Source organism: Flavobacterium quisquiliarum, from assembly GCF_019308285.1.
GTDB lineage: Bacteria > Bacteroidota > Bacteroidia > Flavobacteriales > Flavobacteriaceae > Flavobacterium > Flavobacterium quisquiliarum.
The window spans coordinates 13217-128559 of sequence record NZ_WWEM01000036.1; the positions used below are offsets into that span (position 1 = coordinate 13217).

112 protein-coding genes, 1 tRNA gene and 1 pseudogene (1 of these 114 cut by a window edge) are annotated in these 115343 nt (G+C 32.0%); 47 read left to right on the plus strand and 67 right to left on the minus strand.

Annotated elements, in window-relative coordinates:
- Nucleotides 1–318 precede the first annotated feature (318 nt).
- Nucleotides 319–738: an rRNA maturation RNase YbeY gene (ybeY, locus tag GSY47_RS18650; protein WP_179003067.1), complete on the minus strand. Its 420-nt coding sequence runs from the start codon at nucleotides 736–738 to the stop codon at nucleotides 319–321.
- Nucleotides 735–4136, minus strand: coding sequence for a collagen-like domain-containing protein (locus GSY47_RS18655; protein WP_219071503.1), 3402 nt, complete (start codon nucleotides 4134–4136; stop codon nucleotides 735–737). Before GSY47_RS18655 ends, ybeY begins: the two co-directional genes overlap by 4 nt.
- A 162-nt stretch (nucleotides 4137–4298) precedes the next feature.
- On the opposite strand from GSY47_RS18655, the gene gltX reads away from it, so the two are divergent.
- Both gltX and GSY47_RS18665 read left to right on the plus strand, forming a co-directional pair.
- A complete protein-coding gene (gene gltX, locus GSY47_RS18660; protein WP_219071504.1) occupies nucleotides 4299–5804 on the plus strand; it encodes a glutamate--tRNA ligase in 1506 nt (501 codons plus the stop codon).
- A gap of 135 nt (nucleotides 5805–5939) precedes the next feature.
- Complete coding sequence (locus tag GSY47_RS18665; RefSeq protein ID WP_179003064.1) at nucleotides 5940–6920, plus strand: SPFH domain-containing protein; 981 nt, start codon at nucleotides 5940–5942, stop codon at nucleotides 6918–6920.
- 22 nt (nucleotides 6921–6942) lie between these two features.
- On the opposite strand, the gene GSY47_RS18670 is transcribed toward GSY47_RS18665, so the two are convergent.
- The 5 genes from GSY47_RS18670 to GSY47_RS18690 form a co-directional block, all read right to left on the minus strand.
- Nucleotides 6943–7197 (minus strand): DUF6327 family protein, encoded by a 255-nt coding sequence (locus GSY47_RS18670; RefSeq protein WP_179003063.1) that lies wholly within the window; start codon nucleotides 7195–7197, stop codon nucleotides 6943–6945.
- 5 nt (nucleotides 7198–7202) lie between these two features.
- Entirely contained in the window at nucleotides 7203–7553 is a 351-nt protein-coding gene (locus GSY47_RS18675) for a competence protein (RefSeq protein WP_179003062.1), read from the minus strand.
- A gap of 77 nt (nucleotides 7554–7630) precedes the next feature.
- Nucleotides 7631–7957 carry a YtxH domain-containing protein gene (locus GSY47_RS18680; protein ID WP_179003061.1) on the minus strand — a complete coding sequence of 109 codons (327 nt, stop codon included), beginning with the start codon at nucleotides 7955–7957 and terminating at the stop codon, nucleotides 7631–7633.
- A gap of 93 nt (nucleotides 7958–8050) precedes the next feature.
- A complete protein-coding gene (locus tag GSY47_RS18685; RefSeq protein WP_179003060.1) occupies nucleotides 8051–8530 on the minus strand; it encodes a hypothetical protein in 480 nt (159 codons plus the stop codon).
- Nucleotides 8531–9743: 1213 nt separating this feature from the next.
- Nucleotides 9744–11861, minus strand: a complete 2118-nt coding sequence (locus GSY47_RS18690) for a glutamine--tRNA ligase/YqeY domain fusion protein (protein ID WP_219071505.1) — start codon at nucleotides 11859–11861, stop codon at nucleotides 9744–9746.
- A gap of 118 nt (nucleotides 11862–11979) precedes the next feature.
- On the opposite strand from GSY47_RS18690, the gene folB reads away from it, so the two are divergent.
- Nucleotides 11980–12339, plus strand: a complete 360-nt coding sequence (gene folB / locus GSY47_RS18695; protein ID WP_057115457.1) for a dihydroneopterin aldolase — start codon at nucleotides 11980–11982, stop codon at nucleotides 12337–12339.
- A 94-nt stretch (nucleotides 12340–12433) separates the two neighbouring features.
- Nucleotides 12434–12504 (plus strand) — tRNA-Cys (locus tag GSY47_RS18700).
- A gap of 531 nt (nucleotides 12505–13035) precedes the next feature.
- On the opposite strand, the gene GSY47_RS18705 is transcribed toward GSY47_RS18700, so the two are convergent.
- The 3 genes from GSY47_RS18705 to rnr are packed head-to-tail and all read right to left on the minus strand — an operon-like array spanning nucleotide 13036 to nucleotide 16601.
- Nucleotides 13036–13713, minus strand: coding sequence for a LysE family translocator (locus GSY47_RS18705; protein WP_179001013.1), 678 nt, complete (start codon nucleotides 13711–13713; stop codon nucleotides 13036–13038).
- 14 nt (nucleotides 13714–13727) lie between these two features.
- A complete protein-coding gene (locus GSY47_RS18710) occupies nucleotides 13728–14396 on the minus strand; it encodes a head GIN domain-containing protein (protein ID WP_179001011.1) in 669 nt (222 codons plus the stop codon).
- 24 nt (nucleotides 14397–14420) lie between these two features.
- Complete coding sequence (gene rnr, locus GSY47_RS18715; protein WP_179001009.1) at nucleotides 14421–16601, minus strand: ribonuclease R; 2181 nt, start codon at nucleotides 16599–16601, stop codon at nucleotides 14421–14423.
- Between the two features lie 110 nt (nucleotides 16602–16711).
- Between rnr and GSY47_RS18720 the strand changes: the two genes are divergently transcribed.
- Complete coding sequence (locus GSY47_RS18720) at nucleotides 16712–16945, plus strand: putative signal transducing protein (protein ID WP_179001007.1); 234 nt, start codon at nucleotides 16712–16714, stop codon at nucleotides 16943–16945.
- Between the two features lie 804 nt (nucleotides 16946–17749).
- Entirely contained in the window at nucleotides 17750–18181 is a 432-nt protein-coding gene (gene rpiB, locus GSY47_RS18725; RefSeq protein WP_091490132.1) for a ribose 5-phosphate isomerase B, read from the plus strand.
- Between the two features lie 145 nt (nucleotides 18182–18326).
- Here rpiB and GSY47_RS18730 read toward each other — a convergent pair whose 3' ends face one another.
- Nucleotides 18327–18596 carry a DUF1294 domain-containing protein gene (locus GSY47_RS18730; protein ID WP_179001005.1) on the minus strand — a complete coding sequence of 90 codons (270 nt, stop codon included), beginning with the start codon at nucleotides 18594–18596 and terminating at the stop codon, nucleotides 18327–18329.
- Nucleotides 18597–18711: 115 nt separating this feature from the next.
- Here GSY47_RS18730 and GSY47_RS18735 point away from each other — a divergent pair, with 115 nt between their 5' ends.
- Entirely contained in the window at nucleotides 18712–20835 is a 2124-nt protein-coding gene (locus GSY47_RS18735; protein ID WP_179001003.1) for a Tex family protein, read from the plus strand.
- Nucleotides 20836–20940: 105 nt separating this feature from the next.
- Here the strand turns inward: GSY47_RS18735 and GSY47_RS18740 are convergent, their stop codons facing one another.
- The 3 genes from GSY47_RS18740 to GSY47_RS18750 form a co-directional block, all read right to left on the minus strand.
- Nucleotides 20941–23490, minus strand: a complete 2550-nt coding sequence (locus GSY47_RS18740; protein WP_219071506.1) for a T9SS type A sorting domain-containing protein — start codon at nucleotides 23488–23490, stop codon at nucleotides 20941–20943.
- A gap of 114 nt (nucleotides 23491–23604) precedes the next feature.
- On the minus strand, nucleotides 23605–25002 hold the full coding sequence (locus tag GSY47_RS18745; RefSeq protein ID WP_179001001.1) for a glycosyl hydrolase family 8: 1398 nt from the start codon (nucleotides 25000–25002) through the stop codon (nucleotides 23605–23607).
- A 101-nt stretch (nucleotides 25003–25103) separates the two neighbouring features.
- A complete protein-coding gene (locus tag GSY47_RS18750) occupies nucleotides 25104–25286 on the minus strand; it encodes a Sec-independent protein translocase subunit TatA/TatB (protein ID WP_179000999.1) in 183 nt (60 codons plus the stop codon).
- 214 nt (nucleotides 25287–25500) lie between these two features.
- Here GSY47_RS18750 and GSY47_RS18755 point away from each other — a divergent pair, with 214 nt between their 5' ends.
- From GSY47_RS18755 to GSY47_RS18820, 14 genes are all read left to right on the plus strand, one after another.
- Nucleotides 25501–26004: a peptidase gene (locus GSY47_RS18755; RefSeq protein ID WP_179000997.1), complete on the plus strand. Its 504-nt coding sequence runs from the start codon at nucleotides 25501–25503 to the stop codon at nucleotides 26002–26004.
- A gap of 11 nt (nucleotides 26005–26015) precedes the next feature.
- Nucleotides 26016–27500, plus strand: coding sequence for a GH3 auxin-responsive promoter family protein (locus GSY47_RS18760; RefSeq protein WP_179000994.1), 1485 nt, complete (start codon nucleotides 26016–26018; stop codon nucleotides 27498–27500).
- Between the two features lie 100 nt (nucleotides 27501–27600).
- Nucleotides 27601–27849 (plus strand): type II toxin-antitoxin system ParD family antitoxin, encoded by a 249-nt coding sequence (locus GSY47_RS18765; protein ID WP_109191214.1) that lies wholly within the window; start codon nucleotides 27601–27603, stop codon nucleotides 27847–27849.
- Entirely contained in the window at nucleotides 27846–28142 is a 297-nt protein-coding gene (locus GSY47_RS18770; RefSeq protein ID WP_179000993.1) for a type II toxin-antitoxin system RelE/ParE family toxin, read from the plus strand. The genes GSY47_RS18765 and GSY47_RS18770 overlap by 4 nt, the downstream gene beginning before the upstream one ends.
- A 62-nt stretch (nucleotides 28143–28204) precedes the next feature.
- Nucleotides 28205–29884 (plus strand): DUF6909 family protein, encoded by a 1680-nt coding sequence (locus GSY47_RS18775; RefSeq protein ID WP_179000991.1) that lies wholly within the window; start codon nucleotides 28205–28207, stop codon nucleotides 29882–29884.
- Between the two features lie 9 nt (nucleotides 29885–29893).
- The gene (locus tag GSY47_RS18780; RefSeq protein ID WP_179000989.1) at nucleotides 29894–30877 is read left to right on the plus strand and encodes a hypothetical protein; all 984 of its coding nucleotides are present in this window, start codon (nucleotides 29894–29896) and stop codon (nucleotides 30875–30877) included.
- Nucleotides 30878–30980: 103 nt separating this feature from the next.
- Complete coding sequence (locus GSY47_RS18785) at nucleotides 30981–31517, plus strand: hypothetical protein (protein ID WP_179000987.1); 537 nt, start codon at nucleotides 30981–30983, stop codon at nucleotides 31515–31517.
- An 83-nt stretch (nucleotides 31518–31600) separates the two neighbouring features.
- Complete coding sequence (locus GSY47_RS18790; RefSeq protein WP_179000985.1) at nucleotides 31601–32902, plus strand: flippase; 1302 nt, start codon at nucleotides 31601–31603, stop codon at nucleotides 32900–32902.
- A complete protein-coding gene (locus GSY47_RS18795) occupies nucleotides 32889–33968 on the plus strand; it encodes a glycosyltransferase (RefSeq protein WP_179000983.1) in 1080 nt (359 codons plus the stop codon). The genes GSY47_RS18790 and GSY47_RS18795 overlap by 14 nt, the downstream gene beginning before the upstream one ends.
- A gap of 377 nt (nucleotides 33969–34345) precedes the next feature.
- Nucleotides 34346–35356, plus strand: coding sequence for an O-antigen ligase family protein (locus tag GSY47_RS18800; protein WP_179000981.1), 1011 nt, complete (start codon nucleotides 34346–34348; stop codon nucleotides 35354–35356).
- Nucleotides 35349–36140: a glycosyltransferase gene (locus GSY47_RS18805; RefSeq protein WP_179000979.1), complete on the plus strand. Its 792-nt coding sequence runs from the start codon at nucleotides 35349–35351 to the stop codon at nucleotides 36138–36140. Before GSY47_RS18800 ends, GSY47_RS18805 begins: the two co-directional genes overlap by 8 nt.
- Nucleotides 36137–37324: an O-antigen ligase family protein gene (locus GSY47_RS18810; protein WP_179000977.1), complete on the plus strand. Its 1188-nt coding sequence runs from the start codon at nucleotides 36137–36139 to the stop codon at nucleotides 37322–37324. The genes GSY47_RS18805 and GSY47_RS18810 overlap by 4 nt, the downstream gene beginning before the upstream one ends.
- Complete coding sequence (locus GSY47_RS18815) at nucleotides 37317–38441, plus strand: glycosyltransferase (protein ID WP_179000975.1); 1125 nt, start codon at nucleotides 37317–37319, stop codon at nucleotides 38439–38441. Before GSY47_RS18810 ends, GSY47_RS18815 begins: the two co-directional genes overlap by 8 nt.
- A 1-nt stretch (nucleotide 38442) precedes the next feature.
- Nucleotides 38443–39426, plus strand: coding sequence for a UDP-glucuronic acid decarboxylase family protein (locus tag GSY47_RS18820; RefSeq protein ID WP_179000973.1), 984 nt, complete (start codon nucleotides 38443–38445; stop codon nucleotides 39424–39426).
- 49 nt (nucleotides 39427–39475) lie between these two features.
- On the opposite strand, the gene GSY47_RS18825 is transcribed toward GSY47_RS18820, so the two are convergent.
- From GSY47_RS18825 to GSY47_RS18850, 6 genes are all read right to left on the minus strand, one after another.
- Entirely contained in the window at nucleotides 39476–40663 is a 1188-nt protein-coding gene (locus tag GSY47_RS18825; RefSeq protein ID WP_179000971.1) for a glycosyltransferase family 4 protein, read from the minus strand.
- On the minus strand, nucleotides 40663–41748 hold the full coding sequence (wecB, locus tag GSY47_RS18830; protein ID WP_179000969.1) for a non-hydrolyzing UDP-N-acetylglucosamine 2-epimerase: 1086 nt from the start codon (nucleotides 41746–41748) through the stop codon (nucleotides 40663–40665). The genes GSY47_RS18825 and wecB overlap by 1 nt, the downstream gene beginning before the upstream one ends.
- A gap of 108 nt (nucleotides 41749–41856) precedes the next feature.
- Nucleotides 41857–42384, minus strand: coding sequence for an ORF6N domain-containing protein (locus GSY47_RS18835; protein ID WP_179000967.1), 528 nt, complete (start codon nucleotides 42382–42384; stop codon nucleotides 41857–41859).
- Nucleotides 42385–42425: 41 nt separating this feature from the next.
- A complete protein-coding gene (locus GSY47_RS18840; RefSeq protein WP_179000965.1) occupies nucleotides 42426–43736 on the minus strand; it encodes a phenylacetate--CoA ligase family protein in 1311 nt (436 codons plus the stop codon).
- A complete protein-coding gene (locus GSY47_RS18845; protein ID WP_179000963.1) occupies nucleotides 43736–44038 on the minus strand; it encodes a HigA family addiction module antitoxin in 303 nt (100 codons plus the stop codon). Before GSY47_RS18845 ends, GSY47_RS18840 begins: the two co-directional genes overlap by 1 nt.
- Nucleotides 44039–44050: 12 nt before the next feature.
- Entirely contained in the window at nucleotides 44051–44332 is a 282-nt protein-coding gene (locus GSY47_RS18850) for a type II toxin-antitoxin system RelE/ParE family toxin (RefSeq protein ID WP_179000961.1), read from the minus strand.
- 96 nt (nucleotides 44333–44428) lie between these two features.
- Here GSY47_RS18850 and purD point away from each other — a divergent pair, with 96 nt between their 5' ends.
- A complete protein-coding gene (gene purD, locus GSY47_RS18855) occupies nucleotides 44429–45703 on the plus strand; it encodes a phosphoribosylamine--glycine ligase (RefSeq protein WP_179000959.1) in 1275 nt (424 codons plus the stop codon).
- 42 nt (nucleotides 45704–45745) lie between these two features.
- On the opposite strand, the gene GSY47_RS18860 is transcribed toward purD, so the two are convergent.
- Nucleotides 45746–45976, minus strand: a complete 231-nt coding sequence (locus GSY47_RS18860) for a DUF6341 family protein (protein ID WP_144216374.1) — start codon at nucleotides 45974–45976, stop codon at nucleotides 45746–45748.
- Nucleotides 45977–46117: 141 nt separating this feature from the next.
- On the opposite strand from GSY47_RS18860, the gene GSY47_RS18865 reads away from it, so the two are divergent.
- The gene (locus tag GSY47_RS18865; protein WP_179000957.1) at nucleotides 46118–47047 is read left to right on the plus strand and encodes a DUF6427 family protein; all 930 of its coding nucleotides are present in this window, start codon (nucleotides 46118–46120) and stop codon (nucleotides 47045–47047) included.
- Here GSY47_RS18865 and upp read toward each other — a convergent pair.
- Nucleotides 47042–47695, minus strand: coding sequence for a uracil phosphoribosyltransferase (gene upp / locus GSY47_RS18870; RefSeq protein ID WP_179000955.1), 654 nt, complete (start codon nucleotides 47693–47695; stop codon nucleotides 47042–47044). The two genes, GSY47_RS18865 and upp, sit on opposite strands and share 6 nt — an antisense overlap.
- Nucleotides 47696–47806: 111 nt before the next feature.
- Between upp and GSY47_RS18875 the strand changes: the two genes are divergently transcribed.
- On the plus strand, nucleotides 47807–48412 hold the full coding sequence (locus tag GSY47_RS18875; protein ID WP_144216368.1) for a DUF4254 domain-containing protein: 606 nt from the start codon (nucleotides 47807–47809) through the stop codon (nucleotides 48410–48412).
- A gap of 43 nt (nucleotides 48413–48455) precedes the next feature.
- Entirely contained in the window at nucleotides 48456–49466 is a 1011-nt protein-coding gene (locus GSY47_RS18880; protein WP_179000953.1) for a glycosyltransferase family 9 protein, read from the plus strand.
- Nucleotides 49467–49512: 46 nt separating this feature from the next.
- Here the strand turns inward: GSY47_RS18880 and GSY47_RS18885 are convergent, their stop codons facing one another.
- The 3 genes from GSY47_RS18885 to GSY47_RS18895 form a co-directional block, all read right to left on the minus strand.
- On the minus strand, nucleotides 49513–49947 hold the full coding sequence (locus tag GSY47_RS18885) for a hypothetical protein (protein WP_179000951.1): 435 nt from the start codon (nucleotides 49945–49947) through the stop codon (nucleotides 49513–49515).
- Nucleotides 49948–50088: 141 nt separating this feature from the next.
- A complete protein-coding gene (locus GSY47_RS18890; RefSeq protein ID WP_179000949.1) occupies nucleotides 50089–50397 on the minus strand; it encodes a hypothetical protein in 309 nt (102 codons plus the stop codon).
- 182 nt (nucleotides 50398–50579) lie between these two features.
- The gene (locus GSY47_RS18895) at nucleotides 50580–51632 is read right to left on the minus strand and encodes a 2Fe-2S iron-sulfur cluster-binding protein (RefSeq protein WP_179000947.1); all 1053 of its coding nucleotides are present in this window, start codon (nucleotides 51630–51632) and stop codon (nucleotides 50580–50582) included.
- Between the two features lie 128 nt (nucleotides 51633–51760).
- Between GSY47_RS18895 and GSY47_RS18900 the strand changes: the two genes are divergently transcribed.
- From GSY47_RS18900 to GSY47_RS18985, 18 genes are all read left to right on the plus strand, one after another.
- Nucleotides 51761–53221 (plus strand): DUF5687 family protein, encoded by a 1461-nt coding sequence (locus tag GSY47_RS18900; RefSeq protein WP_179000945.1) that lies wholly within the window; start codon nucleotides 51761–51763, stop codon nucleotides 53219–53221.
- A 69-nt stretch (nucleotides 53222–53290) separates the two neighbouring features.
- The gene (locus tag GSY47_RS18905) at nucleotides 53291–53986 is read left to right on the plus strand and encodes an ABC transporter ATP-binding protein (RefSeq protein WP_091490215.1); all 696 of its coding nucleotides are present in this window, start codon (nucleotides 53291–53293) and stop codon (nucleotides 53984–53986) included.
- A gap of 90 nt (nucleotides 53987–54076) precedes the next feature.
- On the plus strand, nucleotides 54077–56695 hold the full coding sequence (gene porW / locus GSY47_RS18910) for a type IX secretion system periplasmic lipoprotein PorW/SprE (protein WP_179000943.1): 2619 nt from the start codon (nucleotides 54077–54079) through the stop codon (nucleotides 56693–56695).
- Nucleotides 56696–56697: 2 nt separating this feature from the next.
- Nucleotides 56698–57096 carry a bactofilin family protein gene (locus GSY47_RS18915; RefSeq protein ID WP_179000941.1) on the plus strand — a complete coding sequence of 133 codons (399 nt, stop codon included), beginning with the start codon at nucleotides 56698–56700 and terminating at the stop codon, nucleotides 57094–57096.
- The gene (locus GSY47_RS18920; RefSeq protein WP_179000939.1) at nucleotides 57077–57304 is read left to right on the plus strand and encodes an AtpZ/AtpI family protein; all 228 of its coding nucleotides are present in this window, start codon (nucleotides 57077–57079) and stop codon (nucleotides 57302–57304) included. Before GSY47_RS18915 ends, GSY47_RS18920 begins: the two co-directional genes overlap by 20 nt.
- A gap of 569 nt (nucleotides 57305–57873) precedes the next feature.
- Nucleotides 57874–59049 (plus strand): F0F1 ATP synthase subunit A, encoded by a 1176-nt coding sequence (gene atpB / locus GSY47_RS18925; RefSeq protein WP_179000937.1) that lies wholly within the window; start codon nucleotides 57874–57876, stop codon nucleotides 59047–59049.
- A 32-nt stretch (nucleotides 59050–59081) separates the two neighbouring features.
- Entirely contained in the window at nucleotides 59082–59279 is a 198-nt protein-coding gene (gene atpE / locus GSY47_RS18930; RefSeq protein ID WP_008465835.1) for an ATP synthase F0 subunit C, read from the plus strand.
- A 90-nt stretch (nucleotides 59280–59369) separates the two neighbouring features.
- Nucleotides 59370–59870, plus strand: coding sequence for a F0F1 ATP synthase subunit B (locus GSY47_RS18935; protein WP_179000935.1), 501 nt, complete (start codon nucleotides 59370–59372; stop codon nucleotides 59868–59870).
- Between the two features lie 4 nt (nucleotides 59871–59874).
- On the plus strand, nucleotides 59875–60408 hold the full coding sequence (atpH, locus tag GSY47_RS18940) for an ATP synthase F1 subunit delta (RefSeq protein WP_179000933.1): 534 nt from the start codon (nucleotides 59875–59877) through the stop codon (nucleotides 60406–60408).
- Nucleotides 60409–60446: 38 nt separating this feature from the next.
- Nucleotides 60447–62024, plus strand: coding sequence for a F0F1 ATP synthase subunit alpha (atpA, locus tag GSY47_RS18945; protein ID WP_109191248.1), 1578 nt, complete (start codon nucleotides 60447–60449; stop codon nucleotides 62022–62024).
- 91 nt (nucleotides 62025–62115) lie between these two features.
- Nucleotides 62116–62976, plus strand: a complete 861-nt coding sequence (atpG, locus tag GSY47_RS18950; protein WP_179000931.1) for an ATP synthase F1 subunit gamma — start codon at nucleotides 62116–62118, stop codon at nucleotides 62974–62976.
- Between the two features lie 573 nt (nucleotides 62977–63549).
- Entirely contained in the window at nucleotides 63550–63996 is a 447-nt protein-coding gene (locus GSY47_RS18955) for a GNAT family N-acetyltransferase (RefSeq protein WP_179000929.1), read from the plus strand.
- A gap of 95 nt (nucleotides 63997–64091) precedes the next feature.
- A complete protein-coding gene (locus GSY47_RS18960; RefSeq protein ID WP_179001019.1) occupies nucleotides 64092–65552 on the plus strand; it encodes a lipopolysaccharide biosynthesis protein in 1461 nt (486 codons plus the stop codon).
- Nucleotides 65553–65579: 27 nt separating this feature from the next.
- Nucleotides 65580–66014, plus strand: a complete 435-nt coding sequence (gene dut, locus GSY47_RS18965; RefSeq protein WP_179000927.1) for a dUTP diphosphatase — start codon at nucleotides 65580–65582, stop codon at nucleotides 66012–66014.
- A gap of 83 nt (nucleotides 66015–66097) precedes the next feature.
- Entirely contained in the window at nucleotides 66098–67114 is a 1017-nt protein-coding gene (locus tag GSY47_RS18970) for a sugar nucleotidyltransferase (RefSeq protein ID WP_179000925.1), read from the plus strand.
- Nucleotides 67115–67159: 45 nt separating this feature from the next.
- On the plus strand, nucleotides 67160–68512 hold the full coding sequence (locus tag GSY47_RS18975; protein WP_179000923.1) for a tetratricopeptide repeat protein: 1353 nt from the start codon (nucleotides 67160–67162) through the stop codon (nucleotides 68510–68512).
- A 13-nt stretch (nucleotides 68513–68525) separates the two neighbouring features.
- Entirely contained in the window at nucleotides 68526–69305 is a 780-nt protein-coding gene (locus GSY47_RS18980; protein ID WP_179000921.1) for a DUF4292 domain-containing protein, read from the plus strand.
- Nucleotides 69306–69329: 24 nt separating this feature from the next.
- On the plus strand, nucleotides 69330–70583 hold the full coding sequence (locus tag GSY47_RS18985; RefSeq protein WP_179000919.1) for a murein hydrolase activator EnvC family protein: 1254 nt from the start codon (nucleotides 69330–69332) through the stop codon (nucleotides 70581–70583).
- A 68-nt stretch (nucleotides 70584–70651) separates the two neighbouring features.
- On the opposite strand, the gene GSY47_RS18990 is transcribed toward GSY47_RS18985, so the two are convergent.
- The 4 genes and pseudogenes from GSY47_RS18990 to GSY47_RS19005 all read right to left on the minus strand — a co-directional run bounded on the left by GSY47_RS18990 (nucleotide 70652) and on the right by GSY47_RS19005 (nucleotide 74720).
- On the minus strand, nucleotides 70652–71599 hold the full coding sequence (locus GSY47_RS18990; protein ID WP_179000917.1) for a transglutaminase family protein: 948 nt from the start codon (nucleotides 71597–71599) through the stop codon (nucleotides 70652–70654).
- Nucleotides 71600–71603: 4 nt separating this feature from the next.
- Nucleotides 71604–72545: an alpha-E domain-containing protein gene (locus GSY47_RS18995; protein ID WP_091490245.1), complete on the minus strand. Its 942-nt coding sequence runs from the start codon at nucleotides 72543–72545 to the stop codon at nucleotides 71604–71606.
- 31 nt (nucleotides 72546–72576) lie between these two features.
- Nucleotides 72577–74012: pseudogene (locus GSY47_RS26460) on the minus strand (circularly permuted type 2 ATP-grasp protein).
- Nucleotides 74013–74300: 288 nt separating this feature from the next.
- Nucleotides 74301–74720 carry a CBS domain-containing protein gene (locus tag GSY47_RS19005; RefSeq protein WP_179000913.1) on the minus strand — a complete coding sequence of 140 codons (420 nt, stop codon included), beginning with the start codon at nucleotides 74718–74720 and terminating at the stop codon, nucleotides 74301–74303.
- A gap of 210 nt (nucleotides 74721–74930) precedes the next feature.
- Between GSY47_RS19005 and rbfA the strand changes: the two genes are divergently transcribed.
- The 3 genes from rbfA (at nucleotide 74931) to GSY47_RS19020 (ending at nucleotide 78121) form a co-directional block, all read left to right on the plus strand.
- Entirely contained in the window at nucleotides 74931–75323 is a 393-nt protein-coding gene (rbfA, locus tag GSY47_RS19010; RefSeq protein WP_091490249.1) for a 30S ribosome-binding factor RbfA, read from the plus strand.
- A gap of 1 nt (nucleotide 75324) precedes the next feature.
- Nucleotides 75325–76524: an ABC transporter permease gene (locus tag GSY47_RS19015; RefSeq protein WP_179000911.1), complete on the plus strand. Its 1200-nt coding sequence runs from the start codon at nucleotides 75325–75327 to the stop codon at nucleotides 76522–76524.
- A 169-nt stretch (nucleotides 76525–76693) separates the two neighbouring features.
- Nucleotides 76694–78121, plus strand: coding sequence for an MATE family efflux transporter (locus GSY47_RS19020; protein WP_179000909.1), 1428 nt, complete (start codon nucleotides 76694–76696; stop codon nucleotides 78119–78121).
- A 91-nt stretch (nucleotides 78122–78212) separates the two neighbouring features.
- On the opposite strand, the gene dusB is transcribed toward GSY47_RS19020, so the two are convergent.
- From dusB to GSY47_RS19195, 35 genes are all read right to left on the minus strand, one after another.
- On the minus strand, nucleotides 78213–79205 hold the full coding sequence (dusB, locus tag GSY47_RS19025; RefSeq protein WP_179000907.1) for a tRNA dihydrouridine synthase DusB: 993 nt from the start codon (nucleotides 79203–79205) through the stop codon (nucleotides 78213–78215).
- A gap of 148 nt (nucleotides 79206–79353) precedes the next feature.
- On the minus strand, nucleotides 79354–80643 hold the full coding sequence (locus GSY47_RS19030) for a phenylacetate--CoA ligase family protein (protein WP_179000905.1): 1290 nt from the start codon (nucleotides 80641–80643) through the stop codon (nucleotides 79354–79356).
- Nucleotides 80640–82304, minus strand: coding sequence for a C45 family autoproteolytic acyltransferase/hydolase (locus tag GSY47_RS19035; protein WP_179000903.1), 1665 nt, complete (start codon nucleotides 82302–82304; stop codon nucleotides 80640–80642). Before GSY47_RS19035 ends, GSY47_RS19030 begins: the two co-directional genes overlap by 4 nt.
- 7 nt (nucleotides 82305–82311) lie before the next feature.
- Nucleotides 82312–83829, minus strand: coding sequence for a phytoene desaturase family protein (locus GSY47_RS19040; protein WP_179000901.1), 1518 nt, complete (start codon nucleotides 83827–83829; stop codon nucleotides 82312–82314).
- On the minus strand, nucleotides 83829–87503 hold the full coding sequence (locus tag GSY47_RS19045) for a 1-acyl-sn-glycerol-3-phosphate acyltransferase (RefSeq protein ID WP_219071507.1): 3675 nt from the start codon (nucleotides 87501–87503) through the stop codon (nucleotides 83829–83831). Before GSY47_RS19045 ends, GSY47_RS19040 begins: the two co-directional genes overlap by 1 nt.
- Nucleotides 87504–87601: 98 nt before the next feature.
- Entirely contained in the window at nucleotides 87602–88771 is a 1170-nt protein-coding gene (locus tag GSY47_RS19050) for a DUF2062 domain-containing protein (protein WP_179000896.1), read from the minus strand.
- Between the two features lie 14 nt (nucleotides 88772–88785).
- Nucleotides 88786–89271 carry a hypothetical protein gene (locus GSY47_RS19055; RefSeq protein ID WP_179000894.1) on the minus strand — a complete coding sequence of 162 codons (486 nt, stop codon included), beginning with the start codon at nucleotides 89269–89271 and terminating at the stop codon, nucleotides 88786–88788.
- 2 nt (nucleotides 89272–89273) lie between these two features.
- A complete protein-coding gene (locus tag GSY47_RS19060; protein WP_179000892.1) occupies nucleotides 89274–89645 on the minus strand; it encodes a hotdog family protein in 372 nt (123 codons plus the stop codon).
- An 11-nt stretch (nucleotides 89646–89656) separates the two neighbouring features.
- Complete coding sequence (locus GSY47_RS19065) at nucleotides 89657–90268, minus strand: outer membrane beta-barrel protein (protein ID WP_219071508.1); 612 nt, start codon at nucleotides 90266–90268, stop codon at nucleotides 89657–89659.
- 3 nt (nucleotides 90269–90271) lie between these two features.
- Complete coding sequence (locus GSY47_RS19070) at nucleotides 90272–90886, minus strand: outer membrane beta-barrel protein (RefSeq protein ID WP_179000888.1); 615 nt, start codon at nucleotides 90884–90886, stop codon at nucleotides 90272–90274.
- 5 nt (nucleotides 90887–90891) lie between these two features.
- The gene (locus GSY47_RS19075) at nucleotides 90892–91485 is read right to left on the minus strand and encodes a porin family protein (protein WP_179000886.1); all 594 of its coding nucleotides are present in this window, start codon (nucleotides 91483–91485) and stop codon (nucleotides 90892–90894) included.
- Between the two features lie 37 nt (nucleotides 91486–91522).
- On the minus strand, nucleotides 91523–92158 hold the full coding sequence (locus GSY47_RS19080; RefSeq protein ID WP_179000884.1) for a hypothetical protein: 636 nt from the start codon (nucleotides 92156–92158) through the stop codon (nucleotides 91523–91525).
- Complete coding sequence (locus tag GSY47_RS19085) at nucleotides 92124–92750, minus strand: outer membrane lipoprotein carrier protein LolA (protein ID WP_109194732.1); 627 nt, start codon at nucleotides 92748–92750, stop codon at nucleotides 92124–92126. The genes GSY47_RS19080 and GSY47_RS19085 overlap by 35 nt, the downstream gene beginning before the upstream one ends.
- A 119-nt stretch (nucleotides 92751–92869) precedes the next feature.
- Nucleotides 92870–93574 carry a polysaccharide deacetylase family protein gene (locus GSY47_RS19090; protein WP_246611358.1) on the minus strand — a complete coding sequence of 235 codons (705 nt, stop codon included), beginning with the start codon at nucleotides 93572–93574 and terminating at the stop codon, nucleotides 92870–92872.
- Between the two features lie 68 nt (nucleotides 93575–93642).
- Nucleotides 93643–94707, minus strand: a complete 1065-nt coding sequence (locus tag GSY47_RS19095; protein ID WP_219071509.1) for a beta-ketoacyl synthase N-terminal-like domain-containing protein — start codon at nucleotides 94705–94707, stop codon at nucleotides 93643–93645.
- A complete protein-coding gene (locus GSY47_RS19100) occupies nucleotides 94707–95906 on the minus strand; it encodes a beta-ketoacyl-[acyl-carrier-protein] synthase family protein (RefSeq protein WP_179000878.1) in 1200 nt (399 codons plus the stop codon). The genes GSY47_RS19095 and GSY47_RS19100 overlap by 1 nt, the downstream gene beginning before the upstream one ends.
- A 139-nt stretch (nucleotides 95907–96045) precedes the next feature.
- Nucleotides 96046–96303: a phosphopantetheine-binding protein gene (locus GSY47_RS19105; RefSeq protein WP_068841663.1), complete on the minus strand. Its 258-nt coding sequence runs from the start codon at nucleotides 96301–96303 to the stop codon at nucleotides 96046–96048.
- 2 nt (nucleotides 96304–96305) lie between these two features.
- Nucleotides 96306–96923: a 3-oxoacyl-ACP synthase gene (locus GSY47_RS19110; protein ID WP_179000876.1), complete on the minus strand. Its 618-nt coding sequence runs from the start codon at nucleotides 96921–96923 to the stop codon at nucleotides 96306–96308.
- 19 nt (nucleotides 96924–96942) lie between these two features.
- The gene (locus GSY47_RS19115) at nucleotides 96943–97626 is read right to left on the minus strand and encodes a hypothetical protein (RefSeq protein WP_179000874.1); all 684 of its coding nucleotides are present in this window, start codon (nucleotides 97624–97626) and stop codon (nucleotides 96943–96945) included.
- 86 nt (nucleotides 97627–97712) lie between these two features.
- Entirely contained in the window at nucleotides 97713–98852 is a 1140-nt protein-coding gene (locus GSY47_RS19120; protein WP_179000872.1) for a beta-ketoacyl synthase N-terminal-like domain-containing protein, read from the minus strand.
- A gap of 94 nt (nucleotides 98853–98946) precedes the next feature.
- Nucleotides 98947–99396: an acyl-CoA thioesterase gene (locus GSY47_RS19125; protein WP_091490305.1), complete on the minus strand. Its 450-nt coding sequence runs from the start codon at nucleotides 99394–99396 to the stop codon at nucleotides 98947–98949.
- The gene (locus GSY47_RS19130) at nucleotides 99371–100660 is read right to left on the minus strand and encodes an ABC transporter permease (protein WP_179000870.1); all 1290 of its coding nucleotides are present in this window, start codon (nucleotides 100658–100660) and stop codon (nucleotides 99371–99373) included. Before GSY47_RS19130 ends, GSY47_RS19125 begins: the two co-directional genes overlap by 26 nt.
- Nucleotides 100650–101348 carry an ABC transporter ATP-binding protein gene (locus GSY47_RS19135; RefSeq protein ID WP_179000868.1) on the minus strand — a complete coding sequence of 233 codons (699 nt, stop codon included), beginning with the start codon at nucleotides 101346–101348 and terminating at the stop codon, nucleotides 100650–100652. The genes GSY47_RS19130 and GSY47_RS19135 overlap by 11 nt, the downstream gene beginning before the upstream one ends.
- A gap of 63 nt (nucleotides 101349–101411) precedes the next feature.
- Complete coding sequence (locus tag GSY47_RS19140; RefSeq protein WP_179000866.1) at nucleotides 101412–102410, minus strand: BtrH N-terminal domain-containing protein; 999 nt, start codon at nucleotides 102408–102410, stop codon at nucleotides 101412–101414.
- A complete protein-coding gene (locus tag GSY47_RS19145; RefSeq protein WP_179000864.1) occupies nucleotides 102411–102815 on the minus strand; it encodes a hypothetical protein in 405 nt (134 codons plus the stop codon).
- A 322-nt stretch (nucleotides 102816–103137) separates the two neighbouring features.
- Nucleotides 103138–103605 (minus strand): ABC transporter permease, encoded by a 468-nt coding sequence (locus GSY47_RS19150; RefSeq protein ID WP_179000862.1) that lies wholly within the window; start codon nucleotides 103603–103605, stop codon nucleotides 103138–103140.
- A gap of 3 nt (nucleotides 103606–103608) precedes the next feature.
- A complete protein-coding gene (locus tag GSY47_RS19155) occupies nucleotides 103609–104040 on the minus strand; it encodes a hypothetical protein (protein ID WP_179000860.1) in 432 nt (143 codons plus the stop codon).
- Nucleotides 104040–105173 (minus strand): beta-ketoacyl-ACP synthase III, encoded by a 1134-nt coding sequence (locus GSY47_RS19160; RefSeq protein WP_179000858.1) that lies wholly within the window; start codon nucleotides 105171–105173, stop codon nucleotides 104040–104042. Before GSY47_RS19160 ends, GSY47_RS19155 begins: the two co-directional genes overlap by 1 nt.
- Before the next feature lie 17 nt (nucleotides 105174–105190).
- Entirely contained in the window at nucleotides 105191–106093 is a 903-nt protein-coding gene (locus GSY47_RS19165) for an NADPH-dependent FMN reductase family protein (RefSeq protein ID WP_179000856.1), read from the minus strand.
- Between the two features lie 201 nt (nucleotides 106094–106294).
- Nucleotides 106295–107176, minus strand: a complete 882-nt coding sequence (locus GSY47_RS19170; RefSeq protein ID WP_179000854.1) for an LpxL/LpxP family acyltransferase — start codon at nucleotides 107174–107176, stop codon at nucleotides 106295–106297.
- Nucleotides 107177–107431: an acyl carrier protein gene (locus tag GSY47_RS19175; protein WP_091490330.1), complete on the minus strand. Its 255-nt coding sequence runs from the start codon at nucleotides 107429–107431 to the stop codon at nucleotides 107177–107179.
- Complete coding sequence (locus GSY47_RS19180) at nucleotides 107424–108659, minus strand: beta-ketoacyl-[acyl-carrier-protein] synthase family protein (RefSeq protein WP_179000852.1); 1236 nt, start codon at nucleotides 108657–108659, stop codon at nucleotides 107424–107426. The genes GSY47_RS19175 and GSY47_RS19180 overlap by 8 nt, the downstream gene beginning before the upstream one ends.
- 128 nt (nucleotides 108660–108787) lie before the next feature.
- A complete protein-coding gene (fabG, locus tag GSY47_RS19185; RefSeq protein ID WP_179000850.1) occupies nucleotides 108788–109519 on the minus strand; it encodes a 3-oxoacyl-ACP reductase FabG in 732 nt (243 codons plus the stop codon).
- 9 nt (nucleotides 109520–109528) lie between these two features.
- Nucleotides 109529–110761: a WG repeat-containing protein gene (locus tag GSY47_RS19190; protein ID WP_219071510.1), complete on the minus strand. Its 1233-nt coding sequence runs from the start codon at nucleotides 110759–110761 to the stop codon at nucleotides 109529–109531.
- A 68-nt stretch (nucleotides 110762–110829) separates the two neighbouring features.
- Nucleotides 110830–112350 (minus strand): HAL/PAL/TAL family ammonia-lyase, encoded by a 1521-nt coding sequence (locus GSY47_RS19195; RefSeq protein WP_179000848.1) that lies wholly within the window; start codon nucleotides 112348–112350, stop codon nucleotides 110830–110832.
- A 101-nt stretch (nucleotides 112351–112451) separates the two neighbouring features.
- On the opposite strand from GSY47_RS19195, the gene GSY47_RS19200 reads away from it, so the two are divergent.
- Nucleotides 112452–113702, plus strand: a complete 1251-nt coding sequence (locus tag GSY47_RS19200) for an NAD(P)/FAD-dependent oxidoreductase (protein ID WP_179000846.1) — start codon at nucleotides 112452–112454, stop codon at nucleotides 113700–113702.
- Between the two features lie 48 nt (nucleotides 113703–113750).
- On the opposite strand, the gene GSY47_RS19205 is transcribed toward GSY47_RS19200, so the two are convergent.
- The 3 genes from GSY47_RS19205 to GSY47_RS19215 all read right to left on the minus strand — a co-directional run.
- Entirely contained in the window at nucleotides 113751–114353 is a 603-nt protein-coding gene (locus GSY47_RS19205) for a hypothetical protein (RefSeq protein WP_179000844.1), read from the minus strand.
- Between the two features lie 164 nt (nucleotides 114354–114517).
- A complete protein-coding gene (locus tag GSY47_RS19210; protein ID WP_179000842.1) occupies nucleotides 114518–114853 on the minus strand; it encodes an L-rhamnose mutarotase in 336 nt (111 codons plus the stop codon).
- 10 nt (nucleotides 114854–114863) lie between these two features.
- Nucleotides 114864–115343, minus strand: the 3' portion of a protein-coding gene (locus GSY47_RS19215) for a fumarylacetoacetate hydrolase family protein (protein ID WP_179000840.1). It continues 375 nt past the right edge of the window; 480 of the gene's 855 nt are visible here — the last part of the coding sequence; its start codon lies off the right edge, out of view; the stop codon is at nucleotides 114864–114866.

The window sequence follows — 115343 nt, forward strand, 5'->3', positions numbered from 1 at the left end:
TTCTAAACTTCCATTCTAAACTTCCATTCTAAACTTCCATTCTAAACTTCCATTCTAAACTTCTATTCTAAACTTCTATTCTAAACTTCTATTCTAAACTTCTATTCTAAACTTTCAAAAAACATTTTAAAATCATGTTCCACGTGAAACATCTATTCTTTTTCTTTTAAATTCAAATTTAAAAAATCGTTCCACGTGGAACGATTTAATCTTTTATTCAAATTCTTTACATTAACGTTCCACGTGGAACGTTGTAAAATTCTTTTATTTTCTTCAGATATGTTTCACGTGGAACATATATATTAAAAAGATGTTTAATTACTGTTCCACGTGAAACATCTTCATTTTCTCTTCTTCCTTCTGTCTCATTAATTGAGCTTCTTCGTCTGACTTATCTTTGTATCCACAGTAATGTAGTATACCATGAGATAGCACTCTTTTAAGTTCTTCAGCAAATGAAACATTGAAGTCTTTTGCATTATCTGCAACGCGTTCTACAGAAACAAAAATATCTCCATTTAACTCGTTACCAACTGAATAATCAAAACTAATTATATCAGTTAAAGTGTCGTGATCTAAATATTCTACATTGATTTTATGAAGATACTCATCATCACAAAATATATAATTGATTTCACCTTCATTCTTGTTTTCAGAAACAATTACAGCACTAAGCCAGTCACTAAAAGCCTGCTCGTCTCCTAAAGTAAAATCTGTTTCGTAATTAAAATTTATCATTTTGTATTAAAGTATTCTTGAACTTTTTGATTAAAATTCGAGCGCAAAGGTAGTGATTGTCTGTTTAATATCTCTACACTGTTTAAATATTCCAATAGTGAACTTGGCAAAGCATTGGAACGATTAGTAAATTCAGCCTTATTAGTTTCAGATTGTCTTTGTGTATCTTGACCTTGTTGCTGAACTGCGTTATTCAATTTCCATAATTCTTGCTGAATATTTAATATACGTTGCAGGTTCTCATTCTTAAAACCTTTATTCAAAATCTGCTTCTCAGATTGTTTCATTTGGTCAATAACAGATTTCCCTTGAGAGTCTAAACCTTTCTTTGCTAACTCTTTTTGTAGTGCTTCACGAAGCTTAACTTGCTCTTTGTAAATTTCCATTATTGCTTCTGCATCTCCTTCTCCATCTTCTCCTTCATTATCGTTCTTCTCTCCTTTTCCATTCTTTCCATCTTTACCCGAAGAACCTTTATTTCCACTTTTGTTACCTTGTCCTTCTTTACCCTGACCATCTTTTCCTTGTCCATTTTGTCCTTGTCCAGGCTTTCCATCTTTACCTTCTCCAGGTTTATCACCAGATTGCTGTCCAGGTTTCATACCTTCTTTCATCTTATCAGCAAGTCCTTTTTGTTTCTGAATAATATCTGGCAATTGCATTCCTTGTCCGTCACCTGGTTTAGGTTTCCCCGCTCCCGGTTTAGACATAGACATCTGCATATTATTCAATAAATCACTTAAGAAATCGGCTAACTTATTGGCAGATGAAACCGCATATTGTTGGTGTGAAACTCCTCTTGGAATCTGTACATCAGTTAAAGTTTCAATTGCCTTGTCCATGTTGTATTGAACATTTCCTATTTCTTTAGTTACGTCTTCTGCTACCTTTGGGTTACGTAATGAAAGTGCAAACAAACTATCATCTACATGTCTAAACTGCTGTTTCAAATTCTGCTGAATCTTAATGTTTTTTGTGAATGTAGAAGAACCCAATTTCATTGCTTTGAACTGTTTCATCACATCTTCTTGCGACAAAGAATAAGCTAAAAGATTATCTAGAATCTGACGAAGCATTGCTACATCTTCCTCCAATTGTTCTTGTTCTCCACCTTCCATTTCACTCTGCATTTCCTGAGCCATAGACTTCATTTTCTTTGCAGCACTTTTCTGTTTTGGTTTAGCTCCAGAAGTATTCTTTTTACTCAATTCTTCAGAAGCTTTATTCAAATCATTGTCTACATCTTTCTCTTTTGAAGCATCAGATGGAATATCCAAAGGTTTCTTTAAAGTCTTATTTTCCTCTTTTAAATCTTTTAAATCTTCTTGAATCTTATCAAAAGATTTATTGATTTCATCCTGCTTTTCTTTAGTATTTTCTTTCTCTTTATTTGCTAACTGTTCCTGTTGTTCTGACAGTTTATTTAGTTTCTCTGCAACCTGTTCTGCTTTCTTTGAAACATAAAAACGTTTGGTTAGCTCGACCAATTGTTCTAAATTACGAGATTGGTTTTTACTAATTTGTTTGAACTTTTCCATCTTATCAAACAGTTCCTCACTGTTTAATTTATCATTTAAGTTCTTTAATTCGTCTAATAATTTCTGATTCTTTTCTAAATCTTTCTGTGCATTATCTAAACGCTTTTGTAAATCATCAGCAGTTTTATCCTTCTTATCATCTTTGAATTTGTCTAGATTCTGATTCATTTTTTCAGAAAATTGTTTCATCATTTCATCTTGTTGTTTCTGACGTTTGATAAAATCATTGATCTTCTGCTGGTCTTTAAACTCTAAATTATCTTTTTCTTTTCCTGTATTCTGAAGCTTATCCATTTCTGAAATCTGCTTCGTTTGGTTCTTCAAAGATTTAGATAAACTATTAATATTTTGATTTTGCTGTTGCAATTCCTGATCTTGAATTTCATCTGTGGTTGCTACACGATCTGAAAATGTAGAAGACTTTGTAGACTTAAATCCGTGTGGAGCATCATTATCAAAAACTTCAAAATAGTATTCGTATGAAACTCCTTCTTCTACCGGAAGGTTACTTGGGAAATTAAAAACAAACTGATCAAATACTCCAGACTTCACCGGAATGTTTCCACGTTTAGCAGACTGTGGTTTGTTACGTTCGTAATATACAATTTGTAACTTCGAAAGTCCGTAGTCGTCACCCAATCTTCCTAATATATAGTTCTTATCTAGCTTCAAACTGTCTGGTGCAGGACCAACATTGATCGTTGGAAACTGATCTTTGATCACAGACAGCTGATAATCCAGTTTTTCGTAGTTTTTAACCTTATCATTAGACGTAAGTATTTGATATTCTGTATTTTGACCTATATTTTTAGCTAATTTAAACTCATTTTCTGCTTTATTGAACTTAAATACTTCATTATCTCTTTTCCATACCACTTCTTGGGTAGATTTCGTATTCATTATCCAAGTTACAGTTGTTCCTTCAGATACAATTGCGTTTCCTGTTCCCTGAATTGTCTCTGATTTTTTCTTTAGATAAGAAGGAAAATTTAAAACCATTTTGAAGTTTGCTATCGACGGAACTGTTATAACTTTCAATTCGTATTCCTCTGAAACAACTGAATTACCTTCAAAAGAAAATTGAATATCGCTAGAAGGTTTTTCAATTTTAAATTCAAACTTTCCAGATTGTGGAGATTCCATAAAATAACTTTCGTCACCAATATGAATCATCACATTTTCAGGAACAACGTTTCCAACAGATTCCATTTTAATCACAAAATCTTTGTTTTGTTCTGCTTGTAAATTAGAATTCAAAACCACAAATTTGAAAGGAGCTGGTGGCAAAAATGCAGCATTGAAATGCACTACTCTATTCAAACTCTGCGAAATTATATTGCTATTTCCAGAAATATAAAACACTGCAAAAAGCAAAATTGGAACTACAGCTAATGGCAAATATTTTTTATTCGCTTTAAAATTTATGGCATTTCCAAAAGGAATTGGCTGTAAAGAATTTGCTTTTTGTTCGATTGAAGCTAAAACTAGTTCAGAACTTTCAGCATTATTTTCAGATGATAATTGCAAAAAGTTAGTCAGCTTATCACTTACTTCTGTGAAATGACTTCCAATAATTTTTGAAGCCTGAGTATAATCAATTCCCTTTTGAAGTTTGAATAACTTAAATAATGGAAAAAGAATTAAACGGACTAAAAGAAAAACTTCAACTCCAACAAATAACCAAAACAGAAAAGTTCTTCCTAAAGGTTTTAACCAAAGAAAGTACTCTACAAAAAGCGTAAATAGAAAATATAATAAACCAAAACCGGTAAAAAGCAATATGCCTTTTATCAGTTCGTTGGTATAATATTTCTTAATGAAAGCCTCTAACTTTTGATATATTGCAGATGATGTTTTCAAAATAAATCTGTTTTAATTATAACCTATAAAAGTAGTAATTATAAAGATTCAAATTCCAAAAAATTAAATTCCAAATTCCAAGTAATCACTACCATTGGAATTTGGAATTTTAAAAATTGGGATTTATCTAAAGTTGTATCTTTGCAACAAAATTTTAAACAAATGTCAAAGCAAGTTCGTGTGCGTTTTGCACCAAGTCCGACTGGACCGTTACATATTGGCGGAGTTCGTACTGCCCTATTTAATTATTTATTTGCAAAGAAACATAACGGTGTTTTTTATCTAAGAATTGAAGATACAGATCAGACTCGTTTTGTTCCAGGTGCAGAAGCTTACATTATGGAAGCTCTTGAATGGTTAGGAATTGCTCCTGAAGAAACAGTTGGAAAAAATGAAAAATTTGGTCCGTACAGACAAAGCGAACGTAAAGATTTATACCAACAATATGCAGATCAGTTGATCAATTCTGGTTGGGCATATTATGCTTTTGATACTCCGGAAGCTTTGGATGCACATAGAAAACAACACGAAGCTGAAGGAAAAACATTTATTTACAATCACCACAATCGTGAAAAACTAGATACATCATTGGTAATTTCTGCTGATGAAGTTGCTAAAAGAATTGCGAATGGAGAACATTATGTAATCCGTTTTAAAACTCCAGTTGATGAAACATTACATTTGAAAGACATCATTCGTGGAGATGTAAAGTTTGAAACTAATCTTTTGGATGATAAAGTTTTATTCAAAAGTGACGGAATGCCAACGTACCATTTAGCCAATATTGTTGATGATCATTTAATGGAAACTTCACATGTAATTCGTGGAGAAGAATGGTTGCCTTCTATGCCACTTCACGTTTTACTATACAAAGCATTTGGTTGGGAAGCTCCGGAATTTGCACACTTACCTTTGATTTTAAAACCAGTTGGAAATGGAAAACTATCAAAAAGAGATGGAGACAAAATGGGATTCCCAGTATTTCCTTTAGAATGGAAAACTGAAGAAGGTGTTTCATCTGGTTATAGAGAAAAAGGATTTTTCCCAGAAGCGGTTGTAAACTTTCTTGCTTTGTTAGGATGGAACGATGGAACTGACAAAGAACTATTTTCTTTAGAAGAATTAGCTGAGGCATTTGACTTAAACCGAGTTCATAAAGCTGGAGCAAAATTTGATCCAGAAAAAAACAAATGGTTCAACCACCAATATTTAGTAAAACAAAATGACGCAGATTTAGCAAAAACCTTCTCTCCTATTTTAGAAGAAAAAGGCATTGATGTTTCTAAATATGATCTAACAAGAATTGTTTCTTTGATTAAAGAAAGAGCAAACTTCGTTTCAGAATTTTGGGATCTGACAGATTTCTTTTTCCAAGCGCCAACATCTTATGATGAGAAAGCAAGTAAAAATTGGAAAGAAGAAACTCCAACTTTAATGCAGGAACTGATTTCTGTTTTAGAAAATATCGAAGATTTTACTTCTGCAAATATTGAAACAATCGTAAAAGATTGGTTAACTAAAAACGAAATCGGAATGGGTAAAGTAATGCAACCTTTTCGTTTAAGTTTAGTTGGAGCTTTGAAAGGTCCTCATCTATTTGACATTGTTGAAATCATTGGAAAAGAAGAAACTATTTCTAGAATCCAGAAAGCAATTGAAACTTTATAATTAAAAATTTCATTCAAAAATAGAAACGCTAAGAAACATCGACCAAATGTTCTTAGCGTTTTTTTAATGTCTAATAATTTTAATTTAGAAGAATTTTCGTAATTTACCGAAATCATAAATATAAATTATATAACCATGAGCACAGCATTAATTATCTTTTTAGTATTGGCATTCTTTATTTTCATGTCGTCTTTCTTTACTGTAAAACAGCAATCGTCTGTTATTATCGAACGATTTGGAAAATTTCAGAGTGTGAGAAATTCAGGATTACAACTTAAAATTCCGATGGTTGATAGATTGGCCGGAAGAGTAAATCTTAAAATTCAGCAGCTAGATGTTATCATCGAAACCAAAACCAGAGATAACGTTTTTATTAAAATGAAAGTTTCTGTTCAATTTAAAGTAATTCAGGATAAAGTATACGAAGCATTTTATAAACTAGAATATCCTCATGATCAAATCACTTCTTACGTTTTTGATGTAGTTCGTGCCGAAGTTCCAAAACTAAAACTGGATGATGTTTTTGAAAGAAAAGATGATATTGCGGTTGCAGTAAAACGTGAATTGAACGAAGCAATGTCAACTTACGGATACGATATCATCAATACTTTGGTTACTGATATTGATCCGGACATTCAGGTAAAAAATGCAATGAACAGAATCAACGCTGCAGATAGAGAAAAAACAGCGGCCGAATTTGAAGCAGAAAGTTCAAGAATTAGAATCGTAGCAAAAGCAAAAGCCGAAGCTGAAAGTAAACGTTTACAAGGACAAGGTATTGCAGATCAACGTCGTGAAATTGCAAGAGGTTTGGTTGAAAGTGTTGAAGTTTTGAACCAAGTTGGAATCAACTCTCAAGAAGCTTCTGCTTTAATTGTAGTAACACAGCATTATGATACTTTACAATCTATTGGATCTGATACAAACTCAAACTTAATTCTTCTTCCAAATTCTCCACAAGCCGGAAGTGATATGTTAAACAATATGGTGGCATCATTCTCAGCTTCAAATCAAGTTGGAGAAATGATGAAGAAAAACAATAAAAAAGTGGAAAAACCAAAACAAGCACCAAGACAATCTGGTTATGAAGATGACATTCAACCAGATGTTCAATAATAATTAAAAATAAAAAAGAGGCTTAACTGCCTCTTTTTTTATTCATAAACCAATTGATTATAAATGGAATAATTGATTGTAAAATTTGTGGATATGATTTTTTTACATAATCGGTGTAAGATGAAACAAATCCGTTTACTATATTTTGCGGTGTAATGCTTTCTTTAGTTCTCTGAAAACTCAAAACCAATTTCTGATAATTGATCTCTTTTTCTAATTTTAAGATTTCTAAATCTCTGTCGATTTCAGCATAAGAAGAGTATTTTTTCTTTTCCATAAGTCTTAGTCATTAAAAAATATTTCTGAGAATTTCTCTAAAATTGGCCCTTCCACCATTTTGTCTTTTATAAAGAAAAGTAAAATAGTAAATAAAAGGTAAATTCCTCCTACTGTTAAAAATCCTAAAGCATTACTTTCAAATAAAGATCCAAAAGCGTACGCTGCGGCAAAAGATCCGAAAATTAAAACCATAGTGAAACACAACAAGATCAAAGTGAATTTGAAAATCAAGGTTGTAGATTTCATTGCCACTTTAAATCCCCAAAGTTTATAGTAAGCCAAATGACTTTCAATATACACTCTAGTTTGGTCCTGAATTTTTTCAGTGTTTTCTTTTAACTCTTCAAAAGCCATAATTATAAATTTTTAAATAAAAAAAAGCACAAAACTTTACTATAAAAATAAGCAAGTTATGTGCTTTTAAAAAATTATTATTTCTGAAGTTTCGCGTTCTGTGCTTTCAATTCAGCCAATTTAGTTTCTAAAAAAGTAATTACTTCTTCTGTTTTATGGCTGACATTTGAAAGTAAATCATTCAAAGTTCCATCAAGGTTTTGAGTAGCACTTGTAAATTTTTCACGAAGAACTTCCGAGCTGGCCTCAAAAGAATCTTTGATATTATGCTTTGCATCGTCAATACCTTCTTTGATTTTTGCTCTCGTTTTTGATCCTTTATCTGGAGCAAATAAAATTCCGATTGCTGCTCCCGCAGCTGCAGCCGCTAAAATTGCTGCTGCCGTATTTAAGTTCTTAGACATGATTTCACAATTTTTAAATTATTATTAAAGATACTCATTTTTAAAATGATAAAACTTTGATTAATTGTTATTTACTAAAAATTAACAATCTAATTAATACACATAAGCTATAGCTTCGTACTTTCCATCTCCTTTTTCAACAATGCTTACGAAGGGATATCCGTTTGAAGCCGATTTAGATTTGATTCTCATAGCAGTCTGTTTTTGATTTGCAATTGGCGGTTCACCTTTTGTCCTTGTCGAGACTCCTGTAAAACTAGCTGCTTGTTTCAGTCCAATTGTTTTTTCCTGAGGTAAAACAGTTACCATTTTGAAATCGTCTTTTGAATCTACTACTATTTTATCAGAAACTTTTTGAGTTGTTTTTGTTTGTTTGTTCGTAATAGATGAAACAGCATGTTTGCTAATTTTTACTTCTTCAGAACTTCCGTTCAATGAATAGTAAATTAAACCATTTTCATTTTTTATGAAATTAACATCAAGTTGTTCCCCATTGTGTTTTGTAATTTGATGTGTTTGAGAAATTGCAACATTTGCAAATAACATCGCTAGCGTAAAATATAAAATTTTCATGATTATTAGATTTAAATTAAAAATGATCAGATTTGAAATTTTAAAACTAAAGCTTCACACAAATTCAATATTATGGAATTTTGTACATTATGATACAATTTGAAAAATACCTTTTACGCGAAATATTATCAAAATTACATCACAATAAAAATGAGAACATAAAATTGTCTTTTCAGGAAAACAATTTTGAAAATCTACTGCTATAAAAATTACGAGTTTTTAAAAACAGTAAAATCCAGTTTAGTTTCCGTCACGGCAAATTTTAATTTTTTATAAAATCATCTCTGATTTCTGGTATTGAGTTAAAAATAGCAACTTTATAAACAATTGTGTGTTAACAAGCCGTTAAACTGACTAAAATAACAGCTAAAAGCTAAATAAAGACTCTAAATAAACAATTATTCAAAAAATGAATTATCTATCAACCAACTTTTAAAAATGCCTTAAAATCAATTTATGAAGGCTAAAATTAATTTATAAAAACTATTAAATTACATATTTTAATCAATTTTATTAATAATAATTAAAAACTAAAATTTAAAAAAATTAATAATAATAATTTATATATATAAAATTAAAATCAAGGACCTAAAAAATAATAAAAAACTATAGATCTAACTTTTGTAGTAATTTTTATAAATAATAGCTATAAACTAAATTTTAAATTATAATAATAACAAAAACTTATAATTATAAAAATTGAAGTCAAAAAATTAAAAAATAAGAAAAAACCTTAATTTAAGTTTTTTTTAGAAGAAAGCTGGAAGCAAAAAATCCAAAAATTAAAATAAAGAGTTATAATGAATGAAAATAAAAAAAGGTCTTTTCTATTCAACTATTTTTTATTCGTCTTTAAAATTAAAATATAGAAGTCACTTTTAATCTATAAAATAAATAAAAATACTAAATTTAATAGATTTTATAAATAATATATAAAATTTAAAAATAAAATATTTTAAATAAGTAAAATTTATTATTAAGGATTTAAAACAAAAATTGAACCAAAAAAAAATAAAAAATTAAAATAAAGCTTTCTAATAGATTTAAATTAAAAAAATGAATTCCTTATCCAATAAAATTTTATTTTCGATTAAATTAAACTTATTAAAGTCACTTTTGGTTTATAAAAATTATAAAATTTATTTTTATAATAGTTAATCTATATAATAAAAAAAAGCGCTTATAAAAGCGCTTTTAATAAATTTATCTGATATTACTTCTTCACCATTTCAGAAAGAATTTCAATTTCTCTTTCAGAAGCATTTTTTGGAGGATTTGAGTATAGTTTTAAAATTTCATCATCAAATTGATTTTTGAAACTTCCACTTTCAATATCTCTTAAATTTAAAAGTGCTTTTGATCTTACATAAGTCGATTCACTTTTTAAAGACATTGAATATAATTTCTTAATATCTTCTTCTTCAAAATCTGTAGATTTCCAGTTTGAATATTTCAAAATAAACTGAGAAAACAGCAATGAAGCCTTATTATTGTTGATATTCTTCTTTAATGAATTCTGTAAAAGTGAAAAACTAGAGATATTTTTGATGTTCTCCCCTATTGCACTTTCAATTGCAATTCTTTCTGGTTTAGTCTCAACTTTGAAATATTTGTTGATATCTTTCAAAGAATTATTGATACTGTTTTCTTCTTTTTTACCCTTTTCTTCCCAGGCATCTTTTAGTCCAACAGTTTTGTTAAATACTAATTTTGAAGGAGTTGAGTCTTTATCAACAGTAAAATAACCTAAACGTTGAAACTGAAATTTATCTTCATTTTGAGCTGTAGCTAAACTTGGTTCAACATATCCAGTTACAATTTCTAATGAATTTGGGTTCACAAAATCTAAGAAATTTTTGTCTTTATAACTGTCCGGAGCTTCATCTGTAAACAAACGATCGTACAAACGAACTTCAGCTTCTAATGCATGTTGAATTGAAACCCAATGTAAGGTTCCAGATACTTTTCTTTGGCTTGCTTCTGTTCCGCTTCCGCTTAAAGAATCGGTATCATACGTTACATGAATTTCTGTAATATTTCCGTTTTCATCTTTTATAACAGATTCACCTTTAATGATATAAGCATTTTTAAGACGAACTTCTTTTCCTAAAGTCAAACGAAAAAATTTAGCCGGAGCTTCTTCTAAAAAGTCTTCTCTTTCAATGTATAATTCACGAGAAAAAGGCACTTTTCTGAATCCTGCATTTTCATCTTCTTGATTATTTTCAGCTTCCAACCACTCTTCTTTTCCTTCTGGATAATTTGTAATTACCAATTTTACCGGATCTAAAACAGCCATTACACGAGGTGCAATTTTGTTCAAATCTTCGCGAATGCAGAATTCTAAAACCGAAACATTGATCAAGTTATCACGTTTTGCAATACCAATTGTATTAGCAAAATTACGTAGAGATGCGGCAGTATAACCACGTCTTCTTAATCCAGAAATTGTTGACATTCTTGGATCATCCCAACCATTAACATGCTTTTCTTTAACTAGTTGCTGTAATTTTCTTTTACTAACAACAGTATGTGATAAATTACGTCTAGCAAATTCTCTTTGCTTTGGACGGAGTTTATTATCGTCAAAAATTTGATCTAAAAACCAATCGTATAATTCACGATGTGGCAGAAATTCAAGTGTACAAAATGAGTGAGAAATCTGTTCTAAATAATCACTTTGTCCGTGAGCCCAATCGTACATTGGATAGATTTTCCAAGCATCCCCAGTTCTATGATGTTCTTTATGCAAGATTCTGTACATAATTGGATCACGCATTAACATGTTTGTTGATTTCATGTCAATTTTTGCACGAAGAATATGTGTACCAGCCTCAAATTCACCATTTTTCATTCTTTCGAATAAATCTAAGTTTTCTTCAACAGAACGATTTCTGTATGGACTATCAGTTCCTGGAGTTGTTGGAGTTCCTTTTTGTATCGCCATATCTTCAGAAGATTGACTGTCAACATACGCTTTATCTTTTTTAATTAATAAAACCGCCCAATCATATAATTGCTGGAAATAATCCGATGCATAACATTCTTCAGCCCAAGTGTAACCTAGCCATTCCACATCTTTTTTAATAGCATCCACAAATTCCTGTTCTTCTTTTTCAGGGTTTGTATCATCAAAACGTAAATTCACAGGAGATTGATAATCAATTCCTAAACCAAAATTTAACGCAATAGAACTCGCGTGTCCAATGTGTAAATAACCATTAGGTTCTGGTGGAAAACGAAAGCGAAGTTTAGTATTTGAAAGACCTGATTTTACGTCTTCCTCTATGATTTGTTCAATAAAATTGAGTGATTTCTCTTCTGATGCCATTATTTTATAGTAATTTTAGCAAAGATAAAAAAGTTTATAGTTTATAGTTTATGGTTTAAGGTTTTCTTTGGAAACTTACTCTAAACTTGAAACTTAAAACCTGAAACTAAATTTAGAAATGGGAGTCATTAAACTTAAAAATATCCGTACTTTTTCTTACCACGGATGTTTAATTGAAGAAGGAAAAATTGGATCTGATTATACAGTAGATCTAAAAATTAAAACCAATTTACAGAAATCAGCAGAAACAGATCATCTTTTAGACACTGTTGACTACGTACATTTGAACAAAATTGTCACGGAAGAAATGGCAATTCGTTCGCATTTATTGGAACATGTGGCTAAAAGAATCAATATTCGAGTGCTGGCAGAGATAGAAACGGTAGAAAAAACAACAGTTTGGGTTTCTAAAATAAATCCTCCTATTGGTGGTGATGTTGAGTCAGTTACTATAAAAATGACGGAAATTAGGAAGTAATCTTTAAAATTAAATTCCTAAAATTTTAAAATAGTTCATTCGAAACTTTTGAAATTTAAAGATTTTAGTTACTTTTGCCAACCGTTCAAGTAATGGCGTCGTGGCCGAGCGGCTAGGCTGGGCTCTGCAAAAGCTCCTACTCCGGTTCGAATCCGGACGATGCCTCTAAAACCTTCAAAGCAATTTGAAGGTTTTTTTTATGGTTAATTTTTAGAAAAAATTAGATAAAGATTTACGTTCGAATCCGGACGATGCCTCTAAAACCTTCAAAGCAATTTGAAGGTTTTTTTATGGTTAATTTTTAGAAAAAATTAGATAAACATTTACGTTCGAATCTTGACGATGCCTTTAAAACCTTCAAAGTAATTTGGCTTTTTTTATGTTTAATTTTTGAAATTCAATCATTTAAACTTCAATATAAACCTGTCAGTTTTACTTGTTACAATCACACAATCTTGTCATTTCGACGAAGGAGACTCGAGCGATAGCGAACAGGCGAAGCAAATCTCCACAAGTAGCTCTACAATCTAAATAGCCAATCTTTGTCGAGTTTCTAGTGGAGATTTCTCCTTCGTCGAAATGACAAACTTTGTGTAAATAACTTTGACAAAGTTCTAAGTTATATTAATACTTTATAAACACAAAAAAACCTCTGAAATTCAGAGGTTTAATTTTATATTTTTGAGTTATTAACAACTACTTTTCAATTTTCTCGAAAGCGTTTCTAACCATTTCTTTTTCTTTTGGAAACCATCCTTGAACCATTAACGCAACTCCAAAAACCATTAAAACAATACTAATTCCTTTTTTAATTTTTAGAATATTAGTTGGTGTCATTTTAGATTTTAACTGTTTAGCTAATACTATTTTAAGACAGTCAACCAATAAATAAGTTATGATTACAGCCGTAAAAAAAGTAAACATTCTGGAATTTTGCATTTCTAATTTTGGTCCCACAGAAATAATTACTGCAAGCCAGAAACCTAAAACACCAATGTTAATAACGTTAAGTAAAAAGCCTTTTACAAATAAACTTCCATAGTTTCTTTTAATAATATCGCGGTCGATTTCTTCATCATTTATTTTTTCTTCTTTTTTTAATTTTACAAAAGAAATTATACCATAAGCCAGCATTATAATGCCACCAAAAATAAAAAGTGCGGGTTTGTCTTTTAAACTGGAAATCAATCTATAACTTCCTAAATAAGCAATTGCTATAAAAAATATATCCCCTAAAACTACACCAAAATCAAAAACAATTGCTGCTCTGAATCCTTTAGTAATACTGGTTTCTAATAGTATAAAAAATACCGGACCTACCATAAAGCTTAGAAAAAGTCCCCATGGCAGTCCAGCCAGAATATCATTTATCATCAAAATACGACTTGTTATTTTACTTCTTCGATTTTACCTCCAAAAACGGTTTTCTGATTAATTTGCTTTGGTTTTCCATAAATGTAAATAGAGCCTCCTGCGCTTACTTTTGCATCGACAAGGGTAGAAGCATTAACATCTGCTTTTCCTCCCGCAGAAACGCTTACTTTCGTCTGAGAAGTGGCTAATTTACTTCCAAGGAAATAACCACCTGCTCCTAAACTCGCATCAAGGTTATCTGCTTTACCAGTTGCAGTAATTTCTCCACCCGAAACTGAACTTACTTTCAGCTTATCAACATTCAAATCTACATTAATTTTAGCTCCTTCCTGTGCGCTTACTTTAAATGAAGTTGCTTTTATAGCTTCTTTACTTATAACTTCAGCACCTTCATTGGCATCAATCAATTCAATATGTTTATAATACAACGTAACTTCAAGATCATTTCCTGATAACAATTTTGGAAAAGGCATTCTTAGTTTTAAAATACCGTTCTTATTAACAGCTTCTAATTCTGCTTCTCTTGTTCCTTTTACGACAACCTTATTCTCCGAAGACTGAACTAATTTTACAGTTAATTTATCATAAACTTTTACGGTATCAAAATCACCTAATTCTTTGGTAACCTGACCAAAAGACATTTGTACAAATAAAATTGCTGCTCCAATTATTAGCTTTTTCATACTTTTATTTTTTTAATTAATACTTTATTCTGCTCGTCGCAAAAAATGAAAATCCAGTTGTTTTTTAACCAAATCTGCATTTTTTACTTTAACATAAATTTCGTCTCCTAATTGTAAAATGCTGTTTGAAGTAGCTCCAACCAAAGCATATTGTTTTTCGTCGAAAGTATAATAATCATCTTTTATTTCTCTGATTCTTACCATTCCTTCGCATTTATTAGAAACGATTTCAACATAAATTCCCCATTCGGTAACACCAGAAATAACACCAAGGAATTCTTCGTCTTGATGATCCTGCATGTATTTAACCTGCATGTATTTGATACTATCACGTTCAGCATTAGTTGCTAAACTTTCCATGTTAGAACAATGAAGACATTTGGTTTCATAAGTTTCTTCGTCTACAGAAGCTCCTCCGTCTAAATAAAATTGTAACAAACGGTGTACCATAACGTCTGGATAACGACGAATTGGCGATGTAAAATGGCTGTAATAATCAAAAGCTAAACCATAATGACCAATATTATCTGTTGAATATTTGGCTTTACTCATACTTCTAATTGCAAGAGTATCAATTAAGTTTTGCTCTTTTTTACCGTTTACTTCTTCCATCAATGCATTTAAAGACTTAGAAATATCGCCTTTGTTACGGAAATCAATTTTATAACCAAATTTAGCAATTACAGTCTGCATTGCAATTAATTTATCTTCATTTGGTTCGTCGTGAATACGATACACAAAGGTTTTCTTTTGTTTTCCAATGTATTCCGCCACTTTTCTGTTAGCCAAAAGCATAAATTCTTCAATCAAATGATTGGCATCTTTTGATATTTTAAAATACACTCCTTCTGGTTCCCCTTCTGCATCCAAATTGAATTTTACTTCTACTTTATCAAAAGAAATAGCACCTTGCTGCATTCTTTTCTTTCTTAAAATCTTCGCTAATTCATCTAGTTTTAAAGTCGCTTCGGTAATTTCATCTGAAACCACATACGATTCTCCAGTAATAGAAACATCAACTGGAATGGTATTATCTTTTGTTTCAATGATATATTGCGCTTCTTCATAAGCAAAACGCTGATCGGAATAAATTACTGTTCTTCCAAACCATTGGTTAATAACCTGAGCTGTTGGCGAAACTTCAAATACTGCAGAGAAAGTATATTTCTCTTCATTTGGACGAAGTGAACATGCAAAATTAGACAGTACTTCAGGAAGCATTGGCACTACTCTATCCACCAAATAAACCGAAGTTGCTCTTTGATACGCTTCATCATCCAGGATTGTTCCTTCTTCAAGATAATACGAAACATCGGCAATATGAACACCAATCTCATAATTTCCATTTTCTAATTTTTTGAAAGACAACGCATCATCAAAATCTTTTGCATCTTTTGGATCGATCGTAAAAGTCAGCGTATCGCGCATATCACGACGTTTTGCAATCTCAGATTCCTGAATCGAAGTATCCAGCTTTTGTGCAAATACCTCTACTTCTACTGGAAACTCTGAAGGCAGACCATATTCAGCCAAAATAGCATGAATTTCAGTATTGTGTTCACCAGGTTTCCCTAGTACACGAATCACAGATCCAAAAGGACTGTCGGCTCTTTTTGGCCAATCTTCAATCTTAACCAAAACAACATCACCGTTTTCTGCTTCTCCCAATTTATCTTTTGGAATAAAAATATCGGTATACATTTTAGGATTTGCAGTAGAAACAAAAGCAAAGTTGGGCTGCATATCAATTACACCTACAAACTCTGTTTTATCTCTTTCAAGGACTTCAATTACTTCTCCTTCAGGTCTTTTTCCTTTTCTTCTGTTATAAACATAAACCTTTACTTTGTCTTTGTCTAAAGCACGATTTAAATTATTAGTCGGAATAAAAACATCTTCTTCAAATTCGTCGCAAATAAAATATGCCGTTTTTCTGCTCGTCATATCTATTGTTCCTTCGTAATAATCCTGACTAACTGCTTTAACTAAATATTTTCCAGGTTCTGTTTCTACAATTTTCTTTTGAGCAGCCAGTATCTTTAAGTCTTTTATAATCTGGTTTCTGCTTTTTGTATCGTCAAGTTCTAACTTTGCTCCTATCTGTTTGTAATTAAATGGCTTATTGGCATTTTGCGATAAAATCTTAAGGATCTTCCCAGAGAAATCTTTCTCTTTTTTTATCGGCTTTCTAATTTTCTTACTCATATATCTTTTCTTATAAGGTTTAAAATTACAAATAAGAAATCAGATAATACTTTTTAACAAATAGAATTATTAAAAATATAACTTTTCGTACATTTACAAAAACACCTCGTATGGAAAGCTTTAAGACGATCGCCGTATTCAATTATCAGCACGAAACAGTGGTTCTCAAACACTTACTAGAGCAAGAAGAAATACCCTATTTTTTTGAAAACGAAATGACCCTTTCAGTTGCTCCCATGTACTCGGCAGCTCTTGGAGGCATCAGACTTAAAGTTCATCCAAACGATTTCGAGCAAGTTCAAGAAATTCTGGACAATCTCAACAATCCACTTAAAATCGTCTGAAACAAAACTTGAAAAACAAATTCAAATCAGAATAAAATTCAAACTCAAAAAGAATTTTTTCAATTTCAACTTTTTTAGTTTTCAACATATATTAAATACAACAAAAAAGATTTTTAAAAATTTAAAAAAATTTGGTTGTTATTATAGCTTGTTAATATGTCGAATAAATTTTTTTCTGAAGTCATTGAAATCTCGTTTTACTTATTTATTCTGAGTTATCAACATAGTTATTTTTAGTTAAATTGCTTATTTATAAGACTTTTTGTATTTTAATTAACAACGGTTGACAACCAAAAGTGAATAGATTTTGTAGATAAGTTAACATGTTGATAGTTGTTGAAAATGGTATTTTTGATATTGATAACTTTTCCAAAAATTCCCGAAACTTTTCTTGCATATTTAATTCCGGTTTTGGATTAAGGTTTTTTTTGACACAACCAAAAAAAAGTTCTAATTTTCTTTTCGAACTTATTAACATTTTCTGTTAACTTAAAGTTAATTGAATATCAAGCAATTACAAACTGCTATCAACACCTCAAAATTTTAACAAAAAATATGTTTATTATTTATTGATTATGAGATACTTATCGAGTTATTAAAATTGTTAATAACTGATAAGGTTTTGATAGTAAGATAGTTGTAAAATAAAGATTTTTACCTCGGATTATGCTAATGTACATGAATTTATATTGGAATGTTTATATAGTATTGAAAAAGAAAAAAATTTGTGAAAATTAGTGTAATTCGTGGCGACCATTTATTAATTGAGTAAATTTGCATAACACAACTTAATAGTATAGAAAAATGAAAATTTCGATAGGAAACGACCACGCAGGTCCAGAATATAAAAAAGCAATTGTTGCTATGCTTGAAGCAAAAGGTTATGAAGTAACGAATTACGGTACAGATACAGATGCTTCTGTAGATTATCCTGATTTTGGACATCCGGTTGCCAATGATGTATCTGAAGGAAAAGCTGATTTTGGTATCGTAATCTGCGGAAGCGGTAATGGAATTGCAATGACTGTTAATAAACACCCGAAAGTGAGAGCTGGCTTATGCTGGACTAAAGAAATAGCTTATTTAACGCGTTTACACAACGATGCTAATATTGTGAGTATTCCGGCGCGCTTTACTTCTATTCATCAGGCAGTTGAAATTGTTGAAACCTTCTTAGAAACTGCTTTTGAAGGCGGAAGACATCAAAATAGAGTGAATAAGATTGCTTGTTCGTAATAAATGCCAAAAAAATCGGGTGCTTCGCACCAATAAGAGATAAACACACCGGGCGGATTTTTAAATTCATCCGGTTTTTTATTTTAAGTATTTGAATATTAATGAATTAATATAATAAAACTCTACTTATTAACATTGTTAATATCTATATATTATGAGTTAATTTCAAATAAATCACCACTGTTTGTACTATAATAATATATAAGAATTTCATAATAAATGTAGTTTTACTTATTTTATGTCTGAAGAAAAACATACCCACTAATAAACCAATTGAACCACCAATGAAAGCGAGAATGAATAATACGCTTTCTGGTATTCTTTGGTTGTGTCTCCTAGCTTGAAATTTATCATAACCCGTAAGGAGAAATGTTAGGCTATTTACAAATAAAAAATAGAGTAATAAAACTTTCATGGGCTGGAAATTAAAAACAAAGATATTATTTTAGCAAAATTATTGATCTATGTACTTTGGTTTTTAACAAGTAAAGTATATCATTTTAAAATTAAGAATTTATTTCATTAAATGTATGACTAATATTCAATTCATTGCCAAATCTGTTCAGGCACCTGCTGTAAGTATTCAAAATACAGTAAAATTATTAGAAGAAGATTGTACAATTCCGTTTATTTCACGTTACCGAAAAGATGCAACGGGAAATCTTGATGAAACTGTAATTGAGCAGATTGCAAAACTTCAAAAAGATTACGATACACTTATAAAGCGTAAAGAAGCCGTTTTAAAATCTATTGAAGAACAAAAAGCACTTACACCAGATTTGAAGAAAAAAATAGAGGACAGCTTTGATTTGCAAGAGATTGAAGATTTCTATCTTCCATATAAAAAGAAGAAAAAAACAAAGGCAGATGTGGCGCGCGAATTTGGTTTAGAACCATTAGCAAAATTGATTATATCTGAAAGTGATGCTGATATCGATTTTATTTCGACGCAGTACATTAATGAAAATGTTATTAACGAAGAAGCCGCAATTCAAGGTGCAAGAGATATTGTGGCAGAATGGATTAACGAAAACATCTATGTTCGTAAACAGCTTCGTAGATTATATCAGCGAAAAGCGACCATTACTACAAAAGTGGTTAAAAAGAAAGCGGAAGAAGAAGGAGCACAGAAATTCAATCAGTATTTTGATTGGGAAGAGCCTTTGACAAAAGCGCCAGCACACCGTTTATTGGCAATGCTTCGCGCAGAAAATGAAGGATTTATCAAAATGAAAATTGATGTTGATATTGATGATGCCTACGATGTTATTGACGAAATTATCATAAAAAAACAAAACAATACGACAGCTCATTTGCAATTAGCAATTGAAGATAGTTATAAACGTTTGTTGAATCCGGCAATTGGAAACGAGACTTTACAAGAAGCAAAAGCAAAAGCAGATGCTAATTCCATTCAGGTTTTTGCTAACAATTTAGGACAGTTGTTATTGGCTCCGCCATTGGGAGAAAAACGAATTTTAGCAATTGATCCAGGATTTAGAAGCGGTTGTAAAGTAGTTTGTCTGGACGAAAAAGGCGATTTATTATACAACGAAACTATTTATCCGCACGCGCCTCAAAATGAGGAATCAATGGCGATCAAGAAAATCCGTTCGATGGTAAATGCGTATCAAATCGATGCCATTTCTATTGGAAACGGAACAGCTTCTCGTGAAACAGAATTTTTCATCAAAAAAATCGCTTTCGATAAACCAATTCAAGTTTTTGTAGTTTCTGAAGCAGGAGCTTCAGTTTATTCAGCTTCAAAAATTGCAAGAGAAGAATTTCCAAATTACGATGTAACGGTTCGTGGTTCAGTTTCTATTGGGCGACGACTTTCAGATCCTTTGGCCGAATTGGTAAAAATTGACCCAAAAGCGATTGGAGTAGGACAGTACCAACATGATGTTGACCAAACGAAACTTAAAGAAGAATTGGACAGCACCGTAATTCGTTGTGTAAACTCGGTTGGAATCAATATCAACACTGCAAGTAAACATTTGCTGAGTTATGTGAGTGGAATAGGAGAGAAGCTAGCAGAAAACATTGTACAATATCGTTCTGAAAACGGCCCTTTTGAAGACAGAAAACAGTTGAAAAAAGTGCCTCGTTTAGGAGACAAAGCGTATCAGCAGGGCGCAGCATTTATTAGAATTACTAATGCTAAGAATCCGCTGGATAATTCGGCCGTGCATCCAGAAGCTTATCCAGTTGTGGAAAAGATGGCGAAAGATTTGAATATTTCTTTAAATGAATTAATTGCAAACAAAGAAAAAACAGCGCTTATTAAGCCCGAAAAGTATGTAACACCTGAAATTGGATTATTGACGCTGAAAGATATCATAAAAGAGCTTGAAAAGCCTGGGTTAGACCCAAGAAAGTCGGCTAAGGTTTTTGAATTTGATGCGAATGTAAAATCAATCAAAGATTTGAAAACGGGAATGATATTACCAGGAATTGTGAATAACATCACCAACTTCGGCTGCTTTGTTGACATTGGAATCAAAGAAAGCGGTTTGGTTCATATTTCGCAGTTAAAAGCTGGGTTTGTAAGCGATGTAAATGAGGTGGTAAAATTGCATCAGCATGTTGATGTGAAAGTTACTGAAGTTGATGAGGATAGAAAGAGAATACAGTTGACGATGATACTTTAATAAAATTCCAATACTAAAAAATCCAAATTCCAAAACTGGAATTATAAAAAAACTCCCAAATTACAATTTGTAATTTGGGAGTTTCTATTTTATGAATTTGGAGAATTAAATTTTTATAAATTTTTGAGAGGTTTCTCCGCTTCCGGCTTTTATTTTAATTAAATATAAACCTGATGTAAAAGAGCTTACGTCTATGGAAGTATTTACATTTTCCTTAGTGTAAATCAATCTTCCCAACAAGTCATAAATTTTTATGGAATAATTAGAATCTTGTAATGAGTTGATGTTTAATGTATTTTTTACAGGATTTGGCCATACAGAAAATGATTTGTTTTCTTTGATGAAATCTTCATTTGATAAATTAGGAGCATTTTCTGGTATGCCAATTAAAAAAGCAGATAAATTATTTCCTTGATATGCTGTAAAGTCTCCTCCAATAAGTAATTGATTGTTTTGTTGTAACAATATGGAATAGACAGTTGCATTGGTTTTATTATTATTAAAAAATGTTATTCCATTGCCAAAACTAGTATCTCTGCTTCCATCTGTGTTTAATCGAACTAGATTATTTTCAATATATTTTTGTTGGTTACTAGCGTAACTGCCAACAATTATTTTACCATCATTTTGCAATACTGTTGAATACACTATACAATCTTGAAATGTAATACCAGAATCAAAAGAATTATCCTTGTTTCCATCTGTGTTTAATCGAATGAAGTGATTTGCATTACTTCCTTGATAAACTTCAAAGGCACCTCCAACAAGGATTTTTTGATCAGGTTGTAAAGTTAAAGAATAAATAGAACTGCTAAATCCTGTCCCTATATTAAATCCAGTATCTTTAGTTCCATCTGCATTTAGTCGGATTAAATTATCTTGATATGAACCTTTGAACATGTCAAAATTTCCTCCTACTAGTATTTTACCATCAGATTGTATTACTATTGTTTTGATAACATTTACAGCATCGGCCATAGGATTGTAAAACCCACTTCCTATATTAAAAGATGTATCTTTAGTTCCATCTGTGTTTAATCGTATCAAATGATTCTGAGAAATATTTTGATATTTTCCAAAATTTCCTCCTACTAATATTTTACCATCTGTTTGTAGAGTTACGAAATTAACTGCTTTGTCGAATCCTGTACCTATGTTAAAAGAAGAATCTTTAGTTCCATCAGAATTTAAACGAATTAAGTAGTTTTGATTAGATTCTTGATATTTAGTAAACTTACCAGCAACTATTATTTTACCATCGTTTTGTATTGCTATAGAATTTACAGAACCATTGAATCCAGATCCAATTGAAAAGGAATAATCTATACTTTTATCAGAATTTAAACGAATCAGATTATTTTGAGAAACTTCTTTATAGTTAGTAAAATCACCAGCTACAATTATTTTACCATCGTTTTGCTTCACTATTGAAGTAACAGGAAAATTGAATCCAGTACCAATGCTTAAAGAAGAATCTTTAGTACCATCTGTATTTAAACGTGTTAAATGTTTTTGAGTACTATTTTGATTATTTGTAATATCCCATCCTACTAATAATTTTCCGTCAGATTGCAACGTTATAGTTTTAGATTTAGTTGGGTCATTAATAAATTGAGTATCAATGTTAAAAGAATTATCCCTAGACCCATCTTTATTAATACGAACTAAACCATTTGAATTAATTCCTTGATAACTTATAAAATTACCCATGACTAATATTTTTTCGTCAGGTTGTATTACTACATTTCTAATCCCATAATGAATGTGATTTGGATTATTAAGTGATATTTTATTAAAACCACTTTTTACTTCAAAAGAAATATCCTTACTTCCATCACTATTTAAACGGATTAAACCATTTTCAGTGATTCCTTTGTAACTGCTAAATGTTCCAGCTACTATTATCTTACCATCAGATTGTAGCGCCATTGATTGAACATTATTATCTTTAAAACCATCTGTTCCTATGTCAAATGAAGTATCGTGGCTTCCATCAGTATTTAAACGAACTATTTCATTTTGAGGAATGCTAAAATTTCCTTCTACGAGTATTTTACCATCAGGTTGTACGATTAAAGATTTTACATATCTGTAATCACTAATTTTTGGTTTAAAGTTAGGATCTGTACTTCCATTTGAATTTAATCGAACCAAACTTTTTGAGCTCATACCACCAAAGCTTTGAAATCCACCTCCTACTAGGATTTTACCATCAGATTGCAATGCCAAAGCATATACTGTATTACCTCCATAACCAATTACAAATGATTGATCTTTGCTTCCATCAGGATTTAAACGAATTACAGATTTTTCGGTAGTATCTTGAAATTTATCAAAAGAGCCACCTACTACTATTTTCCCATCGGGTTGTAATACGATTGCTTCTACATCAAAATTAAAACCAGTTCCGATGTCAAATGAAGTGTCTTTGCTTCCATCGGCATTTAAACGAATCAATCTGTTTTGAATAGCGCCTTGATAGCTAGTAAAACGACCTCCCACTAATATTTTTCCATTAGGCTGTTCTTTTATGCAAATAATGTCTTCATTAAAACCAGGAAAAGATCCAAAACTATGTGTTATTTCTGTTGTGTTTTGGGAATGTGCTGTAAATAATTGTAAAAAAAGAATAAAAAAGAGTAAAGTTTTTTTCATAGAATAATTTTTAATCAAATATATAATAATTTTCTTCCAAGATGTTTTTTAAGAAAACAGTATAAAAAAACTCCCAAATTATATATTTTAATTTGGGAGTTTCTATGTTTAAGATTATTTCAAAATCACTTTTTTAGTGACACTTTTAAAATCATCATTGGAAATTTTTACGAAGTAAACGCCAGAGGCTTGATTGGTAAGATTGATTTCGGTGTTTTCTGAAATTGTTTTTTGTTGATGAATAACACTTCCGGAAGGAGAAATTACTGAAATAGTCGATTGCTGAGGCGCACTAATTGTGATTCGATCAGCGCTCGGATTTGGGAAAAGCGTAACAGTAGATTTTTCAATATCAAAATTTTCATTGGACAAATTAGCAGTTGGAGGCAGATAAAAATTACCAGTTAATAAAAATGAGTATAATGTTTTTAGGGTATGATTAAAATAGCTGTTCGGCTCGTTGAGGTTTTTTAAATCGGTGTAAGAAGCATCTAAATGCGCTTGATTTTCACCAGCCATAGCAGCGCATGCAAATGCACCAACAAACGTAGCGTTGTGCCATTGTCCGCTTACAGTTCCATTTTGGTTGTAACCGTCTTTAATATTCGCAGTTCCACCAAGATTAACACGAACAAAATCGGATGATTTTTTAGCATACGTTTTGGCTTCGGCAGTTCCGTACCAAATATAATCTACAGCAATTCGCCAAGGTGTTCTGGCTGCGTCGTAAGTGTACAATTTTCCTGCATTGGCATAACCTCCAGCTTGAGAAGAATACGCTCCAGAAGCTTCACACCAATCCGATACTAGTCCGCCAACAGCATTGTTTTGTGTCAAATTGTTGTTGATAACTGTATAGGCTTTTGCCGCAACTTGATTCCAAAAAGCAGCATCATTTGTAAAAGCGCCAAAAGCACGGTAATAAGCAGGGGAGTAGTAAGAAGGATTTGTGATGGAACTTCCACCAAATTGATCGCCAGGTTTTAAAACATAAGTATTGGCTTCAACTTCATAATTTTTAATAGCAGAAATTAAAGCAGTTGCATCACTTTTATAGTTGATGGTTCCTGTACTTCCCCATTGATAGTCGGCAACAATAAGAGCGAAAGCTGCATCTAGTTCGGCATCCGTTGCTCCGTTATAACCAATGGTTGCAGAACATCCGCTGATTTTCCAGTTCATTACTTTATTGCCGTTAACATTGTCTTTATAATACAGCCAAAGTCCATCAAAAAGAGTTTTATCCGCTTTATAAACAGATAGCAGCATACCGTATGCAATTCCTTCGGAAACGGTTTCGGATGAATTGTCGAATTTTACACGAAATCTTCCGTTAGAGCATGATTCAACAAAATTGCTTTTCCAAGTGTCATAATTGGCTTGGGCATCCTGACTACTTTTGTTGGTAGCCATGAGCCCATTTCCGTAGGTCTTATTGGCGGGAAAAGGCTGTGTTTGTGAGTTACCTTCTATAGCTAACAGAAAGGCGATCACGAAAAATAGGTTTTTCATATCTTAAAAAAATTTAGGGTGCCTAAAAGTAAGATTTTTTAGATATAAAAAAAATCCCAAACTACAAATTGTAATTTGGGATATTAATAAGTTTGAATTTCTTATTTAATTTCTTCTTCCTCTTGTTTTTTAGAAGTAGCAGGTTGATCGTCTTTAGCAGCGTTTTTAAATTCCTTAATTCCACTTCCTAAACCTTTCATTAATTCTGGAATTTTTTTACCTCCAAAAAGTAATATCACAATACCTACGATAACAAGGATTTCTGTAAGACCTAATCTTCCCATGACTATTATATTTAATGCCGAAGCAAATTGTTTTTCTTAAATTATACCGCAAAGGTATATAGAAATATACGAAATAAAAGTATTTTTAGTTTAAAATATTTGTGCCAGACCACGTTAAATATTTTATAAAATCTTGAATTTGGCCCATTCATAAAATAATCCCAAGCTTTAGCAATACGATAAATTGCTATATTTGCTCTAATTAAAAGAGTTTATGTCAAAGAAAAAAAAGAGTTTTAGAAGAAAATTATTCAACAAAAACAGATTAGTAATTTTGAATGAAGATACTTTTGAAGAGCTGTTTTCTTTCAAACTCAATTTAATGAATGTCTTTGTAACGTTTACTTTAGGAGGCATTTTTTTAATTTTAATTACAACTTTTATAATTGCCTTTACGCCACTTCGTGAGTTTATTCCAGGATATTCATCCACAGAATTAAAAAGAAACGCAACCAAACTGGCCATAAAATCTGATTCACTTGAAACAGCATTACGACAGAATGAAGCTTATATTAAAGGTGTTCAGAAAGTCTTAAAAGGAGAATTAGAATATTCAAAATTCAATAAAGATTCTATTTTAGCTGAAACAGTCGAAAACCCCTCAGACTTAAATATGAAAGCTTCTGATGCTGAAATAAAATTAAGAGATGAGGTTGCAAAGACTGAAAAGGAACAGCCAACAAAATCTCAGGAGAAAAAGAAAAGTGACAAAAAATAATACCATAAAAAATGTCAATTAAAGCTGTAGCAGCAAAATTATTTGCTAGTAAGATATATTCAGAAACTCAAAATTGGGCCAAAAAACCAGTAGAAACGCAACAGAAAGTCTTTAATAAACTCATAAAAAATGCCAAAGAAACCCATTTTGGCAAAGACCATCATTTTAATCAAATACAAACGGTTGAAGATTTTCAAAAAAACGTTCCCGTGCGAGATTACGAAGATTTGAAACCTTATATAGAAAAGGTAGTTAAAGGTGAAGAAAATATTCTTTGGAAAGGAAAACCATTATATTTTGCTAAAACTTCAGGCACAACTTCAGGCGCAAAATTTATTCCGTTGACCAAAGAATCAATGCCGTTTCACATCAGCGCAGCTCGAAATGCGATATTACATTATGTTCATGAAACTGGAAATGCAGATTTTGTAGATGGAAAAATGATTTTTCTGCAAGGAAGTCCAATCTTGACTGAAAAGTACGGAATTAAATTTGGAAGACTTTCTGGAATTGTGGCGCATTTTGTACCAAAATATCTTCAGAAAAACAGAATGCCTTCGTGGGAAACCAACTGTATTGAAGACTGGGAAACTAAAGTTGATGCCATTGTAGACGAAACGATTAAAGAAGATATGTCGGTTATTTCCGGAATTCCGTCTTGGGTTCAGATGTATTTTGAACGTTTACAGCAAAAAAGTGGAGGGAAGAAAATAGGCGAAATATTCAGGAATTTTAATCTCTTTATTTATGGAGGTGTGAATTATGAGCCTTATCGAGCCAAATTCGAAAACATGATTGGCAGAAAAGTGGACAGCATTGAATTGTTTCCAGCTTCTGAAGGTTTTTTTGCTTATCAGGATTCACAGAAAGAAAAGGGAATGCTATTGTTGTTGAATTCGGGTATTTTCTACGAGTTTATTAAAGCAGATGAATTCTTTAACGAAAATCCAAAAGCGCTTACAATAGGCGAAGTCGAAATAGGCGTAAACTACGTTTTAATTATTTCTACAAATGCAGGACTTTGGCGTTATAATATTGGCGACACTGTTCAGTTTACTTCTTTGGCTCCATATCGTGTTATAGTCTCTGGACGTATCAAACATTATATTTCAGCTTTTGGAGAACATGTTATTGCTAATGAAGTTGAAAATGCAATGAAAGAAGCCGTAGCATCTACTAATATTGTAATCAATGAATTTACAGTTGCACCTCAGATCAATCCATCAAACGGACTGCCATATCACGAATGGCTGGTTGAATTTGAAAATGAACCTGAAAGCATGGAAGTTTTTGCTGAAACAATCGACAATTCGATGCGTAAGCAAAACATTTATTATGATGATTTGATAACAGGAAATGTTTTAAGAAAAGTGGTTGTAACCAAAGTTTCTAAAAATGGATTTCAGGATTATATGAAATCACAAGGAAAACTAGGAGGGCAGAACAAGATTCCGAGACTATCAAATAATAGAGATATTGCGGATAATTTGAAGTAGAACGATAACTAAAAGCTTGATATTAAATAAACTTTAAATTTGAAAAAGCAATTTTGAAAGCATACCAATTATTGGTATATTTGATAAAATATAAAAGGTTATGGCAAAGAATACGTCAATATTATTAGGAGACTATTTTGATAATTTTATTAATTCACAAGTTAAAACTGGCCGATTCACATCTGCAAGTGAAGTAATTCGAGCCGCATTACGAATGTTTGAACAAGAACAAACTAAAAGTGAAGAACTAATAAAGGAATTAAAAAAAGGAGAAAAATCGGGATTTGTAAAGGATTTTGATCGCGAATCTTTTCTAACAAATCTTCACGAAAAACATCTTAAAAAATGAATTATAAGATAAGTATAGAAGCATCTTATGATTTAGAAAAAATTTGGCTTTATACTTTTGATACTTTGTCTGCTGAACAAGCAGATAGATACTTAAAGTTGATATTGGATGAAATCGAATACCTGTGTTCAAAACCTAATTCAGGAAAAGATTTTAGTCATATCAGAAAAGGTTGTTTTAGAACCAAAGTAAAATCACATTTAATATTTTATAAAATAAACGTGAAACAAAACGAAATAGAAATTATTAGAGTTTTGCATCAAATGATGGACATTGAAAATCATCTTAAATAAAGGATTTGAAAAAGTTATCTTTTGATAAATCTTCTTTTAAGAAAATTTTAAAATAAAAAAGCATGAAAGAAACCAAACATATATCAAGATCAAGAGCTCAGGAATCATCTGCAGCGATAGAAAAAATGTACATTACAATGCGCCATTTATTCAACCGTGGTTTTTACAAACCAATGGGAGTTTCTGGCGATAGCTTACGCGAATCATTATTGGCATTAAGACCTGAAATCTACGGAAATATTGCTGAGGAAAAAGTAGAACTAAACGGACTTTTATACGTTATAGAACGTCTTCCAATCGGAATTGAGCAATGCCGTTTTATCAATTTGACTTCAGATGAAGGGTATTCTAAATCACATTTTCAGGCAATTGTTCCTCCTAAAAGAAGAAGAAACTGCTATAGAATTGACGAAGAACAAATGAATGTCGAAATCACTCGTGGACGTTCTGACATTTATGATATTCTAACACATTTGACTTTCATTTTCATTGAATCTCATAAAATTAAAAATAGAGTTCTAATAGATGACGGCGGAGAAGTTTCTCGCGACTGGCAGAAATTAGAACAAGCCGTTATGCAGACCAAAAAGCTTTCTTTGGTAGAAAAAGAAAAAGCGATTTCGCATGTGGCTAATATTTTAGCGAGAACTTTTGAGGAAGTTTTGGATATTTACGATGCTTTTGGATCTGAAAATGCTCCGGATCGTTTTCTGCATGTAATTTATTGGTTAGGAAAATTGGCAATTGAAGAAATTGTAGAAAACAATAAACGAACCATAACATTCAGTCCTGTTTTACGTGAGCGTTTGGGACATCATATTCATGGAGAAATCTGGGCTACAAATATCAAAGAAGTTTTAAAAGCCAATGATCTTTTAAAACGTCCAATTCACGTTATAAGTGCGAATATGCACAGTGTGATGAACTCTATTTTTGCAACGCCGTTGTTGAAAACTAAGTACAAAGGCAAAACCGATTTCTTTATTTATGAAGAACTGAGCGGTTCGGGTTCAAAAGAAATAAGAGGTCAGGTAGAAGAACTGGCACTGAAAAACGGAATGATTTCATTACCGGATTGTTCAGGAACCAATATTGACGTTCAGATATTTGATACAGCTAAAATTGATTGGTCAAAAACAGCTTTTTCACATGCGAATGTAGGTGAAGATAAACCGGTTATAATCGTAATGGATTATGCTTTTGGAGAGCAGGCTTATGAAACTATCGATGAGCTTTTAAAACCATTTAAGAAAGAAACTTTACTAAATGTAAAATCAGTTTCGATTATGGGTAAAGCCGGAATTCTAGAAGGTGGAAAAGGTGATATCATGATTCCGACGGCTCATATTAACGAAGGAACGGCTGATAATTATTTCTTCGAAAATGAATTGACAGGCGCCATGTTCGAAGGAAATGATATTGATATTTACGAAGGAGCAATGGTTACCGTTTTAGGAACTTCATTACAAAACAGAGATTTATTGAAATTCTTCCATGAATCTACCTGGGGTGTAATTGGTTTGGAAATGGAAGGGTCTTATTACCAGAAAGCCATTCAATCAGCATCTAAAATTAGAAAAAGTGTGCCTCAGGATATTAAAGTTCGTTATGCTTATTATGCTTCGGATAATCCATTGGAAACAGGAAGTACACTGGCTTCAGGCGGATTAGGAACAACTGGTGTAAAACCAACTTATTTGATTACCATTAAGATTTTAGAACAGATTTTCAACATCAAATAAAAATCATAAATGAGTACAAAAGTACCGCAAAATATAGAGGATCAGGAAGTTGATTTGGGTGTGATTTCAAAAAATATAAGCGACTTTTTTGGAAGAATTAATTCTGCTATTTTTAATAGCATTCAATTTTTTGTTAGAAACTGGATTATTGTTTTAATATTAATCGTGACTGGTTTTGGACTGGGCATGTTTTTGGATAAAATTCAAAAGAGTTACAGACACGAAATTATAGTTGCACCAAATTTTGGGAGTACAGATTATTTGTATGCTAAAGTAGATTTAATCAACTCAAAAATAAAAGAGAATGATACTCTTTTCTTAAAAGAAGTTGTCGGGATTCCGAATCCTAAAAATCTAAAAATTATAGAATTAAAACCGATTGCGGACGTTTACAATTTCATTCAGAACAAACCTGAAAACTTTGAGCTAATAAAGTTGATGGCTGAAGATGGTGACATAAAAAAAGTACTGGAAGAAAATGTTACAAGTAAAAATTATAACTACCAAACACTACTTTTATTTACTAATAATAAAGTTACAGAGGAAAAATTGATTATACCTCTTTTAAAATACTTAAACACTTCAGATTATTATTCAAAAATTCAGAAAGTAGTTTATCATAATGTAGAATTGAAAATTCAGCAAACAGACTCAATTATTAAACAAATTGATGGCATATTAAATAATTTATCAAATTCTTCTAAAGGAAGTTTAAAAAATGATAAACTTATTTATTACAACGAAAACACACAATTGAATGATATTATTAAAAGTAAAAATGCTTTATTAAATGAGCAAGCGGCACATAAAGTAGAGTTGATTGGTTTTGATAAGATTATAAAAGAAAATAATGTCATTTTAAATTTACAGTTAGTTAAATTTGTCAGTGGAAATCTAAAATTTTTACTGCCTCTTATTTTCATTTTAGGATTTATCTTTTTAAGATTCTTTAAATCATTTTACAAAAAACAAAAGCATTTAGCTGGATTGTAAGATTAAAAAGGATACAATTATTTTTGAATTAAGTCTAAATTGATCCAAAACAAAAGATTTCATATAAATAGTAAATATATACTTTTGCAAAAAAAAACAGCAGATGAAAAAACAATTCATTTTTTTAAATTTAGTTTTAATAACATTATTTATTTCTTGTAAAAACAAAGAAGAAGCAAAACCTGTTGAAGAAGTAAAAGCGAATACTTTTGATGTGATTGTCGATTTGAAAATTGAAAAAGACGACGAAATTATTCTTTTTTACAAAGATCCTTCAATTGCTTATTTTGATGCAAAAAATACTGTTTATAATGGTGTAAAAGGAAAAACAGAATCTCAACAAGTAACATTTAGTGTTCCTGAAGGAATTTTGCCAAATGATATTCGTTTTGATATAAGCTCAAATAAAGAACAAAATCCTATAACGATAAATTCAATTACATTAAGTTTTGAAGGAAGAGTATTTAAAATTGAACAAAAAGATATTTTGAAGTATTTTACACCTAACGATTTTATAAAATTTGATGAAGCAACTGGTACGTCAAGATTCCTTAAAAAAGGCGAAGATTATGACCCATATTTTTTAACAAAAGAAATTATTTACCCTCAAATTGAAATGGTTAGAGGAGCTAAAATGTAATTTTTGTTAATTATATTATTAATATTTAAGGCTGTTCCTTCAAAAAAGGTATAGCCTTCTTTTTACTCTAAAACCAAAAGATATTGAAGCTGAATTTTGATATATTCCAACAATACAAAAAGCACAAAATTTTAGCTTCAAATTTTGTATATCTTTCTGTACTTCAAGCTTTAAATGTTATTTTACCTTTAATTACTTTTCCCTATTTAATACGAGTTTTGGGGGTTGAGTATTTTGGACTCTTGTCTTTTTCTTTAGCTTTTGTTGCCTATTTTCAGATTGTAACAGATTATGGGTTTAATTCTACCGGAACACGTGATATTTCATTAGCAATAGATAATCGCGAAAAGCAAATCTTGATTTTTAATCAAATTATGTCTGCCAAACTTGTATTGATAAGTGTAAGTTTTATTATAATGATGGGAATTGTTTTCTTATTTGATATTTTTAGAGCATACTGGTTTATATATTTATTTTCATTTGGATCTATTTTAGGACAAGCTATTTTTCCAGTTTGGTTTTTTCATGGAATACAGAAAATGAAGTACGTAACATATCTAAATCTAGTTACAAAAACAATATTTGCTCTCGCACTTTTTGTTTTTGTAACTCAAAAATCTGATTATTATTTAGTTCCTGTTTTTAATGCTTTAGGGTTTCTAACTGCAGGTATTTTGTCATTGTTTTATATTTGGAAAGATTTTAAAATTAGCTTTAAATTACAGTCTGTTAAAGGAATAAAAGAACAGCTCAATAGAGCAAAATTTATGTTTTTGTCAGAGCTTAAAATTTCGCTTTTTACCAATACCAACACATTAATTTTAGGAATTTTTGCAGGAAATCAAGCTGTAGGTTACTTTTCTGCAGCAGAGAAACTAGCCCGTGCAATAGGTAATCTTCAAACACCAGTCTCAAATACTATTTTTCCATATCTCTCTACCGAAATGGCTTTAGACAAGCTAAAAGCAATTCTAAAAATAAGGAAAATAACGATAGTTGGATCCATTATATTTTCTTTGATTGTTATCGTTTGTTTTTGCTTTGCAGAGCAAATAATTTCTATTATTTATGGTAAAGAAATGCTTGCGTCTGTGCTGTTATTTAGAATAATAATCCTGATACCACTATTATCGTTTTTAGACACCATGTTTGGTAAACAGATTCTTTTAAATTTAGGTAAAGACATATTTTATTTTAGAGTAATTGTTTTGGCTACAATTTTAAATTTTACTATTAATTTTATACTAACCTATTTATATCAGGAAAAGGGAACCGCAATAACTTTAATAATCACTCAGATATTTATTGTTTTAGGTATGTGGTATTTTGCACATAAAGAAACAAGTTTGATTTTGAAACAAAACAAGAGTTATGAAAGTAATTAAAGTTAGTGTTGTTATTCCGGTTTACAATGCAAAAGATTACTTACAGGATTGTATAAAATCACTTTTAAGTCAGACGCTTGTAGACTGTGAATTTATTTTTGTAAATGATGGATCTACGGATAACAGTTTAGAAATAATTCAAAAATATCAAGAAGAGGATAATCGAATTAAACTGATTAGTCAAGAAAATAAAGGAATTGCTGAAGCTAGAAATGCTGGAATAGAAATCGCTTCAGGAGAATATATTGGATTTTTGGATAACGATGATTTTGTTAAAATAGATTTTTTTGAGAATCTATATAAAAATGCTATTGAAAACAATCTGGACATTTTAGTTTCAAAAACAATATTAGGAAGAGATGGTAAGTATATAATTAAAGATCATGGTTTTAATACCAATTTGATATTTACTAAAGATGTTATACAAGAACAAATCATTTCAAATCTCTTAAAAGTAGAGGATTTATTTGCTGTTTGGAATAAAATTTACAAAAGAACTTTTATTTTCGAAAATGATATTCGCTTTCCAGGTAACAGAGTAATTGAGGAAGATAATATATTTAACATTCAGGCTTTTAATAACGCAGAAAAAGTTAGGTTTATTGATTATGCTGGTTACTATTATAGAGATGTAGCCGATAGTAAATCAAGAAAAACTATTGAAAATGATTATTTTTCAAAAGCTCTTGAAAAATATTATTTGGATTATAAAAAAGAATATAGTCTCAACATCTCATACGAAGAATTGGAGAAATTAAAAGCGATTAGATTTGTTCAGAGAGTCTTTTACTTAGTATATAAATGTTCAGTATTAAAAATTCCGTTTAAGATAAAATGGAACTACATCAAAAATATGGTTTTTCATGAAAAAGTATATGAATTATCAAAAAAATATGATGAAGAAATTCTCCAAGGAAAAGGATTATATGAAAGAATCGTCTTAAAAATTATCAATAAAAAAACATCTTTTTTATTGATTTTATTAATTTTAAGCATTCAAATTGGATATCATCCAAGTATTTCGGAAACAATAAGAAAGGTAAATAAATTGACAAAAAAACGCTGATAGTGCTTGCAAAAATATATAACACATTATTTTTCTTAGGTCTTTTCTTTTTTCCATTTAATAGCTATGAAGGCATATCATTTTTGGGAGAATTTAAAACCGAATCTGGAGCACTATTTTTATTTGCTGGTTTTTTATTTTTACTGATAAATACTTCTTTCACAAAAAGAATCATTTTTCCTTACAAGAATTTTCTTTTTCAGCTTGTAATGTTATTTATAATTTGGTGTTTAATTGCAACAATATTAAATGCATTTTCGGTTGGTTCCAATTATTTTAAGAGTACAAGTGGTATAAATAGGTTTATACGACAATATTTTGCTTTGCTTATTTCTGCTTTTGTATTTTTTATTTTCTACATCAACGTTTTAGCTAAAATGGAACTAAAGGAAGCACTTGTTAAAATACGAAAAGTGTTTCTTTATTCTTTAATTGTAGCTTCTATATATGGTTTTTTTGAAATTTTAATCTCCGTTTTTGGCTATGTGTTTTTATATCCAATTTTAAAAGGATTTAATTATTTCCCTTTCTTAGAGGTTAATCTTCATCCAGAAGGTAGAATTTCGACAATAAGTTATGAACCGCCTTTTTTAGCTATTTATCTTATTACGATTTCTGGCTGGATGTTTAGTTATATTCTCACAAGCAAAAGGCTAACGAGGTTTTTGCCAACGTTTGCTATTTTTGTTCTGACTTATTTTTCAGGATCACGCACAGGATTAATCGTGATATTTTTTCAAGGATTTGTTTTTTTAATTTTCTTATATAAAGACTTGCGATTTAAGAAATATGTTATCAATTTTTTAGCAGGAGCTTTAGTTGTTTTTTCAGTTTTGCTTGTTTTTAAAGGGGAAAAAGTAATTCATTCGGTCACTGAGAAAATGAATTCATTAAATTTTCAAAAAAATTTAACCAAAAACGTATCCAATCAGTCCAGATTCGGAATGCAGTATGCTGCATTACAGGTTTTTTCAGAAAATCCAATTACAGGAGTTGGGTTTGGACAGCAGGCTTACCATAATAGAACTCATTATCCTTCTTGGGCAACAAGAAATAATTATGAGTTCGAATTGTATTATAAGAATAAAAAGGAAAAAGCATTTCCGCCGGGATATAATCTTTACACAAGACTCCTTGCAGAAACAGGTTTAATTGGAATTACGTTGTTTTTAATGCTTCTTTATTTTTCTTTAAATGAAATAAGGCTCTTAATGAAAAAAGCAAAAGAAGAAGAAAAGACAATTTTAATGATTGTTTCAATTTCGCTTTTAGGATTGTATATAAATTGGTTTCAAATAGACACTTTTAGAATTTACGGAATTTGGCTTTGTTTGGCGATTTTAATCAGAATACGATATAATAAAAATTTAATTTTAAAAAATGAATAACATCATTCTTTTAATACCATATTATAATAATTCTAAGGGATTAATGAAATCGTTGCAGTCAATTGATCAAGATGAAGAATTGGATATTTTAATTGTTGATGATGGAAGTATAAATAAATTTGAAGAGAATATAGCGACACAAAATTTTAAAGCAAAAGGAAAAATCTTTTTTGAATATTTACATGAGAATAAAGGAATTGAAACTGCATTAAATACAGGCTTAAAAATTAGTATTGAAAAAGGATATAAATATATTGCAAGATTAGATTGTGGAGATATTTGTCTTGGGAAAAGATTTGCTATTCAGAAAAGATTTTTGGAAGATAATCCAGAAATTAAAATACTAGGTTCCAATGTTTTGGCAGTCGACAATAATGATAAGTTTTTGTATTCGATCGATTTACCATTGAACGATAGAGATATAAAAAATAAAATGTATTTTAATTCGATGCTGATTCATCCTGCTATCATGTTTTCAACAGAGATTTTAAAAACTGTCGGATTGTATTCTTTAAATTATAAATCAGCTGAAGATTACGCTTTTTTCTTTGCTATTTCAAAGTCATACAAAATGGCAAATATCAGTGAATATCTCACTCAAATAGAAATCAATGAAAATGGTATTTCATTGCAAAAAAGAAAGCAGCAAGTAGCATGTAGAATTAAAATTATAAAAGAGAATTTTTATTTTGGTTTTTATCCGATTTATGGACTGATTAGAAATTATATCTTATTGATTCTTCCTTATCGTTTTATTTTATTTTTAAAAAAGATTAAAAAATGAAAAGTTTAGTACTGAAGAATTTATATAATTATGTGACTTACTTTATGATTTTAGTGCTTTTCTTTTCAAAAGCATTGCCTAATGTGGGATTAATTATACTTACAGTTTTATTTTTAATAAATTTTGAAATTGATGCGTTTAAAACTAATTCATACTCAAAACATATTTTATTGATTTTATTATTTTATCTGGTAATAAAATCAGCTTTGTATGGTAATTTGTCGTTCGATTTTAGGGTATATAAAGGTTTATTGCTGGCATTTTGGATTTCGATTTTGTTGTATAAAATAAAAGATATAAAAACATTAAAATTAATGGTTTTAATAGGTGTTGATACCTGTATTTTAATTTCTTTATTTCTTATATCAGTATTTTATTTTCAAACAGGAATTTTACCTTTTTCTAATACTGCTGAGGTGAACAAATTATTGCTTTTAGAGCGTCCATATATTGGATTTATTGCTGTTCTCGGATTTTTATTATCATTAGAAAAAGCAATAATTAAATCAAAATGGCATAAGCTTTATATTTTTAATTCAGTTGTTTTACTGGCATTTATTTTATTGATTTCGGCAAGAATTTCAATTATCACAGTTTTTGCAATTGCAGGAGTATATTTTGCATTTTATTTTAAAACAAAATGGTATAGAAAAATTCTTTATGCATTGGGATTGTTATTATTGTTTGTGGGCGTAGTTATGTCAAACAAAAATATTGGAGAAAGGTTTTTTATAAAAAGTAATTTAGAAAAGTCATTGCAAGAAGCCTCTGATTATGAACCCAGAATTGTAATTTGGAATTGTGCTTATACAATGACAAAAAAGGATGATTTTAGTTTATTGACAGGTTTTGATGGTTATCAAAAAATAAAAAATAATTTACTTGATTGTTATGCATCAAGTATCGAAAATCAATCAAAAAAAGAATATTTTTTATCAGAAAAGTTTAACACCCATAATCAGTTCATTGATTTTTATTTAGTTGGAGGAATTATCGCTCTTCTTTTATTTTCAGCATTTTTTGTTTCATTATTTTTAGAATTAAGATTAGATTTTTTTAAAATTGCAATAGTGATTGCTTTTTTACTTTTTTTTATTGTAGAGAACATATTTTACAGACAATTTGGTTGTTACTTGTTTGGTATATTTACATTAATTTTGCTCCAGAGAAAAGAAAATGAATAAAATTAAAGTTGTGCATATTCTACATTCAGTAGGAGGGGTTGATGTTTCTTTGAGACAGATACTTCATAATTTAGACACCAAGAATTTTGAGAACATAGTGATTCATGGAGATTCTGATACTGAAAATGAATTTGTAGATAAAGATGCTAAACCAATAGGTTATTATAGACTTCCTATATATCGAGAAATATCTGTTAGATATGATTTGGCAGCAATTTTAAAAGCGTGGAAAATTATTCGTAAAGAGAAACCAGATTTAATCCATTCACATAGTACAAAAGGTGGTGTTATTGGAAGGGTAGTTGGTTTTTTAACAGGAACAAAAGTTTTGCATACACCCCAAGCATTTTCTTTTTTAAGCGCAGAAAGTAAGTCTAAAAGATCATTTTTCTTGAAAATTGAAAAAATACTTTCTAAAGGAAAAACAGTGTTACTAGCTTCTTCTCAATCTGAACTAAATAGGGCAGTAAATGAGGTTGGTTTTCCAAAGTCAAAAACAGATCTTTTTAATAATGCCATAGAACCAATAGAAAAGATTTACGATTTATCTATACCCAAAACATGGCCCGATCAATATTTATGCACGGTAGGAAGACCATGTTACCAAAAAAACATTGAAGAATTAATAGAAGTTTTATATGAACTTAATAAAATTGTTGATGTACATTTGGTAATTTTAGGATTAGGACATCATGCTGATCATATTAGGCAAGTTGAAGATTTAATAGAAAAACTCAATTTAAAAAATAAAGTAACATTATTAAATTGGACAACAAGAGAAGATGTTTTAAATATTATAAGTAAATCAAAAATATATCTTTCAACAGCCAGATACGAAGGGCTTCCTTATTCAGTTATAGAAAGTTTAGCATTATCAATTCCAAGCATAGTTTCTGATTGTGATGGAAATAGAGATTTGATTGTAAATGATTATAACGGTTATTGTATTAAAGAAAACAATATTGTAGAGTTTAGTAAAAAAATAAATGTTTTGATTCAAGATAAAGAACTATACAATGAGTTTTCGAAAAATGCAAAAGAAACATTTGAAAAGAATCATAATATTTATAAAAAAATAAAGGATCTAGAATCTATTTATAGAGAGCAATTAACATAACATGAAAAGAATACTTATTACTGGAGCTGCAGGATTTTTAGGATCACATTTATGTGACAGATTTATCAAAGAAGGATATTTTGTTATTGGGATGGATAATCTAATTACAGGAGATCTTAAAAATATTGAGCATTTATTCAAACTGGAAAACTTCGAATTCTATCATCATGATATTACGAAGTTTGTTCATATTCCTGGCGATTTAGATTATATCTTGCATTTTGCATCGCCAGCAAGTCCGATTGATTATTTAAAAATTCCAATTCAGACTCTTAAAGTAGGTTCCTTAGGAACACACAATTTGTTAGGATTGGCAAGAGTTAAGAATGCTAGAATTTTAATCGCTTCAACTTCTGAAGTTTATGGAGATCCTTTGGTACACCCGCAAACGGAAGAATATTACGGAAACGTAAATACAATTGGACCGCGTGGAGTTTATGATGAAGCAAAACGTTTTCAAGAATCAATAACAATGGCTTATCACACCTTTCATGGTGTAGAAACCAGAATCGTTCGTATTTTTAATACTTATGGCCCAAGAATGCGACTTAATGACGGACGTGTAATTCCTGCTTTTATTGGCCAGGCTTTGCGTGGAGAAGATTTAACCATTTTTGGAGACGGAATGCAGACACGTTCGTTCTGTTATGTTGACGACCAAGTTGAAGGTATTTTCAGATTACTGCATTCTGATTATGTCTATCCGGTAAATATTGGAAATCCAGACGAAATCACAATCAAAGATTTTGCAGAGGAAATCATCAAACTGACAGGAACAAATCAAAAAGTAGTATATCATCCATTGCCAGTAAACGATCCATTACAGCGTCAGCCAGATACAACTAAAGCAAAAGAATTGTTAGGTTGGGAAGCTAAAGTTAGCCGTGCTGAAGGAATGAAAATTACGTATGAATATTTTAAATCGTTGTCTCCTGAAGAATTGGCAAAAGAAGAACACAAAGATTTTTCTAGTTATATAAAATGATAAAAAAAGGGAAACATTTTGTGTTTCCCTTTTTTATAGAACAGTCCGCTTAAAAAGCATTACTTTCAATTAAATTTTTCATTTGCTGGTCAAGATTAAAATTACTTTTAGCATGTTGAAATATAATTTGTTTCATATTCTGAATTTCATTTTTGCCAGTTTCAGAAATCTTTGTTAAGGCATCGTTTAAACCTTTAAAATCTTCAACAGGCACGACCCAGCCTAGATTATTTTCTTCTACAATAGTTTCTCCTTCACCACCTCCAAAATATAGAACTGGAAAGCCTAAAGCACTATATTCGAATATTTTTGAAGGAACAGATCCATAGATTCTTGTTTTTAAAGGAACTAAAGCAATATCTAAATTTTGTAGAGTTTCATGTAAGACGTTTCGTTCTAACATTCCATGAAAGATAATTTTCTTAATTGGATTCTGATTTAGATAATTTAAAATTTCTGTTTTTTCGGCACCATCTCCAAAAATGTGAAGTTCTATGTTTAAATTTTTCAGATCTAATTTCTGAATAAGTTCAAAAACACCCTGTGCAACTCCTAGTAAGCCGGCATAAAACAATTTAATAGGTTCATTTGAATCGATTTTTTTTTCTAATCTATTTTCGACAAAATGATCAGGATAATTTCGATATAAAAAACATTTCTTTTCTGGAAAAATAGAATGAATATGCTCAATGATTTCGTTGGACTGCCCAAAAATATGAGTTGCCTTTTTATATATAAATCGTTCTATAAAAAGTAGAAATTTATGTGAAAGACTATTTTTCTTTAATACTTGAAGTTCTATCGCTGCTGTTGGCCAAAGGTCGGAAACATTCAAAATTATTCTTCTTCTTTTTATCCAAAGGGCCAAAACAGATACAAAAGAAAGCAATAGAGGCGGAGACTGCACAATTACTTTTTTAGGTATTTTGGCAAATAATAAATAGAAAAATAAAGTTGTAGAAAAAGATAAAGTAGAAACAATTCTTTTAAAAATATTAGAACTATTACTCGGATAAATCCAAAGGCGTTTTAAAGTAATATTTTGGTTTTTTTCGGTTATAGAAAATTTACCTTTATATTCTGGAAAAAGTTCGCCTTTAGGATAATTAGGAAGTGGCGAAATAACAGAAACATTATATCCGTTTTGGTCTAATTTTAAAGCCAGTTGTTCAATTCTATTGGCTGCTGCACCTTTTTCAGGGGGATAGTAATTGGATATAATTAGAATATCATTCATTATTTATCCAATAAAATTGAAACAATTCGTTCAGATGCATTTCCATCCCATAATTCAGGAATACCACTTTTCTTCGGTTCATTTTCTAAAAATGAAGTAAAGACATTTTTTAAATTTTCTAAAGAAGTTCCAACTATGGTGTTTGATCCAATTGTTTCTGTTTCTGGACGCTCTGTGTTGTCTCGCATTGTAAAACAAGGAATTCCCAGAACTGTTGTTTCTTCCGAAATACCACCGCTATCAGTAATAACGGCAAAACTATTTTTGATTAAATACATGAAATTAAGATAACCTTGTGGCAACACAAAAACGATATTTTTGAATTCAATTTTGTTTTCACTTAAAATAGCTTGAGTTCTTGGATGAATTGGGAAAATTATTTTTTTGTCATTAACCAGTAAATCAATTCCATGGAGTAAATTAATTAGAGATGAAACTTCATCAACATTTGCAGGACGATGTAAAGTCAAAATAATATAATTTTTCTCTTTTAATTGCAGCTCGTTCCAAAAATCTGGGGGTATGATTCTATTTATATTTTGATACAAAGTATCGATCATAACATTTCCAACAAAATGTATATTTTCTGGATTTGAACCTAGTTTCAATAAATTTTCAGAAGCAGATGTTGAGGTTGTAAAAAAGTAGTCTGTTATACTGTCTGTCAACATTCTATTGATTTCTTCGGGCATTGTTAAATCTCCAGAACGTATTCCTGCTTCAACATGTGCCACTTTTGTATTGCACTTTTTCGCGACAATTGAGCAGGCCATTGTTGAGTTGACATCGCCAACAACCAAAACCAAATCGCATGGATTTTGAAGTAATTCTTTTTCAAAAGCAATCATAATCGCAGCGGTCTGTTCTGCTTGTGAACCGCTTTTTACTTCAAGATTAATATCGGGATGAGGAATATTTAATTCTTCAAAAAAAGTATCGCTTAGATTTTTATCATAATGCTGACCTGTATGCACCAAACGAAACGAAATATCAAAACCTTCATTTTGCTTGTTTTTTATTGCATTAATAATAGGTGCTATTTTTATGAAATTAGGTCTTGCACCAGCAATTATGGTAATTTTCATAGGGCGATCAAATTCTTTGTAAAATTTCTTTCCGCAAAAGTAAAGTTTAAATTGGAATCTGAATCGTTTGTGCTATTTTCTTCATTGTAATTTTAAATATAATTTTGCTTATTTTTTATATTCAATCTTCACTCTTTCAGCTTCATTTTCTTTCTTTTCTGTCAATTCATCTAAATAAGAAAATACCAATTCAATATTTTTATCATGATTTTCTAGCTTTTTCTGAATCTGTAGAATATCAACTTTGATTTCTGTTGTATCCAAAAGCATTTGTCTCACTTTCGTGAAAATCCTCATAATTTGAATATTGGTTTGAATTGCTTTGGCACTTTTTAGTATACTAGATAACATCATGACGCCGTGTTCAGTAAAAGCCATTGGTGCATATCTTAAACCAATCCTGTCAGAATTGGAGGTCACAAATTGTGACCTCCAATTTTCAAATTCTGTTTTATCTAGTTCAAACATAAAATCTTCGGGAAATCTAGATAAATTTCTTTTTACTGATTGTTTAAGTACTTTGGTTTCTATTCCATACAACAAAGCCAAATCACGATCCAACATCACTTTTTGGCCACGGATAAAATATATTTTATTAGAAATTGTTTCTTCAGAAAGTAAAGAGTTGTCGTCCATAAGTTTTTATTTAAAAAAACAAATGTAAGATTTTATTTATTTTACAGATAAGATTTAAATTGTTTTAGCTTTCCTCGATTGGTTCTTTCTAAAACAGTTTTTCTTGTGAATGTGAAGTTTAAATTGGGTTCCAAATACAAATCGATGGCTTCTTTTATTTTTTGAATTTGTTCTGAAACTAATTCTTTTTCAGATATATATTCAATTTCAAAAGTATCAATTTTGGTTTGTTTGATGATAAATTCTTTTACATTTCCATCGTCTTCAATTATGCTTTTGGTCACATAATAAAAAGTCAAACCGGGTGATTTTTTCCCGCTTGGCAAAATAGCAACATCATTTGTTCTACCAATGAGTTTTTTTAGAATTGGTTTTTGTGGTGTACTTTTTTCATCCAAAATTCCGATGTCGCCAATTTCATATCGGATAAAAGGATTTGCTTTGTTGAAGAGTGAAGTAATCACAATTTTGCCTTCTGTTCCATGTGGAACAGGATTATTGTTTTCGTCTAAAATTTCTAGAAACAGCGTTTCAGCATTTACCTGCCATTCTCTTTGCGGATTTTCAAAAGCAATCAAATCAAGTTCAGAAGCTCCATATTCACTAATAATCGGAATGCCAAATTGTTTTTCTAACAGTTTTTTATCTGTTTCAAAAAGCATTTCCGATGTAACAAAACAAGCTTTTAAAGTCGGACAGATTTCTTTTAAAATGATGTTTTTTTGTTCTAAAAATTTAGCAAATAAAACAATCGAACTTGTATAACCGTTGATATAATCGAATTTTTTAGTTTTGAATTTTTTTAGAAATTTTTCCAAAATATCATCTGATAAATCGAAAACAGGAAAACGAAAACGATGCGTTAGGAAATCTTTGAAACGTTCTTTTTGATATCCAATAAAATCCATTGGAATTCCATAAAAACGCGCCTGATACGAATGATTAAAGTCAATTCCGAACCAGCCAAAACGCATAATATTTGATGCCCAGGTTAAAGCGTGTGAATACTTATCTTTAGCAAAAATAAAAGGAGTTCCGCTTGATCCAGAAGTTTTGTTGAGGTAAATATTTTTTTTAGAATAACCTTTTGAAAGTCTTTCCTCGAGTGGTTTTTGTAGATTTTGCTTATTTAAAATCGGAAGATTTTCCCAACTTTCAGCAGTTGTATTTCCAGCTAATTCGGCATAAAAAGAATTGTTTTTAAAATGAAAATCAACAATTTCTTTCTTTTTATTTTCAAGAAATGAAATATATTCTTCTTCAGAAAAATGAACAATTTTATCCAATTCGGCTTTGGCTTTCTTTATCGGAAAACCATTTAATTTGAGGGAAAGATCAAAAAGACGAATCATTAAACTGCTTCTTTTAAGTCGTAACGTTTAATTGATTTAAGTTCTTGACTTTTATTCAATTCTTCTTCTTCAATATCAAAATCGTCTTGAAGTCCAAGCCAAAATTTAGCAGAATTTCCAAAATACTGACTTAATCGCAAAGCAGTATCAGCAGTTATTCTGCGATTTCCTTTTATGATTTCAGAAATTCTTGTTTGCGGAATTTTTAAATCTTTAGATAAACGGTAAGGTGTAATATTTAGAGGAATTAAAAATTCTTCTGATAAAATTTCGCCAGGGTGTATATTTTTTAATTTTTCCATTTTTTATTCATTTTAATGATAATCGATGATCTCTACATTTGAAGCATTTCCGTTTTCCCAAACAAAAATTATTCTCCATTGATCGTTAATTCGAATACTGTAAAAATCTTTTAGATTTCCGCTTAGCTTTTCCAAACGATTAGAAGGCGGAATTCTTAAATCAGTTAAATTTTGAGAATTATGAAGCATTCTGAGTTTTCTTCTTCCAATTTGTTGTATCTCAATTGAAGGTTTTCTAACAACAATACCATTCCAAATTTTTTCAGTTTCTTTTGAACCAAATGAGATTATCATACCTTTCGCATTACTAACGTCAAAAGTAAGTAAAAAAAATTATTATATACGGTTAAAAGCAACTATTTTTGCACCACAACTAAATACAACAACACCATGACAATTTTACTATTGGGATCGGGCGGAAGAGAGCATGCATTTGCATGGAAAATGACTCAGAGTCCGCTTTGCGAAAAACTTTTTGTAGTACCAGGAAATGCAGGAACTGCAGCAATTGCTGAAAACGTGGCAATAGCTGCGACAGATTTTGAAGCCGTAAAAGCTTTAGTACTTAAAGAAAATATAAGTTTAGTAGTCGTAGGACCTGAAGATCCATTGGTAAAAGGTATTTACGATTACTTTAAAAACGACGAAAGTTTAAAACATATTCCAGTAATTGGACCATCTAAAATAGGTGCTCAATTAGAAGGAAGTAAAGAATTTGCAAAAGAATTCTTGATGAAACACAACATTCCAACTGCGGCTTATGACAGTTTTACTGCCGAAACAGTTGAAGAAGGATGTAAATTTCTGGAAACATTACAACCTCCTTATGTTTTAAAAGCTGACGGATTAGCAGCTGGAAAAGGAGTTTTGATTATTCAGGATCTTGAAGAAGCAAAAACAGAATTGAGAAATATGCTGGTTCATGCAAAATTTGGAACAGCAAGTGCAAAAGTTGTTATTGAAGAATTTTTGGACGGAATCGAACTAAGCTGTTTTGTTTTAACTGACGGAAAAAGTTATAAAATTCTTCCAACAGCAAAAGATTACAAAAGAATTGGTGAAGGCGACACAGGTTTAAATACAGGTGGAATGGGAGCAGTTTCTCCAGTTCCTTATGTAGATGCTGTTTTGATGGAAAAAATTGAAACTCGTATCGTAAAACCAACAATCGAAGGTTTCCAGAAAGATGGAATCGAATATAAAGGATTTGTGTTTATTGGTTTAATCAATGTAAAAGGAGAACCAATTGTTATTGAATACAATGTAAGAATGGGTGACCCTGAAACAGAAGTTGTGGTTCCGAGATTAAAATCTGACTTAGTTGAATTGTTTTTGTCTGTGGCAGATCAGAAATTAGGAGACTTTAATTTAGAAGTTGATCCAAGAAGTGCTACAACTGTAATGGTTGTTTCTGGTGGCTATCCTGAAGATTTCGAAAAAGGAAAAGTTATTTCTGGTTTAGAAAATATTGAAGATTCTATAGTTTTTCACGCAGGTACCAAATTAGATAACGGAAATGTCGTAACTAATGGAGGACGTGTAATTGCTATAACTTCTTATGGAGATAATTTCCAAGAAGCCATAAAAAAATCTTACCAAAACATAGATAAACTAAGCTTTGATAAGATGTATTTTAGAAAAGATATTGGTTTCGATCTAATTTAAAAAATAATGGACTAGCCCTTAATTAATTTAAGGGTTTGGTTTTTATTTTAAAAATGAGTGAGCCGTTGTATCTTGGTTTTCTGTTCCGGCATCATCAAAAATACGTAATTGTTTAATCCAATAAACGATTGCGCATGCACAGATGATCATGAAAATCCAGTTAATAGTGTTTGCACCAAACCATGTTTTTAATTCCAAATGACGTAAAAAATCAAGAGGAGCAAACAAAATGTTAACGAATAAGTATTGTATTCCTTCAAAAAAAGCTTTCATAATTCTTTAAAATTATATGTTATTTATGTTGTGTAATGCTTTGAAGATAAAATTCGGTTAATTGAATCTTTTTTCGACTTGTTCGTTTTTTCATTTTAAACAAGTACTATCTTTACAATCACAAAAGTATAAAATATCCTTATGATAACAAGTGTTTTTAAAAAATCTACGCCATTAAATTATTCATTGGTTGTAATTTTAATACTGGTTTTCTTTTTTATGTTCCAAATTAAAGACCCGTCTTGGGTTACTTCTTATTTTTTGGCTTTCCAAAAAGTGAGTTTGTTATGCTTTATTTTAGCTTCTTTTTTTATGGTAAATTTTATCGTAAAAAAGAACGGACTTAGTAAAGACAATGGTTACGCGATATTTTTCTATTTGTTGTTTCTTTTATTTTTCCCTACCATATTTAACAATCCAAATGTTATTTACGCGAACTTTTTTATTTTGTTGGCAGTTCGAAGATTAATTTCGCTTCAATCGCTTAAAGCTTCAAAAGAAAAAATATTCGATGCTTCTTTTTGGATTTTTGTAGCTGCTTTATTTCAATTTTGGAGCATACTTTTCTTAGTATTGGTATTTATTTCGATTATTTTCCATGTTTCAAGAGATTATAGGAACTGGGTTTTGCCATTTATCGCGCTTTTGGCGGTGGCAATATTATTTTATATGACCTCTTTAATTTTAAACATAGATGCTGTCGCTTTTTTCCAAGAAAGAGCAGTAGTTGATTTTAGAATTGACTATTTTAAGAATAATTACGAAAACGGAGCACTTTCAATTTATACTGCTGTAGCTCTTTTTTTTGTGACATCCATGTTGATGACGTTGTCAAACAGACCGCAGATTGTACATTCTTCTTATAAGAAAATTGTAGCTTACTTTTTTATTGCGGCGTTTGTTTATATTATTTCACCAAATAAAAGTAACGATTTATTGCTGTTCAGTATCGCGCCATTAACCATTATGGCAACAAGTCATGTAGAATATATGCAGCAAAAATTGAATAATGAAATTGTATTTTATATATTGATTGCCTGCAGTTTATTTACATTTTTTTCACAATTATAATTTACTGCCGTAAGCAAGATCACCAGCATCACCAAGACCTGGAACAATGTAGTTTTTCTCATTTAGTTTTTCGTCTAAAGAGGCAACCCATAAATGACAATTTTCGGGAAGATTTTTTTCTAAGTGAGCGATTCCCTCTGGAGCTGCGATAACCACCACAATATGAAATTCTGTTGGGGTAGCATTTTCAAGTAATTTTTTATGAACAGCCACGATAGATTGTCCCGTTGCCAGCATAGGATCTAAAAGCAGAACAGTTTTATTATTTAGGTTCGAAATAGCTTGATATTCCACTAAAATTTCAAATTCGTCATCATTATTTGGATGATGTCTGCAGGCTGAAACAAAACTATTTTCGGCATGATCGAAGTAATTCAGAAAACCGTTATGCAGCGGTAAACCAGCTCTTAAAATGGGACATAGAACTAAATCAGTATCAATTTCTGTTGTTTTTTTAATGCCCAGTGGAGTCTGGATATCCACATTTTTATAAGGCAGAATTTTGCTTAATTCATATGCCATAATTTCGCCAATGCGTTCAATATTTCTTCTAAAACGCATACTGTCATTCTGTACATTTACATTTCTAATTTGTCCAAGAAAGTGATTGAGAACGCTGTTATTTTCAGAGATATAATGAATTTTCATGATGAATTTTTAATTTATTAACGAATAAAGATATGAAAACGAAAAATAATTGCTTTTTTTCGCAGCATAAAAGTATAAAAAGTATCTTTGTAACTCTAAAAAAATAAATACATGTTTTCAAAATTAGCATATTCTGTTTTCGAGCAAAGTATCAAAGATTATCACCAGTTTGATAATGTAGATCAGCCGATCAATAATCCTTATCCGAAAGATAAGTTTGAACATTTATTATATCTTAAAAATTGGATTGATACCGTTCAATGGCATTTTGAAGATATCATTCGTGATCCACAAATTGATCCTGTTGCAGCTTTAACTTTAAAAAGAAGAATTGATGCATCTAATCAAGAACGTACTGATATGGTGGAATATATCGACAGCTATTTTTTACAAAAATATAGCGATATTAAAGTAAAAGACGGAGCAAAAATCAATTCTGAAAGCCCAGCTTGGGCATTTGACAGATTGTCTATTTTGGCTTTAAAAATTTATCATATGCATGAAGAAGCAACTCGTGCAGAGGCTTCACAAGAACACAGAGATAAATGTCAAGAAAAATTAAATGTACTTTTAGAACAAAGAACAGATTTATCTACAGCAATTGAAGAATTATTGACAGATATCGAAAACGGAGATAAATTCATGAAAGTGTACAAACAAATGAAAATGTACAACGATGATGAATTGAATCCAGTTTTATATCAAAATAAAAAATAATTTGGCAGAGTTGTCCAACAACAAAATCAAACATATAGCCGTCATGAGACTATCCGCAATGGGAGATGTCGCCATGACGGTTCCTGTTTTACGCGCATTTGTAAAACAATATCCAATGGTAAAACTGACCGTTATTTCTCGTCCTTTTTTTAAACCATTTTTTGATGGAATTCCAAATCTGGAGTTTTTCGCTTTCGATGAAAAACAGAGACACAAAGGTTTTCTAGGACTTTTACGATTGTTTAGCGACGTGAAAAAATTGAAGATTGATGCTTTTGCAGATCTTCATAATGTTTTACGATCGAAGGTTGTGAGTTTACTTTTCGTTTTAAGCGGAAAAAAAAGAGCAACTGTTGATAAAGGCCGTGAAGGAAAAAAAGAATTGACAAGAGCTGAAAATAAGATTTTTACGCCATTACCAACCATGTTCGAAAGACATACAAAAGTGTTTGAAGAACTTGGTTTTCCGTTAGATTTATCGAATCCAATCTTTCCTGAAAAGGCAGTTTTAAATGCTGATATTCTAGCAATTATCGGAAATCAAAACCAAAAATTAATTGGAATTGCACCTTTTGCGCAATACGATTCTAAAGTTTATCCTTTAGATTTAATGCAGGAAGTTATTGCAAAATTGGCTGAAAATCAGATATATAAAATTTTACTTTTTGGCGGAGGAAAAAAAGAAATAGAAATTCTGAATTCACTAGCAGAGCCTTTTGAAAATGTAATCAATATGGCTGGAAAAATTAAGTTTCAACAGGAATTGCAGTTAATCAGCAATCTTGATGTGATGCTTTCTATGGATTCTGGAAATGCACATATTGCGGCTATGCTTGGAGTAAAAGTTATAACACTTTGGGGAGCAACACATCCGTATGCTGGATTTTTACCTTTTAACCAAAGTTTAGAAAATGCTTTAACTTCTGATCGAAGTCAATATCCAAAACTGCCAACTTCTGTTTATGGAAACAAAGTGGTAGAAGGTTATGAGGATGCCATGAGAACAATTTTACCACAACAGGTTATTGATAAAGTTGTAAAGGAGCTTTCATAAAAAAGATAAAAAAACTTCTCTGTCAAGAGAAGTTTTTTTTTAATCTTTAAGCGATATTTTTGTTTAAATCGTATCTTTCATTAGAATCGAGGAAAGAATATCCTATTGTTTTTTTTCTTTTTTTGTTTACTATAATGGTTACAAAGTTATTTTTGTCTTCAGTAGACAACAGTATATGTTCGAATTTGTCTGATGAATCTCTGTAAATTTTATAAATTAAGTCGTGATCTTTAATTTTTTTAGATAAAATTTTAGCCGATTTAAGTCTGCTTACATAAGGCCAGATATTAAAAATATTTGAATCTGTCTTTTTTACTTCTACCATTTTTTCAGTCAAAGTTGAATTGTATTTTTCTCTTTCAAGCAACTTAGGACCTTTTCTGTTTTTCATTTTTAGAATAACTGCCAAAACGCATAGCGCAGTAGTTACAACCAGCATAATAGATAGGTATAGATGAAAGTGTTGTACGTGAGTTGTCATGATATTTAATGTTTAAATGTTTGACAAATTTTGATTGAGCTCTACAAATTCTCAAACTATTGAGATTGAGATTGCCATAATTATACCTCTAATTTAATGAAAATTTGGCAGTATTTTGATAAAATTTTGCTTTTATTTCAATTAGAGCCAAATTTTTTCATCACGACAGCGACGGTAAATATAACTTTTTAAATTTGTAATTGTTTCCTGATAATTAGGTGCATCATAGCCATATCGTTCGTGTTCCATTTGTTCTTTTTCAATGGCATCGCATCCTTTTATGACTTCTTTGATCATATCTAACAACGCAAGTTCTTTATTGTCAGTCTTTTGATATTTAAATTCGACAATCTCATCCTGAAGTTCTTCACAATAATCAACCAATTTCATAACTTCTGGTTCATCCAGAAGATATTCTTTGTTCCTAAAAATTTCTCGTACTGATTTCATAAACAATTAATTTTCAATTTTTAAATTCCAAATTCCAATTTAAAGAAAGATATAAATGGGTTCACATCTTAGTCAAAATCTAAAACTTTGACAAAGATTATAAATAAGAATCAGAGAAAAAAAATTCCAAACTCCAATTGTAAAGTTGGAATTTGGAATTTTTCGTATTGGAATTTTACAGACTAAACATCGTCGTAATCTACATAAATTGTATCTGATGTTGGATGTGCTTGACAAGTTAAAATTAAACCTTCGGCAATTTCACTATCTGTTAAAATAGAGTTTTTAGTCATTTCGGCAGTTCCAGTCGTTACACGTCCTAAACAGCTACTACAAATTCCGCCCTGACAAGAATATGGAGCGTCAACGCCTTGTTTTAGAGCTGCATCTAAAATAGTCTGTTTTTTAGACATTTCGAAAGTAGTTTCCTCATCGTCAACTAAAACCGTAATTTTAGTATGGCCTTCTTGAGAACCCTGGATTTCATTTTCTTCAGAAGAAGATGTAAAAAGCTCAAATTTAATAGCAGATTCTTTTACATTTTTTTCTTTCAAAACATTCGAAACAGTATTGATCATTTCTTCTGGTCCGCACAAGTAGAATTTGTCAAACTGTAATTCTTTGTGTTTGTTGTTTAAAACAAAATTCACAGCCGATTTTTCAATTCTTCCAAATAAAGCATTCTCTGCTTTTGCCTGGCTAAATACATAATGCACAAAAAATCTGCCTACATATTGCAATTGTAAATCATGAAGTTCTTGGTGGAAAATAGTGTTTTCAGGAGTTTTGTTTCCATAAACTAATACAAATGAACTCTTTTGCTCATTTTTTAAAACCGATTTTATAATAGAAAGAACTGGAGTAATACCACTTCCTGCAACAAATGCAGCATAATTTTTCTGTCTTTCTGCATCTGGTTCGAAAGTAAATTTACCTTCTGGCTGACCTACTTCAAGAACATCTCCTGCTTTTAATTTGGTGTTAGCAAATTGAGAAAAAAGACCATTTTTTACTGCTTTCACAGCAATTCTTAATTCGCCACTGTCTGGTGCTGAACAAATAGAATAAGCACGTCTAATTTCTTGATTATCAAGAGTTAGTTTTAAATTAATATATTGACCAGCTATAAATTTATAGTCTGATTTTAGTTCTTCAGGAACATTAAAAAGTATAGAAACAGCATCTGCAGTTTCGCGTTTAACCTCTTTAATTATAAGTTTTAAGAATGAAGGCATGATAGAATTTTTTTGCAAAAGTAGCAAACCACTATTAAATGTTTGGTACGAAATTATTTTTTTTAACTTTTTTTGTAACGTTTTCCTACATTTGGTCTCTTACTACAAAAATACTAAAACTATAAACCATGATTAAAAAGTTTATTTACCTAGAATGGAAAGCGTTCATTAGATCCGCATCTTTTGGTAAAAACCTGGCAATGAAAATTATAATAGGTTTCTTTATGATCTATTTTTCTTTAATTTTTATTGGAATGGGAGTTGGAGCATTTTATGTTCTTAAGGATATGAAATTGGAACCATTGGTAACAGTTAATAAATTTTTGATTTATTATTTTCTTTTTGACTTAATAATTAGATTGTTAATGCAATCAATACCAGTCCTAAACATTAAGCCATTGCTAGTTTTGCCATTTAAAAAACCTACGATTGTTCATTTCTCTTTAGGAAAAACAGCTTTATCTTTTTTCAATTGGATTCATGCTTTGTTTTTTATTCCATTTTCAGTTGTACTGATTTTGAATGGATATGATGTTGTTGAAATTGTTTTCTGGCATTTAGGAATCATGGCGATTATTTATATCAATAATTTTTTGAATATCATTCTAAGCAATATTGATAAATTGTTTGTTGTTTTTGCGGGGATAGTTCTTGCTTTAGGCGGAGCTCATTATTACAATATATTTGATATTACGCTATTTACAACACCGTTTTTTCAGAGTTTTTATGATATCGACGGTGTATTTTTAATTCCGATTTTGGTATTGGCAGGATTGTATGTTTTTACTTTTAAATATTTTAAGAAGAATTTATATCTGGACGCTGGACTTTCAGTAAAACATGATATTGCTTCTACAGAAAACCTGACTTGGTTGAATCAGTTTGGAACTTTAGGAACCTTTCTTAAAAATGATATCAAATTAATAAAAAGAAATAAGAGATCAAAAACGACCATTTTTATGAGTGTTCTCTTTTTATTCTACGGATTTATCTTTTTTGGAAACTCACATCAGCCGGCGGTAATGCACATTTTTGCGGGAATATTTGTTTCAGGAGGATTTCTATTTGTCTTTGGTCAGTTTGTACCAAGTTGGGATAGTTCTTATTATCAGTTGTTAATGACACAAAATGTTCCATATAGAGGTTACATTACTTCAAAATGGTGGCTTATTGTGATTGCTACTTTTGTCTCTACAATTCTAGCTTCATTTTATATTTTTTATGGATGGGAAGTTTATCTAACAATTGTTGCCGGAGCAATTTATAATATAGGTGTAAATTCACATTTAGTACTTTTAGGAGGAGCATTTACCAAAACACCAATTGATTTGAGCAATGCAGGCGGTGCATTTGGAGATAAAAAAGCTTTTAATGTTAATGCGATGCTGCTGACATTGCCAAAAATTGTTTTGCCTTTATTACTGTATTGGCTTGGGCTTCACTTTGGAAGCAAACCAATCGGACTTTCTTTGGTTGCAGGCGCTGGAGTTTTAGGATTTATTTTTAAAGAAAAAGTGTTTTCATTAATTGAAAAAAGGTACAAAATGGAAAAATACAGTACGATAAGTGCTTATAAACAAAAGAATTAATAAGATAATTAGAAAATGAGTCAATTTGATAATTAATCTAAAATCAACAATCTAAAATCTAAAATGATCATGATACAAGTAAATCAACTTTTAAAAAAATATAACGGTACAACAGTTCTAAATATAGAAAGTCTTGAAATTCCAAAAGGACAAAGTTTTGGATTAGTGGGAAATAACGGAGCAGGAAAAACAACTTTTTTCAGTCTGTTATTAGACTTAATTCAGCCATCAAATGGAAAGATTTTAAATCAAAATATTCAGGTTAATACCAGCGAAAACTGGAAATCTTTTACAGGTTCATTTTTAGATGAAAGTTTTTTGATTGGCTATTTAACACCAGAAGAATATTTTTATTTTATCGGAGATCTTCGCAATCAAAACAAGGCAGACGTTGATGCTTTATTGGCGCAGCATGAAGAATTTTTTAATGGAGAAATTTTAAACAACAAAAAGTACTTAAGAGATTTATCAAAAGGAAATCAGAAAAAAGTTGGAATTATAGCCACATTAATTGGAAATCCAGAAGTTGTTATTTTAGACGAGCCATTTGCAAATTTAGATCCGACAACGGTTAGTCGATTAAAAAAAATTATTAAAGATTTGGCAGACAATCCAAATGTAACTGTTTTAGTTTCAAGCCATGATTTACAGCATACAGTTGAAGTTTGTGATAGAATAGTGGCATTGAATAAAGGGGAAATTGTAAAAGACATTCAGACCTCAAAAGAGACCTTGCAGGAACTGGAATTGTTTTTTGCTGTTTAAATTTCTATGATTACAAAAAGAAGCGTATTTTTACGAGTCAATTATACTAAAATTGAATTTTAGCAGTTATCAGTTTTAAAATCTTTTCTATTGAAAAAGAATACTTTTAAATATAGTTTTACTTTCGTTTTTTTATTCTTTTTGATAGCTTGTTCTACCAAAAAAAATACTTTTTTGGCTAGAAGTTCGCACTCTATTGGAACCAAATATAATATTTTGTACAATGGAGGACTTGGTCTAGAAAAAGGCCTGCAATCTATTCAGGGCAACAATGAAGACAATTTTTGGAAAATCCTGCCAATAGAAAAAATGCAGTTTGATGAAAATTTTTCTGAAGGAGAAAAAGCCAAAAATCCTGATTTTGAAAAAGCAGAAACAAAAGCGACCAAAGCCATTCAGAAACACTCCATGAATATTGGTGGGAGAGAGAGAAACTGGCAGATTGATGAAGCTTATCTTATGCTTGGGAAAGCAAGATATTATGATCAGCGTTTTATTCCGGCAATTGAGGCATTCAATTATATTTTGTACAAATACCCGGAAAGCAATAATATTTATATCGCAAAAATCTGGCGTGAAAAGACCAATATGCGTTTAGGCAACGATGCAATTGCGCTTAAAAACATTAAACTTTTACTTAAAAAAACAGATTTAGACAAACAGACTTTTGCTGATGCAAATGCGCTTTTGGCTGAAGCATTTCTGAATTTAGAACAAAAAGACAGTGCGGTTGCTAAATTAAGAATCGCAGAACAGTTTACCAGAAAAAATGAAGAACGTGCTAGATACCGTTTTATTCTTGGTCAGATGTATCAGGAAGAAGAAAAACGTGATAGTGCCATTTATTTTTATAATCAAGTTATTGATTTAAATAGAAAAGCCGATCGTAAATACATGATGCATGCTTACGCAAAAAGAGCACAATTGTATGATTATGAAAATGATAACGATACCATCTTTTTAAAAACGTTCAATAAGTTAGTCACAGATCGTGAGAATCGACCTTATTATGATTTTCTTTTTTATGAAATGGGAGTTTTTTATGACAAAAAGAAGGATCAGGAAAATGCTTTAAAATACTACAATAAATCGTTAGGAAGGAAATCTAAAGATCCCTATTTGATGGCTTCAGCATATCGAAACATTGGAAATATGTATTTTAAAAACACAGATTATTCAATGGCTGCGAAGTATTATGACAGTACTTTAGTTAAACTGGACCCCAAAACCAGAGAATATGCTTTTATAGAAAAAAATAGAAAAAATCTGGATAACGTTATTAAATACGAAGCAGTTGCAAAACGTAATGACAGTATTATTAAAGTATTTAATCTGCCAGCGACGGAGAAAAAGATTTACTTCGAAAATTATATTGCAGAGCTGAAGAAAAAAGATGAAGCAAAACGTCTAATAGAAGAAAAAGAGAAAGAACGATTAGCTAACATCGATTTAAATTCCCAAGCACAAAATTCTGGAAACGGAGCAGTAAACTCTAATACTTTAGGAAAACCTGGAGACCTAGACGGAGGAGGAATAGGAATGCCTCCAGGAATGAATGATGGCGGAAGCTCCTTTTATTTTTATAATCCGACGACAGTTGCTTATGGAAAACTCCAGTTTAAAAAAATGTGGGGTAATAGAACATTGGGCGGAAATTGGAGATTGGCAGGAATAAAATCGGCTAATGACTTGGCAATGAATGATACTATTAATGATAAAGAAGTTGCTAATGTTTTAAAAGATACTATTGTTCCAGAAAAATATACGGTTGCATTTTATACCAAACAGCTTCCAACTTCAGAAGTTGCAATGGATAGTATTGGTAAAGAACGCAATTTTGCTTACTACCAACTAGGACTTATATATAAGGAGAAGTTTAAAGAATATAAATTGGCAAGTGATAAACTGGAACAATTGTTACGTAACAATCCGGAAGAAAAATTGGTATTGCCATCAATGTATAATTTGTATAAAATTTATCAAATTACAGATCCACAAAAAGCAGAGGCAATAAAATCAGAGATTTCAACAAAGTATCCTACTTCAAGGTATGCTCAGATTTTAAATAATAAATCTGACGATCCGAGCTCCAGTCCAGATGCTGAATATAAAAAATGGTATAAGCTTTTTGAAGAAGAAAAATACGGTGAAGTATTAACCAATATTGATAATCTGATTAATCAATATTCTGGAGAAGATATTGTTTCGAAGTATGAATTGTTAAAAGCCAATACTTTAGGAAAAGTAAATGGTTTAGAAGCTTACAAAAAGGGAATGGAAAATGTGGCAGATAATTATCCGAACAGTGAAGAAGGTAAAAATGCTAGAGAAATTTTAGAAAAACAAATTCCAGTTCTAGAGAGACTAAACTTTACAACTACTGATAATAAAAGCTGGAAAATTTTATATGCCGTTTCAAATAATGACACCAAAACCGTTAAGCAAATTGAAGAAGCAATCAGAGTGTTTTTATTAGTTGAAAACTTTGAACGATTAACGACTTCTTTCGATAAATACAATTTAACGGAAAGTTTTGTAGTTATTAATGGTTTAAAATCTGAGGCTTATGCCAGAGACGTTGCGGGAGTTTTTAGAGATGATAAAAAATACAAAATTGCTCATCCTGCAATTATTATATCTACAGATAATTATAAAGTGGTTCAAATTAAAAAGAACCTAGACGCCTACTTGACCCCAAAAACCCCATAATAATGTTTGAAAAAGTAAAGAAAAACGGAACAGAACAATTAGGAAAAACGAACCGAATAGTAGAAGGAACCTCAATAGTTGGTGACATCGTTTCAAAAGCTGATTTTAGATTGGACGGCGAATTGATAGGAAATTTTACTTCGCAAGGAAAAATTGTAATAGGAGCCAAAGGATCGGTCAAAGGAGAAATTATCTGTAACAATGCTGATATAGAAGGAGTATTTCACGGAAAAATAAAAGTTTTAGAAATCCTCAATATTAAATCGACTGCACAAATTCATGGAGAAGTAGCAGTAGGAAAACTATCAATAGAACCGGGAGCAGACTTCACAGCAACCTGTACCATGCTGGCACATTCAAACCCAGTAATCATGTTAGAAGATGGAAAAGGAACCGAATAATAATAAAAGAAATAAATGGTTGGCATTTATTAATATTCCCTTTCAAATGGGAGTTATTATTTTTGTATTCTCTTATTTTGGAACTTGGCTTGATGAAAATCATCCAAGTCCAAAAGTATATTTCAACACCATTTTTGTATTACTTGGTGTTGGAATTGCATTATATAATGTTATCCGACAGGTAAATGACATTAATAAAACAAAGTAGATTTTAAGTAAAAATACCTTGAGATAAAAGTTGCATCTTTGCAGCAAAATTGTTTCAAATGTTTTCAAAAAATTACAGACCAGTATTTTATTTATTTTGTTTTGCTTTAGTAGCGTATGTGCTTCATAAAGCAATTTTCTTTTTTTTCGAAATCAGCACTCAAAACTTCCATTATAGTTTAGAAATACCTTATTTATTCTTCTTTGGAATTTCTTCCCTACTATACCTTATATTATTAATAGTAAAGAAGAAGAATTTTGAAATCGTCGGAATGGCATTTTTATTTGGAACTTTTACACAAATGTTGTTTGCGTATTTAGTTTTGCAACCGATCTTAAAAAGCAAGACAGGAGAAACTAGTGTTGAGAAAATTAGTTTTTTTATAACATTTGTGTTGTTTTTGTTATTTCAGACGCTTTTAACTGCCCGATTATTAAATGAAAAGCGTTAAAATAACAATTCTTTAAAACAAGGTTTAAAAATAATTTTTCATATCCTTTTGAATATTAATAAAAAATGTACCTTTGCACCAAATTTTAGAAACGTAAAAAAATAAGATTTTCCACGATATGGTGATTTCAAACAAACCACTCAGCTTTATTCTTGCCGCTTTTGTAGCTTCTCTACCAATTATGGGTTTTGCAAACTCAGAGAATGACTCAACGCATGTTCAAACTGAAACAGCTCATGAAGAGAAAGTAGTTTCACATAATGCCCCTGAGGAAGGAGAGCATGTAGCTCTTGATCCTAAAGCAAAAGTGGATGCTTTTATTGATCACCACTTACAAGATTCTCACGACTTTGTTTTCTTTCAAGATGAAAAAGAACATAAAAGCTATGGTTTTTCATTACCAGTTATATTAATTGATGGAGGATTGAAAATTTTCTCTTCTTCAAAATTACACCACGGTGAAGCAGTTGCTGAAGTTGATGGAAACTTCTACAAATTAGTTCATGGTAAAATTTACAAAACAGACGCAGCTGGAACGATTACTTTCAATGAGCACGGTCATCCAGAAAATGAAAAACCATTAGATTTTTCAATTACAAAAAATGTAGTTTCAATGCTTTTTGTATCAGTATTATTATTCTTAATGTTTACTGGTTTAGCAAAATCATATAAAAAAGGACCAATCCCAACTGGATTTGGTAGAGTTTTAGAACCACTTATTATTTTCATCAGAGACGAAATTGCTGTTCCTAATATTGGAGAAAAGAAATACCGTAAATATATGGGGTATCTTTTGACGGTGTTTTTCTTTGTTTGGTTGTTAAACTTATTAGGAATGACTCCACTAGGAATTAATGTTACGGGAAATATTGCTATTACAGTTTGTTTAGCGGCATTTACTTTCTTAATTACACAATTTAGTGCAAACAAAGATTATTGGGGACATATTTTCTGGATGCCAGGAGTACCGGTTCCAATGAAAATTATTTTAGCTCCAATTGAAATTTTGGGAACATTAACAAAGCCATTTGCATTATTAATTCGTTTGTACGCAAATATTACAGCAGGTCACGTAGTAATTATGAGCTTGATCGCTATGATTTTTGTGGGTAAAAATTTAGCAGCAGATTTACCAATCTCTTTAGGACTAACATTATTTATCTCTGTTATCGAAGTTTTAGTTGCATTTTTACAAGCCTTTATCTTTACAATGTTATCATCATTGTTTATTGGTATGGCAGTTCAAGATCACCATCACGATGATCATGGACACGAAGAGAATGTAATTATTTAATTAGAAGTTTAATTTTATATATATAAATACTTATGGGAACAATTCCAACTTTAGTAGGTGCTGGTTTAGTAGTAATCGGTGCAGGTTTAGGTTTAGGTAAAATCGGTGGATCTGCTATGGACGCTATTGCTCGTCAGCCAGAAGCTGCTGGTAAAATCCAAACTGCGATGATTATTATCGCTGCTTTATTAGAAGGTTTAGCATTTGCTGCTTTAATCTTAGGAAAATAATAAAGAAAGAAATAACAACATCTTTAACGGTTGGTTAAAGGTGTTGTTACTTTAAAAAAAGAAATTAAATATTTAATATAGTTATATAAAATGGATAAGTTATTTAACGATTTTTCATTCGGTTTATTCTTTTGGCAAGCTTTAATCTTGTTAGTATTAATTTTACTTTTAGTAAAATTTGCATGGAAGCCAATTATGGAATCTATTACAGCAAGAGAAGAAGGTATTAAAAATGCATTACTTTCTGCTGAAAATGCAAAAAGAGAAATGGAAAATTTACAAGCTGATAATCAAAGAATTTTGAACGAAGCTCGTGCAGAACGTGACGCGATGTTAAAAGAAGCTCGCGAAATGAGAGAGAAAATGATTGCTGATTCTAAAAACGAAGCACAAGAGGCAGGTCAAAAAATGATTGAGCAAGCTAAAGCAGCTATCGAAAGTGAAAAAAATGCTGCAATGGCTGAAGTTAAAGCTCAAGTTTCAACTTTATCATTGACTATTGCTGAGAAATTATTGAAAGAAGAATTATCTAACAAAGAATCTCAAACTAAATTAGTAGAGAAAATGTTAGGTGACGTAAAGTTAAACTAAGATTATGGCAAGTACAAGAGCAGCAATTCGTTATGCAAAAGCAATTCTAGACTTAGCAAACTCTAAAGGTGTTGCCGAAGCTGTCAATAACGATATGAAATCAATTGCAAATGCAATTGAGACAAATTTAGAATTGAGTACCTTTATTGAAAACCCAACAACAAAGGTTGAAGTTAAAGAAAGTGCTCTTTTAGAAGTTTTTGCAGATGTAAATGGAGTTACTAAAGGGTTGTTTCATTTATTATTTGAAAACAAAAGATTTGAAATTCTAAAAGCAATCGCTTTAGAATACAATAAATTATTTGATGAAAATAATGGTGTTGAAGTAGCAAAAGTTACAACAGCTATTCCGATGGATGCAGAATTAGAAGCTAAAGTTTTAGCAAAAATTGCAACTTTATCAGATAAAAAAATAACAATTGAAAATATCGTAGATCCTTCAATCATTGGTGGATTTATTTTGAGAATAGGAGATAATCAATACAATGCTTCTGTTGCAAACAGATTACAAGTATTAAAAAGAGAGTTAAGTAATTAGTTTTTATAACACAAAAAGTGTCTAAATTATAAATTAAGATGGCGGAAATCAAACCTGCTGAAATTTCAGCAATATTAAGAAAGCAAGTAGAAGGTTTTGAATCTGGTGCTACGCTAGAGGAAGTAGGAACAGTACTTCAAGTTGGAGACGGTATTGCTCGTGTTTACGGGCTGTCTAATGTACAATATGGAGAGTTAGTAGAATTTGATAACGGTATGGAAGGTATCGTATTGAATCTTGAAGAGGATAATGTTGGGGTTGTACTTTTAGGACCATCAACTGGACTTAAAGAAGGATCTACTGCAAAAAGAACTCAACGTATTGCTTCTCTTAAAGTAGGTGAGCAAATGGTAGGACGTGTTGTTAACACGCTTGGTTTTCCAATTGATGGAAAAGGACCAATCGGTGGAGACTTATACGAAATGCCTTTGGAAAGAAAAGCACCTGGTGTTATCTTCCGTCAGCCAGTAACTGAGCCATTACAAACAGGAGTAAAAGCAGTAGATGCTATGATCCCAGTTGGTCGTGGTCAGCGAGAGCTTGTAATCGGTGACCGTCAAACAGGTAAATCAACTGTTTGTATCGATACAATCTTGAACCAAAAAGAATTTTACGATGCAGGAAAACCTGTATTCTGTATATATGTTGCAATTGGACAAAAAGCTTCAACTGTAGCAGGAATCGCTAAAATGTTAGAAGAAAAAGGAGCAATGGCTTATACTGTTATCGTTGCGGCTAATGCTTCTGACCCAGCTCCAATGCAAGTTTACGCTCCTTTCGCAGGTGCTGCAATTGGAGAATACTTTAGAGATTCTGGTCGTCCAGCTCTTATCGTTTATGATGATTTATCTAAACAAGCTGTTGCTTACCGTGAGGTTTCTCTTTTATTAAGAAGACCACCGGGACGTGAGGCTTACCCTGGAGACGTTTTCTACTTACACTCTCGTTTATTAGAGCGTGCTTGTAAAGTAATTGCTGATGATGGTATCGCTAAAAACATGAACGATTTACCAGATTCTATCAAATCTATCGTAAAAGGTGGTGGTTCATTGACTGCATTGCCAATTATCGAAACTCAAGCTGGTGACGTTTCTGCATATATCCCAACAAACGTAATCTCTATTACAGATGGTCAGATTTTCCTTGATGGAGATTTGTTCAACTCTGGAGTTCGTCCTGCTATTAACGTAGGTATCTCTGTATCTCGTGTTGGAGGTAATGCTCAAATTAAATCTATGAAGAAAGTTTCTGGAACTTTAAAATTAGATCAAGCTCAATTCCGTGAATTAGAAGCTTTCGCTAAATTTGGTTCTGACTTAGATTCAGTTACTTTAAACGTAATTGAAAAAGGAAAAAGAAACGTTGAAATCTTGAAACAAGGTTTAAATGATCCTTATACAGTGGAAAACCAAGTAGCTATTATCTACGCTGGTTCTAAAAACTTATTAAGAAACGTTCCTGTAGAAAAAGTAAAAGAATTTGAAGCTGATTTCTTAGCTTACTTAAACAGTAAACATAAAGATACGCTTAACGCGTTGAAAGCTGGTAAATTAGATGACGCTATTACAGATGTTATCGAAAAAGCAGCAAAAGAAATCTCAGCAAAATATAACTAATTAGATAATTCGTTAATTAGATAATTAGATAATGTATAAACATTTATCTAATTATCTAGTTTTCAAATTGTCACATTTTCTAATTTAATAGATGGCAAATTTAAAGGAAATCCGTAATAGAATTACTTCCGTTTCATCGACGATGCAGATTACATCGGCTATGAAAATGGTTTCTGCTGCAAAGCTGAAGAAAGCACAAGATGCAATCACTGCAATGCGTCCTTATGCCGAGAAATTAACGGAGTTATTGCAAGATCTTTCTGCATCACTTGAAGGTGAAGTTGGAGGAGATTACACTACACAACGTGAAGTGAAAAAAGTATTGCTTGTTGCTATAACTTCTAACAGAGGTTTATGTGGTGCTTTTAATTCAAATATTATTAAAGAGATTAAAAATCGTACGGCTTTTTACCAAGGAAAACAAGTTGATGTTTTTGCTATTGGTAAAAAAGGAAATGATGCTTTAAGCAAAACTCATAAAGTTCACGGTCATCATAATGCTATTTTTGATCATTTAACTTTTGAAAATGTTGCAGGAATCGCAGATAATCTTACAGAGAAATTTTTATCTGGAGAATACGATAGAATCGAATTAATTTACAATCAATTTAAAAACGCTGCGACTCAAATTGTTCAAACTGAGCAGTTTTTACCGTTAGCACCTATTAAATCTGATGCAGCTGCTTCTACTGGAGATTATATTTATGAGCCTTCAAAAGAAGAAATTGTTTTGACTTTAATCCCTAAGTCTTTAAAAACACAATTGTATAAAGGTATTCGTGATTCATTCGCTTCAGAGCATGGAGCACGTATGACTGCTATGCACAAAGCAACAGATAACGCAACTGAATTAAGAAACCAATTGAAATTAACTTATAACAAAGCGCGTCAGGCTGCTATTACAAGTGAAATTTTGGAAATCGTTGGTGGAGCAGAAGCTTTGAATGGATAATTTATTCCATAATATATAATAAAAAAAAGCCAGCATTTGCTGGCTTTTTTTTATTGGAAGTTTTTTCTTTTTTAAAAATAACTTTATAAAATGGTGATTCTCAAATTATTCAAAAATTGAGAATCACTACCATTTTATAAAAATAGACAGATTGACTCTGTGTGCTTTGTCTTTTATGGGAACAAACTAGCTTTATTAATCCCACGGCTCTGTTTTTTTAAGGGTTACAATACAGCAGAATCAATCCCTTGTGCTTTGTCTTTTATGGGAACAAACAAGCTTTATTAGTCCCAGTGCTCTGTTTTTATTAGGGTTACACTACAGCTTAATCAATCCCTTATGCTTTGTCTTTTATGGGAACAAACAAGCTTTATTAGTCCCAGTGCTTCCTTTTTTATAAGGGTTGTATCTAGCTTTCTCAATCCCTGTGAAACAAATTTAGGAAAAGACTGTCTAAAAAAAGTTACATAATTTTCATGTCTAATTTATATATTTCACATGTCTTTGATTTTTAATTATATAAGTCTTAACTTAAACTTTACTTATTTTTGTTTATATTTTAATAAAAAATTCATGAATCTTTCTATAAAAGAACTAATTACAGTGCAAGAAATGTTATTTCAAATTGAGACTATTAGGCATTTATATCCTAAACTTAGCTTAGAGCAATACGAGAATTATCTTAAAGAAATGGTGCCTCATAATTATACTCAAATTGCAGTTTTTGAAAATGATGTTTGTCTGGGCTTAACAGGGTGTTGGTCTGCTACAAAGCTTTGGACGGGTAAATATCTTGAAATAGACAATTTTGTGGTTAATCCAGAATTTCGATCTAGAGGAATTGGAAAAATGCTTACTCATTATATCGAGAAAAAAGCAATAGAATTAAATTGCAGCAGTATAGTTTTGGATGCTTTTACAGGAAATTTTGCTGCGCATCGTTTTTACTACAATCAAGGTTATGCACCTAAAGGTTTTCATTTTGTAAAAATCTTAGACGAAACCAAAATGACTGTTTAAAAACAAACAGAACTTTTCTTTATTACATCAACAAAAACACCATTAAACAAAAGAAATGGTTATTTTTGTCCTACAAACATTATTACAATTATATTTTGGGATTATATAAAAATCTATTCAAACAAACAGCAATTTACGGACTGGCGACAGTTTTACCGCGAATGCTGAGTTTTTTATTAGTGAGATTATATACGGGAATTTTACCAACGGCCGAGTATGGAGAAGTTTCGATTGTATTATCTTGGATGGTTTTCTTTAATGTAGTTCTTTCTTATGGAATGGAAACTGCTTTCTTTAGATTTTATAGTGCCGAAGATGATAAGAAAAATGTAATTGCAACTTCGACAATTTCAATCTTTTGGACATCCATTATTTTTCTTTTTGTTGCTTTGATTTTCAGAAATACATTAGCAAGTTTAGCAGAAGTAGATGTTCAATATATTACGTATACCGTTTGGATCTTAGTTTTGGATGCTTTGGTTTTAATTCCATTTTCTAAATTAAGAGCCAATCAAAGACCAATGGTTTATGCGGCAATTAAAATAGGAAATGTAGTCATCAATTTATTGTTGAATATTTTCTTTTTGATGTACTTGCCAAAATTAGCAGATGCAAATCCAAATTCTGTTTGGGATAATTTATATGTAGAGAATTTCCAGATTGCTTATATTTTTATTGCTAACCTTTTGGCGAGTTTGGCAACATTTATAGTGCTTTCGCCAAATTATCTTTCGCTTGGGCGAAAATTCGATCCAGAACTTTGGAGAAGAATGATGAAATATGGACTTCCTATTTTAGTGGCTGGATTAGCCTTTGCAGTAAACGAACATTTTGATAAAATTCTTTTAGGTTATTTGCTTCCAGAAAATTTAGCAAAATCTGAAGTGGGAGCTTATTCTGCCTGCTACAAATTAGGATTGTTTATGGTTCTTTTTGCAACCGCTTTTAGATTAGGAATTGAACCTTTCTTTTTCAGTCATGCTAAAAATGAAAATGCACCACAAACTTATGCTGTTATTACTAAATATTTTGTGATATTGGGTTCCCTAATTTTATTGGGAGTTATTGTTTTTGCAGATGTTTTAAAATATTTATTACTAGACAATAAATCCTATTGGGAAGCCATGAAAGTGGTGCCGCTTATTATTTTGGCAAACTTCTTTTTGGGTATTTACAATAACTTATCAGTTTGGTATAAACTGACAGACAAAACAAAAATTGGAGCTTACATTTCTATAGTAGGTGCAATCGTTACTTTGGTCTTAAATTATATTTTAATTCCAAAATACAGTTATTATGGTTCTGCAATTGCGACCATTTCTGCTTACGGAAGCATGATGCTTATTTCTTATATTTTAGGAAATAAATATTATCCAATTCCTTATGATATGAACAAGATTGGTGCTTATTTAGGTGTTTCAATAGTATTTTCAGTGATTTCGTTTTACGGATTTAGAGAGAAATATTATGTGGGAATTCCACTTCTTTTAGCTTTTATGTATATGGTTTACCATTTCGAAAAAGATACTATTAAAGGTATAATGAAGAAAAAATAAGACAGATTTAAAATTTTATACTTAAAAATGAAAATTCAAATTATCAATAAATCACAACACGATTTACCAAATTACGAAACCATTGCTTCTGCAGGAATGGATTTACGTGCCAATATTTCAGAACCAATTACGTTAAAACCATTAGAAAGAACGATTGTAAAAACAGGACTTTTTATTGAATTGCCAATTGGTTATGAAGCGCAGGTAAGACCAAGAAGCGGATTGGCAGCCAAAAAAGGGGTAACTGTATTAAATTCTCCAGGAACTGTTGATGCAGATTACAGAGGAGAAATAGGAGTAATTTTAGTAAATTTATCTAATGATGATTTTGTAATTGAAAACGGAGAAAGAATTGCTCAGCTGATTATTGCAAAACACGAAAGAGCCGAATGGATCGAAGTTGAAACGCTTTCTGAAACATCGAGAGGTGAAGGAGGCTTTGGAAGTACAGGAGTGAAATAGTTTTTGTATTTAACAAAAACACCATAAAAGAAAGACCAAACCCAATGAAGATTTTTTGATCTTCCTATAAAATCAAATAAAAAATGAAGATAATTGTCCCAATGGCAGGCCGTGGATCAAGATTGAGGCCGCATACATTAACTGTTCCGAAACCATTAATTCCTGTTGCAGGAAAATCTATAGTACACCGTTTAGTTGAAGATATTGCCAAAATATTGAAAGAACCAATTGAAGAAGTTGCTTTTATTTTAGGTGATGAAGCTTTTTTTGGAGACGATGTTGTAAAAAGTTTAGAAGATTTGGCAAAAGGATTAGGAGCTAAAGCTTCAATCTACCGTCAGGATCAGCCATTAGGAACTGGCCATGCTATTATGTGCGCCAAAGATTCTTTATCTGGGCCAGCAGTAATTGCTTATGCAGATACTTTAATTAGAGCTGATTTTGAATTAGATCCATCTGCAGATGCTGTAATCTGGGTAAAACAAGTAGACCAGCCAGAAGCTTTTGGTGTTGTAAAACTGAATCAAAATAATGAAATTATTGAGTTGGTTGAGAAACCAAAGGAATTCGTAAGTGATTTAGCAGTTATCGGAATTTATTATTTCAAAGAAGTTGGAGTTTTAAGAAATGAACTTCAAAATGTTTTAGATAATAATATCCAGAATGGTGGCGAATATCAGATTAATGATGGAATCAAAGCGATGATGGCAAACGGAAAAGTTTTCAAAACTGGAAGCGTTGACGAATGGATGGACTGCGGAAACAAAGATGTTACTGTAGAAACAAACACTAGAATGCTTGGTTTCCTTCATAATGATGGAGAACATTTAGTAGATTATGGTGTAACATTAGAAAATTCTACTATTATTCCTCCATGTTATATTGGAGAAAATGTTGTTTTAAAAAATACTACAATTGGGCCAAATGTTTCAGTTGGAAAAGGTTGTCATATTACTGACAGTAGTATTAAAAATAGCTTAATTCAAACTCATTCTCAAATTAAAAATGCTAACTTAGATAACGCAATGATAGGAAATCATGTGAGTTATGATGGTAAATTTACCAGTGTAAGTATTGGAGATTATGCAGTTTTAGAATAGAATTAAAAATTTAAAAGTTTCATTTTTGTAAATGTTTTTTTTAAAATGATCAAAAAAAGAGTTTTTACAGTTTTGCTGATTGCTTTATGCAGCACATCGTTTTCGGTTTTTGCACAGACAGAACCTGAAGATATTGTTATGGCAACTGACGAATATCAAGACTCATTTTATGAATCATTAAAACAAAAAGGAATCGAAAATTATGATAAAGCTATTGTGTCATTGGAGAAATGTATCAAACTAAAACCCAATGACGCAGTGGCTTATTTTGAATTAGGAAAGAACTATTTTGCTCTTAAAGAATATCGAAATGCTCAAGATAATTTTGAAAAAGCAACACAGCTGGACCCTAAAAACAAATGGTTTTGGCTCGGAATTTACGATGTAAGTTACGAAACCAAAAACTATCCGCTGGCGATTGAAACGATTCAGAAAATAATTGTTTTTGACGAAGAGTATAAAGACGATTTGATTTCGTTGTACATGATTACCAATCAGTATGATAAAGCATTAATTGCGATTAACGAAATGAATGAAAAGTTCGGAAAATCATCAGATCGTGAAATTTATAAAGCACAGATTTTATCTCAGGGAAAATATCAGAATGCTGAAATTGATAATTTGATACAACAGATTAAAAAAGATCCAAAAGAAGAATCAAATTATTTGAATCTCATTCTTTTGTATTCAAAAAATAATGAAAATGAGAAATCATTGGAGGTTGCAAAACAATTAGCCAAAGAAATTCCAAATTCAGAATGGTCGCAGGTCAGTTTGTTTAAAACATACTTAGATGCCAATCAGGCAGATAAAGCTATCAAATCGATGAATGTGATTTTGGCAAGTTCAAAAATCGATTCAAAAATCAAACATAGAACTTTGAATGAATTTTTGATTTACGTCAATAAAAATCCACAGTATGCTGCCGATTTAGAAAAGGCTATTTCTTATTTTGATAACGATCCAAATGTTGATGTTGCCAAAGAAATTGGAAAGTTTTATCATAGTAAAGGTCAGTTTGAGAATGCTGTTAAATATTATGAAAAAGATTTAAAAGCTAATTCAGAGACAGATCTTGAAACCAATATGTTATTGCTGGAAGCCTATTCTCAGACAAAACAATTTGAACCCATGACCAAAAGAGCTATGATGCTGATTGAAGTATATCCGAGTCAGGCTCAGTTTTATTATTTTGCGGGATTAGGAAGCAATCAGCAAAAGCAATTTAAGAATGCAAAAACCGTTTTAGAAATGGGTCTTGATTATGTTGTTGATGATGTAAAATTAGAATCCAATTTTAATATTCAATTAGGAGAGGCATATAATGGATTGGGAGATGCCAAGAAAAAAGAGGAATACTTTTTGAAGGCAAACGAATTATTAAAGAAAAAAAAATAAAGGAGAAATTCAGATGAAAAAATATATAGCAGTACTAATTCTTTCAGTTGCAGTTGTATCATGCAAAACGAAAGCAGTGGCAGTACAAAATAATACAAGTCCGATAGTTGCACCAAAAGAAGACAAAAAAGTAATCGAAAAGCATTATGATAATAAACTAGATTTTTCGACATTATACATAAAAGCCAGTGCAAAATATGTTGATGAGAAACAAAGTCAGAATGTTACTGCCGAAATTAGAATTGAAAAAGACAAGCAGATTTTGATTAGCGTGCGTTTTCTTGGAATTACAATGGCGAAAGCTTTAATAACTCCTGATGCAGTAAGTTATTATGAGAAAATAAACAGTACATATTACGAAGGCGATTTTACAAGTTTGAGCAAATGGCTTGGAACTGATTTAGATTATAGTAAAGTTCAGAATTTATTGATCGGTGAAGCATTTGACGATTTAAGAAAAGGAAAATATACACAGACTATTGTAGAAAATCTTTTTAGACTGGATGAAGAAAAAGATGCTAATTTGAAGAAAACCTTTTTCCTTGATGGCGAGAAATATCTAATCCAGAAAGAAGAAATTTCACAACCGTCTGAAAACAGAACTTTACAGATTGCTTATTCAGACAGCAAAACTTTTGATCAAGGAATACTTCCTACAAGTATTGAAATCAATGCAGTACAGCCAAAAGGAAAAACAAGTATTAATTTGAATTACAACAATATTTCATTTAACGAACAGCTTTCTTTTCCTTACAGTGTTCCGAGTGGTTATAAAAAAATGACAATTAAGTAAATTTGCAAAAATAAAAATAGAAACATGCCAAAATTTCTCCTAAGTCTAGTTTTAATTTGTGCCACTACGTTTGTATGGGCGCAGGATTCTCAGCAAGAAAAACTGGAACAGCGTAAAGCTCAAATTCAACAAGAAATCAGAGACAACGAAAAGATGCTTCAGTCTGTTCGAAAAAAAGAGAAATCTGCTGTAAATGAATATTTAATTCAGGCGAATAAAATCAAACTAAAAGAGAAATTAATTAATACAACTGCGAAACAGGAGAGACTGATTAGTAATGACATGTATATTAATCAGGTTCAGGTTAATAAATTGAAAAAAGAACTAAAAGTTCTTAAAGAGGATTATGCGGAGATGATCTTAAAATCATACAAAAGCCGTTCTGAACAAAGTCGTGCGATGTTCATTTTATCTTCTGAGAGTTTTTTACAAGCATACAAAAGAGCACAATATTTAAAACAATATACCAATTTCAGAAAAAATCAAGGCCTTGAAATTCAGTCAAAAACAGCACAATTAGTTGATTTTAATGCAAAACTGGATGGACAAAGACAAGTGAAAAAGAAAATTATTGCTGAAAACCAAAAAGAGAAAGTAACGCTTGAAGCTGAGAAAAAAGAACAGCAAAAATTGGTTAATTCACTTAAAAAAGATAAAAATAAAATTGCTGCCGATATTCGATCCAAACAAAACGAATCTAAACGTATTGACAAACAAATTGATCGTTTAATTCGTGAAGCGATTGCTGAAGCCAATAGAAAAGCAGCTGCTGAAAGAGCAAAAGCTAATCCAGGTACAAGCGAAGCAAAAGCACCAGTTTCATCTTCTAAAATTGCTTTAACTCCAGAAGATAAAATTTTAGCAGCAGATTTTAAAGCCAACAGAGGAAGACTGCCTTGGCCAGTAGAAAAAGGATTTATTTCTCTTGGATACGGAGATCAGCCTCACCCGTTGCATCCTTCAATTACAGTACATAACTCGGGAGTTGAAATTACAACAGAAGATGGTGCAAGTGCAAGAGCTGTATTTGCTGGAGAAGTTTCTAAAGTTATCGTTTTATCACCAGTAAATAAAGCGGTTGTGATTCAGCACGGAGACTTTTTTACTGTATATCAAAACTTAAGCTCAGTTTCTGTAAGTCAGGGAGATAAAGTGACGATTAAACAAAATATTGGAAAAGTGAGAACAAGTGGAGATACAGGAAAAACGATTATTAAGTTCTTGATTCTTCAAAATACTTCAAACAACAATCCAGAAGGATGGTTACAAAGCAGATAAAAATACAGGGAGCAAAATTGCTCCCTTTTTTTATGGAATTTGGAATTTAGTGGAATTTGGAATTTGCATCATTGCTGCTGTTGCTGTAAATGATCCATATAATCTAATTGTTCCTGAACACGAGCTGAAACTTCTTGAAGTTCAACGTCATTTATTTCTTCAAATTGTCGACCGTCTTCATAACCAATCGAAACGCAAACCGAAAGTGTTTGTCGGGCTAGTCCTTTAAAAGTTCCTTTGATTGGTGTACAGTCACCAAAATTTCTTCCAACCGACAGTCGAACATGATTATCCATAGTCCAAATATTATTGGTCGGATCTAAACCAAGCCAGCCTTGATTTGGCGTATAAATCTCAACCCAGGCATGTGTGGCACCTTCGCCGCGAAGACCACTTTTGTTTGGACAAATATAACCGCTTACATATCTGGACGGAATTCCGGCGGTTCGCAACAGCTGCAATAAAATATGAGCAAAATCCTGACATACCCCTTTTTTATGAGCTAAAATTTCATCAACTGTTGTTTCGATATTGGTAATGCCTTTGGTATAGGTAAAATTCTCAAAAACATAGTGATTACATTGTTGTGCAATTTCAATTATAGATTTATTTTCGATTTTTATTTTTTTAAGAATAGCTTCAATTTCATTTTGTTTTTCAATTTCGTCCAAATAACAAAGTCGTAACAACATGATACTTTTCTGTTTCTCTTCTTCGATATCTTTTACAGAAGTGGAATCAATTTCGGGAATTTTGAGAGAATGATTCACACGAACCAGCATTCTGGATTCAATTGTCATTTCGGTATGAGCATCTAAAACATTAAAATTACCAACACGATTTCCGTAGTAATCCTCAGAAATATCAACTTCTGGATTGTGACTAATTAAGATTTGATATTGCAGTACTTCTTGATTTTCAAAATGATGGGGAAAAAGCCTGATTTCGTTAATACTTTCTTTTATCGGATAATTGTATTGATATTTAGTAATGTGAACTATCTTGAAAAGCGCCATATATTTAGGTATAAGAAAAGAATAATTTTGAAAAATCTGTAGAAAATTGAGTGAGCTGATTTTTAGTATTTCGTAAAACTTCTTCCAGTTCCTGATTGGTTAAATGCTGATAATCTGTAAAAGCAACATAACTTTTCAAACGCCCAAACTGATTTTTTAATGTTCGGGCTTCGCTCATATCATTATCCTTAAAAAGACTATCCAGATAAGTATTAATCAATTCTAAAGTATAAATTACAGAATGTGCAAAATCCTTATTAAAGATAACCTGATGAACCACTTTTCTGTTATGAGAAATATTGCTGTAACTTTTTAAATATAGTTCGTAACCCGAAAGTGATAATAAAAGTCTTCTCCAATAAATCAAATCTTCTTCGCCTTCGAGATTGTAATTTATGGGGGCAAAGTAAGCCTGAGTCATGGAAATAGTTTGTAAACATCTTTCGATATGTTTGCCAATACTGGAAAAACACCAACCCAAACCTCGAGGCATTGTTACTTGCAGAATTCCGTTATAAAGTAATAAGTCTTTATTGAGTTTTGTAATCACTTTTAAGGCATCGCTGGTTTCCAATTTTTTAGGCAAATCGGGAGAATTCATATAATGATACATTGAATTAATATGTTCCCATAATTCTTTGGTGATTTTATCCTGCGAACCGCGGGCATTTTCACGAGCTTTTATCACTAAATTTTTAACCGAATTATCGTTCTGGTTATCACAGATTATGTATTTTAAAACATAAGTATTATCATATTGAATGGAATGAATTTTATCCTGAGACAAATTCGTGTAATATTCTAAAAGAGGTCTGTAACCTTGAAAATCACTAATTTCTTTATCAAAGGATAAAATATAGGAAGTGTTTAAAGTAAGCAGCATTCCATCAGTTCGTTCCATGTATCGGTTAAGCCAAAACATGCCGTCTGCAACTCTACTAAGCATAATTACTTTTTTTGAATGTTATTAAATCTGTTTATTTTATAATCCAGGTATCTTTACTGCCTCCGCCCTGAGATGAATTGACAACTAAAGATCCTTCGGTTAAAGCCACTCGGGTTAATCCGCCGGGAACAATTTGAACTCCTTTTGGTCCGCATAAAGCATACGGTCGTAAATCGACATGACGTAATTTAAGCTGTCCGTCAATCAGACACGGAACGGTGCTTAATTGAATAATGGGCTGGGCAATAAAATTTCGGGGTGTTTTTGTAATTTCAATTTTAGCATTATCCAGTTCTTCCTGAGTCGCTTTATTTCCCATAATCATTCCGTAACCGCCACTCTGATTGGTTTCTTTTATGACCATATTTTCCATGTTGGCAAAAACCAATTCACGTTCGTCTAAGTTTTCCATTCTGTACGTAGGAACATTTTTCAAGATTGGCTCTTCATTCAAATAATATTTAATCATATCTGGAACATAGGCATAAATTGCTTTATCGTCTGCAACTCCGTTTCCAACAGCATTTACAAGCGCTACATTTCCTTGTCGGTAAGCACTTATCAAACCGGGAACGCCAAGCGCGCTGTCTGGTTTAAAAACCAAAGGATCAAGATATTCGTCATCAAGACGTCTGTAAATCACATCAACCTGTTGTAAGCCGGAAGTCGTTTTCATATAAACCTTACTATTGTTAACAACCAAATCACGACCTTCAACTAAAGGAATACCCATTTGGCGTGCCAGATAAGTATGTTCATAATAAGCAGAATTATAAACTCCAGGTGTCAATAAAACAACATTTGGATTGGAGATATTTCTCGGCGAAAGTGAAACCAGAATATTGTGAAATAACATTGGGTAATTACTTACCATGCTGACATGATTGGACGAAAGCATATCCGGAAAAATTCGTTTGGTAATTTCTCTGTTTTCCAGCATATAACTAACACCGCTTGGACATCGAAGATTATCTTCCAAAACATAAATTCTCCTTTAGCACCGCGAATCAAATCTATTCCTGCTATATGAACATGAATATTATGAGGAACTTTTATACCCTGAACTTCCTGAATGTAATGCGGACACGACGCAATCAATCCTGCGGGAATAATGCCTTCTTTTACAATATTTTGTTCACTATAAATATCTTCCAAAAATAAATTTAACGCCAGTAAACGCTGTTTGATTCCGGACTCAACTTCCTGCCAATCTTTCTGTGTAATAATTCTAGGAATGATATCAAAAGGAAAAATACGTTCAATGCCATTGGCATCATCACTGTAAACTGTAAACGTAATTCCCTGGTTCATGAAAAGATCTGAGGCTTGTTTTTGTTTGTTGGTTAAGTTTTTATGACTTAACTTTTGTAAAGTTTTAAAAACCTGACTGTAAGAATCGCGGACACCTTCTTTAGAAAACATTTCATCCCATCCGCTATGCGTTAAACTAGATGCTAATTTTGTCATATCCGAATTATTAAATAAATTGAATTATAGACTTTTTACTAAAAAATAAACATTTTTTGTTCTAATTTATAAAATAATTTTTCAGTAAAACTTTAAATAGATGTGAATTTTTTAATTTATGTAGTATTCGTTTTTTCGACTTTCTATTTTGAAAAGTTTACTTTTTAGAGCTATGTTTTTTTGAAATTTGATATTCTAAAAATGGTTCTATGGAGGTTTTTAATTTGGAAATCAGAGTTAAGTATCGTCAGTGCATAAAAAAAGGGAGTATTTACTCCCTTTTTTTGACTAATAATTTTCTTCTAAGAAATATTTTAAAACATCTGTTGTCGTGACGATTCCTTTCAATTCTCCATTATCAACAACTGGTGCGGCATGAAATTCTTCTTTTACAAATATTTCAGCTAAGTCCCTAATAATAAGTTCTGAAGGAACAGTTTTGGGTTTAGCAGTCATAACCTGAGGAATAGTAAGCATTTCTAATATAGCTTCATCGGCTCCATCTTGTCCGTCAAACAAAGCACCAAAAGTAAGACGGTTAATATCGGTGCGACTGATAATTCCAATAACTTCTTTTCCGTTAACAACTGGAATATGGCGAATAGAATTAGCTTTTAATTTTTCTACTACATTTTTTAGATTATCATTTTGATTTACTGTTATAACGCTCTTTGTCATAATGTGGCTTATCGGTTCTCTCTTTTTCATAATTTGATGGTGTTAGATTTGTATCAAATTTGAAAATTATCTGAAACTAATTAGATGATTTTTGTCAGTACAAAAAATAAGAATAAGTAGTATTTTAGGTAGTTATTATTTATAGTAAGAAGATTTAATTTTGATTTCAAATAATAAAAATTACGATTCAAGTTCGTTTGAAATTGCTACGATTGAATTTAAAAATAGTATTTTTGCAGTATGGAAACAAATAGACAGAAAAAAATAGGCGGTGTCCTCCAGAAAGATCTGGTTGATATCTTGCAAGGTGAAGTGAGAAAAAATGGAATTTCTAATTTAGTAATTTCAGTGTCCAAAGTAAGCGTAACTACAGATTTGTCTGTGGCAACAGTATATTTAAGTATTTTTCCACAAGAAAAAGCAAAAGAAACTTTAGAGGCAATTAAAACAAATACGACGTTAATCAAACATGATTTGTCACAACGCGTACGTTTACAACTACGTCGTGTTCCAAATTTAGTTTTCTTCATTGACGACTCTTTAGATTATATTGAGAAAATTGACAATGCACTTGCAGGAAAAGAAAACCCAATCGAAAATCGTGATCTTTTAGAAAAAAGAAGAAAATCGTAATTTGAATTTTCCTTTATACATAGCCAAACGTTATATTTTTAGCAGCAGTAAAAACAATGCTATCAATATTATTAACCGAATTGCCAGCATGGGAATCATTGTTGGTACTATGGCTTTGTTTGTGGTTTTATCTGTCTTTAGCGGATTAAAAGTTTTCAGTCTTTCGTTTACAAACGAAATTGATCCAGATCTAAAATTGACGAGTACTTATGGAAAGTCATTTTTGATTACTCCTGATCAGGAAAATCAAATCAAAAAAATGGATGGTGTTGCTTCTTATACCAAAATCATCGAAGAACGTGTTTTGTTTTTGTTTAAAGGCAAACAACAGGTTACTTATGTAAAAGGAGTTGACAGTAATTATCCTGTTGTCAATGATATAAGGCAAAAACTTTTCAATGGCCAGTGGCTAAAATCAGATAGTTTTCAGGTTGTAATTGGTTATGGGTTAGCTCAAAATTTCTCAATGGGAATTTTGGACTTTGAAAACCCGCTTCAGATTTTTGCTCCAAAACCAGGAAAAGGCGGTATCGAAAATCCAGAAGAGGCTTTTAATAAAACAGATGTTTTGCCTGTTGGGATTTATTCCATTAGTGAAGAATTAGATTCTAAATACGTATTTGCAGATTTAGGTTTAACCCAAGAATTGTTAATGTACAAGCCAAACCAAATCTCTGGAATTGAATTTAAGTTAAAAGAAAATGCAGATGAAAATTCAATCAAAAAACAGCTTAATTCTATTTTTAAAAATAAGATCACTTTAAAAAACAGAGCACAGTTAAACGAGTCTTTGTATAAAATGCTAAATACTGAAAATATTGTCGTTTATCTGATTTTTACTTTAGTAATCATTGTGGCACTTTTTAATTTGGTTGGTGCTTTGATTATGATGATTTTAGAAAAAAAGGGAAATCTTAAAACCCTTTTTAATTTGGGAGCAGAAGTAGGTCATTTGAGAAGAATCTTTTTACTTCAAGGAACTTTACTAAGCTTTTTTGGCGGTTTAATTGGACTTGCTTTAGGAATCATATTAGTTGTTTTACAACAGCAATATGAGTTAATTATGATTACACCAACTCTGGCATATCCAGTTGTATTTTCTTTAGAAAATATTCTAATTGTGATGGCCACTATTGTTACACTTGGTTTTGCTGCTTCTTTGATAGCAAGCAGTCGCGTAAGCAAAAAATTACTCGATTAATTTCTTCCTAAAAAATATTACTTATATTTACTGCCTTGAAAATCTACAGCATATGATTGTTTCTGCCTAATCCTATTTTATTTTTAGAATAATTAGGATACTTACGTTTTTACTTTTTAGTTCAGATTAATATACATCTGAACCAATTTTTTCATTTATCCTAAATATCATGACAGAAACATCTATAAAGGAAAATTTTATTTCCAAAATTTTTACCACAACAAAACAAGCTTTAAAAGGCGACGAATCATTTGACTATACTTCTGGAAGTATTAAGAAAGCCGTAATTCTATTAGCCATTCCGATGGTTTTAGAAATGATGATGGAATCCGTTTTTGCATTGGTCGATTTGTATTTCGTTGGACATTTAAAACACAGCAGTTTTGCTATTCAAACAGTTGGTTTAACCGAATCAGTATTAACAGTAATTTATTCTTTAGCCATCGGAATGAGTATGGCGGCTACCGCAGTTGTAGCAAGACGCATTGGAGAAAAAGATCCGATTGCTGCCGCAAAAGCAGGGATGCAGGCTATTATTGTAGCGTTTGCAGTGAATAGTTTATTGAGCATTTTCGGAATTATTTATGCAAAAGACATTTTACTTTTCATGGGTGCATCAGCCGAAGCTGCAGAACATGGTTTCCAATTTACACAAATTATGATTGGGTCTAGTTTATGCATTATGCTTTTGTTCCTAATAAATGGAATTTTCCGCGGAGCAGGAAATGCAGCAATTGCCATGAAAAGTCTTTGGATCGCTAACATTTGTAATATTATTTTATGTCCGATTTTGATTAATGGTTTCGGGCCAATTCCTGCTTTCGGATTAGTTGGGGCCGCTTTGGCAACCACTTTCGGAAGGAGTATTGGCGTTCTATATCAAGTGTATCATTTGTTTTTTGGAAATGGAATATTGAAAATTAAAATACCATATTTCGCTCCAGATTTTACACAAATTAAAGCTTTAATTAAAATTGCAGCTCCTGGAATTTTACAATTTGTAATCGCTTCTTGCAGCTGGATTTTCTTAGCAAAATTAGTAGCAACAACTGGGGGTGATCATGGTTCAGCAGGATACCAAACTGCATTGAGAATTATGATGTTTTTTATACTTCCAGCTTGGGGATTGAGTAATGCTGCAGCCACTTTGGTTGGACAGAATTTGGGTGCGAAACAAATTGAACGCGCAGAAAAATCAGTTATGACAACTGCTAGATATAATGTAATTTTCATGGCATCAATTATGGTTATCACACTGGTTTTTGGAAAATTTATTATATCCTTTTTTACGAATGATGAAGCAGTAAAAACTATTGCCATTGAAGCATTGCAAATTATGAGCATCGGATTTATTTTCTACGGAATTGGAATGGTTTTAATTAATACTTTCAATGGAGCAGGAGATACTTGGACGCCAACAGGAATTAACTTTTTTGGTTTTTGGCTATTTCAAATTCCGTTAGCTTTTGTATTAGCAAAACATTTTAATATGGGGCCAACAGGAGTTTTTATTGCCATTCCAGTTGCTGAAACTGCCATTACTCTCGCTGGAATTGTTTTCTATAAAAGAGGAAAATGGAAGAGAGTTCAGGTGTAATAAAACAAAAAAAGGCTTTCAATTTTGAAAGCCTTTTTTGTTTCCAAGTATTTGTCAAAGTTCAAAACTTTGACAAAGATTAATTTATATTTTAAACAAACTCATACCCAGCATAAACTTCCTCGATTTCTTTCATAATTGCAAATAAATCTTCGGGAGCATCAGTTGTAACCAGTTTTTGTTTGAATTCTTTAAATGAATGAATTCCTTTGAAATAATTGGTGTAATGACGACGCATTTCTACAATTCCCAAACGCTCGCCTTTCCACTCCATCGACCATTTTAAATGATTTCTGGCAGCCTCAACACGATCAATAACTGTTGGAGCAGGTAAGTGTTCACCTGTTTTAAAGAAATGTTTGATTTCGTTAAAAATCCACGGATAACCAATCGCTGCACGACCGATCATAATTCCGTCAATTCCGTATTCGTTTTTATAATGTAATGCTTTTTCCGGGCTGTCGATATCTCCGTTTCCGAAAATTGGCATTGTAATTCTTGGATTGTTCTTTACACGGGCAATATGCGACCAGTCAGAATGACCTTTGTACATTTGTGCACGGGTTCTAGCATGAATTGTTAAAGCTTGAACACCAATATCCTGAAGTCTTTCGGCAACTTCATCAATATTAATTGAGTTTTCGTCCCAGCCTAAACGGGTTTTTACTGTAACAGGCAAATCAGTTCCTTTGATAACAGCTTTAGTTAAACGAACCATCAAATCAACATCTTTTAAAACTCCAGCACCAGCACCACGGCAAACCACTTTTTTTACAGGACATCCAAAATTGATATCCACTAAATCCGGTTTTACAGTAGAAACAATTTTAGACGACATTTCCATCGCTTCTTCATCTCCACCAAAAATCTGAATGCCGACAGGACGTTCGTAATCAAAAATATCCAGTTTCATTCGGCTTTTTATAGCGTCACGAATTAATCCTTCAGATGAAATAAACTCAGAGTACATCATGTCAGCTCCATGCGTTTTGCATAATCTGCGAAACGGCGGATCGCTTACATCTTCCATCGGAGCTAGTAATAAAGGAAATTCGGGTAATTCTATGTTGCCAATCTTGACCATCTTCGTAATTTTTTGCAAAATTACAACTTTTTAATCGAATTGGCACAATTCGAGTGACAAAGGCTTAAAGTAACAAAGGGACAAAGGTTTTTTATAGTGCTGATTAACAGCCTTTGAACCTTTGTCCCTTTGTTACTTTGAACCTATATTAAGTCCTATAGTCAAAAAATCGAATTGGTTTGCGACTCATTGGATTAAAAACCAAAGGATTCAAAACTTCTTTTGAGGCAAATTCTATTTTTGGCGTTACTCTCAGTTTAGCTCTAAAATGATCTTTTATTTCTTGTAAAAATTCCGGGGTTTGATCTTTTACTGCAATTTTAATCAGGATTTCATCTGTACCTAAATCATTGGTAGAGATTTCTATCAAATGATTTTCGATAGTATCAAAACTGCTCAAAACATCGTTCATCGCTGGCGGATAAAGCGTTGTGCCTTTATATTTGATCATCTGTTTTTTACGTCCGACAACTGGGCCAACGCGTAAAGTATTTCTGCCACAGGCACAAGGCTCATCATGAAACTGAACCATATCTCCCGTTTTGAAACGTAACAAAGGCATCGCTTCAATTCCTAAAGTTGTAAATGTTAATTCGCCCGTTTCGCCATTTTTTACAGGCTGATTATGCTCGTCTAAAACTTCAACAATAATCAATTCCGGATGATGATGTCCGCCTTTTCCGTGTTCACATTCGGTAAAAGCGGTACTCATTTCTGTAGAAGCATAAGTTGAAAACAACTTAATATTCCATTTATCTGTAATTTTTTTGGATAGAATATTCATTGAAAAATCCTGTTCTCTCAAAGACTCTCCAATGCAGATTGCCCCTTTTATGCTCGAATTATTATAATCGATTCCATGCATTTCTGCATATTCAATTAATTTCAAAAGGAAAGAAGGAACTGTGATTAAATAACTCGGATTGTATTTTAAAATAGAATCCCATTGCATTTCCGGAATTCCTGCACCGACACGAATAACGCCTACTTTTAGTTTTCTTAAACCAAGAAAATAAGCCAGACCCGCCATAAATTTTCGGTCAATTGTAGTCATTAACTGCACTACATCGCCTTCTGCAATTCCCGCACAGGCGAATGAAATCGCTTCATTATAAGCCAATCGATCTAAGTCAGAATCGGTTAAGCCAAAAGTTACAGGATCGCCTAAAGTTCCAGAAGTTGAGGCATAATCGATAATTTGATTTTGAGGAACACACAAAAAATCATCATTATATTGCTGTAAATCTTCCTTAGTTGTAACAGGTAAATGCTGTAAATCTTCCAGTGTTTTAACTTTAGAAATATCAATATTTTGTCCAGCAAAAAGTCTTTTGTAAAAAGGAGAATTCTCGCTGATATATTCTAAAAGGTCAACTAGTTTTTTTTCTTGAAAAATTTTAATCTCTTCTAAAGAATCTTTTTCTATTGCTGGAATCATCGTAATTTTCTTTTGACTTTTTTTAAATATTTTTCAATCTTTTCTTTATCAGGAATTGTTGTAATTTCTAGGTTTAAAGCTTTTTCAAAATTAATCTTTGCCTGTGCAAATTCCTTTTTTTGGTAAAAGTACAATCCTGCTTTATAATACACAACCCAATAATCAGGGTTTAAGGATTGATAATGTTGCAAAAACTCTAGAGAAGTATTTTCTTTCTTCTTAAGAAGCGAATCTATTTTATGATCTTCAATTTTAAAATTTTTAAAATTCTGAAAAGTAGCGGTTTCTAAAAAAGGATCTTTGCGAATGTTCAAATTTTCTTGCTGAAAAGATTTTGTGTGAACTTGATTTTCACTGAAAATTAAATTCAAATCGTAACAAACAAATTCTCCCAACTGAAATGGATTTGCCGAAACCCAAACTAATTTTTCTTTTGGTTTAAAAATAATTCCGTGATGCGCAAGTAATTGGTTTAAGGCTTTTTCATTTCCAAATCCTAGTGAAATATTTTTTAAACCTTCTTTATTTCGGAGAATTTCCGAAGCAATTTCCGGATTCACTTTTGGATTTTCAGACAAAAGTTCCTGCATTCTTTCAAAACGATATTCAGAATGACTATTCGTAATTTGTTCCAGATTTCGTTTGTCTGCTACAAAAGCATCTCCCTGAAAATGATTTGAACAAATTAATTGGTCTGAATTTGCAACATCATAAACATCCATTTTATCAGGAGAAACTTCAATCAAAATCGCTTTATTATCATTGGCACTTCCCACCATAATAGATTCAGAAACAAATACTTTTCTCTTTTTTGCAATGGAAATGGCTTCGTCTAAATTTTTGGCGTGCTGTAAAATTTCGCGAGTGAGAATCGATATTGGAGTTTTCGCACTAAGCGGAATTTTAGACTTAGAAGCATTTATCGTTACAGTTAAACCTTCGAGATTCATTCCGGAAACTGCTCCAATCATTCCCGGCCAAGTAACCATCATAAACGGGAATCCTTCTTTTGGTTTTATAAAGGCGATAATTTTATTTTCCGCGAAAGCGTCATTGACATAAAAATCAAAATTGCGGGCCAGAATTAAATTTCCATCTTCCGATTTTTCGTTCCAAGCTGCAAAAGAAGAACAACCTACCAAAGCCAAATCTTGCAAAGCGTGCCCAATATCATGTGCTCCATGCAGATACAAACCACGCTGATATTTAGGTGCAATGTTGTTAAATTCGTCTGAACTATATTCTGAAACCCCATAAATTTCGGTTTGATATTCATTAGGAACATTTAAATATAATTTTCGATTGTACCAGTTTAAGAAACTCCTCAGTAATTTCTGCTGGAATTTCGAAGGAATGAAATCGGTTATTTTGGAGAAAAAAATACGCTGTTGTTTTTGTAAAAGTGAATCGGTGAGGGCGCCAGTGTTCAGACCAATTTCAAGCGGATCTCCTTCGACATATAATTCCCAAAGTCCCTGCTTATTTTTTAGGAATGAATTTTTTCCAGAAACAAAAGCACTGTCTGAAATTTTGGTCACAACAGGTTTTGTATTATTAAAAGCAGTAATGTCTGGTTTATGATGTTTTGATTTTGATGTACCACAGGATGTCAGCAAACTGAAAAAACCGATAATAAGGAAATAAATAATTCGGTTTTTCATGATGTTATTATTCAGATGCTTTTTTAATTTTTTCCAGCAGATATTCTTTTCCTACAATTTCAGAGCAAGTTACGACTGCTCCAACTGTAACACCCAAGACACCATGCATGTTAATACTTTGGCCTGTAAGATAAAGATTTTCTAGCTTAGTTTTTGACGGAATTAAAGTTTTCATGGGATTATTAGAATCTTTAACATATCCATACATATTGCCGCCGTCTCCGCCAATATAATCGCGATACGAAAGAGGGGTAGAAGTATGAACCGATTTGATGCAATTTCTAATTCCAGGGAATTTTTTTTCGATTTCTTCTAAAAGTTTTTCGGCTTTTTCGGCTTTGAATTCTTCGTAACTTTTGCCTCGTTCGTTTTCTTCAAAAGTGGTATTAAAAGTATTTTCCCAAGCTTTTACATCATCATATTTCATGTAGGTTAAAAAGGTCATCCCGTCTGCCCATTCTTCCTCTTTTTGAGACGGATTCATGGAGGCCATAAAAGTTTTCGGCCATGAATTTTCATCATATTCGTGAGCTGTCCAAACGTCTACAGAACTCTTGAAATGATAATAATTATGATTGATGTATTTAAAAGTTTTAGGTTTAAAAACAATATAAAGACTGAATGCAGAAAGAACACTTTCAAGGCCTTGAATTCTATTGAAAAATGGTTTTCGGAAGTTGTCCTGACCAGCCATTTTCAAAGTTGTTTTGGGTTCAATGTTCGAAATAAAAAATGTTCCGAATACTTCAGTTCCATCTTTCATTTTGACCGAACTTACCTTTTGATTCTTAACTTCAATTTTAGTAACTTCTTTGTGTTTAAAGAATTCGCCCCCGTATTTTTTGAGTTGTTTTAAAAGCTGTTTTGTGATCTGACTTCCGCCATTGATGCAACGCCATGAACTTTCGATATACGAATTGACGATAAGTGCATGTACATAAAAAGGCGATTTGTCTGGAATTCCGGCATAGAGAAAATTGGATCCGGCTAAGACTGCTTTTAACGTTTCGTTTTGGGTAAAAGAATCGATGGTTTCTTTCGCGTTAAGCGTTAGTATTTCATCATCATACTTTCCTTCCGATTCCAGATTGTAAAGAGGGAATTTTTTGCATACTTCTGTTATTTTCTGGCAGTATTGTTCGAGATTTTCTTTCTCTTCGGGGAAATAATTGGTCAATTGTTGAATGAAATTTTTGAAACCCTGTGCATGCGGATATTCGGTTTTATCGTCTTCAAAAGAAATTATATCAAAACCATTTTCATCTAATTTCTTCAGATTCAAATGATCGATTATTCCAATGTATTTGAAATATTGGTGAAGATTTTGGCCTTCGCCCAAACCTCCAATATAATGGATTCCCGTATCAAAAATGGTTTTATCTCTTACAAAAGTCTGAAGATTTCCTCCGTATTGATTGTTTTTTTCAAGTACACAAACGCTGTAGCCTTCTTTTGCCAGAATAACAGCAGAAACCAATCCACCCAAACCACTGCCAATGATGACTACATCGTACTCTTTCTTCATTACTTTTTCTTTAAAACAACTAATCCATTTTCCTCAGAAAGAATTTCAAAATTCTCAAACTGATTTTTTAAACCAGAACAATTCACTAAAATGATTAAAGAATCAACTTGAAAAACTTTTTCAATTTCGTTTTTATAACTTTCGTCAGAAATCAAAATAACATCATATTGATTTTCAAGTGCTGAATTCAATTGATCCAAATACAATATTTTTCTTTTGGATACAATATAATTGGTTTTTGCTACTAATAATTTTTCTTCATCATTTATAAAAGAAACGATTTTTCGCTGAGGTTCCTGTAATGCTAATAAAACGTCTAATTGTCCATAATCATTTCCTAAATGCAGGATTTTTGCTTTTGGCTGAATGTGTTTGTTTAGATTATAATAGGTTTCCAGATTTTGTTTTAAATCTTTTTTGACGCTGTTGCCAATTTCAATTTCTTTATAATCATAACTGTTGATGAGCATGGTTTTGAAATAATCTGGACCTTCGAGTTCTTCTCGTATTTTATGATATTCTGCTTTGAAAAAAGAACTGACTTGTTTAGTTTTTTCAGTATAATTATTTCCAAATGAAAAATCATTAGGAGAAATTCTTTCTAAAATTGTAACGGTTAATTTTCCGTGATGAATGACAAAATCACCTTTTGGAATTAATTCTGAAGCACCATGAATGACCACAGGAAGAATATCTAAGTTAAATTCTTCAGCTAAGAAAAAAGCACCTTTATGGAATCGTTTAATCACATTGCTTTCTGAACGAGTTCCTTCTGGAAAAACCATTAAAGAATAACCTTGCTCTACTTTTTTTCTTAAATGTTCAACGCCACCTTCCAAACCTTCTGACACTGGATAAAATCCTGCTTTTCTAACAACGCCGCCAAAAATAGGAGAGTTGTAAACCCAGTCGCTTACTAGGAAAATGATTTTTGGGCTTAACATTCCGATTGACAGAATATCCAAAAATGAAGAATGATTGGCAATAATTACAGCTGGTTTTTCGAAAGTTTCATTGAAATTGTTAACAACCTTTTTGCGTATAAACGGATTCGAATATAACACTGATTTCATGAATTTTGAAACTACATATCGAAAAAATTTCATTTTTGACTTTTTGCTGAAAGGCAGAATCGGCATGATTGTAAAACTGAAAATCGACATTACAATACCGCCCAAGCCATAATAAGTAAACGAAATTACACCATGTACAAATGTTCTTAACTGAAACGGCGGATTTCCTTTTTTAGGACGATTCGACAAGAACAGTTTGAACAAAATCGGATAGAAAATAAAAGTGATAATGAGCGCTGCAAAAACCCCAATTAATGAAACCAGTGAAATGGAAGTAAGTGCAGGATGTTTGGCAAAAATCATGGCGCCAATTCCTAGTATTGTTGTAATAACTGCCAGGATAATTGACGTTCTGTAAATCGCAATTTCATTAACGCCGTTTGAATATTCTTTTTGCAGTGCGCTGGTCATGAAAATACTAAAATCAACTCCATGACCGAAAATCAAAGTGCAGACAATCATGCTGAAAATATTCATCTGAATACCAAAAACACCCATAATTCCGGCCGTAACAATTCCCGTTAAAGCAATTGGAATACAGCTGATAATGACCAATTCGATTCTTCGGAAAAAGAAAAACAAAATCAGAATTACAGCAACAAACGAATAATTGACAAGCGAATTAAAATCGGTTTTTAAAGTGCTGAAAAACGTTTCGTTCATCTGTTGACGATCGATTGCTACTATATTTTCTTTTGTTGAAGTTAATTTTACAAAAGCATCACGCTGTTCCGGCGCTACTTTTACTAAAGTTGAAATCGTATAAAAACCATTTTTTTCGGTAATGAATTCTTGTAATTGTAAAGCTTTTATCTTTAAAAACTCTGAGGAAGAGACAGGTTTAAAATCAAAGTCTAAATGATCAAAAAAGAGTTCATAAGTTGTAGGTTTGAAACCAAGTTTGGAACCTTCGGAAATCAATTCAGATCTTACAAATTGTTTTTTTTGGGAAGTCCAGAATGAATTCCATTTGTTTATTTTTTCGATTTGCGCTTGCTGCGAAAGTACAATACCGCCAACCGAACTGAAGTTCAGGATTTTGTTCTGCTGTTTTTCTTTTGCTAAATCTCCAAAAAGTTGGCTGTTATGCTGTAAAGCTTCTTCTATAGTTTTTCCGTAAGAAGCGACATAAATTGTTTTAGAAGTTAAACTGGTACTTTCTTCCAATTGTTTTTCGGCAGCTTTAATTTCTTTTGGAATAAAATTCAGCTGTGATAAATCATTATTAAAACCAACATCATTATAAGTAAAACAACAGATAATAGTGATAATCACACAAAGTCCGATTAAGATTTTATTGTTATGAAAAGAAAAATGAGCCATTTTATCGATCATATTCTTTTTATGTTCTGCCGGATTTTCGTGTGGTTTGTATAAATGTGGAACAATTAAAAGCGAGAAAATTCCAGTTGCCATTACAATTACTGCCGCAAAAATTCCAAGATCATTCAACGCGTCCGATTTTACAAAAAGCAGACATAAAAAAGCAACAGCAGTGGTAGAACTGCTCATAATAACCGGCATTGTAATGTCTTTGTACAAAGTTTTTACATCGCTGTTGTGTTTGTAATGTGTTAGAATATGAATGGAATAATCGATTGTAATTCCGAGTAATATAGAGCCAATTCCTAATGAGATTGCAGAGATTTGTTCTCTCACAAAATATAAAAATGCCACAGCAAATAATCCTCCGAAAACTGTTGGAAGAAAAATAATCAGCGGAATTAAAACTTTTCGATAAAATAAAATCAAAATCAGCATTAAAGTAAACATCGCGATGGATGTTGTCAAAATAATGTCGCTCTTAATCTGATTGGCATTGGCAACAGCAATTAAGGCAGAACCAAAATAACTGATGGAAGTTTTTCCTTTAAATTTCTGATTTAGATTTTCCTGAATCGATTTTAGTTTTTCGGCAAAAAGTGTATTCTTTTCTGTTTCGCTCGACGGAATATTAGAAGTAATAAAAAGAAGTAATTTCGTTTTATCCTTTGTCATTACAAAACCATTTTCCAGTGTGAAATCATCACCTATATTTAGCTGCTGTAATTTTTTTAAAGCGATAAATGAAATCCCAAATGGATCCTGCAGAATAAAATCTTTCGTAATAAACCCGGATGGAGAAATAATCGATTTATAATTTCCCTGAACTGTTGCTGCAATGCTGTCTTTTTGCAGTTTTTGTTCGATGTTTTTATAATCTGCATCATCCAGAAAAAGAGGCAGATTGTTGTAAACAAAATCAATGGTTTCCTGAATATTTTCTTCGTCAACTTTTCCCTGAATTCCTGTTATGTAAGGTTTGCAGGATTTGGAAACACTGTCTGAAAAAGCAGCTGCCATTTCTTTTAAATCATCGGCAGATCCGTTTTTTTCGAGTTTAAAAATAACAGTGGTTTTATCGGCAAAATTAAGTTGTTTCAGCACTTTTGCCGTAACATCTGTTTTATCGTTTGTTGGGATAAGTTTAGTAATGTCTTCTTCAAATTTCAATCTTGAAGCAAAAAATCCAAAAACTAGAAGCATCAAAACAGCCAAAAGAACCGAGAGCGATTTTCTTCGGTTTACAAATAAATGAATGGCGTAAAAGTATTGATGCATGGATTTTTATTTAAAAATTTTTCCGCCACGAATTTCACGAATTTTCACGAATTGATTTGTGTTAATTTGTGAAATTTGTGGCAAGAAATAAATGTATATTATTCAGTACGATTTTTGCTAAAAGCCGTCAAAAGTAAATAACTTATAAGGCCAACTGATAGTGCTGAAACGGTTGCTAAAATAAGACTTCCTACAATATATTGCGTAGCATTTTTTTGAATATCGTCTAATGTTATCGAACTGTCTAAAACCAAAGGCGCATCAGTAGAAACAAAAAAGCTTCCGATTTTCAAGGAACCATAAATGATAAAGGGAATAAAAGGCGGAAAACTCACATTTGAAGTCAAAAAAGCAATAACTTTATTAAGTCGGAACAAAGCAGCCAAAGAAAAAAGCAATATAGTTTGAAAGCCCCAAAAAGGAGAAAGTCCAATAAAAATTCCGAGAGCAATTGCTGCTGATTTTTTAAAATTAGAATCGGAGCTTTCTAAAATATCTTCTAGAAAGAATTTTTTAAAACCTTTTTTTTTTGCTCGGCGAAAGAAATCCCGAGGTTTTATATAAAGCAAAGCATTAGTTACCAAAATGGTATTTAAAATACTAATTCGGGTAAAATCTTGAAATGGACGAAAATGTGAAACTCTTTCTGCAGGATCATACAAAATCTGAATTGGAATGTTTTTAACCACAATTCCTTTCCATGCAGCGCGAACGATGACTTCGATTTCAAATTCAAATTTATTGGTATAAAAACGCTTTGGTAATAATCTTAAAGGATATAAACGAAATCCAGATTGTGTATCGTCCAGCTTGATTCCAGTTTCAAATTTGAACCAAAAATTAGAGAACTTGTTCCCGAAACTGCTTTTCTTAGGAACATTTTCCTGCGTCATATTGCGGCTTCCAATCAAAAGAGAATTTGGCTCATTTTGAATTTCTTCCAGAAAGACAGGAATATCAGAAGCAAAATGCTGTCCGTCAGAATCGATTGTGATGGCATATTCAAAATTCAATTCCATCGCTTTTCTAAATCCATTTCTCAGTGCTCTTCCTTTTCCTAAATTTTTAGGATGATGAATCTGCGTCAGTTGTGAATATTGTTTTAGGATTTCGCTCGTCGAATCAGTAGAACCGTCGTTAACAATAATAACATCTGAGGTAAAATTTAAAATAGAATCCAGTACTTTTTTCAGTGTTTTTGGGTTGTTGTAAGTAGGTACAATAACGCAAAAGTTAGTCGAACTAAGTAATTCCTGCTGTGATTTCATGAGTTTTTTTGAGCTTACTTCACGAATTGTTTCTCTTTAGCAGAGAAACTTTTAGACTGCATAACAAAATCTTTTAAATACTCTTTTAAAGCAGCATTTTGTTCTGCATAATGTGCAGTAATAAATTTTTTGTCTTCCTTAATGTTTTTCTTGTAACCAGTTATTCCAGGAACATTTTCCTGAATACTAAGACGAATCATTCTGATTTCAATATTGTTTGGCTCGCTGTCAATAACAGATTCTAGAAGTTTTGCACCTTCTTTAAAACGATCAATTTTATCGCCTAATTTTTTCTCAAATTTAGAATCCAATAAAATAGAAGCTGCTTTGTAAGCCACTAAAATTTTATCATCGCTATTGGAAACACCCGATAGTTTTTCTACAAAATTTTTAGCATTAGTTTCTGATTTTGTAACATCCGTATACATTTTACGAATAGAGGCTAAATCTGGCGTACCCACAAAATTTATCCATAAAAGTAATGTCATTAATAGTTTCATAATTATATTTTTTTGTACACATTGCTCAGTTTAAGAGCAGTTGTGTCGTTAAAGTAAGTCGTGTTTTTCACTTTTACTAAACCGTCTTCAGTAGTTGTAATATCAAGCTCTAAACGTAGTTCCGGCGTTACCTCCGGATTAATCAAAGCCATGAATTTTACATTTGCCAAAGACTGAATCATCAAGGAACTTTTAGTAATAGATTCTGTCAGTTCTTTGATAATTTGAATCATGCAAACACCAGGCATAATAGGATTTCCGGGGAAATGTCCTTTAAAAACCTCATGTTTCTCATTGACTAAAATCGTAATATTATATTTTGAATCGGAGATTTTTTCTTCCGATAGTATTTTGTAAAAATCTTGTAAAATCATTTTTTAAATTTTTATTTCTTTCCAAAAGCATATGAAACACCTATTTGAAAAGTAAAACTTGGGCTATAGTTGTTTTCTTGATAGTAATATCCGTCATTATAGCTTCCAAAATTGTCTAATATATTTGCTTTAAATCTTCCTTCTATTATTAAACCAGAAGGTAATTTGTAACCAACTCCACTTACAAAACCCAAATCTACATCTGAGTCAGAATAAGGTAAATTACTCTTTACAATAAAGTCTATTGTAGGTCCAAATTGAACCAGAAAACCTGTTTTAAAAGTAAATTTATTAATCATTCCAACCGACAAATAATCAATGCTTACATCATGATAAACATTTTGTCCAATATAGGTTCCCTCATCGTAATAATATTGCGTCTGTTCAAGATTATTGGCACCCTGTCTGCTGTAATTAATTTCAGGTTGCAGAGAATAACGTTTTGTCAGGTTGATTTGTCCTAAAGCACCAACATAAAAATCAGGTTTAAAATCTCCGTGAAAACCTAAATTAGAAAAACCAACTCCAGCTCTTAATCCAGGTTTAAATGTTACTTGTGATTCTGTAGCATTTATGATTATAAAAAATGCAAATACCAAAAGGGCGAATTTTTTTTTCGTCATTGTTTATTTTGTTTTAAAGGTATAACTGATTCCCAATTGAAAATTCATATTTGTGTTATAATCTCCAAACAAATAATAATTATTGGAGTCGTTTTGATAATAATCACTGCTCAAAACATCCAGTAGACCTTTTTTAAATCGAGCTTCAAATGTCAGTCCAGAAGGCAAAGCATAAGCAATTCCTAAAACTAAACCAAGATCATTTTGTGCTTTTCTAACGGCAAGATTGTCATTTAACAAAATATCTAAAGTTGGTCCTGCCTGAAACTGAATTCCTTGTGGCAAAGTAAACTTATTTAGTATCGAAAGCGATAAATAATTGATGTCAAGATCTAGATACTCTACTTTATTGGTTTGACTAGTTTCATCATAATAATTTCGCGCTACATTATTAGAACCTTGTCTGCTGTAATTAATTTCAGGTTGTAACGAGTAAATTTTAGTAATCTTGATATCAGTAAAACCACCAACATAAAAATCAGTTTTATAATCGGCATGCATTTCAGAAATAGTAGAAAAACTAAATCCGCCTCTTAAACCGGGTTTAACACTTATCTGGGCTTGTATGTTTAATACTGCGAAAAAAACAATAATAAAAAGAACGTTTTTTTTATTCATGGCTTTTACTTCGTTTTAAATTTATAGCTGATTCCAATCTGGAAAACCTGATTCAAGATTGCATCATTAGTATAATATCCGTCGTTATTATAATAATCATAACCATAAATGTCCACCAATCCTTGTTTGATTCTCGCTTCAAAAGTTAACCCGTTTGGCAATGTGTAACCAACTCCTCCAACTATTGAAAAGTCAAAATCTTCCGGATTCGTATTGATGTAATTATCACTAACTTTAAAATCCAACGAAGGGCCTCCTAAAATGTGAAAACCACCACCGTTAAAGTTAAACTTTGCAACGGCTCCAAGCGTTATATAATTTAGCTCATACTTTTCAGAATAATAACGGCCGTTTTCAAAATATCTTCCTTCATCTCCTTGTCTGGAATAATTTATCTCTGGTTGAAGAGAGAAAAATTTATTAAATCTAATATCTACCAACCCACCAATATAAAAATCAGTTTTAGAGCTATTATCATCTATATTGGTTAAAGTTGAGATATTTAATCCGCCTCTTAAACCTGGATTAACTCTTACTTGCGCTTCTGAAGATTGAATTCCGAAGAACAAAACAAATGCAATTACCACAAAATTTCTCATTCCTAATTGATTTAAAGTTTATGATTAGTTTAATTTTCTATTCTGATTTAAAGTAATTCAGCTCAATTTTTAGTTTAATATTCTGATGAATTATCTGAATCTTTTCAGCAAAAATATTGTTTTCTGAACTGAAAAACAGTGTAAATTTTTCTTTTGTTTTAGAAGCATGAACGATCTTTTCTAGTTTTTGATCTTTTTTGGAGATGAAAATATAGTTGTCGCGTTTGCCGTCTTTTGATTTATAAATTTCAGCTGACTCATTTTCAAACTGTTCCTGAATCGCATATTTCTTTTTTAAAAGCAGACGAAAATCTTCTTTTAAAGTATTGATTAATATTTTTCGGTCTAATTCTGAAACGATAGAATTGACTTTAAAATCGGTTTCAGAAATTTCAAAATCCATTAATTTATTTCCGAATTCTGTAGTGAAAACAACACGATGTGTAGTGTCGTTTATTTTCTTGGCAATAAAAATTCCAGATAATTCATTTCCGTAAACGCTGATATTAGTTTTATAAACATAATCGGTTTTTGAATCGGAGAAATAAGGAACCGTATAAGACGTTTGGTCTAATTTTTTAGGTGTATAGTTTTTTGTAACCGAACCGCAAGAGACGAATACAAGAGCTAAAACGAAATTAATTAGTAAAAACTGAATCGTCGATTTTTGCATTGATTACTTTATTTTTAAGTACAATTCGGGTATAATCTTCAGATGATTCTAACAATTTTACCTGAACTACAGTTGCTTCTTCTTTGTCGAAAGTCAGTTCAATTTGTTTGATGTATTTTTTCAGCGTCGCATCTTTCGGAATAAATTTTGCCAGATTTTGACCTTTAACTTTGAAATAAGAAATCGTAAATTCTTTATCATCAAACATATTTCCACTTACGCTTCCCACAATTAATTTATTGATGCGGGCAAAGATTTTGCTGTTGCCAATATCAACGGCGCTTTTCTTTCCTTCGTCGTTAATTAGGATTTTCCCGTTTTTAAAAGTAATGCTGTAATTGTATGGTTTTTTGTATTGCCATTGTAAAAGAGCAGGTTCTTTAAAAACCATTTTTCCAGATGTTTCAATATCTTTTGATAAAAAATCCAAATGTTTGTACTGAACAAAATCGGTACTAAGTGTTTTGATTTTTTTAGCTACAACATTTACGTCTTCTTTAAATTGCGCAATTTCTGCAGTAGTCATTTTCTGCTCCTGAGCAAATAAACTACCTGAAATAAAAAGAATTAGTAGAGCTATTTTAGTTTTCATATTTTTTAAATTATGCTTTGTTTTTTCGCCACGAATTGCACCAATTTTCACGAATTTTTAATTTAATAAAATCCGTTTAAATCCGCGTCTTCGCGATAGCGAATCTGTTTCACCCGCGTTCAATTTTCATAAGCTTTAAGATTTAAAAGTTCTTCGATTGAAACGACCTGATAATTATTTTGCTGTAAAAATTGCAAAAACTGTTCCAAGACCAAAACAGAGTGTTCGCCTGTATCATGCAAAAGTACGATTCCGCCGGGAGAAACCCGTTTTGTAATTCGGTTTAAAATCAATTCCTGATTTTTGGTTCCGCCGTCAAGAGAACGAATATTCCAGCCAATTGTTTTGTGTCCGGTAATTTTTAACGCTCTTCTAATAGATGGCGTTGTAACTCCATAAGGCGGACGAAAAAAGTTGATTTTTCTTGAAGTGAATTTTTCCAACAATTTATCCGTTTTACGAAGTTCTTCAGTTATTTTGTCTTCATGATAAAAATCAAAAAACTTAGAATGACTGTAAGAATGATTTCCAACTAAATGACCTTCATCAATTACTTTTTGAAGAATTTCGGGATATATCTCGATATTTTTTCCAATACAGAAAAAAGTGGCGCTAGCATTATATTTTTTCAAAAGTTCTAAAACTTCTAAAGTATAAGTGCTTGGACCATCATCAAAAGTAAGCGCAATTTTTTTCTCTCTTTCTAATGGATTATTACAATAGGCTTTTACATGATAATTAGAAGAAATTCTCGAAGAACCAACAGCATTTATTCCAATCCACAGCAAAACTACAGCCCAATAATACCATATATTCATTGGCATAATAAAGTTCGCTAGAAACATTAAAAGCAATAAAAGGATAAAAAATATCGAGATGTTTTTATGCGTTATCATTTGGATAGTAACGTAAAACTATGATTTTTTCCGCTTAATTGATTGTATAATAAAATGGTTTTGTAAGCAGGTTTTGTAAGCGAATTTACTTTTACGATTTCAGGAACTTCCTGTGTTTTTAAAATTTTAGAAGCCATCCAAAAAGCAAAAGCCGAAGCCGTATCGTATTCGCCACTCAAATGTTTGTAATATAAAACAGGAGTTTGTGCAAAAGCATTTTCAGCCAGATTTCTGTAATAATTTTCAAAATCTACATTTCCATCAAAACCTAAAACTAAAGCATCGATATCTGAAATTTCTAAATGATTCGATTTCAAAAACGATTTTATTTCGTTTTCAACTTCATTAACTTCCAGTGTATTTACAATAGAAACATCTAAAAGTTCAGCGTAAGTATTGTCTTTTTTTTCATTTTCTAAAACAAAAAAACTGGCACCTTCACCATAAACGGCACCGCTTGTTTTAGAAGTCAGGACATCATAAGGCGCAGTATTATCGGCTTTAATGCGTCCGTTTAATTTGAAAAGAGCAGTCGTATAATCTCCGTTTTCGTCAACGCCTCCCACTAAAATGGAATTCGCTTCGTCTTCTTCAATCTGCATTTTAGCATCAATCAAAGCCGATTCAAAAGATACGGCACCATTTACATATGTAAAATTATAACCTTTACATTGCTGTAAAAGCGCAATCTGAGCACCAACTGTATTGTGAGTTGACTGAATGAAAGAAGTCGGAGTTAAAAACTCTTCTTTATTATCTAAAATACTTTTCAGGAATTTTTCAGAATCTTCGATGCATCCCAAACCTGTTCCGGTAATGATAGCATCGACACTTTCTACATTGGCGTCTTTCATGGCCAGGGCAGAAGCAACAATTCCGTTTTTCACCCCTTTTGCCATTCTTCGGCTTGCCGCCGGAGAAATATATTCTTTGTATGCCGGCGTTATAATTGCCAGTACATTTTCATCGTGATTTACATTGGCTTCTTCCAAAAAAACAGTATCAAATGTTTTTTGAGTCGAAATACAGCCTACTCCATTTATATATGTTTTTTTTGTCATTAGCTTTTTGAAAATATAAGGGTTGAACAGTTTCCTCCAAATCCAAAAGAGTTGGATAAAACGTGTTCTATGTTTTTATTTTTTAAATATGTCTGTGGTGTTAAATCGAATTCCTCCATCTGCGTTTCGAAATTCAAATTCGGATAAACTACATTATTCTGAAGAGACAAAACACTGTAAACCGCTTCAATTGCGGCTGCTGCTGCTAACGTATGCCCTGTAAATGGTTTTGTAGAACTAAAATCAGGCACTTTTTCGTCTTCGTAAATTCTTTTTAAAGCTCTTCCTTCAGATAAATCGTTGTTTGGCGTTGCAGTTCCGTGAACGTTGATATAATCAATTTGAGAAGGTTTTAAACCCGAAACTTCAAAAGCTTTTTTCATTGCCAGATAAGCGCCATCTCCATTTTCTGAAGAAGCTGTTTGATGATAAGCATCATTTGCATTTCCATAACCAGAAACTCTTGCCAGCACTTTTTTGTTTTGTTTGGCAACAATTTCATCCGATTCTAAAACCAAAAATGCTGCTGCTTCGCCAAGGTTTAATCCTTTTCTGTTATTGTCAAAAGGTTTGTTGTAATAGTCAGATAAAATCATCAAAGTCTTAAATCCGTTGATGGTGAATTTTGACAAAGCATCGGCTCCGCCTACAATAACTCGATCCAGTTTTCCGGTTTTGATTAATCTTGCGCCCAGCATAATCGAATTGGCAGCTGATGAACAAGCTGTACTGATAGTAGAAACCATTCCTTTTAAACCTAATTCTTCGGCAATCTTTTCTGCAACATCGCCGCCGTCATGACAGGTAATATATTTTACCAATTCTGGTTTTTCGAAATAATCGTAATAATGTTTTTCCGTCATGTCCATTCCGCCTACACTTGTAGCCGAAATAAGTCCCGTTCTAAATTCATTGATAGAGGTAATGCCGGCATTTTCGACAGCTTGTTTTGCTGCCAAAGTACCAATCATAGCAGTTCTCGAAAAATTATTATCGTCGTTTAATTGCAGTTCGCTGATGAGGTCGTCATTCGTTTTTTTGATTTCACCAACTTTGATAACATCAGCATGAACTGTAGAAATATTGGAGATACGAGAAATCCCGATTTTATTTTCGATTAACGAAAGATAATTCTCCTCAACCGAATTCCCGATTGCAGAGATAATTCCCATTCCCGTTATTGCAACACCTTTTGCCATTTTAGATTTATGATTTTAGATTGTAGATTCTAGAACTTTGTCAAAGTTTCAAACTTTGACAAAGTTGACGGATTTTTAAACCATTCTAGATTTTAGATTTTCAACTGGAATCTAAAATCTAAAGTCTAAAATCTGAAATCTATTTAGTTCTGTTAGCGCTAATATACGCTGCCATAGTTTCGATTGACTGGAAAATAGTTTTTCCTTCTTTAGGATCTACTAATTTAATTCCGTAATCTTTATCTAAAATCACGATCAATTCAAGTGCATCAATTGAGTCTAAACCTAAACCATCTCCAAACAAAGGATCGTTATCAGCAATGTCTTCAACTGCGATATCTTCAAGGTTTAGAGTCGTGATAATTTTGTTTTTCAATTCTTCTTTTAATGCTTCCATGCTTATTTATTGTATAATGTATTGATAGTTTCGTTTGTAAATTTTGTATTTTCTTCTTTGCTGATGGTGCAAAGAAAAGCTTTATAATCGTCTTTAAAAAACTCTACCCAGCCGCACAAAACCATATCTGCTTTATTCGTATTCAAAAGAATATCCGAATAATTAGACATAAATTCTGTGTTAAAGGTGTCAAATATAAAGAAAGAATTTTCACTTTTCAGCTGATGACGGATACTTATTTCGCCCAGACAAATATTTGGCAGTGTATAAACGAAAACCGCCGGACTAGGAAAATAGTTTTGTTTGTCTGAAATCGATTCCTGATATTTTACATCGGTATCTAAACTCGACGATTTATTGGCCAAAACCAAAGCAATATTATTTTCTTCTTCAGTTGAAGTTATCGGACTCAAAAGCAATTCTGATCCTAGAAAAGCCAGTTTGCTCAAAGCATCCATTTTGAAAAACTTTGAATACTGCATTTCAAAATTACGATAAGCCTGTTTAGAAAAATCAGCAAAATCGGTTGGTTCAATTTTGAAAACAGAAGTTCCGTTCAAAACAATTTCGTTGTTTTGAATGGTGATGTAGGATTGTATGTTGGTTTTGTTTTGAGTCATTTTTTAATAAAGAATTCAGTTATGAAGTCCAAAGATGAATAATTTTATTTACTTTCCATTTCCCAGTTTTATTTTCAATTATGACTAGAAAACCTCTTCCGCATTTTCCTCCTCCACATGAAGCTCCAACCGTTAAAATTCCTTTTGTTTTTGTTTGATCAAATTGAATTCTGGATATAAAAACTGTTCCAACAGGTATCACAGAATTACTCATGTCGTTTAAGTCCCAATATTTTTCATTAGAATATTTGGAAGCTTTTTCAAAATGAAACTTTTTGTTGTTTTTAAAAGGCTTTAAGTCAAAGGTATATTCTTCTGATTCTTTTATAGTGTCGTATTTGTAATCTGAAAGATCAATTTCTTTTTGAATCATTTCTGTTTCAAGAGCGCTTATTTTTGTTATTGTATCATAAACACCAATTAATATTCTGGCTTTATCGTTTTTGATACTATCTCGATAATGCCAATATTTTTTTAATTCTTTATGATATCCAATAGTATCTTCTTTATTGGTTTTAAAATCTCTTTTTGGCATTGGTGGGGGAGTAACAATTCTCCTATCCATATAAATAGAATCGACAATTTCTACAAAGACACTATTTAAAACCTGTTTTTCAAAATCAGATTCAGACACTTCTTTCTTTTTACATCCAAAAGATGAAAGAAGAACTAGAGTTATAAATATGAATTTTGATAGTTTCATTTATGTTTAAATATTTTGAACTCTCAAGATTTTCTTGCAAGTTGGGTTTTATTTTGAACTGTTCGGAATTTCCGAACAGTTGTTTTTTACTTTACCTTTTCAAAAATCACAGCCGTATTACAACCTCCAAATCCAGAAGCTGTTTTCAAAAAATATTCAATATTTGCGTCTTGATTTTTCTCAATCACATTGATAGCTTCACTAACCCCAATCTCATCAAAACCTTTTGATTCAAAAAGTGTATTTTGATTGGCAGATTCTATCGCAATTACCGTTTCCAATAATCCTGAAGCGCCTAAAGTATGACCGTAAAATCCTTTTAAACTATTCACAGGAACATTTTGTAAACCTAAACGATTTAAAGCGATGGCTTCCATTTCGTCGTTATAAGGAGTTGCCGTTCCATGAGCAGAAATATAATCTAATTTTTCGGCTTCAATCTGCGCTTCTTTTAAAGCATTCTGAATACTTCGAAACAAACCTTCGCCTGTTCTTGACGGACCAGAAATATGATTGGCATCGTTTATTGAACTATCTCCAATTACTTTTATTTTAGCATTTTTGGCTTCTGCCGAAACTAAAACAGCTGCTGTGGCTTCGCCTAAACTTACTCCGGTTCTGTTTTTAGAATAGGGTTTGCACGGCAGTTCACTCATTGCTTGAAAAGCATTAAATCCAGATAAAACAAATTCTGAAACTTCGTCGCCGGCAACCACTAAGATATTGTCGTAAAGTTCAGACTGAATCATTCTTTTGGCAACTGAAACTGCTAAAATTCCGGAAACACAGGCATTTGAAACTACAATTGGCTGTGTTTGAAATCCGAAGAAATTGGCAACGTTTTGGGCTAAAACATCTAAATGCGCATTATTAAAACTTTCTTCAGAATCATTTTCTAAAGCCGAAACATTTCCTTTTGTTGTTGAAAGTATAAAAGCGGTTTTGGAATTTAATTCAACTTTTGAATTTTTGATGATTGGCTCTAAAGCCAGAATCATCATTTTTTCTAAACGGGAATATTTGGTTTCAGTACTGATTTTTGCAAAAGCACTGTTTATTTTTTCATCAGAAATAATCGAAGCATAAAATGAATTGGGCATTAAAGAAATGTCAATATGTGGCTGAATTCCCGAATCGCCACGCAAAATCGCTTCGATGTTGGATTCAATATCAAAACCTAAAGGTGTGATGCAATTGGTTTCTGTAATGTATATTTCTTTAATCATTTTCAATTTAATTTCGTGAAATTTTAGCCCGCAGATCTGGCAGATTGAGCAGATTTAATTTGGGTTAATTCGTGAATTCGTGGCTAAAAAAACTTTATTTCAACAACCCAACTTTTCGTTTCCATTCTTCATAAAATGGCGGATTGGTCAGCATTAAATTTCCTGCTGCATCTAAAAAAACCTGAGTTGTTTCTCCTGTGCACGCCACTTCTCCTTTATCATCAATAATTTTAAAACGATAAATCATTTTGGCTGCTGGTGTATCAACAACAGTCGTTTCGATTGTGACCACATCGCCGTAACGCAATGACAATTTATGTTCGCAGGTCGATTTTACAATTGGTGTTGTATAACCTGTTTTTGCAATATCCAGATAAGTAAGACCATGTTCGCGTCCAAAAGCCTCACGTCCATCTTCGAAATAGGTAATATAATTGCCATGCCAAACGATTCCAAGCGGATCTGTTTCGTTAAAACGAATTCTGATTTCGTGAGAAACGGTTAGGTTCGTGGCTTCTTTAAACTGCTCTTTTCTTTTGATCATAAAATAATGCGATGGCTGATGTGAGAATGAAAAACAAAAAGGATAAACTTATTTCTGGAATAATTTCTAACAATGAAACGTTACGCAACAAAACGTCATAAAAAGCTTCTAATCCCCAGTTCATTGGAGACGATTTGGCAATGATTTGCATGATGCTTGGCATGGCAAAAACAGGAACCCAAATACCGCCGATTGCAGCTAAAATAATTACGCTAGTTGCACCAAAAGGAGCCGATTGTTCCTGTGTGCTCGCAATTGTTCCTAGTAAAATTCCGAATCCGATCGCTGCAAAACCTGAAAATAAAGCAACAATACTCATTAAAAATAAATGGCCTTCGATATTTAAAGACGGTAATCCGATTGACGGAAATAAGAATACTGCAACGGCAACCATCATATAAAACTGAATCATACAAATGACAGAGTAGGTAATGGTTTTCCCAATAATTATCACTAAATTAGAAACAGGATTGGTTCTTAACCGCACAAAAGTTCCCTGCGATTTTTCTTTTACAATATTGATGGATAACGGAATCACGATAAAAAATATTGCAAAAAGTGTCCAGGCCGGAACGTTGTGCTGTACCGAATTTGGGCGTATTTCTTTGTTATTAATTGTTGGAATTATTTCTTTGAAAGTAATAAAACTTTTCTGTTCAAAATCAGTAGTTCCTTCCCCTAATTGATTTTGAAAAGTGGTATAAATGGATTTGGTTTCAATCTGCGATATCATTTTGTCGATAGAACTCATGACAGCATTTTTAAAACTCATTTGTACCGCAGGATCAAAATATAGTTTTACTTCTTTTTCTTTTATAATGCGTTGAGGTTTGGCAGATGCTGATGCAGTGCTGTCTGTCATGCCTAAACTGCTGACAATTTTTTCAACATTTTGATCTACTTTGGCTTGTAAATCTGTACTCAAATCTTTTGGAATTATGATTGCCAATTGGTATTTTCCTTTATGGACATTTTCTCGAGCAACATCTTCTGTAACAGCTTTGTTGTCGATTTGTGTGACAACTGTGAACAAACTGCTTTTTTCTAAATTATCGAATACCGTTTTGGAAACAGTTCCTTTATCGTTGTCAACCAATAAAATGGGAATTTTAGAATCGCTTACAGTTTTAAAAGTACTGTCCTGAATTAAAGTCACAGTGATAACTAAAACCAAAGGCATGACAAACAGAATAATCAAACCGCCTAAATCACGTTTAAGCAGTAAGAATTCTTTCACAACCGACATCCAAATTTTATATAGCATCTCTCAAAGCTTTACCGGTTAATGAAATAAAAACATCTTCAAGATTTCGCGCATCTTCAACAGAATCAATTAAACTGGAAGGCGTTCCTTTAGTAAAAATTTGTCCTTGATCGATGATGGCAATATTACTGCAGAAATCTTCGGCTTCAGCCAAATGATGCGAAGTATAAATAATGCTTGTCCCGTTTTGATTCAATACTTTTAAGTAATCGATAATGGCATTTTTTGACTGAACGTCAACACCAACGGTTGGTTCGTCTAAGAATAAAACTTTTGGATTATGCAGAATTCCGGCAATCAGATTAACGCGGCGTTTCATTCCGCCTGAAAAAGTCTGTACTTGTTTGTCGGCAAATTTTAAAAGTCCTAAAAGATCTAAAGTTTCGATTACTTTGTCTTTTAAATCATTTCCTTTTAGGCCGTACATACTTCCAAAATAAAGGAGGTTTTCTCTGGCCGTAAGAGTAGGATACAAGGCATATTCCTGAGGAACAACACCTATAATTTTTTTAATTTTTGAAGAATGATGCTGATAGTCTAAGCCATCAATGGTAAAATGTCCTGAAGTTGGTTTTATCAATCCGCAGAGCATGGAGATTAAGGTGGTTTTTCCGGCACCGTTTGGACCAAGCAACCCAAAAATCTGTCCTTCAGTTATATCCAGCGAAACGTTGTTCAAAGAATACATTTCTGCATTTTTGTACTTTTTCGACAGGGATTCTATTTTAATTATAGACTGCAAAATATAGTTTTAGCTGATCGCTTTTTTTAGTTTTTTGAAAAAGATTTCTTCTCTGTTCGCAATGTCCAGAAGTTCATCTGCAATAGTATTGTACGCATCTTCTTTGGCACTTCTATTTTTATAAATTCGGGAAGCTTCAACAGCGAAATCACGCCATGAATCTCCAATTTTTGTCATTTCTTTAGAAAGTTCTTTCAGTTCTTCGTTACCTAAAATAACCGAAGCTTCCTGTAAAAATGCCGCATAAATAAAACGGAAACCACCGCCTCCGGTTCCAATTTCTTCCTGCATACGAACCATTTGCGCTAGGTAATGATTGGCTTTTTTGGTTCCGTGTTTTATCGGCCATTTTCTAATTTGCTTGGATACAAATTTGATACCGCGAACACCCACAATTGGCATTGGCGCCAGCATATCACGACAGGTATTTTTTATTCCTTTAATTATGGCACTTTTTAAATCAACGTCTTGCGGAATTTGAATTGGATAATACATTTGGCCACGCGGTGCAAAAGCTCCTTTGGCAAAACGAACTTTATCCAGTTCTTCGTGTGTTAAAGTGGTTACGGTTTCCATTACAGGATCACTCACTAAATAATCTGTATCGGTTTTGCCGTAAACAACTAAATTGTGTGCGTTGAAATGGAAACGATATTCATCTGGAAAATAACTTAAGTTGTAAACGCCAACTTGTAATCCGGTTGGAATATTATTTTTTAAATTTTCGTCTAAAGCTTTGTTTGCGTTTGAAACAGAAGAAAATTTTTGTCTTTTTATTTTTAAATTTAAACGTGTGGCAACTTTATTAAAAATCTGTCCAGGCAAAGTTCTGTAACTAATCGCTGGTGCATAATTCACTTTGATAAAAGGCAGATATACAAAAAATAATCCTGAGCCAATACCAAAAACCATCGGTTCGCTGATGTTTAGTCCGCTGTTTTTTAGCAGATTTGACGCTACTCCATTCTCACAATGAGCAGACTGATGATGTGTGAAAGTTAATTCCATTTATTGGGTAATGCTGTTTTTTAATTCTTCAATTGATACTTCAAAGGTATCGGCATATTTCTGCAAAGTCTTATCATTTAGTTTTGCAAAAACACTTGGTTTAAAATGCCTTTTTACGCGCCATTTCCAAAATCCTACATAACTGGATAAAATAGTAAGATCCATTTTATTGACTTCCATAAAATACACAATCGGACTTACCTCGCCATTTAAAACTTGTTGTTTTGCATCGGCAATTCTTTCGTTTATTTCGTCAATCGAATTCGAAAGTGCGATTGTTTTTGGTTCCCAGCCTGTGCTTAAGGTTGTGGTATAATCGCCATTTTCGTCAGTCGCATATAAAAGCTCTTTTACGTTGTTTTTCGTTAAGTTACTTGTGTCCTGTGGTACTTTATCTTTTTCCATTTTGCTAATTTAATTGATTAGGAACATACAGATTGCAACTATACATAAACTAATTATTAAAAATCCAAGATTAGCGAAAGCTAAGTTTCGTTGTTTCTTTACAAATAAATAAATCATTTCTATTAGTAATCCCAAATAAAACATTTGGGTTATCAAAAATATCAGGACAAAAAATCCTAAACCGCCGTCAACATGTCTGTGTCCGGTTTCGTCGCAATATTTATGAGGGTCGTAAGTGAAATACCAAAATAAGAAAACCAACCCAAGCAAAAGAACGAGAATTCCGATTCGGATTACGAGATGTAAAATAATTTTTTTTGAATTATTCAACCGAAACTGTTTTTTGAATAAACAAGTTAATTTCGCATTCTAAGAGTATCTGGTCTTCGACTGAACTTTGACAGCTCATCGTGCATAAAGTGTAATCGTCGCCAGCGAATTTTGAAATTAAATCTGCTTTGGTAATTATAGTATCGCCGACTTTTGGCAGCGAATGAATTTTTACATTTTTTAAGGCACTTATAAATCCAATTACATTTACGTTCTCATTTTCTGTTCCGTTTTCGTCAAAAAAATATTTTTTTCCAACAATAGACGAACAGGTCTGCGCCGTATTTTCAATTAAACCCGCTTCGATAAAAACATTATTTTGTACAAAAATATTGTCTTCTTTTATCAAAAAGATGGTTTCTACGAAGTTGGCATCAATATCCAAAATCAAATCCACCATAAGCATTGGTGCTCGGTGCGGCAAATAATTTTGTATGTCAACTCCGGTATTCAAAATCATATATTATTTGGCTAAAACGGTTTTCATTTGTCCGTTTGCGATTTCTTCGTTATTTAATTTTGTCACGATATTTACTAAAGTAATTCCGGCAAATTCTTGTAAAATAGTTACTTCAGATTGAATGTTGTCGTTTAATTGAGGCAATTTTTTAATTTCAATTTCTTTAATAGAACCGATGTAACCTGTAGGAGCAATTTCGTTTCTTAAAAAATATTGATAGCCCGTATGTAATGCTACAGATTGAGCCATGTGTTCGATTAAACCTGCTTCTAGAAAAATGTTATTGTTTACGAAAATATTATCCTGCTGAATTTTTAAACCCGAAATCAAAGAAGTTTCGGTATAAGAATACATAGCATCAACCATCACAAAAGGAAACTTTTGTGGCAGTAAATTTTCTACCATTTCTTTTTCTAGAGAAGCCATTGTTTCCATTAGCAAACCGTTAAATACGCATAAGCGAAAGAAAACCTTCCACTTTCAGGGACTGATAAAAGAATGTGATCTCCTTTTTTCAATTTCGCTGAGTTCATTAATTCTTCCAGCGCTAGGTAAATTGAGGCAGAACCTACATTGCCCACTCTTGAAAGATTCATGAACCATTTTTCGTCACTCATTCCAATTCCTTTTTCGCTTAATCCTTTCTTTAGTCCTTCCACAAAGAAATTAGAAGAAACGTGAGGAATGAAATATGTAATATCTTCAGATTTGATGTTATTTTTATCCATTGCGTCTTTCATGCTTTCGGCACCTTTCGTAAGGATAAATTCATCTAATAATTTTACGTCTTGTTTAATTGAGAAAACAGATTCGTTTAGCCATTGTTCCGGCGCATAGTCGCTCCATCCTTTGATTTCTCCATTTTCTAATTTATCTCCTCCTGCATACATACAAGTCTCTAATTCGTAAGCATACGAAAAAGCTTCCATCCATTCGATTTTTAGGGAGATTGGGCCTCTTGGTTTATTTTCTAATAAAAAGGCGCCGGCGCCGTCAGAAAGCATCCATCTTAAGAAATCTTTTTTGAACGCAATGATAGGCTGTTCTTCAAGATTTTTTAAATTTTCTGCTTCGTGATTGTATTTTTGAGCATTCAGCCAAGTCGAAACTTTTTCAGATCCTGTACAGATGGCATTTTTTGAATTTCCAGAACGCACAGAAAGAAAACCAAATTTTAGTGAGTTCATTCCAGCACAGCAAACTCCCGTAGAAGAGTTTAATTCAACCGATTTGTTTTTTAGCAAACCGTGAACCATCGCAGCATGCGAAGGAAGAAAAATATCTGGAGTTGAGGTTCCGCAAGAAAGTACTTCTAGATCTTGAGGCGTAAAATTTTCGTCGAATAATGGTAAGATTGCATTACGTGTTAATTCGGCATTGCTATGTGTACTTTTACCAGTTTTGTCAACAGCGTAATATCGGCTTGTAATTTTATTATTGCGCAAAATAATACGTCTTGCTTTTGAAGCAGTATCGTTGATAAGACCTAAATAGGCTTCCATTTCATCATTAGAAACAGCTTCGTTTGGCAAATATTTTGCAGCTTTTGTAATATATACTTCGAACATAATCTAAAAATAGTCTTCTAAACTCCTTGATAATATTGAGTTTCTCTTTTTATGGTTTTTAACTTAAAAGGGTAGGAAATCAAGTGCAATATATACACTATTGGTGAGATTAACCAAATTGCAAGGAATAAATAAACATTAAATACTTTTAGAAGCTGTTTTCGCTTTTTTTGATTTTTATAAATGATGTTTGACCATTTATTGAAAATTTTATTGGCTGTTTTGTCAACAGTCACTAAGTATGAACTAATTTTTACAGCTCCCGCGTTTACTAATTTTGGCTGTAAATCGGTTAAACTATTTTTGTTGAAAGAATCCAGCATAATTTCTCCAAACTGGCTTGATTCTTCTATGTCTATATCTGAAACTCCTGGAAGCGGAAAAATACCTAGATATTTTTTCTTAACCCCAGAAAACATCCATTCTACAATTGTTATTACGCTTATTAAATTTCCAACTCGGTCTACCAAAGCTACGTTTCCAACCAAATTTGAATTTGCCTCCTTTAATAAGGTTTTAATTTTTTCCTGCGCCATAATCCACATGTTTCTTGAACCGCTTATGGTAATAACAGGAGTATTGTTTAATAGTTTTTTGGCATCGTCACTTTTCAAAAAGGAATTGATAGGAATAGAAGGCGATAAATACCAAACCTGATAATGAAAGAGTATCAAATCAAATTTTGTATTTAAAATTTCTTCTGGAACTGGTTTTAATGCGGTTGGAATCTGTAAAAAAGATTCTGGAAAAGCATCAAAAAAAGAATCCTTATTCCAAGGAAAAGGGAAAGGTTTTTCCAGTTGGATTTCGTGAAAAGTTACATTTATATTCTCGTCATTTAAAAACGGCTTTGCAATGTTTCGTGCAATAGTTTCTAACTGTCCTGATTGAGAATAATAAATAACGAGGACATTTTTCATTATGGTTTACTTGCTTTGGTTGCGGACAAAAGTAAGTAAATTTATTTAAACGAATTTTCTTGTTTAATTGATCTAAATTTTCGCTCAGCTTTTAGAAATTGCATTCTTTTAAATTTTTGGAGATGCAATTGAAAAATGATTTAATAAAAGTCTTTTTTTGGCAACATAATTAACGAAACTTTCAGAATTCGCTCAAAAAAATTATGCTTTTAAATCGTTCCAAAAGTCAAAATAGTTAAACCATTGTAAAGGATATTGTCGCAGAATACTTTCTACACTGTTTACATATTCTTTCAGAAGACCTTTTTCGTCACGGTGTTTTACTGTCGCTTCTCTAGCGAATAAGTGATAATGAAGGTTAGGTTCTTTCATTACATATACAAAAACAACAGGAACTTTTAATCTTGAAGCAATTAAAAATGGTCCGGCAGGAAAGTTGGCTTCTTTGCCTAAAAGATTTTCAGAAAGAGATTTGGTTCCTTCAAAATAACGATCTCCTGTAAAACAAACCAATTCGTTATTGGCTAAAGCCGAATTAATCTCGAAAATATGAGACAAATCTTCTTTGATGATGATGAATTTTACGGTTGGTTTTTGCGTAACGCTTTCCAAGTAATTCTTAATGGCAGAATGTTCTAAATCTGTTGTAACCAGATTGATTTGAAAGTTGAGGTCGATGTCTCCTAAAAAGTGTTCGGCAATTTCAAAATTTCCAACATGCGCACTAATTAAAACACCGCCTTTTTTTTCTGCGAGAAGTTTTTTAAGGGTTTCGATTCCATCAAACTCATAAGTAAATTTATTTCGCATTCCTGCTGAAATAGAAACTTTATCAATAATGGTTTGTCCAAAAGTGTAGTAACTTTTGAAAACCATTTTTTTAGATTTGAAATAGGAATATTGAAGCCTTTCTCTAAAATAATAAGAGATAGCACGATTGTTTTTTCTTAGAAACAAAAAATAATAGGAAGCGACAAAGTAAAGTAAGCCATAAGCGGCTTTAACACCCGCTTTTTTAATTAAAAAAACGAATATTCTATACCCTAAAACAGTTCCTTTGGATTTGCCATCCCATTGACTCATTTAAGCTGATTTGGCTTTGATTTTAGTTTCGATAAGATCATAAAAGCTTTGAAAATCAGAAATTCCAACAAAATCTGCTTCAACTAGTTTTACACCAAAGTTAGACTCGATTGAAACTACTAAATCAACATAATCTAAACTATCTAATCCAAGTGTATCTTTCAAATTAGCATTTGGTTCAATGTCGTCATTATCAACTTCAAATTCATCAACTAAAAAACCATTAATTTTTGCTATAATCTCTTCTTTATTCATCGTTCAATTTAAACTTTTTAACCACCAACGCAGAGTTGGTTCCTCCGAAACCGAAAGAATTGGACAAAAATATGTCAAATTTTTTGTTTAACGTAACTTTAACTAAATTTAATTTTGAAGCATCTTCATCTGGATTTTCTAAATTGATGTTTGGCGCAATGAAATCGTTCTGCATCATTAAGATAGAATAAATTATTTCGCTTGCTCCAGCCATCCAGCATTCGTGGCCTGTCATTGATTTGGTAGAACTTACAGGCGGATTTTTTTCTCCAAAGACTTCAAAAATCGCTTTGGCTTCGTTTGCATCACCAACAGGAGTTGAGGTAGCATGTGCATTTATATACTCAATATCTGAAGCTTGCAATTGAGCATCATCAAGAGCTCTTTTCATAGCCGTTGCAGGTCCTTCAACGTTTGGAGTAGAAATATGCCCGCCGTTTGATGAAAAACCATAACCGCCAATTTCTGCTATAATTGTAACGCCTCGAGCAATGGCAGATTCGTAACTTTCTAAAATTAAAGTTGCCCCGCCACCACTCGGAATTAATCCGTCGCGACCAGCATCAAAAGGTCTTGAAGCTTTTTCAGGATCGCCTTCTCTATTAGAAAAAACACCTAATCCGTCAAAACTGCTCATGGCATATTTATTAATTTCCTGAGCACCACCAGTAATTATAATATCTTGAAAACCACTTTTTATTAAAAAATAAGCCAATCCAATAGAATGAGAACCACTAGCACAAGCAGCACTTACAGTAAGATTGATGCCTCGCAGTTTAAAAATCGTAGAAAGATTCATCGTTACTGTGGAATTCATCGACTTAAAAATGGCACCAGAACCAATTAGGGCAGTGTCTTTTTTCTCTCGGACAATATCTGTAGCATCAATAATAGCTTTAGAAACACTGTCGTTTCCGTACATAATTCCCACTTCGTGCTCATCAAAAAAAGCATCGTCGATATTCGCATTTTTCAATGCTTCGATAGTTGCCATATAAGCATATTCGGTTTCTTCACCAATGCTCATACGCTGTCTGCGTGTCAATAAATTTTTAAGATCGGCTTTCGGAACCATTCCAGTTAAGGCTGATTGAAAACCAAATTCTTTACGTTCAGAATCAAACTGAATACCAGATTTTCCTTGATATAACGAATCTTTTACTTCGTCTAAAGAAGTTCCGATACAAGAATAAATTCCCATTCCAGTAATTACAACTCTTCTATTCATCGTCTTTCAAAAGTAATTTTTTATCCTTAAAGTGTTTTTTTTAATCTCGCAATCCCGACAGCTATCGGGATTGCGAGCATTTTTCTATGTTTAAAAAACTTAAAATGATCTCGCAAACATAGTATTCTTTAAGAATATATTCCGCCGTTAATATTGATAATTTCTCCTGTAATGTAACTTGCTTTTTTAGAAATCAAAAAGCTTACCAAATCTGCTACTTCTTCGGCTTCGCCAAAACGATTTACCGGAATAAGTTTTAATAATTCTTTTTCATCCAGTTCACTTGTCATATCTGTTCTGATAAAACCTGGCGCAACAGCATTTACCGTAATATTTCGTTTTGCCACTTCTTGTGCCAATGCTTTTGTAGCAGCAACAATAGCGCCTTTTGCCGCTGAATAATTAGTTTGTCCTGCAGTTCCTTTTACTCCAGAAACAGAAACAATATTTACAATTCGACCGTATTTGTTACGAAGCATTTTTTGAATAAAAAATTGCGTTACATTAAAAAAACCGTTTACACTTGTATTCATCACGTTGTTCCAATCCTGTGGTGTCATCCACATAAAAAGACCATCTTTTGTAATTCCAGCATTATTTACAATCGCTTCTACCAATTTTTCAGGATTGGCTTCCTGCCATTGCGTAAGAACGTTTTGTACTTGTTCAAAATTGGCAACATCAAAACCTAAAATTTCTCCTGTTGCACCTAATTTTTGTATTTCTTGTAATGTTTCTTCGGCAGCTGTTTGATTCGAATGATAATTAATCAGAATATGATAATCAGATTCTACGGCTAGTTTTTTACAAATAGCACTTCCGATTCCTCTAGAACCGCCTGTTACTAATACACACTTCATAAGTGAAATTTATTTCTTTTTCTTGGCTGCTGGTTTCGTTGTCGATTTTGCAGCTGGTTTGGTTGTTTTTGTTTCTTGTTTTGGGGCTTCAGTAGGAGAAGGAGCTGCTACTGGCTGTGGTTTTTCAGATTTCGAAAACAATTCAGCGTTTTCAAACCATTGGTTGGCTAATACTGTTCCGTCTGGTTTAAGAAATCCCCATTTTCCTTCGTTTTTTACTCGTGCTACACCTCCAATAAACCCTTTGTCCTGTTGCACAAACATGGCAATAATAGCATTTGTTGTGATGCCGTACTGTGTTGGAATAACTAATTTTCCAGATTCGTTGATGAATCCCCAATTGCTTTCTTTAACTGGAGCTAAACCGTTTGTACTGAAAACTTCTGCATCACTGTAAGTTGGTTCAATAACAAATTTTCCTTCCGGATTAATGAATCCCCATTTTTTTCCAACTAAAACGGGAGCCAGATTTTTAGAGAATGCTTTTCCTTTATCATAAATAGGAAGAATTACCCAGTTTCCTTTTAAATCAATATAGCCGATTTTTCCGTTTTTCTTAGCGAAAGTTAAATCCTGAGTTTCAAAATCCCAGATTTTTTCGGCTCCGTCAACCGGAATAAATTTTCTGCCGCTTACCAGTCCGAAAGTTTTATCTTTTCTGGCCCAAGTTGTTCCTTTAAAATAATTTCCGATTTCGGCATAAGCAGGTTCAACCATTTCTTTTCCTTCCGTATTGATGATTCCCCAGTTTTTATTCAATTCTACTCTGGCATAACCATTTTCAAAAGGTTTAATCTGATCATATTTCGGTTCTAGAACAACAGTCATTTTGTTGTTGATCAAACCTACTTTATTGTTTTGTCTAATGAAGGCAACTCCGTCATTAAAATCAAAAACTTTTTCAGTAGCAGGAGCTTTTTGGATTTCTCCTTTTGTATTAATATAAACCCATTCCTTATCTTTTTGTACAACAGCGATTCCGTTGTTAAAATCTTTAGCATCTTTAAAGTCGGCTGGAATTACCCAAGTTCCTTTTGTGTCAATAAAACCCCATTTTCCGCCGTTTTCTACAGCAGCTAATCCTTCAGAAAAACTTCTGGCAGATTTATATTGTGGTTCAATTTTAAAAGATCCGTCTTTAGTAAGATAGCCAATTTTGGAGCTCTTTTTAACTAAAGCCAATTCTTGACTATTAACAAATTGAATACTTACCAGCAACAAAAAAATAAGTGTCTTTTTCATGATTTTAAAATTCAATGTTTAACGATTAAAAAACTAAAACTCTTTGGGGCAAATTTGTATATCAATTTTTAACTATTGATCAAATAATCTTTAACTTTTTGAACAAAAGGATACATTACCTGATCTTCTTTAAATGTTGGAATTATATTTCGGATATCATCGTACCATTTTTTTGTAACAGATGAAATTTTATCTTTTTGTTCTAAATAATCTATTGCTTGAGCGATTGTGATTAATTCGATTGCTAAAACTTCAAAAGAGTTTTCGATTACTTTTGCTGTCATTACTGCCGCATTGGTTCCCATACTTACAATGTCCTGATTGTCATTGTTGTTTGGAATACTGTGAACATACATTGGATTAGACAATGTCTGGCTTTCTGCAGTTGTTGAAGTTGCTACGAACTGAACACCCTGCATTCCAAAGTTAAATCCTAAAGTTCCTAAGTTTACAAATGGAGGAAGCAGTTCGTTGATTTTTGAATTCAATAAATAGTTCAATTGACGTTCTGCCAGCATCGTTAATTTGGTAATAACGATTTTTAGTTTATCCATTTCAAGCGAAATATAATCTCCGTGGAAATTTCCTCCGTGGTAAACGTGCTGATTTTTTACATCGATAATCGGATTGTCGTTTGCCGAGTTAAATTCGTCTTCCAAAATAGAAGCTACATTATTTATAGTCTCTAAAACAGGACCCAAAATTTGAGGAACGCATCTTAATGAATAATATTCCTGAACTTTTTCTTTGAAGATTTCCTCTGTATTTTCACCAGAATATAAATGGTCTTCTCTTTTGCGGATTAAAGTACTGTCAGAAAGATTTTTTCTCATTCTCTCAGCCACTTCCTGCTGTCCTTTATGACGTTTGGTTTGGTTTAATTCTGCAGAAAAATGATCGTCGTAAGCTTGTACCAATTCGTTGATTGCACAAGAAGCTTTTAATGACCAGTCTAATAATTTTTGAGCATAATGCACATTCACAACACCAATTCCTGTCATTACAGAAGTTCCGTTGATCAATGCCAAACCTTCTCTGATTTCAACTTGAATAGGTTTTAAACCTTCGATTTCAAAAACTTCGGACGTTGGGCGTCTGTCTCCTTTATAAAAAACTTCACCTTCGCCAATTAAAACCAAAGCTAAATGTGATAATTGGACCAAATCACCGCTGGCACCAACACCACCGTGTTCAAAAATTAAAGGCGTAATATCTCTATTGATTAATTCTGCCATTAAATGAATAACAGAAGGATGAACTCCTGAATTTCCTAAAGAAAGCGTATTTAATCTTGCTAAAATAGCTGCTTTTGCACATTCTGGATTTAAAGGTTTTCCTGTCCCAGAAGAGTGGCTTCTTATTAAATTGTATTGCAGTTGAATTTGATCAGACTCTTTAATTCTATATTGAGCCATTGGACCAAAGCCCGTATTTACTCCGTAGATTACTTTGTTTCCTGAGAATTCTTTCAAGAAATTAAAACTTTCATTTACCCGATTTAAAACTACATCGCTTATGGAAACTTTGTTTTTTCCAAAGATTATGGCTTCAAATTCTGCTAAACTTAAATATTCATTTATTGTATTCATCAAATCGATTTTGGTTGCGCTAATTTAATTTTATTTATCAAAATAAATGTAGTTATTTTGATGATGGCAAATGTAGGTTAATTAATGATAATAATTCTAATATGACAAAGGAGTTTGTTGATGTTTTAGTGATTGGCGCAGGACCATCTGGATGTGTTTCTGCATCTTATCTTTTTAAAAACAATGTTAATGTTAAAGTTGTAGAAAAACAAAAGTTTCCGAGACTTGTTGTTGGCGAAAGCCTTATTCCGCGTGTTATGGACCATTTTGCTGAAGCAGAATTGTTTGACGCGCTTGATGCCATGAACTTTGAGAAAAAATTAGGAGCACGTTTTATTAGAGGGGAAGAAATCTGCAATTTTGATTTCAGTAAAAAATTTGGAGAAGGCTGGGACTGGACCTGGCAGGTTCCAAGAGCCGATTTTGATAATACAATGGCACAGGAAATTGTGCGAAAAGGAATTGATCTGGAATTTGAAACCGAAGTTTTGGAAGTTTCTTTTGAAGGGAAAAAATCAAAAACCATTGTAAAAGATAAAGATGGGAATCTAAAAGAAATTCACGCCAATTTTATAATCGATTCAAGCGGATACGGTCGTGTTTTACCAAGACTTTTAGATTTAGATACGCCGTCAAAATTAGATCCGCATTCTTCTATTTTTACACATGTTAAAGACATTAATAGAGAAGAAGGTGTAGAGGGAACTCAGATTTCTTTTGATATTCTGGAAACTGAAGTTTGGCTCTGGGTAATTCCTTTTTCTAACGGAAATACTAGTTTAGGTGTGGTAGGTCCGACAGATTTTATCAATTCGCTTTCTGAAAATAAAGACAATGCTGAGGCTTTGAAAAATGCCATTCAGAAATCAGATTATTATATTAAAAGATTTGCCGGAACTGAATTTTTATTTGAGCCGGTTAAATTAGAAAACTATTCAAGAGCGGTAAAAAGAATGTATGGAGATGGTTTTGCGTTAACAGGAAACAGTTCAGAATTCTTAGATCCAGTTTTCTCTTCAGGTGTAGCTTTTGCAACGGAATCTGGAATGCTTGCAGCAAAATTATATTTGAAAGAATCACAGGGAATTCCTGTTGATTGGGAAGTGGAGTTTACCCAATATATGAAACGCGGAATTGCCGTTTTTACCACTTATGTACAGGAATGGTACACAGGAAATTTACAGACGCTGTTTTTCCATCAGCCGGAAAATCCAGAAGTAAAAGAAAAAATATGTGCTGTTTTAGCTGGTTATGTTTGGAACGAAGAAAATTCGTTTGTCAAGAAACACGATCACGTTATTGCGAATATGGCGTATTTACTAAATATGCAAAAAGAACAAAGCCCTGAATAATCAGGGCTTTACCAATGAGATATTCCTACGGAATATTAAATAATAATACTATTTAGTTTTTTTAGCTATCAGCTTAGACATTGTTTTTGCGGTTTTTGCAAATCCTTCTCCAATTCTGGTTTCGTTGCTAAAGTTGCTTCCCCATTGATCTCCTGGAGCTTCGTCACTGGTAATTTCCAACAATACATTTGATTTATTGGCTGTTTCAACAAATTTTAAATTCGTTGTTACTTTTGCGGGCTGTTTCATAATTCCTGCATCCCAGCCTGGATAAATCCATACCGCTTGTACAATTAAAGTATAAGGAGTATTTAAACCTTCCTGAAAGTTTAAATCTTTTTTCTCTTTCGTTAAAACGATATTAGCAATTTCTAAAAATTTAGGAGTCCAGATTTGATCTTTTGCTACAATCCATTTTTTCTCCCAAAGATTTCCGTTTCCTTTTGCTTTTTTATCCAAATCGGCTTTGTGTTCTTCAACATATTGCGCTTCAGGTTTGTTTTCTTTCATCATAGTAAAATTACTATAATCAAATACGGTGTTGATTTCTTTTTGGTCTTTTAAAAAATCGAAATTTCCTTGAACAACATTAATGTCCTGTGCGAACACTGCCCCTGAGATAAAGAAGCATGCGATAATTAGTTTTTTCATTTTTTGGTTAATTGAGGTTAATTTTTGTTGGGCTAAAAATAATCAAAATGAGGAGTAAATAATTTATTTCATGTTAAAATAATATTGCCATTTTGTTTTAAAACCAAAAAGAGGATTCCAAAATTGAAATCCTCTTTTTTATTATTTGAAATAAGATTAGAATATTACAATCCGAAAATCTTATCCATTAAAATCCATTTTTGTCCTGGTTTTGCCCATGGTAAAGCTTGTTGGAATTTCCACATTAAAGTTTCCCATTCCTGAACTTTTTCGTTTGCAGCGTCGGCTTTGTCTTTCTTTTCGAAAGTAAAATCGGCATCTGCTTCGATGATCATGAACAATCGGTTTCCAGTGCAGTAAATATCTAGGATTTCAATTCCAGAATCTTGAATGCTTTTTTTAATTTCTGGCCATACATTTTCATGCAGTTCTTTGTATTCTGCAATTAAATTGGCGTCATCTTTAAGATCTAAAGCCAGATAGAATTTTTGTGTTGCCATAATCTAAAATTTATCCTTGGTAAGCTACAGCAGTTTGTTTACTTGTACCTAAACCTTCAATTCCTAATTCGATTACGTCACCTGCTTTAATGTAAATCGGATCTGGTTTGATTCCCAATCCAACTCCCGGAGGCGTTCCTGTACTGATTACATCGCCAGGGAGCAATGTCATAAACTGGCTTAAATAATGTACTAAAAATGGAATTTTGAAAATCAAGTTTGAAGTATTACTGTTTTGGAACGTTTTTCCGTTTACAGTAAGCCACATTTTTAGATTGTTTACATCGCCAATTTCATCCGGAGTTGCCATAATTGGTCCAAGAGGAGCGAAAGTATCAGAACCTTTTCCTTTTGCCCATTGTCCGCCTCTTTCGATTTGGAAAGCTCTTTCGCTGTAATCATTCAAAAGGCAATATCCTGCGATATAATTTGGTGCATCTTCTTCAGAAACATAGCTTGCTTTTTTACCTACAACAAATGCTAATTCTAC

Bases quoted from the DNA above. Each gene is read 5' to 3' on its own strand.
- GSY47_RS19110 (WP_179000876.1), bottom strand. From the start codon at position 96,923: ATGACTCAAAACAAAACCAACATACAATCCTACATCACCATTCAAAAC.
- GSY47_RS19045 (WP_219071507.1), bottom strand. From the start codon at position 87,503: ATGCATCAATACTTTTACGCCATTCATTTATTTGTAAACCGAAGAAAA.
- GSY47_RS18765 (WP_109191214.1), top strand. From the start codon at position 27,601: ATGGCAAAGAATACGTCAATATTATTAGGAGACTATTTTGATAATTTT.
- GSY47_RS18720 (WP_179001007.1), top strand. From the start codon at position 16,712: ATGGAAAGCTTTAAGACGATCGCCGTATTCAATTATCAGCACGAAACA.
- GSY47_RS19115 (WP_179000874.1), bottom strand. From the start codon at position 97,626: ATGAAACTATCAAAATTCATATTTATAACTCTAGTTCTTCTTTCATCT.
- atpH (WP_179000933.1), top strand. From the start codon at position 59,875: ATGGCAAGTACAAGAGCAGCAATTCGTTATGCAAAAGCAATTCTAGAC.
- GSY47_RS19210 (WP_179000842.1), bottom strand. From the start codon at position 114,853: ATGGCAACACAAAAATTCTATCTGGCTTTAGATCTTAAAGATGACGCC.
- GSY47_RS18670 (WP_179003063.1), bottom strand. From the start codon at position 7,197: ATGGAAAAGAAAAAATACTCTTCTTATGCTGAAATCGACAGAGATTTA.
- GSY47_RS18880 (WP_179000953.1), top strand. From the start codon at position 48,456: ATGAGACTATCCGCAATGGGAGATGTCGCCATGACGGTTCCTGTTTTA.
- rbfA (WP_091490249.1), top strand. From the start codon at position 74,931: ATGGAAACAAATAGACAGAAAAAAATAGGCGGTGTCCTCCAGAAAGAT.
- GSY47_RS18735 (WP_179001003.1), top strand. From the start codon at position 18,712: ATGACTAATATTCAATTCATTGCCAAATCTGTTCAGGCACCTGCTGTA.
- GSY47_RS19065 (WP_219071508.1), bottom strand. From the start codon at position 90,268: ATGACGAAAAAAAAATTCGCCCTTTTGGTATTTGCATTTTTTATAATC.
- GSY47_RS19135 (WP_179000868.1), bottom strand. From the start codon at position 101,348: ATGTATTCTTTGAACAACGTTTCGCTGGATATAACTGAAGGACAGATT.
- dut (WP_179000927.1), top strand. From the start codon at position 65,580: ATGAAAATTCAAATTATCAATAAATCACAACACGATTTACCAAATTAC.
- GSY47_RS19075 (WP_179000886.1), bottom strand. From the start codon at position 91,485: ATGAGAAATTTTGTGGTAATTGCATTTGTTTTGTTCTTCGGAATTCAA.
- GSY47_RS19005 (WP_179000913.1), bottom strand. From the start codon at position 74,720: ATGAAAAAGAGAGAACCGATAAGCCACATTATGACAAAGAGCGTTATA.
- GSY47_RS19180 (WP_179000852.1), bottom strand. From the start codon at position 108,659: ATGAATAGAAGAGTTGTAATTACTGGAATGGGAATTTATTCTTGTATC.
- GSY47_RS18920 (WP_179000939.1), top strand. From the start codon at position 57,077: ATGGAAAAGGAACCGAATAATAATAAAAGAAATAAATGGTTGGCATTT.
- rnr (WP_179001009.1), bottom strand. From the start codon at position 16,601: ATGAGTAAGAAAATTAGAAAGCCGATAAAAAAAGAGAAAGATTTCTCT.
- GSY47_RS18885 (WP_179000951.1), bottom strand. From the start codon at position 49,947: ATGACAACTCACGTACAACACTTTCATCTATACCTATCTATTATGCTG.
- GSY47_RS18840 (WP_179000965.1), bottom strand. From the start codon at position 43,736: ATGATTCGTCTTTTTGATCTTTCCCTCAAATTAAATGGTTTTCCGATA.
- GSY47_RS19030 (WP_179000905.1), bottom strand. From the start codon at position 80,643: ATGATTCCAGCAATAGAAAAAGATTCTTTAGAAGAGATTAAAATTTTT.
- GSY47_RS18780 (WP_179000989.1), top strand. From the start codon at position 29,894: ATGAGTACAAAAGTACCGCAAAATATAGAGGATCAGGAAGTTGATTTG.
- GSY47_RS19200 (WP_179000846.1), top strand. From the start codon at position 112,452: ATGACAAAGGAGTTTGTTGATGTTTTAGTGATTGGCGCAGGACCATCT.
- GSY47_RS18955 (WP_179000929.1), top strand. From the start codon at position 63,550: ATGAATCTTTCTATAAAAGAACTAATTACAGTGCAAGAAATGTTATTT.
- GSY47_RS18800 (WP_179000981.1), top strand. From the start codon at position 34,346: ATGGAACTAAAGGAAGCACTTGTTAAAATACGAAAAGTGTTTCTTTAT.
- GSY47_RS19105 (WP_068841663.1), bottom strand. From the start codon at position 96,303: ATGGAAGCATTAAAAGAAGAATTGAAAAACAAAATTATCACGACTCTA.
- GSY47_RS19095 (WP_219071509.1), bottom strand. From the start codon at position 94,707: ATGACAAAAAAAACATATATAAATGGAGTAGGCTGTATTTCGACTCAA.
- upp (WP_179000955.1), bottom strand. From the start codon at position 47,695: ATGAAAATTCATTATATCTCTGAAAATAACAGCGTTCTCAATCACTTT.
- GSY47_RS18970 (WP_179000925.1), top strand. From the start codon at position 66,098: ATGAAGATAATTGTCCCAATGGCAGGCCGTGGATCAAGATTGAGGCCG.
- GSY47_RS19145 (WP_179000864.1), bottom strand. From the start codon at position 102,815: ATGGAAAAAGATAAAGTACCACAGGACACAAGTAACTTAACGAAAAAC.
- GSY47_RS19140 (WP_179000866.1), bottom strand. From the start codon at position 102,410: ATGGAATTAACTTTCACACATCATCAGTCTGCTCATTGTGAGAATGGA.
- GSY47_RS19160 (WP_179000858.1), bottom strand. From the start codon at position 105,173: ATGTTCGAAGTATATATTACAAAAGCTGCAAAATATTTGCCAAACGAA.
- GSY47_RS18805 (WP_179000979.1), top strand. From the start codon at position 35,349: ATGAATAACATCATTCTTTTAATACCATATTATAATAATTCTAAGGGA.
- folB (WP_057115457.1), top strand. From the start codon at position 11,980: ATGGGAGTCATTAAACTTAAAAATATCCGTACTTTTTCTTACCACGGA.
- GSY47_RS18785 (WP_179000987.1), top strand. From the start codon at position 30,981: ATGAAAAAACAATTCATTTTTTTAAATTTAGTTTTAATAACATTATTT.
- GSY47_RS19060 (WP_179000892.1), bottom strand. From the start codon at position 89,645: ATGATTTTACAAGATTTTTACAAAATACTATCGGAAGAAAAAATCTCC.
- GSY47_RS19040 (WP_179000901.1), bottom strand. From the start codon at position 83,829: ATGAAGAAAGAGTACGATGTAGTCATCATTGGCAGTGGTTTGGGTGGA.
- GSY47_RS18750 (WP_179000999.1), bottom strand. From the start codon at position 25,286: ATGGGAAGATTAGGTCTTACAGAAATCCTTGTTATCGTAGGTATTGTG.
- GSY47_RS18775 (WP_179000991.1), top strand. From the start codon at position 28,205: ATGAAAGAAACCAAACATATATCAAGATCAAGAGCTCAGGAATCATCT.
- GSY47_RS18795 (WP_179000983.1), top strand. From the start codon at position 32,889: ATGAAAGTAATTAAAGTTAGTGTTGTTATTCCGGTTTACAATGCAAAA.
- GSY47_RS18845 (WP_179000963.1), bottom strand. From the start codon at position 44,038: ATGGAAAAATTAAAAAATATACACCCTGGCGAAATTTTATCAGAAGAA.
- GSY47_RS19170 (WP_179000854.1), bottom strand. From the start codon at position 107,176: ATGAGTCAATGGGATGGCAAATCCAAAGGAACTGTTTTAGGGTATAGA.
- GSY47_RS19195 (WP_179000848.1), bottom strand. From the start codon at position 112,350: ATGAATACAATAAATGAATATTTAAGTTTAGCAGAATTTGAAGCCATA.
- GSY47_RS18755 (WP_179000997.1), top strand. From the start codon at position 25,501: ATGTCAAAGAAAAAAAAGAGTTTTAGAAGAAAATTATTCAACAAAAAC.
- GSY47_RS19205 (WP_179000844.1), bottom strand. From the start codon at position 114,353: ATGAAAAAACTAATTATCGCATGCTTCTTTATCTCAGGGGCAGTGTTC.
- GSY47_RS18905 (WP_091490215.1), top strand. From the start codon at position 53,291: ATGATACAAGTAAATCAACTTTTAAAAAAATATAACGGTACAACAGTT.
- GSY47_RS18810 (WP_179000977.1), top strand. From the start codon at position 36,137: ATGAAAAGTTTAGTACTGAAGAATTTATATAATTATGTGACTTACTTT.
- GSY47_RS18985 (WP_179000919.1), top strand. From the start codon at position 69,330: ATGCCAAAATTTCTCCTAAGTCTAGTTTTAATTTGTGCCACTACGTTT.
- GSY47_RS19100 (WP_179000878.1), bottom strand. From the start codon at position 95,906: ATGGCAAAAGGTGTTGCAATAACGGGAATGGGAATTATCTCTGCAATC.
- atpA (WP_109191248.1), top strand. From the start codon at position 60,447: ATGGCGGAAATCAAACCTGCTGAAATTTCAGCAATATTAAGAAAGCAA.
- GSY47_RS18680 (WP_179003061.1), bottom strand. From the start codon at position 7,957: ATGTCTAAGAACTTAAATACGGCAGCAGCAATTTTAGCGGCTGCAGCT.
- GSY47_RS18890 (WP_179000949.1), bottom strand. From the start codon at position 50,397: ATGAAATCAGTACGAGAAATTTTTAGGAACAAAGAATATCTTCTGGAT.
- rpiB (WP_091490132.1), top strand. From the start codon at position 17,750: ATGAAAATTTCGATAGGAAACGACCACGCAGGTCCAGAATATAAAAAA.
- GSY47_RS18900 (WP_179000945.1), top strand. From the start codon at position 51,761: ATGATTAAAAAGTTTATTTACCTAGAATGGAAAGCGTTCATTAGATCC.
- GSY47_RS18935 (WP_179000935.1), top strand. From the start codon at position 59,370: ATGGATAAGTTATTTAACGATTTTTCATTCGGTTTATTCTTTTGGCAA.
- GSY47_RS18770 (WP_179000993.1), top strand. From the start codon at position 27,846: ATGAATTATAAGATAAGTATAGAAGCATCTTATGATTTAGAAAAAATT.
- GSY47_RS18975 (WP_179000923.1), top strand. From the start codon at position 67,160: ATGATCAAAAAAAGAGTTTTTACAGTTTTGCTGATTGCTTTATGCAGC.
- GSY47_RS19050 (WP_179000896.1), bottom strand. From the start codon at position 88,771: ATGAAATCACAGCAGGAATTACTTAGTTCGACTAACTTTTGCGTTATT.
- GSY47_RS19055 (WP_179000894.1), bottom strand. From the start codon at position 89,271: ATGAAACTATTAATGACATTACTTTTATGGATAAATTTTGTGGGTACG.
- gltX (WP_219071504.1), top strand. From the start codon at position 4,299: ATGTCAAAGCAAGTTCGTGTGCGTTTTGCACCAAGTCCGACTGGACCG.
- GSY47_RS18745 (WP_179001001.1), bottom strand. From the start codon at position 25,002: ATGAAAAACCTATTTTTCGTGATCGCCTTTCTGTTAGCTATAGAAGGT.
- GSY47_RS18690 (WP_219071505.1), bottom strand. From the start codon at position 11,861: ATGGCATCAGAAGAGAAATCACTCAATTTTATTGAACAAATCATAGAG.
- GSY47_RS18820 (WP_179000973.1), top strand. From the start codon at position 38,443: ATGAAAAGAATACTTATTACTGGAGCTGCAGGATTTTTAGGATCACAT.
- GSY47_RS19165 (WP_179000856.1), bottom strand. From the start codon at position 106,093: ATGAAAAATGTCCTCGTTATTTATTATTCTCAATCAGGACAGTTAGAA.
- atpB (WP_179000937.1), top strand. From the start codon at position 57,874: ATGGTGATTTCAAACAAACCACTCAGCTTTATTCTTGCCGCTTTTGTA.
- GSY47_RS19150 (WP_179000862.1), bottom strand. From the start codon at position 103,605: ATGATTTTGAATACCGGAGTTGACATACAAAATTATTTGCCGCACCGA.
- GSY47_RS18990 (WP_179000917.1), bottom strand. From the start codon at position 71,599: ATGGCGCTTTTCAAGATAGTTCACATTACTAAATATCAATACAATTAT.
- GSY47_RS18865 (WP_179000957.1), top strand. From the start codon at position 46,118: ATGATAACAAGTGTTTTTAAAAAATCTACGCCATTAAATTATTCATTG.
- GSY47_RS18825 (WP_179000971.1), bottom strand. From the start codon at position 40,663: ATGAATGATATTCTAATTATATCCAATTACTATCCCCCTGAAAAAGGT.
- GSY47_RS19155 (WP_179000860.1), bottom strand. From the start codon at position 104,040: ATGGAAACAATGGCTTCTCTAGAAAAAGAAATGGTAGAAAATTTACTG.
- GSY47_RS18685 (WP_179003060.1), bottom strand. From the start codon at position 8,530: ATGAAAATTTTATATTTTACGCTAGCGATGTTATTTGCAAATGTTGCA.
- GSY47_RS18835 (WP_179000967.1), bottom strand. From the start codon at position 42,384: ATGGACGACAACTCTTTACTTTCTGAAGAAACAATTTCTAATAAAATA.
- GSY47_RS19125 (WP_091490305.1), bottom strand. From the start codon at position 99,396: ATGATCAAAAGAAAAGAGCAGTTTAAAGAAGCCACGAACCTAACCGTT.
- GSY47_RS19130 (WP_179000870.1), bottom strand. From the start codon at position 100,660: ATGCTATATAAAATTTGGATGTCGGTTGTGAAAGAATTCTTACTGCTT.
- GSY47_RS19120 (WP_179000872.1), bottom strand. From the start codon at position 98,852: ATGATTAAAGAAATATACATTACAGAAACCAATTGCATCACACCTTTA.
- GSY47_RS18665 (WP_179003064.1), top strand. From the start codon at position 5,940: ATGAGCACAGCATTAATTATCTTTTTAGTATTGGCATTCTTTATTTTC.
- GSY47_RS18705 (WP_179001013.1), bottom strand. From the start codon at position 13,713: ATGATAAATGATATTCTGGCTGGACTGCCATGGGGACTTTTTCTAAGC.
- purD (WP_179000959.1), top strand. From the start codon at position 44,429: ATGACAATTTTACTATTGGGATCGGGCGGAAGAGAGCATGCATTTGCA.
- GSY47_RS19175 (WP_091490330.1), bottom strand. From the start codon at position 107,431: ATGAATAAAGAAGAGATTATAGCAAAAATTAATGGTTTTTTAGTTGAT.
- GSY47_RS19020 (WP_179000909.1), top strand. From the start codon at position 76,694: ATGACAGAAACATCTATAAAGGAAAATTTTATTTCCAAAATTTTTACC.
- GSY47_RS18895 (WP_179000947.1), bottom strand. From the start codon at position 51,632: ATGCCTTCATTCTTAAAACTTATAATTAAAGAGGTTAAACGCGAAACT.
- GSY47_RS18860 (WP_144216374.1), bottom strand. From the start codon at position 45,976: ATGAAAGCTTTTTTTGAAGGAATACAATACTTATTCGTTAACATTTTG.
- GSY47_RS19070 (WP_179000888.1), bottom strand. From the start codon at position 90,886: ATGAATAAAAAAAACGTTCTTTTTATTATTGTTTTTTTCGCAGTATTA.
- GSY47_RS18710 (WP_179001011.1), bottom strand. From the start codon at position 14,396: ATGAAAAAGCTAATAATTGGAGCAGCAATTTTATTTGTACAAATGTCT.
- GSY47_RS18815 (WP_179000975.1), top strand. From the start codon at position 37,317: ATGAATAAAATTAAAGTTGTGCATATTCTACATTCAGTAGGAGGGGTT.
- GSY47_RS18850 (WP_179000961.1), bottom strand. From the start codon at position 44,332: ATGATAATCTCATTTGGTTCAAAAGAAACTGAAAAAATTTGGAATGGT.
- dusB (WP_179000907.1), bottom strand. From the start codon at position 79,205: ATGGTCAAGATTGGCAACATAGAATTACCCGAATTTCCTTTATTACTA.
- ybeY (WP_179003067.1), bottom strand. From the start codon at position 738: ATGATAAATTTTAATTACGAAACAGATTTTACTTTAGGAGACGAGCAG.
- GSY47_RS18730 (WP_179001005.1), bottom strand. From the start codon at position 18,596: ATGAAAGTTTTATTACTCTATTTTTTATTTGTAAATAGCCTAACATTT.
- GSY47_RS18760 (WP_179000994.1), top strand. From the start codon at position 26,016: ATGTCAATTAAAGCTGTAGCAGCAAAATTATTTGCTAGTAAGATATAT.
- GSY47_RS18740 (WP_219071506.1), bottom strand. From the start codon at position 23,490: ATGAAAAAAACTTTACTCTTTTTTATTCTTTTTTTACAATTATTTACA.
- atpE (WP_008465835.1), top strand. From the start codon at position 59,082: ATGGGAACAATTCCAACTTTAGTAGGTGCTGGTTTAGTAGTAATCGGT.
- wecB (WP_179000969.1), bottom strand. From the start codon at position 41,748: ATGAAAATTACCATAATTGCTGGTGCAAGACCTAATTTCATAAAAATA.
- GSY47_RS19090 (WP_246611358.1), bottom strand. From the start codon at position 93,574: ATGCCAATGAATATATGGTATTATTGGGCTGTAGTTTTGCTGTGGATT.
- GSY47_RS18875 (WP_144216368.1), top strand. From the start codon at position 47,807: ATGTTTTCAAAATTAGCATATTCTGTTTTCGAGCAAAGTATCAAAGAT.
- fabG (WP_179000850.1), bottom strand. From the start codon at position 109,519: ATGAAGTGTGTATTAGTAACAGGCGGTTCTAGAGGAATCGGAAGTGCT.
- GSY47_RS18915 (WP_179000941.1), top strand. From the start codon at position 56,698: ATGTTTGAAAAAGTAAAGAAAAACGGAACAGAACAATTAGGAAAAACG.
- GSY47_RS18980 (WP_179000921.1), top strand. From the start codon at position 68,526: ATGAAAAAATATATAGCAGTACTAATTCTTTCAGTTGCAGTTGTATCA.
- GSY47_RS19085 (WP_109194732.1), bottom strand. From the start codon at position 92,750: ATGAAAACTAAAATAGCTCTACTAATTCTTTTTATTTCAGGTAGTTTA.
- GSY47_RS19035 (WP_179000903.1), bottom strand. From the start codon at position 82,304: ATGAAAAACCGAATTATTTATTTCCTTATTATCGGTTTTTTCAGTTTG.
- atpG (WP_179000931.1), top strand. From the start codon at position 62,116: ATGGCAAATTTAAAGGAAATCCGTAATAGAATTACTTCCGTTTCATCG.
- GSY47_RS18995 (WP_091490245.1), bottom strand. From the start codon at position 72,545: ATGCTTAGTAGAGTTGCAGACGGCATGTTTTGGCTTAACCGATACATG.
- GSY47_RS18675 (WP_179003062.1), bottom strand. From the start codon at position 7,553: ATGGCTTTTGAAGAGTTAAAAGAAAACACTGAAAAAATTCAGGACCAA.
- GSY47_RS19190 (WP_219071510.1), bottom strand. From the start codon at position 110,761: ATGAAAAAGACACTTATTTTTTTGTTGCTGGTAAGTATTCAATTTGTT.
- GSY47_RS19080 (WP_179000884.1), bottom strand. From the start codon at position 92,158: ATGCAAAAATCGACGATTCAGTTTTTACTAATTAATTTCGTTTTAGCT.